General features: G+C 71.2%; 104 protein-coding genes and 1 pseudogene (1 of these 105 running past the window's edge). 61 read left to right on the top strand and 44 right to left on the bottom strand.

Annotation, left to right across the window (positions count from 1 at the left end; all coding sequences use genetic code 11):
• Positions 1-236: 236 nt before the first annotated feature.
• From ABZT49_RS21285 to ABZT49_RS21320, 8 genes are all read left to right on the top strand, one after another.
• Positions 237-482, top strand: a complete 246-nt coding sequence (locus tag ABZT49_RS21285) for a hypothetical protein (protein WP_355288737.1) — start codon at positions 237-239, stop codon at positions 480-482.
• A 93-nt stretch (positions 483-575) separates the two neighbouring features.
• On the top strand, positions 576-914 hold the full coding sequence (locus ABZT49_RS21290) for a hypothetical protein (RefSeq protein WP_355288738.1): 339 nt from the start codon (positions 576-578) through the stop codon (positions 912-914).
• 224 nt (positions 915-1,138) lie between these two features.
• Positions 1,139-1,636 carry a MarR family transcriptional regulator gene (locus ABZT49_RS21295; RefSeq protein ID WP_355288740.1) on the top strand — a complete coding sequence of 166 codons (498 nt, stop codon included), beginning with the start codon at positions 1,139-1,141 and terminating at the stop codon, positions 1,634-1,636.
• Positions 1,633-3,660, top strand: a complete 2,028-nt coding sequence (locus ABZT49_RS21300; protein ID WP_355288905.1) for an FUSC family protein — start codon at positions 1,633-1,635, stop codon at positions 3,658-3,660. The genes ABZT49_RS21295 and ABZT49_RS21300 overlap by 4 nt, the downstream gene beginning before the upstream one ends.
• Positions 3,660-3,863: a DUF1656 domain-containing protein gene (locus tag ABZT49_RS21305; RefSeq protein WP_109970424.1), complete on the top strand. Its 204-nt coding sequence runs from the start codon at positions 3,660-3,662 to the stop codon at positions 3,861-3,863. The genes ABZT49_RS21300 and ABZT49_RS21305 overlap by 1 nt, the downstream gene beginning before the upstream one ends.
• Before the next feature lie 11 nt (positions 3,864-3,874).
• Positions 3,875-4,843 carry an HlyD family secretion protein gene (locus ABZT49_RS21310; protein WP_355288742.1) on the top strand — a complete coding sequence of 323 codons (969 nt, stop codon included), beginning with the start codon at positions 3,875-3,877 and terminating at the stop codon, positions 4,841-4,843.
• A 124-nt stretch (positions 4,844-4,967) separates the two neighbouring features.
• Entirely contained in the window at positions 4,968-6,035 is a 1,068-nt protein-coding gene (locus ABZT49_RS21315; protein WP_355288744.1) for a nucleotidyltransferase domain-containing protein, read from the top strand.
• 548 nt (positions 6,036-6,583) lie between these two features.
• Positions 6,584-8,056, top strand: coding sequence for a glycosyltransferase family 25 protein (locus ABZT49_RS21320; protein WP_355288746.1), 1,473 nt, complete (start codon positions 6,584-6,586; stop codon positions 8,054-8,056).
• A gap of 96 nt (positions 8,057-8,152) precedes the next feature.
• On the opposite strand, the gene cbiB is transcribed toward ABZT49_RS21320, so the two are convergent.
• A complete protein-coding gene (gene cbiB / locus ABZT49_RS21325; protein WP_355288748.1) occupies positions 8,153-9,148 on the bottom strand; it encodes an adenosylcobinamide-phosphate synthase CbiB in 996 nt (331 codons plus the stop codon).
• On the opposite strand from cbiB, the gene cobD reads away from it, so the two are divergent.
• From cobD to ABZT49_RS21340, 3 genes are all read left to right on the top strand, one after another.
• Positions 9,147-10,187 (top strand): threonine-phosphate decarboxylase CobD, encoded by a 1,041-nt coding sequence (gene cobD / locus ABZT49_RS21330; protein WP_355288750.1) that lies wholly within the window; start codon positions 9,147-9,149, stop codon positions 10,185-10,187. The genes cbiB and cobD overlap by 2 nt on opposite strands.
• Positions 10,188-10,281: 94 nt before the next feature.
• Positions 10,282-11,586 carry a capsule biosynthesis protein gene (locus ABZT49_RS21335; protein ID WP_355288752.1) on the top strand — a complete coding sequence of 435 codons (1,305 nt, stop codon included), beginning with the start codon at positions 10,282-10,284 and terminating at the stop codon, positions 11,584-11,586.
• A gap of 304 nt (positions 11,587-11,890) precedes the next feature.
• Entirely contained in the window at positions 11,891-12,172 is a 282-nt protein-coding gene (locus tag ABZT49_RS21340) for a hypothetical protein (RefSeq protein ID WP_355288754.1), read from the top strand.
• Positions 12,173-12,182: 10 nt separating this feature from the next.
• Here the strand turns inward: ABZT49_RS21340 and ABZT49_RS21345 are convergent, their stop codons facing one another.
• Complete coding sequence (locus tag ABZT49_RS21345; protein ID WP_355288756.1) at positions 12,183-12,611, bottom strand: CBS domain-containing protein; 429 nt, start codon at positions 12,609-12,611, stop codon at positions 12,183-12,185.
• A gap of 187 nt (positions 12,612-12,798) precedes the next feature.
• Here ABZT49_RS21345 and glgX point away from each other — a divergent pair, with 187 nt between their 5' ends.
• The 5 genes from glgX to ABZT49_RS21370 all read left to right on the top strand — a co-directional run bounded on the left by glgX (position 12,799) and on the right by ABZT49_RS21370 (position 20,426).
• Positions 12,799-15,093 (top strand): glycogen debranching protein GlgX, encoded by a 2,295-nt coding sequence (gene glgX, locus ABZT49_RS21350; protein ID WP_407943542.1) that lies wholly within the window; start codon positions 12,799-12,801, stop codon positions 15,091-15,093.
• Between the two features lie 163 nt (positions 15,094-15,256).
• The gene (locus ABZT49_RS21355; protein WP_093569042.1) at positions 15,257-15,634 is read left to right on the top strand and encodes a response regulator; all 378 of its coding nucleotides are present in this window, start codon (positions 15,257-15,259) and stop codon (positions 15,632-15,634) included.
• A 94-nt stretch (positions 15,635-15,728) separates the two neighbouring features.
• Positions 15,729-17,645 carry an AI-2E family transporter gene (locus ABZT49_RS21360; RefSeq protein WP_355288758.1) on the top strand — a complete coding sequence of 639 codons (1,917 nt, stop codon included), beginning with the start codon at positions 15,729-15,731 and terminating at the stop codon, positions 17,643-17,645.
• Between the two features lie 464 nt (positions 17,646-18,109).
• Positions 18,110-19,726: a hybrid sensor histidine kinase/response regulator gene (locus ABZT49_RS21365; protein ID WP_355288759.1), complete on the top strand. Its 1,617-nt coding sequence runs from the start codon at positions 18,110-18,112 to the stop codon at positions 19,724-19,726.
• Between the two features lie 43 nt (positions 19,727-19,769).
• On the top strand, positions 19,770-20,426 hold the full coding sequence (locus tag ABZT49_RS21370) for an intradiol ring-cleavage dioxygenase (protein WP_355288761.1): 657 nt from the start codon (positions 19,770-19,772) through the stop codon (positions 20,424-20,426).
• A 73-nt stretch (positions 20,427-20,499) separates the two neighbouring features.
• Here the strand turns inward: ABZT49_RS21370 and ABZT49_RS21375 are convergent, their stop codons facing one another.
• Positions 20,500-21,714 carry an NADP-dependent isocitrate dehydrogenase gene (locus ABZT49_RS21375; protein ID WP_355288762.1) on the bottom strand — a complete coding sequence of 405 codons (1,215 nt, stop codon included), beginning with the start codon at positions 21,712-21,714 and terminating at the stop codon, positions 20,500-20,502.
• Positions 21,715-22,005: 291 nt separating this feature from the next.
• Between ABZT49_RS21375 and ABZT49_RS21380 the strand changes: the two genes are divergently transcribed.
• Positions 22,006-22,752, top strand: a complete 747-nt coding sequence (locus ABZT49_RS21380; RefSeq protein ID WP_355288764.1) for an RNA methyltransferase — start codon at positions 22,006-22,008, stop codon at positions 22,750-22,752.
• Between the two features lie 209 nt (positions 22,753-22,961).
• Here ABZT49_RS21380 and ABZT49_RS21385 read toward each other — a convergent pair whose 3' ends face one another.
• On the bottom strand, positions 22,962-23,975 hold the full coding sequence (locus tag ABZT49_RS21385; RefSeq protein WP_355288766.1) for an NADP-dependent oxidoreductase: 1,014 nt from the start codon (positions 23,973-23,975) through the stop codon (positions 22,962-22,964).
• Positions 23,976-24,265: 290 nt separating this feature from the next.
• On the opposite strand from ABZT49_RS21385, the gene ABZT49_RS21390 reads away from it, so the two are divergent.
• The gene (locus ABZT49_RS21390) at positions 24,266-24,685 is read left to right on the top strand and encodes a DUF4174 domain-containing protein (protein WP_407943543.1); all 420 of its coding nucleotides are present in this window, start codon (positions 24,266-24,268) and stop codon (positions 24,683-24,685) included.
• Between the two features lie 68 nt (positions 24,686-24,753).
• Here ABZT49_RS21390 and ABZT49_RS21395 read toward each other — a convergent pair whose 3' ends face one another.
• Positions 24,754-25,293 (bottom strand): hypothetical protein, encoded by a 540-nt coding sequence (locus ABZT49_RS21395; RefSeq protein WP_355288768.1) that lies wholly within the window; start codon positions 25,291-25,293, stop codon positions 24,754-24,756.
• 144 nt (positions 25,294-25,437) lie between these two features.
• Between ABZT49_RS21395 and ABZT49_RS21400 the strand changes: the two genes are divergently transcribed.
• From ABZT49_RS21400 to ABZT49_RS21420, 5 genes are all read left to right on the top strand, one after another.
• On the top strand, positions 25,438-26,229 hold the full coding sequence (locus ABZT49_RS21400; protein ID WP_355288770.1) for a phosphodiester glycosidase family protein: 792 nt from the start codon (positions 25,438-25,440) through the stop codon (positions 26,227-26,229).
• A gap of 69 nt (positions 26,230-26,298) precedes the next feature.
• Positions 26,299-26,802 carry a pantetheine-phosphate adenylyltransferase gene (coaD, locus tag ABZT49_RS21405; protein WP_355288771.1) on the top strand — a complete coding sequence of 168 codons (504 nt, stop codon included), beginning with the start codon at positions 26,299-26,301 and terminating at the stop codon, positions 26,800-26,802.
• A gap of 34 nt (positions 26,803-26,836) precedes the next feature.
• Complete coding sequence (locus tag ABZT49_RS21410; protein ID WP_355288773.1) at positions 26,837-27,385, top strand: peptidylprolyl isomerase; 549 nt, start codon at positions 26,837-26,839, stop codon at positions 27,383-27,385.
• Between the two features lie 4 nt (positions 27,386-27,389).
• Complete coding sequence (locus tag ABZT49_RS21415; protein WP_355288775.1) at positions 27,390-27,854, top strand: hypothetical protein; 465 nt, start codon at positions 27,390-27,392, stop codon at positions 27,852-27,854.
• Positions 27,851-28,306 carry a peptidylprolyl isomerase gene (locus ABZT49_RS21420; RefSeq protein ID WP_355288777.1) on the top strand — a complete coding sequence of 152 codons (456 nt, stop codon included), beginning with the start codon at positions 27,851-27,853 and terminating at the stop codon, positions 28,304-28,306. The genes ABZT49_RS21415 and ABZT49_RS21420 overlap by 4 nt, the downstream gene beginning before the upstream one ends.
• A 284-nt stretch (positions 28,307-28,590) precedes the next feature.
• Here ABZT49_RS21420 and mobA read toward each other — a convergent pair whose 3' ends face one another.
• Together mobA and ABZT49_RS21430 are read right to left on the bottom strand one after the other, a co-directional pair.
• Positions 28,591-29,229 (bottom strand): molybdenum cofactor guanylyltransferase MobA, encoded by a 639-nt coding sequence (gene mobA / locus ABZT49_RS21425; protein ID WP_355288911.1) that lies wholly within the window; start codon positions 29,227-29,229, stop codon positions 28,591-28,593.
• 26 nt (positions 29,230-29,255) lie between these two features.
• Positions 29,256-30,395: an Mrp/NBP35 family ATP-binding protein gene (locus tag ABZT49_RS21430; RefSeq protein WP_355288778.1), complete on the bottom strand. Its 1,140-nt coding sequence runs from the start codon at positions 30,393-30,395 to the stop codon at positions 29,256-29,258.
• A gap of 248 nt (positions 30,396-30,643) precedes the next feature.
• On the opposite strand from ABZT49_RS21430, the gene ABZT49_RS21435 reads away from it, so the two are divergent.
• Complete coding sequence (locus ABZT49_RS21435; RefSeq protein ID WP_355288782.1) at positions 30,644-31,258, top strand: sigma-70 family RNA polymerase sigma factor; 615 nt, start codon at positions 30,644-30,646, stop codon at positions 31,256-31,258.
• On the top strand, positions 31,248-33,284 hold the full coding sequence (locus tag ABZT49_RS21440) for a VWA domain-containing protein (protein WP_355288783.1): 2,037 nt from the start codon (positions 31,248-31,250) through the stop codon (positions 33,282-33,284). Before ABZT49_RS21435 ends, ABZT49_RS21440 begins: the two co-directional genes overlap by 11 nt.
• A gap of 7 nt (positions 33,285-33,291) precedes the next feature.
• Here ABZT49_RS21440 and ABZT49_RS21445 read toward each other — a convergent pair whose 3' ends face one another.
• From ABZT49_RS21445 to ABZT49_RS21465, 5 genes are read right to left on the bottom strand one after another with little or no spacing between them, the layout of a single operon-like run.
• Positions 33,292-33,963 (bottom strand): HAD family hydrolase, encoded by a 672-nt coding sequence (locus ABZT49_RS21445; RefSeq protein ID WP_355288785.1) that lies wholly within the window; start codon positions 33,961-33,963, stop codon positions 33,292-33,294.
• Between the two features lie 35 nt (positions 33,964-33,998).
• On the bottom strand, positions 33,999-34,781 hold the full coding sequence (locus tag ABZT49_RS21450) for an ABC transporter ATP-binding protein (RefSeq protein WP_355288787.1): 783 nt from the start codon (positions 34,779-34,781) through the stop codon (positions 33,999-34,001).
• Positions 34,778-35,815, bottom strand: coding sequence for an iron ABC transporter permease (locus tag ABZT49_RS21455; RefSeq protein WP_355288789.1), 1,038 nt, complete (start codon positions 35,813-35,815; stop codon positions 34,778-34,780). The genes ABZT49_RS21450 and ABZT49_RS21455 overlap by 4 nt, the downstream gene beginning before the upstream one ends.
• Complete coding sequence (locus ABZT49_RS21460; RefSeq protein ID WP_355288913.1) at positions 35,812-36,834, bottom strand: iron ABC transporter substrate-binding protein; 1,023 nt, start codon at positions 36,832-36,834, stop codon at positions 35,812-35,814. The genes ABZT49_RS21455 and ABZT49_RS21460 overlap by 4 nt, the downstream gene beginning before the upstream one ends.
• A 14-nt stretch (positions 36,835-36,848) precedes the next feature.
• The gene (locus ABZT49_RS21465; protein WP_244539564.1) at positions 36,849-37,058 is read right to left on the bottom strand and encodes a molybdopterin-binding protein; all 210 of its coding nucleotides are present in this window, start codon (positions 37,056-37,058) and stop codon (positions 36,849-36,851) included.
• A 208-nt stretch (positions 37,059-37,266) separates the two neighbouring features.
• Here ABZT49_RS21465 and ABZT49_RS21470 point away from each other — a divergent pair, with 208 nt between their 5' ends.
• The 3 genes from ABZT49_RS21470 (at position 37,267) to ABZT49_RS21480 (ending at position 40,690) form a co-directional block, all read left to right on the top strand.
• Positions 37,267-37,776, top strand: a complete 510-nt coding sequence (locus ABZT49_RS21470) for a pyridoxamine 5'-phosphate oxidase family protein (protein ID WP_093568972.1) — start codon at positions 37,267-37,269, stop codon at positions 37,774-37,776.
• 151 nt (positions 37,777-37,927) lie between these two features.
• Positions 37,928-39,220 carry a nicotinate phosphoribosyltransferase gene (locus ABZT49_RS21475; protein ID WP_355288792.1) on the top strand — a complete coding sequence of 431 codons (1,293 nt, stop codon included), beginning with the start codon at positions 37,928-37,930 and terminating at the stop codon, positions 39,218-39,220.
• Between the two features lie 324 nt (positions 39,221-39,544).
• Positions 39,545-40,690 (top strand): GGDEF domain-containing protein, encoded by a 1,146-nt coding sequence (locus ABZT49_RS21480; protein ID WP_355288794.1) that lies wholly within the window; start codon positions 39,545-39,547, stop codon positions 40,688-40,690.
• 9 nt (positions 40,691-40,699) lie between these two features.
• Here the strand turns inward: ABZT49_RS21480 and hemC are convergent, their stop codons facing one another.
• From hemC to ABZT49_RS21495, 3 genes are all read right to left on the bottom strand, one after another.
• On the bottom strand, positions 40,700-41,635 hold the full coding sequence (gene hemC / locus ABZT49_RS21485) for a hydroxymethylbilane synthase (RefSeq protein ID WP_355288796.1): 936 nt from the start codon (positions 41,633-41,635) through the stop codon (positions 40,700-40,702).
• 87 nt (positions 41,636-41,722) lie between these two features.
• Entirely contained in the window at positions 41,723-41,893 is a 171-nt protein-coding gene (locus ABZT49_RS21490; protein ID WP_355288798.1) for a hypothetical protein, read from the bottom strand.
• Between the two features lie 66 nt (positions 41,894-41,959).
• Positions 41,960-42,259, bottom strand: coding sequence for an antibiotic biosynthesis monooxygenase family protein (locus ABZT49_RS21495; protein ID WP_355288799.1), 300 nt, complete (start codon positions 42,257-42,259; stop codon positions 41,960-41,962).
• 229 nt (positions 42,260-42,488) lie between these two features.
• On the opposite strand from ABZT49_RS21495, the gene ABZT49_RS21500 reads away from it, so the two are divergent.
• Positions 42,489-42,965 carry an RNA polymerase subunit sigma-70 gene (locus tag ABZT49_RS21500; protein WP_355288801.1) on the top strand — a complete coding sequence of 159 codons (477 nt, stop codon included), beginning with the start codon at positions 42,489-42,491 and terminating at the stop codon, positions 42,963-42,965.
• A 129-nt stretch (positions 42,966-43,094) separates the two neighbouring features.
• Complete coding sequence (locus ABZT49_RS21505) at positions 43,095-43,409, top strand: carboxymuconolactone decarboxylase family protein (protein ID WP_407943544.1); 315 nt, start codon at positions 43,095-43,097, stop codon at positions 43,407-43,409.
• A 162-nt stretch (positions 43,410-43,571) separates the two neighbouring features.
• Here the strand turns inward: ABZT49_RS21505 and ABZT49_RS21510 are convergent, their stop codons facing one another.
• Positions 43,572-44,036, bottom strand: a complete 465-nt coding sequence (locus tag ABZT49_RS21510) for an Hsp20 family protein (RefSeq protein ID WP_355288803.1) — start codon at positions 44,034-44,036, stop codon at positions 43,572-43,574.
• 247 nt (positions 44,037-44,283) lie between these two features.
• Here ABZT49_RS21510 and ABZT49_RS21515 point away from each other — a divergent pair, with 247 nt between their 5' ends.
• Positions 44,284-45,294: an alpha/beta hydrolase gene (locus ABZT49_RS21515; protein WP_355288804.1), complete on the top strand. Its 1,011-nt coding sequence runs from the start codon at positions 44,284-44,286 to the stop codon at positions 45,292-45,294.
• Between the two features lie 3 nt (positions 45,295-45,297).
• Here the strand turns inward: ABZT49_RS21515 and ABZT49_RS21520 are convergent, their stop codons facing one another.
• Entirely contained in the window at positions 45,298-46,185 is an 888-nt protein-coding gene (locus ABZT49_RS21520) for a LysR family transcriptional regulator (protein ID WP_355288806.1), read from the bottom strand.
• Positions 46,186-46,281: 96 nt separating this feature from the next.
• On the opposite strand from ABZT49_RS21520, the gene ABZT49_RS21525 reads away from it, so the two are divergent.
• On the top strand, positions 46,282-47,403 hold the full coding sequence (locus ABZT49_RS21525) for an aldo/keto reductase (RefSeq protein ID WP_355288808.1): 1,122 nt from the start codon (positions 46,282-46,284) through the stop codon (positions 47,401-47,403).
• A 4-nt stretch (positions 47,404-47,407) separates the two neighbouring features.
• Here ABZT49_RS21525 and hisN read toward each other — a convergent pair whose 3' ends face one another.
• The 3 genes from hisN to pbpC form a co-directional block, all read right to left on the bottom strand.
• Positions 47,408-48,199 (bottom strand): histidinol-phosphatase, encoded by a 792-nt coding sequence (gene hisN / locus ABZT49_RS21530; protein WP_355288810.1) that lies wholly within the window; start codon positions 48,197-48,199, stop codon positions 47,408-47,410.
• 192 nt (positions 48,200-48,391) lie between these two features.
• The gene (locus tag ABZT49_RS21535; RefSeq protein ID WP_355288812.1) at positions 48,392-50,392 is read right to left on the bottom strand and encodes an AI-2E family transporter; all 2,001 of its coding nucleotides are present in this window, start codon (positions 50,390-50,392) and stop codon (positions 48,392-48,394) included.
• Positions 50,393-50,659: 267 nt separating this feature from the next.
• The gene (gene pbpC / locus ABZT49_RS21540; RefSeq protein ID WP_355288814.1) at positions 50,660-52,738 is read right to left on the bottom strand and encodes a penicillin-binding protein 1C; all 2,079 of its coding nucleotides are present in this window, start codon (positions 52,736-52,738) and stop codon (positions 50,660-50,662) included.
• A gap of 408 nt (positions 52,739-53,146) precedes the next feature.
• Between pbpC and ABZT49_RS21545 the strand changes: the two genes are divergently transcribed.
• Positions 53,147-53,536: a hypothetical protein gene (locus tag ABZT49_RS21545; protein WP_355288816.1), complete on the top strand. Its 390-nt coding sequence runs from the start codon at positions 53,147-53,149 to the stop codon at positions 53,534-53,536.
• A gap of 9 nt (positions 53,537-53,545) precedes the next feature.
• Here the strand turns inward: ABZT49_RS21545 and ABZT49_RS21550 are convergent, their stop codons facing one another.
• The 6 genes from ABZT49_RS21550 to ABZT49_RS21575 all read right to left on the bottom strand — a co-directional run bounded on the left by ABZT49_RS21550 (position 53,546) and on the right by ABZT49_RS21575 (position 58,239).
• Complete coding sequence (locus ABZT49_RS21550; RefSeq protein WP_355288818.1) at positions 53,546-54,559, bottom strand: lytic transglycosylase domain-containing protein; 1,014 nt, start codon at positions 54,557-54,559, stop codon at positions 53,546-53,548.
• A gap of 25 nt (positions 54,560-54,584) precedes the next feature.
• Positions 54,585-55,532: a CsgG/HfaB family protein gene (locus tag ABZT49_RS21555; RefSeq protein WP_355288820.1), complete on the bottom strand. Its 948-nt coding sequence runs from the start codon at positions 55,530-55,532 to the stop codon at positions 54,585-54,587.
• 15 nt (positions 55,533-55,547) lie between these two features.
• The gene (locus ABZT49_RS21560; RefSeq protein WP_355288822.1) at positions 55,548-56,054 is read right to left on the bottom strand and encodes a curli assembly protein CsgF; all 507 of its coding nucleotides are present in this window, start codon (positions 56,052-56,054) and stop codon (positions 55,548-55,550) included.
• A gap of 4 nt (positions 56,055-56,058) precedes the next feature.
• Positions 56,059-56,535 (bottom strand): hypothetical protein, encoded by a 477-nt coding sequence (locus ABZT49_RS21565; protein ID WP_355288824.1) that lies wholly within the window; start codon positions 56,533-56,535, stop codon positions 56,059-56,061.
• Between the two features lie 355 nt (positions 56,536-56,890).
• Positions 56,891-57,217, bottom strand: a complete 327-nt coding sequence (gene csgH / locus ABZT49_RS21570; protein WP_093568987.1) for a curli-like amyloid fiber formation chaperone CsgH — start codon at positions 57,215-57,217, stop codon at positions 56,891-56,893.
• 164 nt (positions 57,218-57,381) lie between these two features.
• Complete coding sequence (locus ABZT49_RS21575; RefSeq protein ID WP_355288827.1) at positions 57,382-58,239, bottom strand: hypothetical protein; 858 nt, start codon at positions 58,237-58,239, stop codon at positions 57,382-57,384.
• Between the two features lie 518 nt (positions 58,240-58,757).
• Between ABZT49_RS21575 and ABZT49_RS21580 the strand changes: the two genes are divergently transcribed.
• Positions 58,758-59,492, top strand: coding sequence for a hypothetical protein (locus ABZT49_RS21580; RefSeq protein ID WP_355288828.1), 735 nt, complete (start codon positions 58,758-58,760; stop codon positions 59,490-59,492).
• Positions 59,489-59,866, top strand: a complete 378-nt coding sequence (locus tag ABZT49_RS21585; RefSeq protein ID WP_355288830.1) for a hypothetical protein — start codon at positions 59,489-59,491, stop codon at positions 59,864-59,866. The genes ABZT49_RS21580 and ABZT49_RS21585 overlap by 4 nt, the downstream gene beginning before the upstream one ends.
• Before the next feature lie 49 nt (positions 59,867-59,915).
• Here the strand turns inward: ABZT49_RS21585 and ABZT49_RS21590 are convergent, their stop codons facing one another.
• From ABZT49_RS21590 to ABZT49_RS21600, 3 genes are all read right to left on the bottom strand, one after another.
• Entirely contained in the window at positions 59,916-61,637 is a 1,722-nt protein-coding gene (locus ABZT49_RS21590) for an efflux transporter outer membrane subunit (protein ID WP_355288831.1), read from the bottom strand.
• A 5-nt stretch (positions 61,638-61,642) separates the two neighbouring features.
• Positions 61,643-64,780 carry a CusA/CzcA family heavy metal efflux RND transporter gene (locus ABZT49_RS21595; RefSeq protein ID WP_355288833.1) on the bottom strand — a complete coding sequence of 1,046 codons (3,138 nt, stop codon included), beginning with the start codon at positions 64,778-64,780 and terminating at the stop codon, positions 61,643-61,645.
• 63 nt (positions 64,781-64,843) lie between these two features.
• Positions 64,844-66,154: an efflux RND transporter periplasmic adaptor subunit gene (locus ABZT49_RS21600; RefSeq protein WP_355288835.1), complete on the bottom strand. Its 1,311-nt coding sequence runs from the start codon at positions 66,152-66,154 to the stop codon at positions 64,844-64,846.
• Positions 66,155-66,695: 541 nt separating this feature from the next.
• On the opposite strand from ABZT49_RS21600, the gene ABZT49_RS21605 reads away from it, so the two are divergent.
• The 15 genes and pseudogenes from ABZT49_RS21605 (at position 66,696) to ABZT49_RS21670 (ending at position 83,203) form a co-directional block, all read left to right on the top strand.
• A complete protein-coding gene (locus tag ABZT49_RS21605) occupies positions 66,696-67,322 on the top strand; it encodes a ParB-like protein (protein WP_355288836.1) in 627 nt (208 codons plus the stop codon).
• Between the two features lie 340 nt (positions 67,323-67,662).
• Positions 67,663-67,905, top strand: a complete 243-nt coding sequence (locus ABZT49_RS21610) for a hypothetical protein (RefSeq protein ID WP_093568993.1) — start codon at positions 67,663-67,665, stop codon at positions 67,903-67,905.
• A 136-nt stretch (positions 67,906-68,041) separates the two neighbouring features.
• Complete coding sequence (locus ABZT49_RS21615; protein ID WP_355288838.1) at positions 68,042-69,181, top strand: putative peptidoglycan glycosyltransferase FtsW; 1,140 nt, start codon at positions 68,042-68,044, stop codon at positions 69,179-69,181.
• Between the two features lie 106 nt (positions 69,182-69,287).
• On the top strand, positions 69,288-70,403 hold the full coding sequence (locus tag ABZT49_RS21620; RefSeq protein WP_355288840.1) for a UDP-N-acetylglucosamine--N-acetylmuramyl-(pentapeptide) pyrophosphoryl-undecaprenol N-acetylglucosamine transferase: 1,116 nt from the start codon (positions 69,288-69,290) through the stop codon (positions 70,401-70,403).
• A 103-nt stretch (positions 70,404-70,506) separates the two neighbouring features.
• The gene (murC, locus tag ABZT49_RS21625) at positions 70,507-71,922 is read left to right on the top strand and encodes a UDP-N-acetylmuramate--L-alanine ligase (RefSeq protein WP_109970381.1); all 1,416 of its coding nucleotides are present in this window, start codon (positions 70,507-70,509) and stop codon (positions 71,920-71,922) included.
• A gap of 15 nt (positions 71,923-71,937) precedes the next feature.
• On the top strand, positions 71,938-72,618 hold the full coding sequence (locus ABZT49_RS21630; RefSeq protein ID WP_355288842.1) for an endonuclease domain-containing protein: 681 nt from the start codon (positions 71,938-71,940) through the stop codon (positions 72,616-72,618).
• Positions 72,615-73,535 carry a UDP-N-acetylmuramate dehydrogenase gene (gene murB / locus ABZT49_RS21635; RefSeq protein ID WP_355288844.1) on the top strand — a complete coding sequence of 307 codons (921 nt, stop codon included), beginning with the start codon at positions 72,615-72,617 and terminating at the stop codon, positions 73,533-73,535. The genes ABZT49_RS21630 and murB overlap by 4 nt, the downstream gene beginning before the upstream one ends.
• Before the next feature lie 244 nt (positions 73,536-73,779).
• Positions 73,780-73,891 (top strand): annotated as a pseudogene (locus tag ABZT49_RS34310) (D-alanine--D-alanine ligase); the annotation flags it as partial.
• Positions 73,892-74,015: 124 nt separating this feature from the next.
• A complete protein-coding gene (locus ABZT49_RS21640) occupies positions 74,016-75,035 on the top strand; it encodes a cell division protein FtsQ/DivIB (RefSeq protein ID WP_355288845.1) in 1,020 nt (339 codons plus the stop codon).
• A 100-nt stretch (positions 75,036-75,135) separates the two neighbouring features.
• Positions 75,136-76,461 (top strand): cell division protein FtsA, encoded by a 1,326-nt coding sequence (gene ftsA / locus ABZT49_RS21645; RefSeq protein WP_109957878.1) that lies wholly within the window; start codon positions 75,136-75,138, stop codon positions 76,459-76,461.
• Between the two features lie 114 nt (positions 76,462-76,575).
• Entirely contained in the window at positions 76,576-78,441 is a 1,866-nt protein-coding gene (gene ftsZ, locus ABZT49_RS21650) for a cell division protein FtsZ (protein ID WP_355288847.1), read from the top strand.
• A gap of 420 nt (positions 78,442-78,861) precedes the next feature.
• Entirely contained in the window at positions 78,862-79,809 is a 948-nt protein-coding gene (lpxC, locus tag ABZT49_RS21655; protein WP_355288849.1) for a UDP-3-O-acyl-N-acetylglucosamine deacetylase, read from the top strand.
• A 256-nt stretch (positions 79,810-80,065) separates the two neighbouring features.
• On the top strand, positions 80,066-80,968 hold the full coding sequence (locus ABZT49_RS21660; RefSeq protein ID WP_093569004.1) for an outer membrane protein assembly factor BamD: 903 nt from the start codon (positions 80,066-80,068) through the stop codon (positions 80,966-80,968).
• 110 nt (positions 80,969-81,078) lie between these two features.
• Complete coding sequence (recN, locus tag ABZT49_RS21665) at positions 81,079-82,752, top strand: DNA repair protein RecN (protein ID WP_355288851.1); 1,674 nt, start codon at positions 81,079-81,081, stop codon at positions 82,750-82,752.
• A 259-nt stretch (positions 82,753-83,011) separates the two neighbouring features.
• Positions 83,012-83,203 carry a hypothetical protein gene (locus ABZT49_RS21670; protein ID WP_355288853.1) on the top strand — a complete coding sequence of 64 codons (192 nt, stop codon included), beginning with the start codon at positions 83,012-83,014 and terminating at the stop codon, positions 83,201-83,203.
• A 140-nt stretch (positions 83,204-83,343) separates the two neighbouring features.
• Here the strand turns inward: ABZT49_RS21670 and ABZT49_RS21675 are convergent, their stop codons facing one another.
• Positions 83,344-83,544 (bottom strand): hypothetical protein, encoded by a 201-nt coding sequence (locus tag ABZT49_RS21675; protein WP_355288855.1) that lies wholly within the window; start codon positions 83,542-83,544, stop codon positions 83,344-83,346.
• Positions 83,545-83,744: 200 nt separating this feature from the next.
• Between ABZT49_RS21675 and ABZT49_RS21680 the strand changes: the two genes are divergently transcribed.
• On the top strand, positions 83,745-83,921 hold the full coding sequence (locus ABZT49_RS21680) for a DUF1328 domain-containing protein (RefSeq protein WP_048429091.1): 177 nt from the start codon (positions 83,745-83,747) through the stop codon (positions 83,919-83,921).
• Between the two features lie 89 nt (positions 83,922-84,010).
• Here the strand turns inward: ABZT49_RS21680 and ABZT49_RS21685 are convergent, their stop codons facing one another.
• Entirely contained in the window at positions 84,011-84,232 is a 222-nt protein-coding gene (locus ABZT49_RS21685) for a NepR family anti-sigma factor (protein ID WP_355288857.1), read from the bottom strand.
• A gap of 189 nt (positions 84,233-84,421) precedes the next feature.
• Between ABZT49_RS21685 and ABZT49_RS21690 the strand changes: the two genes are divergently transcribed.
• A complete protein-coding gene (locus ABZT49_RS21690) occupies positions 84,422-85,225 on the top strand; it encodes a response regulator (RefSeq protein WP_048429093.1) in 804 nt (267 codons plus the stop codon).
• Positions 85,226-85,600: 375 nt separating this feature from the next.
• On the opposite strand, the gene ABZT49_RS21695 is transcribed toward ABZT49_RS21690, so the two are convergent.
• The 3 genes from ABZT49_RS21695 to ABZT49_RS21705 form a co-directional block, all read right to left on the bottom strand.
• The gene (locus ABZT49_RS21695) at positions 85,601-86,245 is read right to left on the bottom strand and encodes a L,D-transpeptidase (RefSeq protein ID WP_355288859.1); all 645 of its coding nucleotides are present in this window, start codon (positions 86,243-86,245) and stop codon (positions 85,601-85,603) included.
• A gap of 106 nt (positions 86,246-86,351) precedes the next feature.
• On the bottom strand, positions 86,352-88,733 hold the full coding sequence (locus ABZT49_RS21700; protein ID WP_355288860.1) for an EAL domain-containing protein: 2,382 nt from the start codon (positions 88,731-88,733) through the stop codon (positions 86,352-86,354).
• Positions 88,734-88,951: 218 nt separating this feature from the next.
• The gene (locus tag ABZT49_RS21705) at positions 88,952-90,502 is read right to left on the bottom strand and encodes an acetolactate synthase large subunit (RefSeq protein WP_355288862.1); all 1,551 of its coding nucleotides are present in this window, start codon (positions 90,500-90,502) and stop codon (positions 88,952-88,954) included.
• A 205-nt stretch (positions 90,503-90,707) separates the two neighbouring features.
• Between ABZT49_RS21705 and ABZT49_RS21710 the strand changes: the two genes are divergently transcribed.
• The 6 genes from ABZT49_RS21710 to ABZT49_RS21735 all read left to right on the top strand — a co-directional run bounded on the left by ABZT49_RS21710 (position 90,708) and on the right by ABZT49_RS21735 (position 96,202).
• Entirely contained in the window at positions 90,708-91,151 is a 444-nt protein-coding gene (locus ABZT49_RS21710; RefSeq protein ID WP_355288864.1) for a RusA family crossover junction endodeoxyribonuclease, read from the top strand.
• Positions 91,148-91,831 (top strand): hypothetical protein, encoded by a 684-nt coding sequence (locus ABZT49_RS21715; RefSeq protein ID WP_355288866.1) that lies wholly within the window; start codon positions 91,148-91,150, stop codon positions 91,829-91,831. Before ABZT49_RS21710 ends, ABZT49_RS21715 begins: the two co-directional genes overlap by 4 nt.
• A gap of 148 nt (positions 91,832-91,979) precedes the next feature.
• On the top strand, positions 91,980-93,041 hold the full coding sequence (locus ABZT49_RS21720; protein ID WP_355288868.1) for a putative zinc-binding peptidase: 1,062 nt from the start codon (positions 91,980-91,982) through the stop codon (positions 93,039-93,041).
• A gap of 153 nt (positions 93,042-93,194) precedes the next feature.
• On the top strand, positions 93,195-94,190 hold the full coding sequence (locus tag ABZT49_RS21725) for a fumarylacetoacetate hydrolase family protein (protein ID WP_355288870.1): 996 nt from the start codon (positions 93,195-93,197) through the stop codon (positions 94,188-94,190).
• Positions 94,191-94,408: 218 nt separating this feature from the next.
• Positions 94,409-95,665 carry a TadE/TadG family type IV pilus assembly protein gene (locus tag ABZT49_RS21730; protein ID WP_355288872.1) on the top strand — a complete coding sequence of 419 codons (1,257 nt, stop codon included), beginning with the start codon at positions 94,409-94,411 and terminating at the stop codon, positions 95,663-95,665.
• A 93-nt stretch (positions 95,666-95,758) separates the two neighbouring features.
• Entirely contained in the window at positions 95,759-96,202 is a 444-nt protein-coding gene (locus ABZT49_RS21735; RefSeq protein ID WP_355288874.1) for a VOC family protein, read from the top strand.
• Positions 96,203-96,308: 106 nt separating this feature from the next.
• Here ABZT49_RS21735 and ABZT49_RS21740 read toward each other — a convergent pair whose 3' ends face one another.
• The 4 genes from ABZT49_RS21740 to ABZT49_RS21755 all read right to left on the bottom strand — a co-directional run bounded on the left by ABZT49_RS21740 (position 96,309) and on the right by ABZT49_RS21755 (position 100,974).
• Positions 96,309-97,070, bottom strand: a complete 762-nt coding sequence (locus ABZT49_RS21740) for an SDR family oxidoreductase (RefSeq protein WP_355288875.1) — start codon at positions 97,068-97,070, stop codon at positions 96,309-96,311.
• A gap of 67 nt (positions 97,071-97,137) precedes the next feature.
• Complete coding sequence (locus ABZT49_RS21745) at positions 97,138-97,584, bottom strand: Crp/Fnr family transcriptional regulator (protein WP_093569017.1); 447 nt, start codon at positions 97,582-97,584, stop codon at positions 97,138-97,140.
• A complete protein-coding gene (locus ABZT49_RS21750) occupies positions 97,581-100,649 on the bottom strand; it encodes an ABC transporter transmembrane domain-containing protein (protein ID WP_355288877.1) in 3,069 nt (1,022 codons plus the stop codon). The genes ABZT49_RS21745 and ABZT49_RS21750 overlap by 4 nt, the downstream gene beginning before the upstream one ends.
• A 106-nt stretch (positions 100,650-100,755) precedes the next feature.
• Positions 100,756-100,974 carry a hypothetical protein gene (locus tag ABZT49_RS21755; RefSeq protein WP_109970362.1) on the bottom strand — a complete coding sequence of 73 codons (219 nt, stop codon included), beginning with the start codon at positions 100,972-100,974 and terminating at the stop codon, positions 100,756-100,758.
• Positions 100,975-101,275: 301 nt separating this feature from the next.
• Here ABZT49_RS21755 and ABZT49_RS21760 point away from each other — a divergent pair, with 301 nt between their 5' ends.
• Positions 101,276-101,470, top strand: coding sequence for a KGG domain-containing protein (locus ABZT49_RS21760; protein ID WP_355288879.1), 195 nt, complete (start codon positions 101,276-101,278; stop codon positions 101,468-101,470).
• A gap of 209 nt (positions 101,471-101,679) precedes the next feature.
• On the opposite strand, the gene ABZT49_RS21765 is transcribed toward ABZT49_RS21760, so the two are convergent.
• From ABZT49_RS21765 to ABZT49_RS21785, 5 genes are all read right to left on the bottom strand, one after another.
• Positions 101,680-101,889, bottom strand: coding sequence for a hypothetical protein (locus ABZT49_RS21765; RefSeq protein ID WP_355288881.1), 210 nt, complete (start codon positions 101,887-101,889; stop codon positions 101,680-101,682).
• A gap of 31 nt (positions 101,890-101,920) precedes the next feature.
• Complete coding sequence (locus tag ABZT49_RS21770; RefSeq protein ID WP_355288883.1) at positions 101,921-102,430, bottom strand: hypothetical protein; 510 nt, start codon at positions 102,428-102,430, stop codon at positions 101,921-101,923.
• Positions 102,431-102,950: 520 nt separating this feature from the next.
• Positions 102,951-104,324, bottom strand: coding sequence for a DUF3100 domain-containing protein (locus tag ABZT49_RS21775; protein WP_355288884.1), 1,374 nt, complete (start codon positions 104,322-104,324; stop codon positions 102,951-102,953).
• 60 nt (positions 104,325-104,384) lie between these two features.
• Positions 104,385-105,929 (bottom strand): aldehyde dehydrogenase family protein, encoded by a 1,545-nt coding sequence (locus tag ABZT49_RS21780; protein ID WP_355288886.1) that lies wholly within the window; start codon positions 105,927-105,929, stop codon positions 104,385-104,387.
• 14 nt (positions 105,930-105,943) lie between these two features.
• Positions 105,944-106,807 (bottom strand): NAD(P)-dependent oxidoreductase, encoded by an 864-nt coding sequence (locus ABZT49_RS21785; RefSeq protein WP_407943545.1) that lies wholly within the window; start codon positions 106,805-106,807, stop codon positions 105,944-105,946.
• A gap of 153 nt (positions 106,808-106,960) precedes the next feature.
• Between ABZT49_RS21785 and ABZT49_RS21790 the strand changes: the two genes are divergently transcribed.
• On the top strand, positions 106,961-107,887 hold the full coding sequence (locus ABZT49_RS21790) for a LysR family transcriptional regulator (protein ID WP_355288888.1): 927 nt from the start codon (positions 106,961-106,963) through the stop codon (positions 107,885-107,887).
• A 4-nt stretch (positions 107,888-107,891) separates the two neighbouring features.
• Here ABZT49_RS21790 and ABZT49_RS21795 read toward each other — a convergent pair whose 3' ends face one another.
• Complete coding sequence (locus ABZT49_RS21795) at positions 107,892-108,341, bottom strand: MarR family winged helix-turn-helix transcriptional regulator (protein WP_355288890.1); 450 nt, start codon at positions 108,339-108,341, stop codon at positions 107,892-107,894.
• Positions 108,342-108,547: 206 nt separating this feature from the next.
• Between ABZT49_RS21795 and ABZT49_RS21800 the strand changes: the two genes are divergently transcribed.
• Positions 108,548-110,882, top strand: the 5' portion of a protein-coding gene (locus tag ABZT49_RS21800; protein WP_355288892.1) for a PAS domain S-box protein. The gene runs 176 nt beyond the window's last position; only the first 2,335 of its 2,511 coding nucleotides appear in the window; the start codon lies at positions 108,548-108,550; the stop codon falls past the right edge of the window.

A 110,882-nucleotide genomic window follows, 5' to 3' on the forward strand; every position in this document is an offset into this window, starting at 1 on the left:
CGGCGGTTTGAGCCCGCGGCGGTTTGAGCCCGCGGCGGTTTGAGCCCGCGGCGGTTTGAGCCCGCGGCGGTTTGAGCCCGCGGCGGTTTGAGCCCGCCGCGGACGATACTCGACGCTCCTGTCCCGGCGCAGCAGGAACCTGGGGCGTGGGGAACGGTTCGACACCGCAAGGCAGCCGCCGATCGCGCCAGACATCCGGGATCGCCAGACCCCCTCGTCTTCGGAGTTCGCTCGTCATGCCCGTCTATCGCCTGCTCTCCGCCTCTCGCGACCGACGCGAGGCCCTCCCGCTCCACCACCTGTCGATCGAGGCGCCGACGGTGCGCCACGCCGCCGCCCGGGTGCTCGGACGGGCCGACGAGGTCTTCGGCGACAGGACCGGCGAGGCCTGGCTCGTCACCGAGGACGGCGCCCGGGTCTGGAGCGTGAGCCTCGACGCCGCGGAGATCGAGGCCTCCGCCTCGGGCCTGATCCCGGCCTGACACCTGCCGCGCCTTGCCTTGCCGCGCCTTGCTGGCGCCGCAAGCGCCGCGCATCGGGACGGCCCCGAGGCCCGTTCCGAGATCCCCGATTCGATGAGAGCCCTGCTTCCGGGCGCCGTGATCGGCGTCGCTTTGGTCGCCAATCCGGCCGCCGCCGACTGGCGCTACTGCCTCGCCCGCGCCCCGTCCGGCACCGTCTACCTGTCGACCCCGTTCTCGACCGTCGCGGCGATGCCGGCGCTCGACGCCGCCTTCGGGCGCATGCTCGACCGGACCAAGCGCCCCCACGATCCCGTCCAGTGCCCCCGGGCCGACGATGCCGCCTCCCTGCGGGCGATGCGACACACCGCCTTGCGATACAACCGCGAGGACGGAAAGACCGTGATCGAGCTCGACTGGACGCCCGACCGCGACGCCGCCGCCAAGCAATAGGCACGTTTCCGGAGCCTGAGTGATAGGCCTCCACCGATTTCACGCCCACCGCGTCATTCCGGGCTCCGCTGCGCGGCCACGGAATGACGCGGTGGGTTCGAAGACGGCCTGAGCGAGGCGGACAGGTTCCCGCGCGCATGGCCGCCCCGCGCCGGCCGCGCTTCGGCTCCGATCGTTAGCATCCTATCTATGAGGTCGACAAAGAATCGGCCCGACTGGCGGCGATGCGACGCGACCTCCTGCAATCCCTCACCCTGACCCTGCTCCAGGCCGGACGCGTCTGGCGCCGAGCCGCCGACGAGGTCGTGACCGCCTACGGCCTGACCGAGGCGACGGCTTTGCCGCTGCTGCTGATCGGGCGGCTCGGCGGCGACCTGCGCCAGACCACGCTGGCCGACGCGCTCGGCGTTGAGGGGCCGAGCCTGGTGCGCCTCCTCGATCAGCTCTGTGAGGCCGGCCTCGTCACCCGCCGGGAGGACCCGACCGACCGTCGCGCCAAGGTGCTGCACCTGACGGCGGAGGGCCGGGCCCGCGCGACCGCGATCGAGGCGCGGTTCGACACCCTGCGCGAGGCGGTTTTTACCGATGTCGGCGACGACGACCTGCGGGCGGCCCTGAAAGTGATGCACGCGCTCCAGGCCGGGGGCCCGCGCGGTGCGAGCCTGACCTGCGGGCCCGACGACGCGCCGGTGCCCCGCCCGGCCGCCGGAGGACGCGCCTGATGCTGCCCGGCTGGCGCCAATGGCTGTTCGCCCTCAAGATCAGCGGGGCGGCGCTCCTCGCCCTCGGCATCGCGCTCTGGGTCGACCTGCCGCGGCCGTACTGGGCGATGGCGACCGTCTACATCACCATGCAGCCGCTCTCCGGCGCCACCCGCTCGAAGGCCTTGTACCGGGTGGTCGGCACGCTGATCGGCGTCGCCATGGCGGTCGTCCTGGTGCCGCCGCTCGTCAACGCCCCGGAGGTGCTGACGCTGGCCCTGGCGCTGTGGACCGCCGGCTGCCTCTACCTCTCGCTTCTCGACCGCTCGCCGCGGGCCTACCTGTTCATGCTCGCCGGCTACACCGCGGCGCTGATCGGCTTTCCGGCGGTGACGAGCCCGGAGACCATCTTCGACACCGCGGTGTCGCGGGCCGAGGAGATCACCCTCGGCATCCTCTGCGCCTCGCTGGTCGCGAGCCTCGTCTTTCCTGAGCCCGTCGGCCCGGTCCTCGCCGCCCGGGTCGGCGCCTGGCTCAAAGAGGCCGGACGCTGGACCGGCGACGTGCTCTCGCGGGTCGGCGAGGAACCGGCGACCCGGGCGCGGCGCCTGCGCCTGGCGGCGGAGGCGGCGGAGATCGACGCGCTCTCGACGCACCTCGCCTACGACACCTCGGCCCAGAGCCGGGCGGCGCCGCTGGTGCAACTCCTGCGCGGCCGGATGCTGATGCTGCTGCCGGTCCTCTCCTCCCTCGCCGACCGGATCGCGGCCCTGAACGATCTCTCGGGCCTCACGCCCGATTTGCGCCGGCTCCTCGCCGACGTCGAGGCGTGGTCGGCGGCCGACGCTCCCGCCGTCGAGGCCGACGCGCTCCTCGCCCGCATCGAGGCCGCCGACCGTCCGCTCTCCCCGCACACCTCCTGGGCCGCCCTGGTACGGGCGAGCCTGATCGACCGCCTGCGCGAATTGGTGGCGATCGGCCGGGACTGCCGGGCGCTGCAGGACGGGATCGCGCGCGGCGACGGCGCCTTGCGCGAGCCGCTGGCCTATGCGGGCGAGTTCGGCGGCCGCGCGCCGCGTCACCGCGACCACGGCATGGCTTTGCGCTCCGCCCTCGGCGTGTTCTTGGCCATCGTCGCCTGCGTGGTGGTGTGGATCGCCACCGCCTGGCCCGACGGCGCCACCGCGGCGATGATGGGCGCGGTGCTGTGCTGCCTGTTCGCGACTCAGGACGATCCGGCCCCGGCGATCCTGAGCTTCGCCACCTGGACCGGCATCGCGGCGGCGGCGATCGGCGTGCTCCTGTTTGGCGTGATGCCGCTGGTGCACGACTTCGTCAGCCTGGCGCTCGTGCTGGCCCCGGCCCTGGTCCTGTGCGGCCTGCTGATGACCTCTCCGAAAACCCTGCCGGTGGGCCTGGCGCTCGGCGTCAACGGCAACGCCCTCCTGGCGATCCAGGACCGCTACACCTCGGAATTCGGCGCTTACGTCAATTCGGGCATCGCCCTCGTCGGCGGCATCTGGCTCGCCGCGATCGTGACGCGGCTAGTGCGCTCGGTCGGTGCCGAGCACGGCGCCCGCCGGCTCGTCGCGGCGAGCCGCGCCGACCTCGCCCGGGCGGCGCGCCGGCGCGGGCACGGCGACCGGGCCGCCTTCGCCCACCTGATGCTCGACCGCCTCGGCCTCCTGGTGCCGCGGCTGGCAGCCAGCGGGCCCGACAGCGATCTCGCCCGGATCGACACCCTGGCGGCGCTCCGGGTCGGCATGAACCTTGTCTCGCTGCGGCGCGCCCGCCACGGCCTGCCGCCTGAGGCGGTCGCTCCCCTCGATGCCGCCCTCGACGGGGTGGCGGGCCATTACGAGGGGCCGCGCGGCCCGGCCCCGGACGACCTGCTCCGCCGCATCGACGTGGCGCTCGCGAGCGTCGAGGCATCCGGGGGCCCCGGCCGGCGCGACGCGCTGCTGGGCCTCGTGGGCCTGCGCCGCGCCCTGTTTCCCGAGGCGCCGCCGCCCGGCGCCGCCCTGCCGGCGCGGGAGGCCGCCTGATGACTGACATCGACCTCTACGGCGTCTTCGTGCCGGCCCTGCTGGTCTGGGCCCTCGTCGCTGTCCTGGTCAGCCTCGTCTTACGCCGGCTGATCGGTGCGCTCGGGCTCTACCGGCTGGTCTGGCACCGGCCGCTCTTCGACCTCTGCCTCACCCTCGTGTGCCTCGGCGTCGTCGTGTCGCTCGCCGGCCGCCTGACCTGAAGACTTGACTCATGACCCGCGCGCTCGCCTTCCTCGGCCGCTTCGCCGTCACCGCCGCCATGCTGGTGCTCGCCCTCGTCGTCGGGACGGCGCTCTGGGATTACTACCTCGAGGCTCCCTGGACCCGCGACGGGCGGGTGCGGGCGGAGGTCGTCGGCGTCGCCCCCGACGTCTCGGGGCTGGTGCGCGACGTTGAGGTGCGGGACAACCAGCGGGTCAAGCGCGGCGACGTGCTGTTCCGCATCGATCCCGACCGCTTCGCCCTGGCCTTGCGGCAGGCCGAGGCCGTGGTGGCCGGCCGCAAGGCGAACCTGGTCCAGGCCGAGGCGGATCTGGCCCGCTACCGCCAGCTCAGCGACAACGTCGTGTCGCAGCAGAAGCTGGAGGCGACGCTCGCCGCCGAGCAGAGCGCCCGGGCCGCCTACGACCAGGCCGTGGCCGACCGCGACCTCGCGAAGCTCAACCTCGACCGCTCCGAGGTCCGCGCCTCGGTCAATGGCCGCATCAGCAATCTCGAGTTGCGCCCCGGCGCCTATGTGGGCGTCGGCAAGGCGGTGATGGCGCTGGTCGACGGCGACACCCTGCACGTCCAGGGCTACTTCGAGGAGACGAAGCTCGACCGGATCCATCCCGGCGACCCGGTCACCGTGCGGCTGATGGGCGAAGACCACGACGTCACCGGCAAGGTCGAGAGCGTCGCTGCCGGCATCGAGGACCGGGAGCGCAGCGCCGGCGCGTCGCTGCTCGCCAACGTCAACCCGACCTTCGCCTGGGTGCGCCTCGCCCAGCGCGTGCCGGTGCGGATCACGCTGGATTCCACCGTCGACCGCGACCGCCTCACCGTCGGGCGCACCGCCACCGTGGTGGTGCATCCCCGCGGCGAGCGGCCGGCGGTCCGGCCGTTCGATGGTCTGCACAATCTCGGCCTGCGCGACGGCTGGGAGGCGCTGAAGGCCACGCTGCCAGCGCGCCGGAGCTGACGAAGACGGTTATCCCGATCAAGTCCGGTTTTGGTCATGAAAGGGATAACGCTTTTCTTTTCAATGGCCTGATGAGGCGAAACAGCGTAGGATCGCGCGACGGGCAGCCCGATCCGAAGCGCAGATGGCCGATTTCACCGACTGGACGCACGAGCAGGTCCGCCAGTTCGTCGATGCCGAGCAGGTCTTCGCCGCCTACCAGGCGGCCAGGACCGAGCTTGCCCAGCGCTTCGCCGGGTCGATGGCCTGGAAGACGGTACGCGGGCACCAGTATCTCTACCGCAAGCGGAGGGCGGCCTGGTCCTCCCTCGGACCCCGCAGCCCCGAGACCGAGGCCGCCCACGCGGCCTTCCACGACGGCCGGGCGCGGCTGAAGCAGCGCCTCTCCGACCTCGCCCGGCGCCTCGACGCGATGGCCCCGGTGAATCGCGCCTTCGGCCTCGGACGGATGCCGGTCGTTGCGGCGCGCGCCTTGCGGGCTTTCGCGGCGGCGGGGCTCCTCGGTGCCGGCATCCGGGTCGTCGGCACCCACGCCCTCTTCGCCTACGAGCGCATGGCCGGCCTCCGCATCGACAGCGGCCATCTCGCCACCGGCGACATCGACCTCCTGTTCGACGCCCGCGCCCGCCTGAGCCTCGTCGCCGAGGCCCTGCCGGGGGGCGACCTGGGGCGGGAGGGGTTGATGGGCCTCCTGCGCAGCGTCGACAGGTCGTTCACGCCGACGGGGGCTCAGAGCTTCCGGGCCGTGAACCGGGACGGCTTCATGGTCGACCTGATCCAGCCGCTGCCGACGGACCGCATGGCGCGCAGCCCCCGCAGCCGGATCGGAACCTCGCCGGAGGATCTCAGCGCCGTCGAGATCGAGGGGCTGATCTGGCTCGCCAACAGCCCGAAGGTGCGCGCGGTCACGATCGATTCCCGCGGCTACCCGGTCGGCCTCGTGGTGCCCGACCCCCGGGCTTTCGCGCTCCACAAGGCCTGGCTCGCTGCCCGGGACGACCGCGACCCGCTGAAGCGCGGGCGCGACGCGGGCCAGGCGCGCCTCGTCGCCGGCCTCGTCGCCGCGCGCCTGCCGCACCTCTCCTTCGACGATCCGGCTCTCGGCGCGATCCCGCGCTCCTTGCGCGACCGGGCCGGCGAGATCCTGCCCGAACCGGACGGAACGCGGGACTCCATCGAGCCGGACTGGTGACGGCTCACACCGCCAGCGCGAGACAGGCCAGCCCGGCCGCCAGCCCCCACAGCAGCCCGCAGGCCCGCCGGTACAGCACCAGCGCCCGCCGGATGTCGGCGGCATCGGCCTCGGGCCGTCCCTATCCCATTCAGGCATCCCCGGCTCGCATACAGCCGGGCTCGTGCTGGTCCGCCCCGAGCGGACCGCCCAGGATTCCACTGGCCGAGCGGGCGACGCTCAGCGCGGCAAACAGCAGCTGGATCTGATTTTTGGCGTCGCGTAGGGTCGTCGACCAGGGCTCCAGCATCCCTTCAAGCGAGGCAGCCGGTATCCCAAGCTCCTATCATCTCACCCTCCGATCGGAGCCTGGGTCTACAACTGAAATGCGCCTAAGACAAAGACCTAGAGCAGCGTCCGATTGCTCGGTCGCCACCGATCTTTTGCTTGACCATGCCCGGTGTTGTGTTAATGATACGAGCAAGTTGTTGGGGGGTCATAGTGGCATTAAACGTCGAGTGGCAGGCCTAGCGCGCTCGTTGTCGCTAAGAAGTACTACGGAGTCTTTTGTGCAAAACGCTGAGATATGGAAAAGCTTCGATCAGGTATACTGCCTTACTCTTGAGGGAGATCTGGAACGTCAGCGGCACGCATCAGCTGAATTGTGCTCGGTCGGTCTGTATGGCTTCAGGTTTATCGACGGCATAAAGGCTGAGTCTGACGCTGTCCACAATGCTTACCGAACAGGCATGGTCAAAGCGTTCCCGCCGTGCTTTCGATGCGGGCTCATCAGTTGCGGTAGCGACGATTGTAATAACCTTCTGATCGAATCGCAGGTTGGCTGCTTTTTAAGCTTTCTCAAGATATTCCAAATTGCTGTTGCTTCCGGTTCGAACACGTTCCTTGTTTTTGAAGATGATCTTAAGTTCTTTGACTACACGCCAGCACTCGCGACTGCCGCACTTGCGCAATCGCAGCTAGATAAACTCGGTCTGTTTTCCGAAGATCCATGTCTTGTTGGGCTTGGGCGCGGACTGGCACCGAATGAAGTACCATCGTTCGATGGAGACTTCGTATTCATCCAGCGACGAAAGATTCCGCAAAATCCAGGCTTTGCCTTCAACCGGGCTTTTGCCATAATGGCTTTAGAACGGTTTGATAAAATAAATCATACAAGTGACGTATACATTCATTTTCAGATTTCGGATCATGCCCGGCATTATAGTTTGAATCCGCCGTTTTCATATGAGTTATCAACATCTATTGGAACGCTATCTTCAAAGATACATCCGAAGCAGGTGGCTTTCGAAAATACGATGAATTCCGAAGCTATGAGGGCCAGCGAGAAACAAGCGTTCGATCGGCACCTCAAGCACGTGAAGCGGATACCGCTCGCGGTGCTCGGTGCACCGCGTGGCGGAACAAAGTACATGGCCTCTACGCTTAAGTCGTGCGGCCTAGATGTTGGTCACGAAGTAATTGGTGAAGACGGAATTTGTAGTTGGCTCTTTGCTGTGTCAGATACCGATTTGCCATTCGGAGAAGGGCTTTACGCCCGGAACTCCAAATTTGTATTCGCGGACATGACAATTGCGGTGATCCGCTCGTCGCCACAAGCAATATTTTCTACTCAGTTGGAGAATTGCAAAAATATTCAATCGTTCTGTTTCAGAAAGCGCTGGATAAAGACGTTGCTCGATGTAGATGTTGAGGCATTCGCTACCGATTTTGAGCAGGCATTGGCAACATATGTCTTCTGGCATAGAATTATTATGGCGCGACGACCAGTTGCCTGGATTAAACTAGAGCGTGCTGCAGAAGATCTGCAACGCCTCTTCGCTGGCAAGCTCATTGAAAAGCGGCAAGATGTCGATCTGACATCGCTTCGCGATCCCGTGAATGCTCGCAAGGCATATTTCGGACAACATTATGATTCAATCGTTGGTGATTTTGCCGCAAGTCTTAGAAGTGCAGATCCTTTCCTGAGAAAGAGTTACGATCAGTTAAGAGGCGAGCTGTTCACGGTATTTGAAGGTAATTAAGGAGGCTCTCTAGGTGTATGGTCTCAAAATGAGATGGTGCGGGCCAACATCTCATTTTGAGCGCATCTGAAACCCTCCGACGATCGAAGCAGGCTCTCACACCGTCAGCGCGAGACAGGCCAACCCCGCCGCCAGCCCCCACAGCAGCCCGCAGGCCCGCCGGTACAGCACCAGCGCCCGCCGGATGTCGGCGGCATCGGCCTCCGCCCGTCCCGATCCCATCCAGGCATCCTCGACCCGCGTGGTGCCGTAGACCCGGGGACCCGCGAGGCGAAGGCCGAGCGCGCCGGCCATCGCGGCCTCAGGGAAGCCGGCATTGGGCGAGCGATGGCGGCCGGCGTCGCGCCGGACCGCGGCGAGCGCCTCCCGGGCGCTGGCCCCCGGGGTCAGGGCGGCGGCGGCGATGACGAGCCCGGCGGTGAGGCGCGAGGCCGGCAGGTTGACGAGGTCGTCGAGGCGGGCGGCGGCCCAGCCGAAGGCCTCGTGGCGGGGCGTGCGATGGCCGATCATGCTGTCGGCGGTATTGATCGCTTTGTAGAGCGCGCCCCCGGCCAGGCCGCCGGCGCCGAGCCAGAAAGCCGGCGCCACGATGCCGTCGGAAAAGTTCTCGGCCAGGCTCTCGATCGCGGCGCGGCAGAGCGCGGCCTCGTCGAGGGTCTCGGGATTGCGCCCGACGATCATCGCCACCGCCCGGCGCCCGCCGGAGAGGCCGTCGCGGTCGAGGTCCTGCGCCACCCGGGCGACGTGGTCGTGCAGGCTGCGCTGGGCCGGCAGGCTCGCGGCGAGCAAGGCGCAGAGGAGGAGGCCGGGCAGAAGTCCGAGCGCCCCGCAGGCGAGCGCGAGGCCCGCCGCCGCGAGGCCGGTCGCCGCGAGGATGAGCCCGAGCGCCAGCACCCCGGCGGCGCGCCGACGCCCATCGGGATCGCCCTCGCGGTTGAGGCGGCGGTCGAGGGCGGCGATCAGGGCGCCGATCCAGGTGACAGGGTGGCCGGCCAGCCTGTAGAGGCGGTCCGGATAGCCGAGCACGGCCTCGACCGCGAGGGCGAGGACGAGCACCGGGAGGCTGTCGGGCGGGTGCAGCAGGGCGGTCATGGCGAGCGAAGGCGAGGAAGGGGCGATCCGGCACGGGGGCGACCTCGGCGAGGCCCGCCGGCTCTTCCCGCAGGCCCCCGGGCCCTGGATCGACCTGTCGACGGGGATCAACCCGATCCCCTATCCGTGGCCGGCGCTGGAGGCCAGCGCCTTCACGCGGCTGCCGGCGCGCGCCGACCTCGCCTCCCTCGAGGACGCGGCGGCGCGGGCCTACGGCGCGGACCCGGCCCACGTCGTTGCCGCCCCCGGCACGCAGGCCCTGATCGACCTGATCCCGCGGCTGCGGCCGCCCGGCCGCGTCGCGGTTCTCGGCCCGACCTATGCCGAGCACGCCGCGTCCTGGGCCCGGGCCGGGCACGCGGTCGCGACGGTGCCGGACCTCGGCCAGGAGGCCCACATGACGGCGACCGACAGGGCGGCGGCCGACGTGGTTGTGGCGGTCAACCCGAACAACCCGGACGGGCGGGTGATCCCGGCCCGCGACCTCGCGGCGGCCTCCGCCCGGCTCGCGGAACGCGGCGGCTGGCTCGTGGTCGACGAGGCTTTCGCGGATCTCGAACCGGTCGAGAGCCTGTGCGGGGCGCCGCCGCCCGGCTGCCTGGTGCTGCGCTCCTTCGGCAAGACCTACGGCCTCGCCGGCCTGCGCCTCGGCTTCGCGGTGGCGGCAGAGCCCCTGATCGGAATGTTGCGCCGCGGGATCGGCCCCTGGGCAGTGTCGGGGCCGGCGATCGCGGTCGGCCGCCACGCGCTCGCGGACGCCGCCTGGCGCCGGGAGGCGGCCGCCGCGCGGGGCCGCGACGCGGCCCGGCTCGACGCGCTGCTCCTGGCCGCCGGCGGCCGGATCGTCGGCGGCACGCGCCTGTTCCGCACCGCCGACTTTGCCGATTCCCCGCCCGATCCCGCCGGCCTGTTCGCGCAGCTCGGCCGCGCCGGGATCTTCGTGCGCCGGTTCGAGGCGGCGCCGGCGCGGCTGCGCTTCGGCCTGCCACCCGACGAGGCGGCCTGGACCCGCCTCGCCGCGGTCCTGCGGGCGCGGTGAGGCGCCATTAAAAAGGCCGAAAACCGCAGCATCCGGTGACCCTGGCCGTCGAGGTCACGCAGGCGGCCGGGCGCCGCACGAGGAATCAGGCAGAATGGACGCGGACGAGGTCAAACGGCGCGACAGGCTCGGCAGCATGATCGCGTTCGCGCGGCGCACCGTGCCCGATCTGCGCCGCAACGCCGAGACGGTCGAGCCGATCTCCCCCGCGGAGCCCCGGGGCCGGCTGCCGGCGCTCCTCAACCCGCTGCGCTGGACCCGCGTCCCGCTCCTGCCCACCGCCAGCGCCCAGAACCGGGTCATGGCCCGGCTGCTGCGCAACATCGGCATCTTCGTGCTGCTGCCGACGGCGGTGGTCGGGATCTACCTGTTCGCCTTCGCCGCCGACCAGTACGTGGTCGAGACCCGCTTCGCCGTCCGCGGCGAGGTCGAGCCGATGGGCAACGTCTCGCTCGGCGAGTTCTCCTCGCTGATCCAGAAGAACAACAGCCAGGACAGCTACATCGTCCAGGAATACATCCAGAGCCAGCCGATGCTGGAGAGCGCCCAGAAGGAGCTCGACGTCGTCAGGATGTTCACCCGCGACGAGGCCGATTTCTGGGCGCGCTATTCCGGCGACAAGCCGATCGAGGAACTGCTCAAGTACTGGCGCAAGCACGTCCAGATTCACATCGATCTGGTCTCCGGCGTGACCACCCTGATCGTGCAGGCCTTCACGCCCGACGATGCCATGGCGATCAGCCGCCACGTCATGGCCCAAGCCGAGGCGCTGATCAACGCGATCTCGTCCCGCGCGCAGCAGGACATGCTCAAGCACAGCCAGGCCGATCTGGCGGCGAGCGAGGAGCGGATGCGCAAGGCCCACCTCTCCTTGCGCGAGTTCCGCAACCGCTGGGGCATCATCGATCCGGCGAAATCGGCCGAGGCGACGATGACCACCCTGCTCTCCCTGCGCAAGGACAAGATCAAGTCGGAGAACGACCTGCAGGTGCTGCGCGGCTCCGGCCTCGACGAGAAGTCGCGCTCGATCCAGACCATCATGGCAAGCCTCAACGCCACCAACCAGCAGATCAAGCAGCTCGAGGACTCGCTGACCAGCGACGGGATGGCGGTCGGCGGCCGGTCCGTCTCGGAGGCGATCCTGGAATACGAGGGGCTGATGGTCGAGCGCACCATCGCCGAGAAGCTGAACGACTCCGCCACCCAGATGCTCGAGCGTGCCCGGGTGGCGGCGAACCGCCAGCACGTCTACCTCGCGGTCTTCGTGCCGCCGAGCCGGCCCGAGCTCTCCACCGTGCCGATGCGCGGGCGGGCCTTGTTCGTCGCCTTCTTCGCCTTCCTGGTGATCTGGGGCTGCAGCAGCCTGCTCATCGCCGGCGTCAAGGACCACAACATGTAAGGGCGGCCCCTCCGGGCCTTCGGTCCCGGCCCGAGCAGACTTGCGTTGGCGGGCCAACGCTTGGTCCGCGTGAGCATTTTCCGACGAAGCGGATACCGGTTCGTCGAAGAAAATGCGGCAAAATCAGACCTGGAGAGCTTCGCGATTGCAGCGCGATCGTGAAGTGCTCTAGGCATTTGTTTTGTCGTAGATTTTTGTCGCAAAACCGGCAACCGCTTTTGCGAAATCCGCTTCGGTCGTGCGATGAAGCGGGTCGGGGCGCCGCACGGAGCGCCCGCGACGCGTCAGGACGAGCCATACCCCGATGTCCGATTTCACGGACCTGGTCGCCCGGGCCGTCTCCCCGGCGATGAGCCGCGAGGAGCGCGAGGCGGTCTACCAGGTGGTCAAGCAGGCCATGCGCCGGCTCCAGGAGCGCGAGAACCTGCAGCCCGACGATCCCCGCGCCCGGCTCCAGGAGCACCTCGTCGAGGAGACCATCCGCGACGTCGAGGCGCTGGTCACCCGCTACCTCGCCCGCCAGACCATCCTGGAGGCCGAGCGCGCCAACGCGGCGGCCAACGCCGCCGCGGCGGCCGACATGTAGGTCGAGACGTTCACGCCTCCTCGGTCAGGCGCTTGAGCGAGGTCTGGAGCGCGTCGCCGCCGAGCAGCAGCGCCCGCGACAAGTCCGCCAGGGTGACCCAGCCGGTCACGCGCCCGCCCGCATCCCGCACCGGCAGGCGCCGGACGTGGTGGGCGGCCATCAGGTCGAGGGCGGTGCGCACAGGATCGGTCTCGGTGCAGGACACGACCGGGCGCGACAGCACCTCGCTGACCCGCAGGCTGCCCGGATCGAGCCCCTTGGCGACCACCCGGTAGAGGATGTCCCGGTCGGTGATCACGCCGTCGAGGGCATCCGCCGTGCCGACCGGCAGGGCGCCGACGTCGAGCTCGCCCATCAGGACCGCGGCCTCCTGCACCGGCGCCTCGCCGGGGATGAACTCCACGTCCCTGCTCATCACGTCCGCGACCGTCGCGCTCATCGTGCCTCCTCGGTGACCCCGGCCTTCCGGCAACCCGCGGCGGCGCCCGCGGCTCCGGATCGCGGCGCAATTCCTGCCGGTAAAATTGCACCAGTGAAATTTTGACGACGGGACGGGAGCTTGGGCGAGGGCCGGCGCGTTCAGCCCACAGTCAGGCTTCTCGCCTCCGGGATCGTCGAACGCCCCCATGAACATGGAACTCACGTCCAAGCCCGCTCCGGAAGCCCCGGCGGCCTCGCCGCTCGCCCGGCGCACCTCGCCCGTCTCGCGCATCAGCGAGGGACAGCCCTTCCCCCTGGGCGCCACCTGGGACGGCCTCGGCGTCAACTTCGCGCTGTTCTCCGCGCACGCCACCAAGGTCGAATTGTGCCTGTTCGACGAGTCCGGCGAGACCGAGATCGAGCGGATCGCCCTGCCCGAATACACCGACGAGGTCTGGCACGGCTACCTGCCCGACGCCCGCCCCGGCACGATCTACGCCTACCGGGTTCACGGCCCCTACGAGCCGGAAGCCGGCCACCGCTTCAACCCGAACAAGCTGCTCCTCGATCCCTACGCCAAGGCGCTGGTCGGTTCCGTGACCTGGAACCCGGCGCTCTTCGGCTACGTGATGGAGAGCGGCGACGACACCACCTTCGACGCCCGCGACAGCGCCCCCTTCACCCGCAAGTGCCGGGTGATCGACCCCGCCTTCACCTGGGGCCGCGACCAGAAGCCGAACGTGCCGTGGGACAAGACGGTCTTCTACGAGACCCACGTCAAGGGCTTCACCAAGCTGCACCCGGCGGTGCCCGAGCGCCTGCGCGGCACCTATGCGGGCCTCGGCACCCCTGAGGTGCTGGAATACATCCGCAGCCTCGGCGTCACCTCGGTCGAGCTGCTGCCGATCCACTCCTTCGTCAACGACAGCTACCTGCTCGAGAAGGACCTGGTGAATTACTGGGGGTACAACACCCTCTCGTTCTTCGCCCCCGCCCGCCGCTACGCCGCCGTGCCGGACTTCGCTTTCTCCGAGTTCAAGGAGATGGTGGCGCGCATGCACGGCGCCGGCCTCGAGGTGATCCTCGACGTGGTCTACAACCACACCGCCGAGGGCAACGAGAAGGGCCCGACCCTGTCGTTCAAGGGCATCGACAACGCCTCGTACTACCGGCTGCTGCCGGACCAGAAGCGCTACTACATCAACGACACCGGCACCGGGAACACCGTCAACCTCTCGCATCCGCGGGTGCTGCAGATGGTGACGGACTCGCTCCGCTACTGGGCGACCGAGATGCGGGTCGACGGCTTCCGCTTCGATCTCGCGACGATCCTCGGCCGCGAGCCCTACGGCTTCGACGAGGGCGGCGGCTTCCTCGATTCCTGCCGCCAGGACCCGGTGCTCTCCTCGGTCAAGCTCATCGCCGAGCCGTGGGATTGCGGCCCGGGCGGCTATCAGGTCGGTGGCTTCCCGCCCGGCTGGGCCGAGTGGAACGACCGCTTCCGGGACGAGGTGCGCGGCTACTGGAAGGGCGACGAGGGCCTCTTGCCGGCGCTCGCCTCGCGCCTCACCGGCTCGGCCGACAAGTTCAACAAGCGCGGCCGGCGCCCCTGGGCCTCGGTGAACTTCATCACCGCCCATGACGGCTTCACCCTCGCCGACACCGTCTCGTACAACGAGAAGCACAATGCGGCGAACGGCGAGGACAACCGGGACGGCCACTCCCACAACCTGTCCTACAATTACGGCGCCGAGGGGCCGACCGACGATCCCGAGATCAAGGCGGTGCGCCTGCGCCAGATGCGCAACCTGCTGGCGACCCTGCTCCTGTCGCGCGGCACCCCGATGCTGCTCGCCGGCGACGAGTTCGCCCGCACCCAGCGCGGCAACAACAACGCCTATTGCCAGGACAACGAGATCTCCTGGATCGACTGGGAGGGGATCGGCGAGGACGAGCGGGACCTGGCGGAATTCACCCAGCGCCTGCTGATCCTGCGCCGGTCCCTGCCGATGCTGAGCCGCGGGCGCTTCCTCACCGGGGCCTACGACGCCGAGCTCGGCGTCAAGGACGTGAGCTGGCTCACCGCGGCCGGGACCGAGATGACCCCGGAGAACTGGAACGACGGCGGCGCCCGCTCGCTCGCCGTGGTCCTCGACGGCCGGGCGCAGACGAGCGGCATCCACCGGCGCGGGGGCGAGGCGACCCTGATGATCCTGTTCAACGCCTATCACGACGTGGTGGAGTTCACCCTGCCGGAGGTGGTCGGGGGCGATGCCTGGATGCGGGTGCTCGACACCAACCTGCCCGACACCCAGGATCTCGCCCGGTTCGCCGTCGGCGATAGCTACGCGGTCACCGGCCGCTCGATGCTGATGTTCGTGCTGCGGCCTACCGACCCGGACCATGCCAGCGAGACCTGGCGCTCCTACCAGCACGTGATCCAGGCCTTCGAGCGGGCGGAATCCGAGAGCGTCGCGTTCGGGTTGCCGCACAAGGGGTGACATCCGGGCGGGCCGGCCCACTTTGAGTCGGGCCCGGGAGACAGCGCCCGTCCTCAGCGTCAGCGGGGACGGGCGCGTATGAGGGCCTGTCGAACAGGCGCGATGCCACGGGGCGGCCGGACAGGCCGCCAACGATGTCTCGCGCGAGCGTGGAGTGGGGGCGGTGGCGAAGATCCTTCTCGTCGAGGACCATGAGGAAATCTGGGATTTCCTCTCCCGGCGGCTCAAGCGGCGGGGCTACGAGGTGGTGCTCGCCCATGACGGTGAGGAAGGTGTGATGAAGGCCCGCACCAGCCGGCCCGACATCATCTTGCTCGACATGAACCTGCCGGTGCTCGACGGCTGGTCGGCGGCCCGCGCGCTCAAGTCCGACGCCGAGACCGCCCGGATCCCGATCATCGCGCTCACCGCCCACGCCATGTCGGGCGACCGCGAGAAGGTGATCCAGGCCGGCTGCGACGACTACCACCCGAAGCCCGTCGATTTCTCGAAGCTCCTGACCCAGATCGGCGCCGCCCTCGGCACGCCGTCCGCGCCCTGAAGGCCCGGCGCCGACCGGAAGACCGAACGTAGACCGGCGCTGCGGCGCCGGACACCCCGCGTCGACGCGAGGGCATGAAGGGTTAGAGAGGCCGATGATCGACGATCCCGTGACGGCGCGCCGCCTGCGCGACGCGATGCCGGTGTTCACGGCGCTGGCGACCTGCCTCCTGGTGCTGGCGATCGGCGCGATCCTGTCCCTCGGGCGGGACGTGCTGATGCCGATCACGCTCGCGGTGCTCCTCAGCTTCGTGCTGGCGCCGGCGGTGCGGGGCCTGCAGCGCCGGCGCCTGCCGCGCTCGCTCGCCGTGCTGGTCGTCGTGCTGGCGACCTTCGCGGGAATCGGGGGGCTCGGGCTGCTGATCGCCAACGAGGCCTCCCAGCTCGCCGCCGACCTGCCGCGCTACACCGTGACGATGCGCGAGAAGATCGGGGCCTTGCGCGCCCAGGCTGGCGGCGGCGCCACCCTGGAGCGTTTGTTCCAGGCGGTGCAGGACCTGAGCCAGGACCTGCAGCCGCCGGAGCCCGCCAAGCCCCGCGGTCCGGCCGACACCGAGAAGCCAATGCTGGTCGAGGTGCGCGAGCCGAAGGCCGGGCTGCTCACGACCCTCGGCAGCGTCGTGGCGCCGGTGCTGCACCCGCTCGCCACGGTCGGGCTGATCCTGCTCTTTACCCTGTTTTTCCTCGCCCAGCGCGAGGACCTGCGCAACCGCGCGATCCGGCTCGCGGGCTCCGGCGACCTGCGCGCCACCACGGCGGCGATGGACGACGCGGTGGCGCGCCTCTCGCGCTTCTTCCTCGCCCAGGCCGGGCTCAACCTCGCCTTCGGGGTCGTGATCGCGATCGGCCTGTGGCTGATCGGCGTGCCGAGCCCGATCCTGTGGGGCGTGCTCGCGGCGATCCTGCGCTTCGTGCCCTATATCGGCGCGGTGATCGGCATGGCCTTCCCGCTGCTGCTCGCCGCAGCGGTCGATCCGGGCTGGTCGATGCTGATCGCCACGATCGTGCTGTTCGCGGTCGTCGAGCCGATCGCCGGCCACGTGATCGAGCCGCTGCTCTACGGCCACTCGACCGGCCTGTCGCCGGTGGCGGTGATCCTGGCCGCGACGCTCTGGACCTTCCTGTGGGGACCGGTCGGGCTGGTGCTCGCCACCCCGATCACCGTCTGCCTCGTGGTGCTCGGCCGCCACGTCGAGCGCCTGGCCTTCCTCGACGTGATGCTGGGCGACCGGCCGGCCCTGGCCCCCTCCGAGATCTTCTACCAGCGCATGCTGGCGGGCGACCCCCTCGAGGCGATCGACAAGGCGCGCCAGGTACTGAAAGAACGGGCGCTCGCTACCTACTACGACGAGATCGCCCTCGGCGGCCTGCGGCTCGCCCAGAACGACCGGGCGAGCGGAGCGCTCGCCGCCGACCGCCAGCAGGCGGTGGGCCAGGCGATCGAATCCGTGGTGACGACGCTCGGCACCCTGCCGGTGCGCAAAGGCGCCTCGGCGGTGCGCAGCGCCGAGACCGAGGCGGCAGTGGCGGCGCTCGGGCCGGACCGGGCCTCGACCGCCATCGTGCGCCGCCCGGAGGACCTGAACCCCGCCTGGCGCGGGCCCGCCCCGGTGCTGGTGGTGGCGGCCCGCGGGCCGTTCGACGCCGCCGCCGCCGGCATGCTGGCCCAGGTGCTCGGGCATCACGGCCTCAGCGCCCGCACCACCAGCCAGGACGCCCTGAACAAGGGCGAGCGGCCGGAGACCGCGGGCGTCGCCCTGGTCTGCCTGTCCTACATCGAGCCGATCAGCACCTCGCATATCCGCCTCGCCGCCCGCCTCGCCCGTCGGGCGATTCCCGGCGTGCGGGTGATGGTGGCGATCTGGCGCGAGCGCGACCCGGGCGGCCGCGACCGCCTGCGCCGGGCGACCTCCGCCGACATCCTGGTCACCACGATCAGCGACGCCCTCGACGCCGCCCTGACACTCTCGGGCGCCGGCGAGACCCGCGAGGCACGGCGCGAGGCGGCTTGAGCGGGGCGGGGGCGCGGCGGGCTACGCCTCAGCATCCGGCCCCATCGATGGGTTCGTCGGGAGGTCGCGCCCGATCGCGGCCTCCAGGCAGGAAGCATAGTTCCGCGTCATTCGTCCTTGTAAGAGCATATTTCGGCGAACCTGTGCCGTCACTGCGGTGTTGCGGCGGCAGGAGCCAAGTGCATCCATTCCCGGAACAGGGATAAATCCGGTCGCGGCGACCTTTTGCCGGTTCGGGACCGCCGCTCTCCTGCCGGCGACCGCCGCGACGGCGATTGCAACCTTGCGTCCCCTGGCCTATCCCAGTCCCGAAGCGACGCCCGGTCGCGGTCGCGCTGGTGGCTTCAACCGTTGTGCGCGGACGCCGGGTGTAGGATCCCATGATCCAAGCGGGATCTTGAAGCGGGATCTTGGAGCGGGATCCTGGGCGAACGGGATTCGGTCAGCGGGCCACCGGAGCGACGATGAGTGTGAAGCGAACGCCGACCGAACTCGGGACCCGGCCGACCGTGGCGGACGTGCCCACCGACGTCTCGGACCACCACAGCGACATCTTCTTCGCCGCCGTCGAGATGACGCGGATGCCGATGATCGTGACCGATCCGCGCCAGCCGGACAACCCGATCATCTTCGCCAACCAGGCCTTCCGGGCGATGACCGGCTACGCGCCCGAGGAGCTGGTCGGCCGCAACTGCCGCTTCCTGCAAGGTCCCGAGACCGACCGCGAGACGGTGTCGGAGGTGCGCCGCGCCATCGCCGAGCGGAAGGAGATCGCCACCGAGATCCTGAACTACCGCAAGAACGGCTCGACCTTCTGGAACGCGCTGTTCATCTCGCCGGTCTACGATCCGAGCGGCGAGCTGGTCTATTTCTTCGGCTCGCAGCTCGACGTGTCGCGCCGGCGCGACGCCGAGGAGGCCCTGCGCCAGGCCCAGAAGATGGAGGCGCTCGGCCAACTCACCGGCGGCATCGCCCACGACTTCAACAACCTGCTCCAGGTGGTGGTCGGCTACGTCGACATCCTGCAATCGGGCCTCGAGGACCCGGCGGCGGATCCGCGCCGGATGACCCGGGCGGTCGACAACATCCGCAGCGCCGCCGAGCGCGCCACCACCCTGACCCACCAGCTGCTCGCCTTCGCCCGCAAGCAGCGCCTCGACGGGCGGGCGGTGAACCTCAACAACCTCGTCGAGGGCATGCGCGACCTCGCCGTGCGCACCCTCGGCGACGGCATCGCCATCGAGGCGGAGCTTCCCGAGGGCCTGTGGAACGCCCGCCTCGATCCGACCCAGACCGAGGTGGCGCTGCTCAACATCCTGATCAACGCCCGCGACGCGATGCCGGACGGCGGCACGGTGACGCTTCGGACCGAGAACCACGTCTTCTCCGCCGACGAGCTGCCCTCCGGCCTGGCCCAGCCCGGGCGCTACGTCTCTGTCGCGGTGACGGATACCGGCAACGGCATGCCGCCGGAGATCCTGGCGCGGGTGATGGAGCCGTTCTTCACCACCAAGGAGGAGGGGCGCGGCACGGGCCTCGGCCTCGCCATGGTCTACGGCTTCGCCAAGCAATCCGGCGGCACCGTCGTCATCGAGTCGCGCTCCGGCCACGGCACCACCGTGCGGCTCTACTTCCCGATGGGCGACAGCGAGGAGCGCCCGGCCCCGGGTCCCGGCCAGCGCGCCGACCAGCGCTCCGGCACCGAGACGATCCTGGTCGTCGACGACCGCCGCGATGTCGCCGAGCTCGCCCGGGCGATCCTGCGCGATTTCGGCTACACCACGCTGCTCGCCACCGACGGCCGCCAGGCCCTCGACCTGCTCGACGGCGGCGACAAGGTCGACCTGCTGTTCTCCGACCTGATCATGCCCGGCGGCATGAACGGCGTGATGCTCGCCCGCGAGGCCCGCCGCCGCCAGCCCCGCCTCAAGGTGCTGCTCACCACCGGTTACGCCGAGGCCTCGCTGGAGCGCACCGATGCCGGCGGCAGCGAGTTCGAGATCATCAACAAGCCCTACCGCCGCATGGAGCTGGCGCGGCGGGTGCGGGCGGTGCTGGACGGGCCGACCGGGGTGAGCTGAGGCGCGGCCGGCTGCACGCCGCCAGGAAGGGGAGGGGGAGCCGATGCCGAATCGCCCGACGCGCCGCGTGATGCTCGGCACCCTCGCGGCCGGCCTCCTGGTGCCCCGGCCGGCGCGGGCGACCTGCCTCCTGACCCCGCAGGCGGTGGAGGGGCCGTTCTACCTCGATCCCCGCCTGCTGCGCTCGGACATCCGCGAGGACCGGGCGGGCACGCCGCTCCGGGTGAGCCTGCAGGTCGTGACCTTGCGCGACTGCGTCGCCCTGCCGGCGGCCCGGGTCGATCTGTGGCACGCGGACGCGCAGGGGCATTACTCGGGGTACCGCGACCAGGGCGACCGGAGCGCGTCGACCGTCGGCCGAACGTTCCTGCGCGGCACGCAGGTCGCCGACGCGGCCGGCCGCGTGGGCTTCCGGACGATCTATCCCGGCTGGTATCCGGGCCGCACGCCCCACCTCCACGTGAAGGTGATCCTGGGCGGCCGGACGGCGCTCACGGGCCAGATCTACTTCCCGGATGCGGTGAGCGAGGCGGTGTACGGGGCGCCCGCCTATGCGGGCCGCTCCCGGCGCGGCCGGATCGGCAATGCCCGCGATGTCCTCCTGCGCCAGGACGACCCCGAGGGCCGCGGCATCGCGGAGATCCGTCCGGAGGACGGGGGCTACGCGGCGGCGCTGACGCTGGTGGTGAGAGGTACGTGACGGTTCCCCGCGGCGTCGGCGCCGCGGAGATCTCTTGTAGGGCGGCCGGGAAGCCCGGCCGCCGCTCGGCGACTTACGCCGTCATCGCGGTCTTCAGGTTCTCGTCGATCTTGTCGAGGAAGCCGGTGGTCGAAAGCCACTTCTGGTCGGGGCCGACCAGCAGCGCCAGGTCCTTCGTCATGAAACCGGCCTCGACGGTGTCGACGCAGACCTTCTCCAGGGTCTCGGCGAACTTGGCGAGATCGGCGTTCGAGTCGAGCTTGGCGCGGTGCGACAGGCCGCGGGTCCAGGCGAAGATCGACGCGATCGAGTTGGTCGAGGTCTCCTTGCCCTTCTGGTGCTCGCGGTAGTGGCGGGTCACCGTGCCGTGGGCGGCCTCGGCCTCGACGGTCTGGCCGTCGGGGGTGAGCAGCACCGAGGTCATCAGGCCGAGCGAGCCGAAGCCCTGCGCCACGGTGTCCGACTGCACGTCGCCGTCGTAGTTCTTGCACGCCCAGACGTAGCCGCCGGACCACTTCAGGGCCGAGGCGACCATGTCGTCGATCAGGCGGTGCTCGTAGGTGATGCCGGCCGACTGGAACCGCGACTTGAACTCGGCCTCGTACACCTCCTCGAAGATGTCCTTGAACCGGCCGTCATAGGCCTTCAGGATGGTGTTCTTGGTCGAGAGGTAGACCGGGAACTTGCGGGCGAGGCCATAGTTCATCGACGCGCGGGCGAAGTCGCGGATCGAGTCGTCGAGGTTGTACATCGACAGGGCGACGCCGGCGCCCGGGAACTTGAACACCTCGCGCTCGATGACGGTGCCGTCCTCGCCCTCGAACTTGACGGTGAGGCGGCCCTTGCCCGGCACCTTGAAGTCGGTGGCGCGGTACTGGTCGCCGTAGGCGTGGCGGCCCACCACGATCGGCTGGGTCCAGCCCGGCACCAGGCGCGGCACGTTCTTGCAGATGATCGGCTCGCGGAAGATCACGCCGCCGAGGATGTTGCGGATCGTGCCGTTCGGCGACTTCCACATCTCCTTGAGGTTGAACTCCTTCACCCGGGCCTCGTCCGGGGTGATGGTGGCGCACTTGACGCCGACGCCGTGCTTCTTGATCGCCTCGGCGGCCTCGATCGTCACCTTGTCGTTGGTGGCGTCGCGGTGCTCGACGCCAAGGTCGTAGTATTCCAGCGGCACGTCGAGGTAGGGGTGGATCAGCTTGTCCTTGATGGACTGCCAGATGATCCGGGTCATCTCGTCGCCGTCGAGCTCGACGACGGGGTTCGCCACCTTGATCTTCGCCATGTCTGATCCAGCCTTCCGTGATCCGGGGGCCGCCCACATGCCCGCGTTGGCGACGCGGCCGGCCGTGGCGCGGTCATAGCGCGCTGCACAAACAGGGGGAAGCGCCGGGACGGAATGGTTTTTCTCGAGGGTCACGAAAAAAGCCCCGGCGCGGGGGCACCGGGGCTGCAAGGAGGTCCGTGGTATGAACGCCGATCGGGGCCGGCGGGTTCCCGAAGCCGCGCGAGGCCCCTTCGCGATCCGGCTGCGAGGCCCTATGTGCCGGCGATCCGTTCCGCTCGACACTGCCCCATGACCGAACCTTCGCCGAACCGCCCCTGCATCATTCTGATCGAGCCCCAGCTCGCCGAGAATATCGGCATGACCGCCCGCGCGATGGGGAATTTCGGGCTCGACGCGTTGCGGATCGTCAATCCGAAGGGCGGCTGGCCGATGAAGGGCGTGCGCGAGACCGCGTCGAGCGCCACCCACATCCTCGACGGCGCGACGATCTTCCCGACCGTCGCCGAGGCCTTGGGGGATCTCCAGTACGTGCTCGCCACCACCGCGCGGGAGCGCGGGCAGATGAAGCGGGTCTTCGGGCCTGACGAGGGGATGGCGGAGGCGGCCGGGCGGCTTGCCGCGGGCGAGCGGGTCGGCATCCTGTTCGGGCGCGAGCGGGTCGGGCTGTCGAACGACGAGGTGTCGCTGGCCGATGCCATCGTCACCTTCCCGGTCGATCCGGAGCATTCCTCGCTCAACCTCGCCCAGAGCGTGCTCCTCGTCGCCTATGAGTGGCGCCGGGCGGCGGGGCAGGCGGTGCTGCCCTTCGCAGGCGGGATGCGCTCGGGGCCGGCGCCGCGGGAGGCCGTGATCGCGCTGTTCGAGAGCCTGGAGGCCGAGCTCGACGCCGCCGGCTACTACCCGCCGGCGAAGCGCGACGGGATGATCCGCAACATGCGCGACATGTTCCACCGCATGGCGATGACCGAGCAGGACGTGCGCAGCTTCCGGGGGGCGCTGCGGGCGCTGGCGCGGCGGCCGGCGGAGGGAGAGTAGTCCCGCAACGATTCCTTCCACTCTCCACGTCATCCCGGGGCCGCGAAAGCGGAACCCGGGATCCATAGACGCTGGGATTCCAGAAGAGGGCGGGTCGCGTTCCGCTTCGTTCTGCATCGCCGCGGTTATGGATCCCGGGTTCTCGGCTACGCCGAGCCCCGGGATGACGATGGAAGGTGTTGCACTCGTCCGTCAAAAACGAAAAATGACTACAGCTTCACCACCAGTTTCCCGAAATTGCGGCCCTTGAGCAGGCCGATGAAGGCCTCCGGCGCGCTCTCCAGCCCCTCGACCACGTCCTCGCGGTAGCGCACGCGGCCCTCGCGCAGCCACTGGCCGACATCGGAGAGGAAGGCCTGCTCCTGGTTGGCGAAGTCCCAGACGATGAAGCCGCGGAAGGTCAGGCGCTTGCTCAGCACCGCGCGCATCAAAGCCGGCACCCGGTCGGGCCCGGGGGGCAGCTCGGTCATGTTGTAGTTGGCGACGAGGCCGCAGACCGGGATGCGGGCGAAGTCGTTGAGGAGCGGCAGCACCGCGTCGAATACCGCACCGCCGACATTCTCGAAATAGACGTCGATGCCGTCCGGGCAGGCCGCCGCCAGGGCGGCCGGCAGGTCGGCGGAGCGGTGATCCACCGCCGCGTCGAAGCCGAGCTCTTCCGTGAGGTGGCGGCACTTGTCGGGCCCGCCGGCGATGCCGACCGTCCGGGCGCCCTTCAGCTTGGCGATCTGGCCGACCAGCGAGCCGACCGGGCCGGTGGCGGCGGCCACGACTACGGTCTCGCCGGCTTTGGGCGCCCCGATGGTCAGGAGGCCCGTATAGGCGGTCATGCCCGGCATGCCGAGCACCCCGAGCGCCGTGGTGACGGGGGCCGCCGCCGGATCGAGCTTGCGCAGGCCCTGGCCGTTCGACACGGAAAAATCCTGCCAGCCGCCATAGGCCAGGACCGTGTCGCCGACGGAGAAGCCCGGGTTGTGCGAGGCCACCACCTCCGCCACCGTGGCGCCGACCATCACCTCGTTGATCTCGACCGGCTTGGCGTAGGACTTCGCCGCGCTCATGCGGCCGCGCATGTAGGGATCGAGGGAGAGGAAGCGGTTGCGCAGCAGCACCTCGCCCTCCTTCGCCACCGGCACCGTCCCGCGCTCGATGCGGAAATGGGCAGGCGTTGGCTCGCCGTGGGGCCGGGACGCCAGGACGATGCGGCGGTTCACGTCGGACATGCGGGACCTCCCTAGAGCATTTTCCGACGAAGCGGAAACCGGTTCGTCGTAGAAAATGCGGCAAAATCAATAACCTAGAGCGCTTCGCGATGGCAACGCGATCGTGAAGCGCTCTAGGAAGCGCTCGGTGGCTGTCGCACGGGCACGGCTCCCGGCCACGCTCGCGCTCGCCCCGTCGCACTTGGGACGCGAGGCCCCGCGCGTCAACGCCGCGCTGGCCGGAGTTTGTCAGAGCCTTACCTGCCCGAGACGCGCCGATCCGTCCGGCGCCCCCGCGAAAAGGGTTCGGCATGGTTCCGTCGTCGCTCCTCGCCTCGCTCCTGGCTGCCCCGCTCCTGCTCGCGGCCATGCTGCCGGCCGCCTCCGCCGGCTCCGATCTCGACCGCTACCGCTGGAAGGCCCGGGTCCTGGTGATCGCGGCCGCCGCCGACGACCCCCGGGCCGCCGCGCAAGCCCGCATCGCCGAGGCGGCCGGGGCGGGGATGCGCGAGCGCGACCTCGTGGTGGTGCGGGCGATCGGGGAGGGGAGGGAGGCCGCTGCCCTGCGCCGCCGCCTCGGGCTGCCCGCGACGGGATTCCGGGCGGTGCTGGTCGGCAAGGATGGCGAGGCGAAGCTCGTCGCGGAGGAGCCGATCCCGGCCGAGCGGCTGTTCTCCACCATCGACGCCATGCCGATGCGGCGGGACGAGGCCGCCGGGCGGCGAAACTGATCCGGGTCTGCCCCATGAAAAAGGGCCGCCCTCGCGCGGGCGGCCCCTTCCTGTTCGTGCCGTCCGGCTCAGTAGCAGCGGGTCACGAGCACGCGGCGATAGCCGTAGGGCGTCCAGCGCACCCGGGGCACCTCGTAGCAGCCGCCGCCATAGCCGTAATCGTAGCCGCCGCCGTAATAGCCGACCGGGGCGTAGCCGCCATAGCCGTAGCCGCCGTAATACGGGTAGGCCGTGGCCGCCGCGAGGCCGAGACCGAGGCCGAGCCCCAGGCCCGCCGCGCCGTAGCCGAAGCCGCCATAGCCGCGGCGGTAGCCGTAGCCTCCGCGCCAGCCGCCGTACCCGCCGCGCCAGCCGCCGAAGCCGACGCCGCGATAACCGCCGAACCCGCCGCGATAGCCGCCGAAGCCGACCCCACGGTAGCCGCCGAAGCCGCCGCGGAACCCGCCGCCGCCGAAGCCACCGCCCCGGAAGCCGCCTCCGCCGAAGCCTCCGCCGTGGAATCCGCCACCATGGAATCCGCCGCCGCCGAAGCCACGCGCCTCCGCGGTGGCCGGTACGACCAGCAGCGCGCCCGCGAGCGCCGCCGACGCCGCCAACATGCCCTTCATGATCCGATCTCCCTCGAGAGAGTGTCCGACCCCCAGGCTCTCAAAACTCGCAAGCTCGACGTTCGGTTCGTGCTGCAAAACGTCACGATCGCTCTATACCGGTAGCACGAAAACCGGATGCGCGGACGGAGTGCGGAGACGATGATGGCGGCAAGGGCGGGACGGATCGGGGTGTGGCTGCTCGGAGCGGGCCTGTGCTGGCTCGCCGCCGGCCCTGCCCCTGCGGCGCCCGCCGCCTCCCCTTCGGTTGCATCCGCGCCGGCGTCCTCCGCCTCCTGCCGCCCGCAGACCCACGAGGGCCAGGCCTATGCCGTCTGCACCGTCGATCTGCGGCGCGCCCGGGTGAAGCTCTTCTGGCGCGGGCCCGACGGTCTGCCCTACGGCTCGCTCTCGCGGCTCGCCGGCCAGCAGGGGGCGGCGCTCGCCTTCGCGATGAATGCCGGCATGTACGATACCGGCCTCGCCCCCGTTGGCCTCTACGTCGAGGACGGGCGCGAGCTGAAGGCCGCCAACACCGCGAACGGCCCGGGCAACTTCCACCTCAAGCCGAACGGCGTGTTCTACGTCGCCGGCGACCGGGCCGGCGTCCTGGAGACGGGGCGCTACCTCAAGGCCCATCCCCGGGCCGAGTTCGCGACCCAGTCCGGCCCGATGCTGGTGATCAACAACCGCATCCACCCGAAGATCTCCGAGGACGGACCCTCGCAAAAAATCCGCAACGGGGTCGGCGTGCGGCCGGACGGGCACACGGCGGTGTTCGCGATCTCGGAGGCGCCGGTGAGCTTCGGGGCCTTCGCGCGGCTGTTTCGCGACGCGCTCGGCTGCCCCAACGCGCTCTTCCTCGACGGCAGCGTGTCGAGCCTCTACGCCCCCTCCCTCGGCCGCCAGGACCTGAGCCGGCCGCTCGGGCCGCTCGTCGGCGCCGTGACCAAGTGAGGCGGACCAAGTGAGGGGGATGGGACGGGCGGTTCCGTTGATCCCGAAAATGCTCTACGGGGGACCACGATGAACCGCACCGCGCTCTATGCCGGCTCCTTCGATCCGGTGACAAACGGCCATCTCGACGTGGTGCGCCAGGCCTGCCGCCTGGTCGGCCGCCTCGTCGTGGCGATCGGCGTGCATCCGGGCAAGACCCCGCTGTTCTCCGCCGAGGAGCGGGCCGATCTGATCCGCACCACCTGCGGGCCGCTCGCCGCCGAGACCGGGACGGCGCTCGAGGTGGTCACTTTCGCCGACCTCGCGGTGGCGGCGGCGCGCCGGCACGGCGCCAGCCTGTTCATCCGCGGTTTGCGCGACGGCACCGATCTCGACTACGAGATGCAGCTCGCCGGCATGAACGGCGCCATGGCGCCGGAGGTGCAGACCGTGTTCCTGCCGGCCTCGACCGGCGTGCGGCCGATCACCGCCACCCTGGTCCGCCAGATCGCCGCCATGGGCGGCGATGTGCGGCCCTTCGTGCCCGCGGCGGTGGCCGACCGCCTGAGCGCCCGCTTCGCCCCGTCCGCCTGACGCGGGCGTACCCACCCTTTCAGGAGACATCCCGATGATCCGCTGGCTCGCAGCCCTGGTGCTGTCCGTCGCCGCCTTCAGCGCCGCCGCCCCGGCGAGCGCCGCGCCCGACCAGAACACCGTCTACCTCGACACCAAGGACGGCCGCGTCACCATCCAGCTGCGCCCCGACCTCGCGCCCAAGCACGTCCAGCAGATCAAGACGCTGACGAAGCGCGGCTTCTACAACGGCATCGTGTTCCATCGCGTGATCGACGGCTTCATGGCCCAGACCGGCGATCCGACCGGCACCGGCACCGGCAAGTCCGACCTGCCGAACATCCCGGCGGAGTTCTCCAAGGCGCCGTTCAAGCGCGGCACCGTCGGCATGGCCCGCTCGCAGGACCCGAACTCGGCCAATTCCCAGTTCTTCATCTGCTTCGGCGACGCCTCGTTCCTCAACAACCAGTACACGGTGGTGGGCGAGGTGACCTCGGGCATGGACGTGGTCGACAAGATCAAGAAGGGCTCCTCGGCCCAGAACGGCACCGTGCAGGGCCCGGACAAGATCGTCCGGATGAGCCTGGCGCAGGACGGCCAGTAAGATCTTGCGCGGCGGGTCGATCCGCGTCGGCCTCGCGCTGGCCCTCTCGGCCGCGCCCGCCGCCGCGCAGTTCGACGTCTATGACAACCCCTCGGTGCTCTCGCTGCCGACGACCCTGCGGGCGACCGTGCGGGTCCCGGCGGCGAGCCCGCCGCCGGGACCCGCCGACACCCTGGTGGCGCTTTATTCCTTGCTTGCCGCCTGCTGGCGCCCGCCGGCCGACCTCGGAGCCGCCGCGATCACCGCGCGTTTCGCCCTGCGGCGCGACGGCAGCCTCCAGGGCAATCCGCGGATCACCTTCGCCCGCGTGCGCCCCGAGCGCCGCGAGGCTCTCGCCGCCGAAACTCTCTCGTCGCTGGCTCGCTGCACCCCGGCGCGTCTGACGGCGGGACTCGGCGGCGCCGTCGCGGGGCGTCCCATCGCCCTGCGTTTCGTCTACCCTGGTCCGAATCAAGGAGACCGACCATGACCGACAGCAACCGAATCGTGATGGAGACCAGCAAGGGCCGCGTGGTCATCGAGCTGCGCCCCGACCTCGCCCCCAACCACGTCGAGCGGATCAAGACCCTCTCGCAGCAGGGCTTCTACGACGGCGTGCCGTTCCACCGGGTGATCGACGGCTTCATGGCCCAGACCGGCGACCCGACCGGCACCGGCACCGGCGGCTCCGAGCTGCCGGACCTGAAGGCCGAGTTCAACGCCGAGCCGCACGTGCGCGGCACCTGCTCGATGGCCCGCACCAACTTCCCGCACTCGGCCAACTCGCAGTTCTTCATCTGCTTCGGCGACGCCAAGTTCCTCGACCGCCAGTACACGGTGTGGGGCAAGGTGGTCGAGGGCATGGAGGTGATCGACCAGATCAAGCGCGGCGAGCCGGTGCGCGATCCCGACACGATCACGTCGATGCGCGTCGAGGCGTAAGCCCGCTCTTGAACCCTCCCCCACAGAGGGCAGGGCTATCTGGGAAAAACCCTTTTTAGAATCAAGCGCGGGATCCCCTCTCCCGTTTGGGAGAGGGGTAGGGGTGAGGGTGGCTCGGCTTCCGTGTGAAGCTCAAGCCGTCGTGCTGGCAGCTCGACGGTTCAGGATCATTGCGGAAACCGAGCCACCCTCACCCCCGGCCCCTCTCCCAAACGGGAGAGGGGAGACGCGCCATTTCTTTTCCGGGACAGCCCCACGCAATGGGGGAGGGTTATGCCGGCGGCTCACTGGACCGGCGAACGCCCCTCGCCCGCCACCAGCCTTTCCGCCGCGAAAAAATCCTCCGGCGTGTTGAGGTTCAGGAACGGGTCCACCGGCTCCGTCTCCCACGCCGCCTCCGCCGCGTTGTGCCGGGCGATCCACATGCCCACCCGCCGCAGGCCCCGCTCCACCAGGGCCGTCCGCAGATCGTGGCGCAGGGACACCGCCCACACCCCGTTGACGAAATGCAGCTGCCCGCCCGAGGCCGCCACCGCCATCTCGACGCCGTCGCGGGCGCGGGCCGCGTGCAGGCGCTCGACGAAGTCGTGCGGCAGGAACGGCGTGTCGCCGGCGACGCTCGCGACGTAAGCGACATCCGGGTGATGCGCCGCGCAGAAATCGAGGGCGGCGAGCACGCCGGCCAGCGGCCCCGGCGCGTCGGGGAGCGAATCCGGCACCACGAAGCCCGTGAAGGCGCGAAACCGCGAAGGGTCACCGTTGGCGTTGAGGATCAGGCCGGCCGAGCATTGCGGGCGTAAGCGCGCGGCCACCCGCTCGAGCAGGGTCCGGTCGCCGAGCCGGAGCAGCGGCTTGTCGCCGCCGCCCATCCGGCGGGACAACCCGCCGGCGAGGATCACCCCGAGGGTCGGCGGCCAGTTCACGCGATCAAAGCTCACGCGATCAAGGCTCACTCGATCACGATCCGGGGCGCCGGGCGCGGGCCGGCGCCGCCGCTGATGTTGGCCCATAAGCCGGCGGCGATCGCCCGGTAGGCGGCGGCCTGCGGCCCGTCGGGATCGACCGCCACCACCGGACGGCCGGAATCGGAGGATTCGCGGATCGTCATGTTGAGCGGCACCTCGCCGAGGAACGGCACGCCGAGGGTCTCGGCCTCGTGGCGGGCGCCGCCATGGCCGAAGATGTGCGAGGTGCCGCCGCAATGCGGGCAGACGAAGGTCGCCATGTTCTCGACCACGCCGAGGATCGGCACCTCGACCCGGCGGAACATCGTCACGGCGCGTCGCGCGTCGATCAGCGCGAGGTCCTGCGGCGTCGAGACGATCACCGCGCCGGCGAGCGGCGTTCCCTGCGCCAGCGTCAGCTGCGCGTCGCCGGTGCCGGGGGGCATGTCGACGACCAGCACGTCGAGCTCGCCCCAGGCGACCTCGCGCAGGAGCTGGGTCAGGGCCGATTGCACCATCGGGCCGCGCCAGATCATCGCCGTGTCGGCGGAGATCAGGAAGCCGATCGACATCACCGCGAGGCCGTAGCCGTTGAGCGGCACGATGCGCTGGCCCTGCGGCGTGTTGATCGTCTCCGGCTTGCGGTCGAGGCCGAACAACTTCGGGACCGAGGGGCCGTAGATGTCGGCGTCGAGCAGGCCGACCTTGAGCCCTTGCGCCCGGAGCGCCAGGGCGAGGTTGCAGGCGGTGGTCGACTTGCCGACGCCGCCCTTGCCCGAGGCCACTGCCACGATGTGGCGCACCCCCGGCAGGGCCGGGCCGGGCCGGGGACCACCCTGGGCGCCACCTTGAGGCCCAGGCGCGGCGGGGCGCGGAGCGGGACCCGCGCCGGGTCCGCGCTCGCCGGTGAGGCTCGCCAGCGCCGCCTTGACGCCGGGCACCTTCAGCACCGCGATCTCGGCCGCCTGCCGCACCGCCTCGAAGGCCTTGGCCTCCGGCGGCGCGATGCCGATCGAGAACACCACCCGGCCGGAAGGATCGATGACGATCTCGGACAGGCGGCCGGAGGCCGGCAGGGTCGTGCCCGCCGCATCGACCGTCACGCCCGCGAGCGCCTTCAGCACGTCGTCCCGGGTGATCGCCACGTCGCCTCGCTCCTGTCCGCGGATCGTCTCTTCCGGTCATGTAACCCCTGCGCGGGGAAACGCCAGCGCGGCGGGACCGGCCATCGGTCGTGGTCCCCGCGCGGCGCGCAGGACTCGCGGACGGGAGCGCAGGTCGCGGGAATCGGCGACAATGCTCCAAGGAAGTCCCGGTCCGGCGCGTCGAACAGGATCGGAGCGGGGCCGGCCGGTCGCGCGACGGAGGCGTCAGGGGAGGCGGGATGTCCGGCATGCAGCCACTCGCGAGACAGACGGAGACCGCCGGGGACGGGCCCCCGCCCGGGACGGCGCCGCCGGACCCAGACGCCGACCTCGCGGCGCGGGCGGCCCGGGGCGACCGGGCGGCGTTCGAGGCGCTGCTGCGGCGCCACTACGATCGCATGCACCGCATCGCCTGGCGCATGACCGGCTCGCGCCACGATGCCGAGGACGTGGTGCAGGAGGTCTGCTGCGCCCTGGTGGAGCGGATCGCCGGCTTTCGCGGCGAGGCCCGGGTCTCGACCTGGCTGTTCGGCATCGTGGTCAATGCCTGCCGCGATCACCACCGCCGCCGCCACACCCTGGCGCGGATGAAGGAGGGCCTGGGTGTGCTGCTGCGCCTTCACCCCGCCCCCGACGGGCGCGACCTCTACCGCCGCGCCTGGCTCGCTGGCGAGCTCGCCTGCCTCGATCCCGCCCTGCGCGAGACGGTGGTGCTGGTGGCGGGCGAGGGCCTGACCCATGCCGAGGCCGGCCTGGCGCTGGGCGTCGCCGAGGCCACGGTGTCCTGGCGCCTGCACGAGGCCCGCCGCCGCCTCAAGACCAATCCGCTCGAGACCGATCCGGAGCCGCGCCATGGCGCCTGAGACCAATGCTCTGCCCCCCGCGCCGCCGCCCTCCGCGGAAGGCCGCGAGCGGGCGCTCGCCGCCGCGCTGGCCCGGTTCGATGCCGCGCACGGCGAACAGGATGCGGCCACCGCCCAAGCTTCCGCCGGGCCGGCGCGTCGCAAGGAGCGTCGATCCCCAAGGGTAAGCCAGCTCATGCCCCGCACCCGTCCCCTCGTCGCCGCCACCCTCCTCGCCGCCGTGGCCGTCCCCGCCGCCTGGACGATCCTGCGCGAGCGCGTCGCGACGGCGCCTCCGGAGGCCAGGAGCCCGTCCGTGACGGGGCCGGCGCCCCGGGCCGAGGCGGCACGGCCGGCGCCCGAGCCGGCGCCAGCCGCACCTCCTCCGGCCCCGGCACTGCCCTCTCCGGCCCCGGCCCCGGCCGAGCCGTCGGCCGCCCGGGCGGAGGCCTTCCGGCGCGCCGTCGCCGACGCGGAGTCGATGAGCCGTAGCCGCGATCAGGCTATGGTTCAGCCGCAATATCGCGAGCGCCCGCAGACCCGGGCGCTGTCCGGGAGCGGGGTCGCGACGCTCGCGATGCCGCGGCCCGAGCCTGTGCCGCCACCCGAGCCCAGCGGCCGCGACCGCTTCCCGGAGGCGGCGCAGAGCGGCTTCCAGGCGGTGGCGCAGGCGCCGGTCTCGACCTTCTCGATCGACGTCGACACCGCCTCCTACGCCTTCGTGCGCGCCAGCCTGAACCGCAACGTGCTGCCGCCGCCGAACGCCGTGCGCACCGAGGAGCTGATCAACTACTTCCCCTACGCCTATCCGGCGCCGACGGGCCCGGAGGAGCCGTTCTGGGTCACCACCGCGGTGTTCCCGAGCCCCTGGGCCGAGGGGCGCAAGCTGGTGCAGGTCGGGATTCGCGGCTACGCCGTGGCGCCGGAAACCCGGCCCGCCGCCAACCTGGTCTTCCTGATCGATACCTCCGGCTCGATGGCAGGGCCGAACCGGCTGCCGCTGGTCAAGCAGGCGCTTGCCCTGCTGCTGACCAAGCTCGACGCCCGCGACCGGGTCGCGATCGTGGCCTACGCTGGGGCGGCCGGCACGGTGCTGCCCCCCACCTCGGCGGGCGAGCGCCCGAAAATCCTGAGTGCTATCGAGGGCCTCGGGGCCGGTGGTGGTACGGCAGGCGCCGAGGGCCTGCGCCAGGCCTACGCGCTCGCCGAGCAGGGCTTCGACGCGAAGGCGGTCAACCGGGTGGTGCTCGCCACCGACGGCGACTTCAACCTCGGCATCACCGACCGTGACGAACTGAAGGGATTCGTCACCCGTAAGCGCGAGACCGGCATCTTCCTGTCGGTGCTCGGCTTCGGCATGGGCAACCACAACGACGCCTTGATGCAGGCGCTGGCGCAGAACGGCAACGGCGCGGCGGCCTACATCGACACCCTGAACGAGGCCCGCAAGGTGCTGGTCGAGGAGGCGACCTCGACCCTGGTGCCGATCGCCAAGGACGTGAAGATCCAGGTCGAGTTCAACCCGGCGACGATCGCCGAGTACCGGCTGATCGGCTACGAGACCCGCTCCTTGCGCCGCGAGGACTTCGCCAATGACAAGGTCGATGCCGGCGAGGTCGGTTCGGGCCAGACCGTGACGGCGCTCTACGAGGTGGTGCCGGTGGGAGGAAAGCCGATGCTGCCGCCCCTGCGCTACGGCGCGACGCCCGCCGCGCCGGCCGCCGGCTCCCGGGACTACGCGCACGTGGCGATCCGCTATAAGCGGCCGGACGGGGAGACGAGCCGGCTGATCGAGGCGGCGATCGACCCTGCGCAGGAGGTGCAAACGCTCGCCGAGGCGCCGCAGGAGGCCCGCTTCGCCGCCGCGGTAGCGGCCTTCGGCGAGATCCTGCGCGGCGGCACCTATACGGGAACGTTCCGCTACGCCGACGTGGTGCGCCTCGCGTCGGGCGCGCGGGGCGACGACCCGTTCGGCTACCGGGCGGAGTTCGTGAACCTCGTTAGGACCGCCGAGACCGCCGCGGCCCTGGCGCCGACGCCGCGCTGAGGTGGCCTCAGCGCTCCTCCCCGGAGAAGCGCAGCCGGCCGCCATCCTCCGGGGTGAAGTCGACCCCAGAGAGGTCCGGCACCCAGTCATGATCTGCGAGCGCGTCGGGTCCGAGCGTCGTGGCGAGCGCCACGACCCGGGCACCGGAGGCCCGGCCCGCCGCGAGGCCGGCCGGTGCGTCCTCGAACACCACGGCCCGCGCCGGGGCGCAGCCGAGACGGCGAGCCGCCAGGAGGTAGCCCTCCGGGTCGGGCTTCCCGGCGCCGACATCCTCGGCCGTTACCAGCACCTCGGGCAGCGGCAGGCCGGCGAGCGCGAGCCAGGACCGGGCGACGGCGCGGTCGGCGGAGGTGACCACGGCCCAGCGCGAGCGGGGGAGGACGCGCAGCAGGTCGGCGGCGCCGGGGACCGCCACGAGGCCGTCGCGCGCCGAGGCGGCTGCCTCGCCGAGGGCGGCGGCCTCCGCGTCGGGATCGACGCCCGGTGGGGCGAAACGCCGGACGGTCTCGATCGTGCGCTGGCCGTGCGAGACGTTCAACAGCGCCGCCGCGTCGATGCCGTGACGATCGCACCATCGCCGCCACAGGCCGGTGATGACCGGCGTTGAATCGACCAGCGTTCCGTCCATGTCGAACAGCAGGGCTTCGGCGGCCATGGTGGCCCCGGCTGGGATGCGCATCGCGGGGCCCTGGTCGGCGGTTCCGGTACGCCCTCCTATCCCGTTTTCCCCGACGGCAGGAAGGCCCGCGCGCCGCTCACGCTGTCCCGCACCTCCTCGACCGGCGCACCGTAGAGCCGGCTCAAGCGTTCGGCGTCCAGCACCTGCGCCACCGGCCCCTCGGCCAGGGCCGTGCCACCGCGCAGGAGGAGCGCCCGGTCGGCGGAGCGGGCGGCCTGGTTGGGGTCATGGGTGGTGAAGAGCAGGCCGAGCCCGTCGGCGCGCAGGCGCAGGATCTCGGCCATCACCCGGCCCTGGTTGCCGAAATCGAGGCTCGCCGTCGGCTCGTCGAGCACCACGATGCGCGGCTCCTGGGCAAGGGCCCGGGCGACCAGCACCAGTTGGCGCTCGCCGCCCGAGAGCCGCGTCACCGGCCGCTCGGCGAGGTGGGCGATGCCCATCCGGGCGAGCGCGCTCTCCGCCGCCGCGTGGTCGGCCCGCGAGGGGGCGGCGAGCAGGCCGATGCGGCTGGTGCGCCCCATCAGCACCACGGCGCGGGCCGTGAACGCGAAGGCGCTGGCGCCGGCCTGCGGCACGTAGGCCATCGCCCGCGCGCGCTCCCGCGCCGTCAGCTCGCCGAGCGGCCGGCCCTCGACCCGGATCGTGCCGCCGAGCACCGGCAGCAGCCCGAGCAGGGTCTTGAGGAGCGTGGTCTTGCCGCCGCCGTTCGGCCCGAGCAGCGCCAGGGCCTCGCCGGCGGCGAGCCGCAGCGAGAGGCCGCGTCCGATTTCCCGGCCGGGATAGCCGAAGGCGAGGGCGTCGGCCTGAAGCAGCGTCACGACCAGTCGCGCTCCGCCCGGGCGAGCAGCCACAGGAAGATCGGCGTGCCGACGAAGGCGGTGAGGATGCCGAGCGGCACCTCGACCGGGGCGAGCGTCCGCGCCAGCGTGTCGATGGTGAGGAGCGTGCCGGCGCCGAGCAAGGCCGCCGTCGGGATCAGCCGGCCGAAGCCGGGGCCGACCAGGAAGCGGGCGAGGTGCGGCACCACCAGCCCGATCCAGCCGACGATGCCGGCCGTCGCCACGCTCGCCGCGGTGACGAGGGTCGCGGCCGCCACCACGGCGATGCGCAATGGGCCGGTGGCGAGGCCGAGGGAGCGCGCCTCCTCGTCCGGCAGGGACAGGACGTCGAGGCGCCAGCGCAAGGCGAGCAGGAGCCCGGTGCCGAGGACCACCGGTCCGGCGAGGGGCAGGAGGTCGGAGGGGTGCGTGCCCGACAGGCTGCCCAGGAGCCAGAAGGTCATCGCGGGCAACTGGTTGTAGGGATCGGCGAGATATTTGATCAGCCCGACGCCGGCCCCGAGCAGCGAGCCGATGACGATGCCGGCGAGCACCAGCACCAGGACCGGATCGCGCCCCGACAGAGCGGTGCCGAGCGCGTAGACGCAGGCCACCGCCGCGAGCCCACCCGCGAAGGCGAGGCCCTCGATCGCCAGCACCCCGAGGGAGAGCCAGATGCCGAGGACTGCGCCGAGCGCCGCCCCGGACGAGGCGCCGAGGATGTCGGGCGAGACCAGGGGATTGCGGAACAGGCCCTGGAAGGCAGTGCCGGCGACCGACAGGGCGGCGCCGATCAGGATCGCGGCGGCGATGCGGGGGCCGCGGATCTGCAGGACCACCGCCTCGACCGCCGGCGCCACGTCCGGCGCGTGGCCGGTGAGGCGGGAGGCGAGCACCCGGGCGACGTCGAGGAGCGAGACCGGGTAGCGACCGACCCCGAAGGCGAGGGCGGCGGCGAGCACCAGGGCGAGGAGCGCGAGCCACGGCCCGCCGAGCCGCACGGCCCGGGCGCCCGCAAGCGCGATGCCGCTCACGGGGCTCCCGCCAGCAGGCGGTCGAGGGCCGCGTCGTCCGGCACCACGTGGTAGAGCTGTCCCGAGAGATCGCGGGCGACCGCCCGGATGTCCTCCGGGAACTGCGCCGGGTAGAGGATCTTGCCGAGCCACCACAGGCCCAGCAGCCGGTTGACCGAAGGCGGGAAATCGACCCAGCCGAAGGGGAGCGACGGGCTGACATGCAGGCGGTTCGCCGCCAAGGCCGGCGTCGCCTGCCAGAGCGGATCCTGCCGCGCCGCTGCCGCGAAGGCGGGATCGAGGGCGACGATCACCTCGGGCGCCCAGGCCACCACGTCCTCCGGCGAGACCTGGGCCAGGCTGCCGCCGGGGCCCGCCACGTTGACGGCGCCCATGAGCGCCAGCGCCTCGACGTTGATCGAGCCCGCCCGGGCGGTCTCGAGGCCGCGGGGTCCGCGGGCGAGGTAGACCCGGGGGCGCTCGCCCTCCGGCACCGCGGCGACGCGCGCATGCATCGTCGCGAGCGTCCGCTCGGCGAGCGCCGCCAGCGGCTCGGCGTCGCGCCCGATCAGGCGGCCGAGGCTGCGATAGGTGGCGGGCGCCGCCGTCAGGCGCCCGTCGAGGAGGGCGTAGGGGATGCCGGTCTGGCCCTGCACCCGGTCGGCGAGGGAGCGGTAGGTCTCGGCGATCGAGCCGACGTCGAGGATCAGGTCGGGCTTTACGGCCAGCACCGCTTCGAGATTGGCGGTGTTGCCGCGCCCGGTGAGCCGTCCGACCTCCGGCAGGTCGGCGGCCTGCGGCAGCAGGTAGGGTTTTTCCGCCGGGCGGATCGCCCGTGGCCAGCCGAGCAGCAGGTCCGGCGCCAGGGTGTAGAGCAGGATCGCTGCCGGGGGACCGGCGGGAAACACCCGGGCGACGGGGGTGCGCAAGCCGTCGAGGGCCCGGCCGGCATCGTCCCGCAGGGGACCGGCCGCGCGCGCGGGCCCCGCCAGCGCGAGGGCTGCCGAGCCGAGGAGCAGGGAGCGCCGGTCGGGCCGCATCGTCTTCAAAAAAATCAATCCGTCGCGATCATCACGTCGCTGGACTTGATCACCGCCTTCACGGTCTTGCCGGGGGAGAGCCCCAGCTCGTCGGCGGATTCGTTGGTGATCGCCGCGGTGACGACCTGCCCGCCGGCGAGCTCGACCCGGACATGGGCAGTGGTGGCGCCCTTCTTCACCTCGACGACCTTGCCGTCGAGCTGGTTGCGCGCGCTAATCTTCATCGAGGGGTCTCTCCGTGCCGTCATCGCGGCGCGTCCGCACCGTCCTGGCTGCACAGATAGGCGTGGCGCCCCGTCCCGGCGAGCCGGCTGCGGGCGATTTCACGGCCGAGTTTCGCGCGCCGGCACCCGAAACCAAAGCCGGCATCGTCCGTTGTCGTGCAGCTTCGAGCGGGCCTGCCCGCTCGTCACGCCGTTACGGGAGATCGAGATGCACCAGGGCAGCCACCGCGACCACGAGGGCGCAAAGAAGCTCTTCGCGATGATCAAGGACGTGAAGATCGCGATGATGACCACGGCCGATTCCGACGGCCAGCTGCGCAGCCGCCCGATGTGGAACCAGGACGCAGACGAGGCCGGCGACCTGTGGTTCTTCGTCAAGCACGACGCGCCGGTGGCGGGCGAGATCAGCCGCGACAACCAGGTCAACCTGTCGTATTCCGACCCGTCGAGCCAGAATTACGTCTCGGTCTCGGGCAAGGCCGAGATCGTCCGCGACAAGGCGCAGATCGACGCCAAGTGGAGCGAGAGCCTGAAGACCTGGTTCCCGGGCGGCAAGGACGATCCCTCGATCGCGCTGATCCGCGTCCACCCCGAGAAGGGCGAGTACTGGGACAGCCCGAACTCGACGATGCTGCATCTCTACGGTTACGTGAAGGCGGCGGTGACCGGCGAGTCGCCGAAGACCGAGAAGAAGGCGGTCGACCTCGGCGCGCGCTGACGGTTGCGCACAAGGCAGGGCCGGCGGTCGAGCTTGATGCTTGACTCGGCGGCCCGAACCGTGCCGGCTGCGCACCCTCCGTCGCCCCGCCCGAGGGTGCGACGGTTCGGCCGCCCGCAGGAGGCGGTCCTGACGCAGGCAGGCACGGGCGATGCTCGATCTCGCGACCAGGGTCTACAACCACACCTGGAAGATCGACCCGATCATCCGCTCCGTGCTCGACACGGATTTCTACAAGCTCCTGATGGCCCAGACGATCTTCCGGCGTCACCGGAACGTCTCGGTCACCTTCGGCATCCAGAACCGCACCAGCCGGGTGCGGCTCGCCGACCTGATCGACCCCGGCGAATTGCGCGAGCAGCTCGATCATTGCCGGTCGCTGCGCCTCACAAGGGGCGAATCGACCTGGCTGCGCGGCAACACCTTCTACGGCCGCCGGCAGATGTTCTCGCCGGACTTCATGGATTGGCTCGAGAACTTCCGCTTCCCCGACTACCTGCTGGAGAAGCAGGACGGGCAGTACGTGCTCACCTTCCACGGACCGTGGATCGAGACCACGATGTGGGAGGTGCCCGCGCTCGCCATCCTCAACGAGCTGCGCTCGCGCGGCGTGCTGAAGGGCATGGGCAAGTTCGAGCTCCAAGTGCTCTATGCCCGCGCGATGACGCGGATCTGGGAGAAGATCGAGCGGCTCAAGACCCTGCCCGGCCTCTCGATCGCCGATTTCGGCACGCGCCGCCGCCACGGCTTCCTGTGGCAGGACTGGTGCGTCGAGGCGATGATCGAGGGGCTGGGGCCAGGCTTCCTCGGCACCTCGAACTGCCTGATCGCGTTGCGTCACGACATCGAGGCGGTGGGCACCAACGCGCATGAATTGCCGATGGTCTACTCGGCTTTGGCCGAGACCGAGGAGGATCTCGCCCGCGCGCCCTACCTGGTGCTCGCCGACTGGCAGCGGGACTATGCCGGCAACCTCCTGGTGATCCTGCCCGACACCTACGGCACCACCGGCTTCCTCGACCGCGGCCCCGCCTGGATGGCCGACTGGACCGGCATCCGCATCGATTCGAAGGACCCGATCGAGGGCGGCGAGGAGGCGATCCGCTGGTGGACCCGGCACGGCCGCAACCCGCGGGAGAAGCTGGCGATTTTCTCCGACGGGCTCGACGTCGACGTGATCGAGCGGATCCACGGCCATTTCCACGGTCGCCTGCGCATCGGCTACGGCTGGGGCACGCTGCTCACCAACGATTTCCGCGGGCTGGCGCCGGACGGCCGCCTCGACCCGATCTCGATCGTCTGCAAGGTGATCTCGGCCAACGGCCACGCGACGGTGAAGCTCTCCGACAACCCTACCAAGGCGCTGGGGCCGGAGGAGGAGGTCGAGCGCTACAAGCGGGTGTTCGGGGTGGGGGCCCAGCAGGCGGTGCCGGTCCTGGTCTAGAGCTTCTTTCGGAGAAGCGGAGACCGGTTCGTCGCAGAAAATTCGGCAAAATCAAAGACCTGGAACCAAAGACCAGGGATGCTGCCGATCGCACCGTGATCGGGCGGTGCTCTAGGCTTTTGGTTTAGCCGCATTTTCTTCGACCAACCGGTATCCAGTTGGTCGGGAAATGCTCTAGAGCAGCACCCGATCGCGCGAGTTGTGCCGTTCTCCTGACGCAGGGATGCGGTGGGGAAAAGCGGCGCGACACGCTGGATTATTGTCGGATTCGTCATAGATCTCGTGCTTCCGTGACGAGCGGAAACGAGGTCGGACACGTGGCGGATGCACGCGAACGTTGAATCGGACGAGGTTTACGTCGCGCTGGTGTCGGATCTCGCGCGCACCGCCTTGCCGACCAGCATCATGGGCGTGACCCTGGCGGGCGTGGGCCTGTTCGTCGCGCAAGCCCTCGGCCATGCCGGGCTGTTCGCAGCGGTCGCGAGCGGCGTCCTGGCGTGCCTGTGCAAGCTGGCGCTCATGGTCGGGCAGACGCGACGGCTGGCCGACGGATCGCACGCGCCGCGGGAGGCTCGCCTGTGGGAACGGGGCCATCTCCTGACGACCATCGGGGTCGCATCCTCGGTCGGCGCGTTCGTCGCCCTGGTCTTCGCGCAGCCCCGCATGGAACCGCAGATGCTCGCGACCGGGGTGCTGTTCGGCTACTGCTCGGGCGTCGTCGCCCACCTCTTCGTCCGGCCGGTGCTGGCCTCCGGCGCGCTGCTGCTGGCGGCCCTGCCGGCGATCGCGTCGGCGGCCTGGTTCGGGGACATGCCGCATGGGATCCTGGCGACGATGTTCGGCCTGTTCCTCGTCGGGGCCCTGCAGAGCGTGTTCGCCGCCCACCGGAAGGCCATTCGGCAGATCGGGCTGCGCCTCGACATGGCGGCGCTCGCCCGCAGCGACACCCTGACCGGGCTCGCCAACCGCCTCGGCCTCCGCGAGGCGTTCCGCACCCTGTCCGGGACCGGGGACGACAGCGTGGCGATCCACTGCTTCGACCTCGACCGCTTCAAGCCGGTCAACGACCGCTACGGCCACGCCGCTGGCGACGCCCTGCTGCAGGAGATCGGCGCGCGGCTGCGCCTGCTCGTGGGACACCCCGCCCTGGCAGCCCGGACCGGCGGGGACGAGTTCGTGGTGCTCCAGCCCGGCGTGCGCCACCCGGAGGAGGCGGAGATCCTCGCCCGCCGCATCGTCCACGCCCTCAGTGCGCCCTACCATCTCGGGCCAGAGACGGTCAGCGTCGGCCTGAGCTTAGGGTTCGCCTGCGCGCCGTCGCGCACGGCCGATCTCGAGGACCTGGTCCGGCGGGCCGATGCGGCCTCCTACGCGGTCAAGCGGCAGGGCGGCGGGGTCGCCGCGAGCGGCCCCGCGTCCGGGCCGCCGCGGGCCAGGGCCGGCGCGGAGCCTGGGCCGGCCCGCCGCTGAGGCGCCCCGCTACTGCAGCTTCGCCCGGTAGGTCTCGCCCGCCTTCGCCTTCAGCTCCGCCCCCGCCTCGCGCCCGATCGCCAGGGCGTCCGCGACGAGGCCGGTGCGGTGGGTGGCCCAGTGGGCGCTGCCGTCGGGGAGGAACAGCAGCCCGTCGAGGGTGAGCCGATCGCCGTCGATCTGGGCGAGCGCAGCGATCGGGGTGCGGCAGGAGCCGTCGAGTTCCTCCAGGAGCGCCCGCTCGGCCCCGACCGCGATGGTGGTGCGGGGGCAGGCGACGGCCTGGAGGCGCGCGATCACGTCGGAATCGCCGGCCCGGCACTCGATGCCGAGCGCGCCCTGCGCCACCGCCGGCAGCATCTCGCTCACCGGCAGGATCTCCTGCGCCCGGTCGGCGAGGCCGAGGCGTTCGAGGCCAGCGATGGCGAGCAGGGTCGCGTCGCAGGCGCCCTCCTGCAGCCGCTTCATCCGGGTGTTGGCATTGCCGCGCAACGGCACGATCGTGAGGTCGGGCCGGCGCATCAGCACCTGGGCGCCGCGGCGCAACGACGAGGTGCCGACCCGGCTGCCCGGCGCGAGATCGGCGAGGCGCTGCGCGTGCGGGGACAGAAAGGCGTCGCGGGGATCGTCCCGCTCCAGGATGCAGGCGATGACGAGGCCGTCCGGCAGCCAGGTCTCCACGTCCTTCATCGAGTGGACGGCGATGTCGACCTCGTCGGCGAGAAGCGCCTGCTCCAGCTCCTTGGTGAACAGGCCCTTGCCGCCGATCTCGGAGAGGGGCCGGTCGAGCACCTTGTCGGCCACCGTGGTGACGACGACGAGCTCCATCGCGCCGGGCTCGGCGAGGTCGGGATGGGCTGCCGCGATGCGGTCGCGCACCATCCCGGTCTGGGCGAGCGCCATCGGGCTGCCGCGGGTGCCGATGCGCAGGGGACGTCGGGCCATGGTCGGGTGCCGTGAGATCGAGGAACCTTGACCTCGCGAGTAGCGGGTCGGGCGCTCCGTGTCACGCGGCAGTGACACGCGCGCGGATCATCGGTCCCGCGGCACCTGCTCGTTGGCGGGCCGGCCGCCCTGGGGCGTGCCGGCAGCGGGCTTCGCCGCGCCTGCGGGATCGGCGCCCGCGGGACGGCGGCTCGCCCCGAGGCTGTCGTTGGCGAGCCCTTCGCCGGGCTTCGGATCCGGCTTGCGGTCGTCGGTCATGGCGGCCTCCGGTCGTGGTCTCCCAGAGGGAACGGCCAGAGGGGTGCCCGGTTTCAGAAGCCCTTTTCAGAAGCCCTGGACCGCCAGCACGGTGTGCTCGACCTGCGGCGGAGCGGCGAAATGCTCCGAGACCAGGGCGCGCCAGGCCGGGAAATCGGCCGATTCGCGGAAATCGACGGTGTGGTTCTCCAGGGTCTCCCACTGCACCATCAGCCGGTAGCGGGTCGGGATCTCGACCGACCGCTGCAACTCCATGCCGCGGCAGCCCTTGGCACGGCGAAACAGCTCCGCGGCCTGGCCGACGCCGGCCTCGAAGGCGCTCTCGTGCCCGGCCTTCACCTCGATCTGCGCGATCTCCAGAACCATGCGATCCTCCTCGTGCGATGCAGCAACCCATGCGCGAAGCCGCCGGGCTTGTCCACGCGGCGGGGCAGCAGCAACCAAGGGCGGCGGCAACAGCGGTGGATGGCCTCCGGTGCCCCGTTGCCAAGCCGGAACAGGGCGCGCACAAACCGTGGATGACCTGTGCACAGGGGCAACCAGTCCCGACCGGCGCCGTTTCCCTGCCGGAACGTGACAGCGGAGTTCGGTCCTCATGGCGACGCTGAAGGAATTCGAGGAAGCCCTGCGCGAGAACGGCATGCAGATGGCGCTGGCGATTCTCGAGCGCCTGCGCGAGCGCGACCGCGCCAACCGTGTGGTCAAGCCCGGGCGGCGCATCGTCGGCAAGAAGATGACGCCGGAACTCGCCCGCGAGATCCTCGAGCTGCACGGCTCGACGGAAATGACCCAGCAGGAGATCGCCTTCAAGCTCGGCGTCAACCAGGGCCGGGTGAACGAGGTGATCAAGCGCGGCAAGTGGCTCTCGGGCGACCAGACCGCCCCGGAGGCCGTGGCCCGCGACAAGGGCAAGGCGCGCATCCAGGGCGTCGAGCCGAAGCGGCCGCGCAAGGCGGCCGCCAAGACCGGTGCCCGGAGCCCGGCCAAAGCCGGGGCCAAGACCGGTGCGGCCAAGGCCGGCAAGCCGCAGAAGAACCCGGCGGCGGCCCAGCTCGCCTTCGGCGATCTCTGACGGACGATTGGGCAGGCCCAAAGCCGCAATGGGCTTGGCGCCCGCGATCCTCTAACAGTCGAGGTGCCGAGCCGCCCCGACCGACGGGCGGCCGGTCACGACACCGGCCAACCCGGGAGGATCACGCCCATGTCCAACGCAATGTACGACTCCGCCAACCTGCAGAAGCTCTCCGCCCTGAAGGGCCTCACCCCCGAGGCGATGAGCGCCTTCGAGGCCCTCGACAAGGCGGCGCTCGCGGACGGCGCGATCCCGCGCAAGTACAAGGAACTGATGGCGCTCGCCGTCGCCCTCACCACGCAATGCCCGTACTGCCTCGAAGTGCACCGCGAGGCGGCGAAGAAGGCCGGCGCGACCGAGCAGGAACTCGCCGAGACCGTCTTCGTGGCGGTGGCCCTGCGGGCCGGCGCGGCGCTCACCCACGGCACGCACATCCTGCCCTGACTCCCGGCGTCGTCAGACGCCGCAAGCCCGAACGGGCGCCGGTGCAAGTGCACCGGACCCCATGGCATCGACGTCCGTCGATGCCATGGAACCAAGCACGACAAGAAGCGCCCCGGCCTCGCAGCCGGGGCGCTCCCACTGACTAGGCTGAACGCTTGACGCTTACGCAGCCTTCTGGACGCTGCCCTCGATCGATTGCGGGCGGGAGCCCGAGGCGATCTGGATCTGGCGCGGCTTCTTGGCCTCCGGAATCTCGCGGACGAGATCGACGTGGAGCAGGCCGTTCTCCAGCACCGCACCGGTCACCTGGACGTGGTCGGCGAGCTGGAAGCGCCGCTCGAAGCCGCGGGCCGCGATGCCCTGGTGCAGGAACTCGGACTGCTTCGCATCGGCCTTGCGCTCACCCTTCACGGTGAGAGCGTTCTCGCGGGTCTCGATCGACAGCTCCTGATCGGTGAAGCCGGCCACCGCGAGGGTGATCCGGTAGGCGTTCTCGGCCGTACGCTCGATGTTGTAGGGCGGGTAGGTCGGCGCCGTATCCGAGGTCACGAACTGGTCGAGGGCGGAAAACAGGCGGTCGAAGCCGACGGTCGAGCGGTACAGGGGAGCGAGATCGAACTGACGCATGACATATTCTCCATCTGAAGCAATATGTAGTCTTGTAGGACCGCCGCTGGGGCCGGCCCCGGTCTTGCGCGCCGCCGTATCGGCCGGCGCCCCTCGCATATTGGAGTGGTCTCTGGACTGGTCAAGGCCGTCGCCGGAGGGGCGCTGCGAATTTTTTTCGGAGGCGAGGACGGGCGCCGATCCTGCCCCACTTAATTAGGGTGTGCCGTGCCAGGATGCGGCGGATGCCAGCCTCGGAGGCCCTCTCGTGACCGTGCCGCTGCTCGCCACGCCCGACAATCCGATCCCGCCGGGAGCCACGCTCCTGACGGTGAAGACCGCCGACGGGCTCTCGTTGCGCGTCGCCACCTGGGCGCCGACCGCGCGGGTCGTGCACGGCACAGTCTGCCTGGTGCAGGGCCGGGCCGAGTTCATCGAGAAGTACTTCGAGACCGTGACCGAGCTGCGCGGCCGCGGCTTCCACGTCGTCGCCTTCGACTGGCGCGGGCAGGGCGGCTCGGACCGCACCGTCGAGGACCCGCACAAGGGCCATGTCGACGATTTCTCGGAGTACAAGCTCGACCTCGCGGCGGTGGAGACGCAGGTGATGGAGGCGCGGATGCCGCGGCCCTTCTTCGGCCTCGCCCACTCGATGGGCGGCGCGATCTGCCTCACCGCCGCCCGGGAGGGCTGGCTGCCGTTCAGCCGCCTCGTCGTGCTCGCCCCGATGGTGGCGATCTGCATGATCCGCCGGCCGAAGGCCGCGATGCGGCTCGCCGCTGTCTTGCGGGCGCTCGGCTTCAGCCGCCGCTACGTGCCGGGGGGCTCGGCGGTCTCGATCGCCACCAAGCCGTTCCCGAACAACCGGCTCACCGCCGATCCGGTGCGTTACGCCCGCAACGCCGCGGCGGCGCTCGCGGTCAAGGCCGGCGCCATCGGCGATCCCACCATCGGCTGGCTCGCCGCCGCTTTCCGGGCGATGCGCCGCTTCGAGGATCCACGCTATCCCCTCGGCATCCGCGTGCCGGTGCTGGTCGTGGCCGCCGGCGCCGATCCGGTCTGCAGCACCCCGGCGGTGGAGCGCTTCGCGGCCCGGCTGGCGGCCGGCCACACCATCACCCTGCGCGGCGCCCGCCACGAGATCCTGATGGAACGCGACGCGATTCGCGAGCAGTTCTGGGCGGCGTTCGATGCCTTCGTGCCGGGGACGGCGGCGCCGCTCGCCGAAGGGACCCGGGAAGTGGCGAGGGCGGAAGGGGTAAGGGCGGAAGTGGCGTGAGGCTCATCCGCGCCAGCGCAGGGCGTCGACCAGGGCGCGCAGGGCCGGGGTGACTTGGCGAGCCGGGTGGTAGAGGTGGTAGCCGGGAAACGGCAGGCACCAGGCATCCAGCACTTGGACGAGGCGGCCCGCCGCGATGTCCTCTGCGACGTCCTGCTCCAGCATGTAGCCGAGCCCGACGCCCGCACGCAGGGCCGCCCCCGCCAGGACGCCGTCATTGACGACGAGCCGGCCGCTCGCGCGCACCCGCATCTCGCGGCCGCCACGGGCGAATTCCCACGCCAGCAGGCCCCCGCCGGCGAGCCGGTAGTTGATGCAGTCGTGATCCTCGAGGTCGGCCGGGCTCTCGGGTGCCGGCCGCCGGGCGAAGTAGCCGGGCGTACCCACCACCACCGTGCGCAGGTCCGGCCCGACGCGCACCGCCAGCATGTCGCGCTCCACCGCCTCGCCGAAGCGGATGCCGGCGTCGAAGCCCGACGCGACGATGTCGGTCAAGCGGTCGTCGGTCACCACCTCGACCGAAACCGCCGGATGGTCGAGGAGGAAGCGCGGCAGCGCCGGATCGAGCACGCTGCGGGCCGCCGCCAGGAAAGTCGTCAGCCGCAAGGCTCCCGAGGGGGCTCCGCGCCACTCGGCGAGGCCGGCGATCCCGCGGGCAACCTCGGCGAGCGCCGGATCGAGGGAGCGCAGCAGCCGCTCGCCCGCCGGCGTCGGGGCGACGCTGCGAGTGGTGCGGGCGAGAAGCCGCACGCCGAGCCGCGCCTCCAGCCCCCGCATCGCGTGGCTGAGCGCCGAGGGCGACAGGCCGAGCTCGGCCGCCGCGCGGGTGAAGCTGCGTGCCCGCGCCACCGCCGCGAAGGCCGCGAGATCGTCGAGCGTGCCGCGCCGCATTCCTGAGCCCCGTTCACAAGCGCTTGCGGCCGATCCGGGCTAATCGCCCGTGATCCCTCACGCTATCTCGTGTCCCATCATCGAGGACATGCAGCAATGGACCTGTCGGATTATCGCACGCTCGGCCGTTCGGGCCTGGGCGTCAGCCCGCTCGCGCTCGGCACCATGACCTTCGGCGCCGCCCGCTGGGGCCTCGACGAGGCGGGCGCCCGGGCGGTGTTCGAGGCCTATGTCGAGGAGGGCGGCAACTTCGTCGACACCGCCGACCTCTATGCCGGCGGCGAGAGCGAGGCGATGCTCGGCCGCTTCATCGCCGAGCGCTCCTTGCGCGACCGGATCGTGCTCGCGACCAAGGCCGGATTCGCGGCCGGGGCCGGGCCGCATGCCGGCGGCAGCGGCGCCAAGCACCTCCACGCCGCCCTCGACGGCTCGCTGCGCCGCCTGCGGACCGACGTGATCGACCTCTACTGGCTGCATGTCTGGGACGGTGTCACCCCGGCCGAGGAGATCCTGGAGACGATGGCCGGCCTCGTGCGGGCCGGCAAGATCCGCTACTGGGGCCTCTCCAACGCGCCAGCCTGGCTCGCCGCCAAGATCGCGACGCTTGCGCAGGTGCGCGGCCTGCCGGGGCCGATCGCGCTGCAATACTTCTACTCGCTGGTGAGCCGCGAGGTGGAGGACGAGCACGTCCCGCTCGCCCGCGAGTTCGGGATGGGATTGGTTCCGTGGTCGCCGCTGGCCTACGGGCTCCTGACGGGCAAGTACGACCGCGCCGCCGTCGAGGCGGCGGCCCCGCGCGGGGCGGGCCTGCCGGGCGACGCCGCCCCCGCCGGCGGGGCGCGACCGGAGGGGGACAAGCGGCTCGACGGTGCCAACCCGTTCGGCGACAGCCTGTTCACCCCGCGCAACTGGGACATCGTCGCCGCCGTGCGCCGGGTGGCCGAGGCGCTGAGGCAGCCGCCGGCCCGCGTCGCCCTCGCCTGGGCGATGGGGCGGCCGGGCGTCGCCTCGACCCTGATGGGGGTGAGCCGCCCGGGCCAGGTCGCCGATAATGTCGCTGCGCTCGACCTCGTCCTGCCACTCGAGCACCGCGCCGCCCTCGACGCGGCGAGCGCCCCGGCCGAGCCGCGGATGCTCTACGCCCTGTCGCGTCCGCCCCTGCGGAGCCGGGTCGTGTTCGGGGGCGCCGCGATGCGCGGGATGGCGGACGCCGAGTGAGGTCCTACCCGTTCAGGAGCGCCATGGCCGCCTCGTGCAGCCGCTTGTCCCCCGCCGCCACGATCCGCCCGCCCTTCGCGGCGGAAGTTCCCTCCCAGGTCGTGACGACGCCGCCGGCGCCCTCGATCACCGGGATCATCGCCACGATGTCGTAGGGCTTGAGCGAAGCCTCGACCACGAGGTCGATATGGCCGGCGGCGAGCATCGCGTAGGCGTAGCAATCGGCGCCGTAGCGGGCGAGGCGGGTGGCTTTCTCCACCCGCTCGTAGGCCTGCCGATCGGCGGTGCCGTCGCCGAACAGGCGCGGGTCGGTGGTGTGCAGGATCGCCTCGGACAGGTCGCCCTTCCGGCGGGTGCGCAGGCGGCGGCTCCCGTGCGGGCCCTGGTAATGGGCGGCCTCGCCGTCGCCGAAGAAGCGCTCGCCGGTGAAGGGCTGGTTCATCAGGCCGTAGCAGGGCACGCCGCCGCGGGTGAGCCCGATCAGGGTGCCCCAGATCGGCAGGCCGGCGATGAAGCCGCGGGTGCCGTCGATCGGATCGAGCACCCAGACGTATTCGGCATCCGGATTCTCGGTGCCGAATTCCTCGCCCAGGATGCCGTGGTCGGGGAAGCTGCGCTTGATGAGCTGGCGCATCACCGCCTCGCCGGCCCGGTCGGCCTCGGTGACCGGATCGAAGGCGGCGTGGCCCTCGGCCTTGTCCTCGGTGGCGAGGGCGGTGCGGAAGAAGGGCAGGATGGCCTGGCCCGACTGGGTGGCGAGCTCGTCCACGAACCGCGCGAAATCCACCACGCTCATGCTGTCCCCGATTCCCGCTCGCCCGGACCTGCGGCCCGCCTCCCCGGATCGAAAGGGCGGCGCAGGCCCGGCGTCAAGCCCCGGGGCATCGCCCCGGGCCCGAAGCGGAGTTGCATGACCCAACCCCGCTTCGTTTCTTGATGTCGCATCATTCGCCGAACCGGTGACCGCTTCGGCGAATGATGCTCAGCGTCAGGCCTCTTCGTGCTCGGGCTCGGGCTCCCGGGCGGAGGCAGGGGAGGGGGCCGGGACGGCGCGCAACGCTTCCAGGCAGGCCTCGACGCCCTCGCGCAAGGAGACCGCGTAGTGGTCGGCGCCGAGCGATTCCCGGGCGCCGGGATCGCTCAGCACCGCGTCGTCCGCCGGCCACAGGCCGACCAGCACCTGTGCCGCCGGCGCCCGGCGCCGCACGCGCTGGATCAGGTAGCGCAGATGGGCCGGCCGGCCGCTGATCTCGAGATAGGAGATGCAGACCATCCGCGCCGCACTCGCGTCGAGCGAGCCGATCTCCGACCGGGACACCGCCTCGAACGGCACCACCCTCGTGCCGAAGCCGTGCTTGTCGAGGAGCTGGGCCAGCATCATCGAGGCGGCCTCGTCGAGCGGCCCGCGGCCGGCGACGCAGAGCACCGCGCCCTCGCGCCGCCAGTCCTCCGGCAGCTGGTCCGGGGCGGGGGCGTCCGGCACCGCGGGGGCGGCCTCGCAGGGCATCTCCTCGTCCTGGCGCCCCGACAGCAGGCGCCCGGCGAGCGACGGCTTCGTCTCCGGCGCCGTGTCGTGCCGGTCGGCGAGATCCTCGATCAGCTGCGCGATGCCGACGCGGATGCGCTCGAGCTGGCTCTCGGTCAGCACGCCGCGGCGGGCATCCGTGGCGGCGAGCTGAAGACCTTTCAGCGCCACCTCGTCGTAGTAGGAGGAGAGCGAGCACTGGGCGAGGATGGCCTCGGCCAGTTCCTGCGCCTCGTCCGGATCGTCGGCCAGCATGCGCTGGTAGAAATTCTCGACCGGGGTCAGGGCCGGGCGGTCGCCGAACAGCACGTCGAGGAATTCGAGCTTGTCGACGTGGCGGCCGAGCACGACGAGGCAGACGGTCAGCGGCGTCGAGAGCAGGAGCCCGACCGGCCCCCACAGCCAGGTCCAGAACAGGGCCGAGACCAGCACTGCGAAGGGCGACAGCCCGGTCGAGTGGCCGTAGACCAGCGGCTCGATGAACTGGCCGACGAGCGGCTCGAGCACGATGAACAGGGCGGCGGTCGCCAGCACCATGTTCCAGCCCGGATCGACGGCGGCGGCCAGCAGCAGCGGCAGCAGGGCCGACAGGAAGGCGCCGATATAGGGCACGAAGCGCATCAGCGCGGTGAAGATGCCCCACAGGATCGGGTTCGGCACTCCGATCAGCCACAGCCCGGTGCCGATGGCGAGGCCGAATCCCGCATTGAGCGCGAGTTGGACCAGGAAGAACCGGCTCAGGCGCCGCGCCGCGTCGTCCATCGCCACTGTGGTGCGGTGAAGGTCGCTGGAGCCGACGAGGCGGATCATCCGGTCGCGCAGGTCCTCGCGCTGCACCAGGATGAAGATCAGCACCACGAAGACGATGCCGAGAGTCGCGAGCGGCGAGACGACCGGGGCCAGCAGCTTCTCGGCGAGCTCGACCGGGCTCGGCTCGCGGTCGCGCACCTCGACCAGGACCGGCTTGTCGGGGTTCTGCACCGCGGGGGGCGGCGCGCGCTTGCCCTCGGGCTTCTGCTCCTTCTGCTCTTTCGCCTGTTCCTCGGGCTTCTGCTCCGGCGCGCCGGCCTGCTGGATCTGGTGGTTGATGCTGCGTAGATACCCGGCCATGTCGCCCAGCGGCCCCGCCTTCAGGTTCTCGGCCTTCTGGGCGATGGTGCGCTGGTAGCGCGGCAGGCCGGTCGAGAGGTCGGCGACCTGCATGCCGATGAGGCCGCCCAAGCCTGCCACCACGGCGAGCAGCAGCAGCACCGCGACGCCGACGGAGGGAATTCGTCCGAGCCGGAGCTTGCGCAGCAGCGCCACCAGCGGCCCGATGACGAAGCTGAGCAGCACCGCGATGGCGATCGGGATCAGGATCTCTCGGCCGAAATACAGGGCCGCCACGATCACCGCCGCGATGACCAGCGGCGCCGCGAGGCCGTCGCCGGGGGTCTCTGCGGCCTGGACCCGGGCCGGCTTCATCGGAAAGCTCCGCCGGGAATCGTCTCGCCCATCGGCCATGCGACGCTTCACTCCCACGCGCGCGGCGCTCGCCGTCTCGCCACGCTTCCACGGGGGAGGAACGGGATGGGCGGCGAAACGATCCGCCACTGACCCAGGGTCATCCTCGCGAAAATGTGTGCGGGCCCGGGGCATCGTCCGATTGCAACGCGATCGGACGATGCCCCGGGTCATTGGTTTTGGCGCATTTTCCGCGCCGAACCGGCACCCATGTCGTCGGACAAGGCTCTACTCGATCCGCACCATCACGCTGTCGCTCGCGCCCGTGGCGTCGAGCACCGAGATGCGCACGAAGCCGGCGCCGTCGGGCTGCCACTCGGCCTGGCGTCGGTCCGATTCGGTCACCGGCAGCCCGCCGACGAGCCAGGTCAGCGGCAGGGTGCCGCCGAGCGCCTTGAGGGCGAGGCCGGCGGGTGCTCCGTCCAGCGCTCCGAGGTCGATCCGCGCCCCGTCCGGCGGATAGGCGATGCGCAGGCGGTCGGTCGGTCCCGCCTCCCGACGCAAGTGGCGCAGGGGCGGCGGCAGGGCGGAGGTCGTCGCCACCAGGGCGTCGCGGGGGCGCGGCACCGGCTCGGGGTCGCCGCCGAGGCGTGCGACCGCGTCGAACAGGAGCGGCGCGGCGGCGACCCGCCCGACGAGGCCCGGCACCCCGGCCCCGTCCGGCCGCCCGAGCCACACCGCGACCGTGTATCGCCGGTCGAACCCGACCGCCCAGGCGTCGCGGTAGCCATAAGACGTGCCGGTCTTGTAGGCGAGGCGGTTCGGGAGCGCGCTCTCGGGCGGCGGCGTGCCCCGCAAGACATCGGCGACGTACCAGGCTGCCACCGGCTCGGCGATGCGCGGCGGCACCGCGTCCGCGACCGGGATATCGAGGCGGCGCTTCAGCACGGGCACCTCGCCGCCGCGGGCGAGCCCGGCATAGAGTCGCGCGAGGTCGGCGAGCGTGATGCCCAATCCCCCGAGCGCGACCGGCAGGCCGGGGGCGGCATCCCGCGGCAGGACGATGCCGGCGCCCGCCTGGCGCAGGCGGGCGATGAAGCGGGCGGGACCGACCGCCTCCATCAGTTCCACCGCCGGCACGTTCAGCGAGAGCTGGAGCGCGCGCCGCGCCGTCACCGTGCCCTGGAAGGTGAGGTCGAAATTCTCCGGCGCGTAGGAGGCGCCGAACCGGGACGGGCGGTCCTCGATCAGGGTCTCGGGATGCGCGAGCCCCGCTTCGAACGCCATGGCGTAGATGAAGGGCTTGAGGGCGGAGCCCGGCGAGCGCAAAGCCCCCGTCATGTCGATGGCGCCGGAGCGCGCGGCATCGAGGTAGCCGGCGCTGCCGACCTGGGCCCTGACCTCGCCGGTGGCGTTGTCGATGACGAGAACCGCCGCCGACAGGCCGGGGCCGAGGGACGCCGCGCGCTCGGCGACGAGCGGTTCGAGCCGCGCTTGCAGCCGCGCGTCGATCGCGAGCCGATGCACCGCCCGGCCCGGCTCCTGCGCCAGGGCCGCCTCGGCGGCGTGGGGCGCCAGCATCGGGAAGGGTTTTCGCCCATGCGGCACCGGCTCGGCCTTGGCGGCGGCGGCATCCGCCGCCGGCACCACGCCGCGGGCGGCGGCGATGTCGAGCACCCGGTCGCGGGCCCGGCGGGCGGCGTCCGGGAAGCGGTCGGGCCGCCGCCCTTCCGGCGCCTGGGGCAGGGCGACCAGCAGGGCGGCCTCGGCCAGCGTCAGCCGCGCCGGCTCGCGCCCGAAATAGGCGAGGCTCGCCGCCCGCAAGCCCTCAACCGGCCCGCCATAGGGCGCAAGCGCGAGGTAGAGCCGGAGGATTCCATCCTTGCCGAGGCGCCGCTCCAGCGCGATCGCCCGGGCGATCTGGCGCAGCTTGGCGGTGAGCGAGCGCTCGCCCCGCGGCTCGACGAGGCGGGCCACCTGCATCGACAGGGTCGAGGCCCCCGACACGATCCGCCCGGCCGCGAGCCACTGCCCGGCGGCGCGCAGGAGCGCCGTCGGGTCGACGCCGGAATGCGACCGGAAGCGCCGGTCCTCGTAGGCGGTCAGCATCGCGAGGAAGCGGGGATCGACGGCGTCCGGTTCGAGCGGCAGCCGCCAGCGCCCGTCGGCGGTCGCGAAGGGGCGCAGCAGCGTGCCGGCGCGGTCGAGGACGATGGGGGAGCGGGCCTGCGCCGCGGCGAGGTCGAGGGGCGGGAGACGGGCGAGGGCGATCCAAAGCCAGGCGGAGGCGGCGAGACCAGTAGCGAGGCCGGCGAGCCCCAGAACGGCCCCGAGACGTCGGGCCGTCGATGTCGTGCGCGCTCCCATCCCCCGTCGTCCCATGCCCCCGCCGTCCCGTGCCGTCGATGCCGGGGCGATCCTGACGCATTTCCCGCGCGGCGGCGACGGGGCACGTTCGATCCCGACGTGCCGCGACGCTGAGAGCCTGTTTGACGGAGTGGTAGATTTTGTCCCACCTACGACCTCATCCTGAGGTGTCAGTCGATCTTCAATCGACTGACCTCGAAGGAGGGCTCCAGAAGTCTCGCGATCCCTGGAGCCCTCCTTCGAGGCTCCCTACGGTCGCACCTCAGGATGAGGTCGTGGGTGGGATAGAAAAGTGTCTGGCAGCGCCGCCCTCACAGATTGAACAGGCTCGGAGGTTCGGCGCCCCGATCGGGTCTTGGCGGAACTTCCGGCCCCTTCGTCCCGTTGCTCTTACGGTGAAGTTCAGCCGTGGCGGACGGTCGAACCGGCTTGAGCGGGGTGAGCAACATGTGGTTGTCGCGATGGATCGCCCCGGTCGCCGCTCTCATCACGTTCGGTTCGGGCGCCTTCGCGCAGGGCGCCCCGGTGCCGAACGTCAATGATTGCACGTTCATCCGCGATCCGATCGCCCTGCGCGACTGCATCGACCTGTATCAGGGCCAGCGCCTCGCCCCGGGGCCCCGCTCCGCCGGCCTCCAGGCCGTGCCGAAGCTCGACGAGTCCCTGATCGCGGCGGCCGGCCCGATCGAGGCGTCGCCCCGCTCGATCCGTCGCGGCCGGTCGGCGCGTAGGCCGGTCCCGCCGGAACCGGCGAATCCCGTCGCGATCCCGCAAGTGACACCGTCACAGTCTCAATAGACTGTCTGCTCAGTAGACGGCCTGCACGATGCAGGCGCTGCCGGCGGCGTGGAGGGTGGCGCAGAGGCCCCTTTCGGAGCGCGGCTCGGGCGCGGAACGGGTGGCGCGCGCCGGGTGGCCCAGGCCCGGCGTCGTCGCGGCCGCGCGGACCCGAAGGGCCTGGCGGTCGCGCGGCGCGGTCGAGGCCCAGCGCGCGGGCCGGGCCGGATTGGCCGTCGCGTGCCAGGCCGGGCCCCACAACGCGCCCCCCGTCGTTCCCCAAGCCGCGGCCGGGCCCAGGGTCGCCGCCGGGCCCAGGGTCGCGGGTCTGCCCAAGGTTGCGGCCGCTCCTAGGGCCGCGGCCCAGGCCGTGCCGCCCATCGGCCGGCTCGCGGTCGACAGAAGGGCGGCGCCCGGCGGGACCCACTCCTCGACGGCCCGGCCGGTGATCTGCCGGACGTAGTTCTGCGTCTCCATCGGCAGGGCCGAGCGCCCGTCGAGCCAGTTCCGCACCCGTTGCGGGCCGGCATTGTAGGCCGCCGCGGCGAGGCCGAGATTGCCGAACCGGGTCTGGTGCTCGCGGAGCAGGGCGGCGGATTTCGGGATCGCCTCGCTCGGGTCGAAGGGGTCGCGCAGCCCGCGCTCGGCCGCGGTGTAGGGCATGAACTGGGCGATGCCCTGGGCGCCGGCCCGGCTCACCGCCCGGGGATCGAGGCCGCTCTCCTGGCGCAGGAGGCGCAGGAAGAAATCGGGCGGCAGGTCGTTGGCGTGGGCGGCCACGATGATCAGGGCGCGGATGTCGTCCCTGCCCGGAAACAAGGGCGCCCAGGCGGGCTCGGGGAACGGGTTCGCCGGGCGGGCGACGATGACGAGGCCGTCGGCCGCCTCGATCCCGGCGAACGGGCCGCCGCGGGCGGCGGCCGGGTCCCGGTCGCTGGCCGCCCGCGCGGGCCCGCCGGGGCCGAGGGCCAGGATGAGAGCCGCCGCGAGACTCGCCGCGAGCGGGCGCTCCACAAGGCGGGCGATGCTGGCGAGCCCGGTCATGGCGGGGCGCTCCCGGTTGGTCTTCTCAGGACTTCGCCACGACCGGCCGGTCCGCCACCGGCACGGATTCGGGCTGGGCGAGCGGGGTCGGCTTGTCGCGCATCAGGTAATCCTCGATCAGCCGGGACGAGGCGGTCGGGTCGCGGAAGCGCCAGAGCTTCTTGCGGGCGCCCTCGAGGATCGTCGCGTAGACCGCGAGGTCGATCGCCTCGCGCACCGCCATCTGGGTCGGCTCGTTGCGCGTCACCCCGGCCTCGACCTGGAGGAGCTTGGCGACCGCGACGTAGCGGTAGGCGTTGGCATTGAGGCCGACCGAGTAGATTGTCTTCGTCACCGTGACGCTGTTGAGCACCTCGCCGGTCTGGACCGAGACGATGCGCATCGCCACCGTGACCTCGTCGCGGCGGTAGCGCGTGTCGCTGCCGATGCCGAGCAGGTTGGCGCCCGCCCCGCCGGTGACCGTGTTGGCGTCGTAGCCGATGATGCCGCCCTCGACGATCAGGCCTGCGAAGCGGATCGGCGGCAACGGCTTGGCGTCGGTTCCCTCGAATTCCTGGCGCGTCGCCCGGATGAGCTGGCGCTCTTGGAGCAGGTTGGCGAGGCCCGTCCGCTCGACCACCGAGAACCACCGCCCGCCGCCGGCCCGGCGCAGGGCGTCGACCACGAAGGCGCCCCCGCCCTGGGTCACGGCGCGGGAATACTCGGCGATGTTGTCGTTGGGCTTGTTCTGCCCGGTCAGGTCGGGAAAGCTGTAGATCGCGACGTCGATCTTGCGCGCCGGCGGCGGCAGCGTCTCGAGGTTGAGGTCCGTCGGCGACGGCGTCGTCACCACGGGCGCCTCGGCGAGCGGCTCGCGGATCCAGGTCGTGCCGCAGCCCGCCAGGGCCGGGGCGAGGAGGGCCGCGCAGGCGGCGCCGAGCCGCCACTGCCGGATGGCGCGGAGCCGGCGCCGCGACGCGAGAGATGCGATCATGATCGGGCTGCGGCGTCAGGGCGCGCCGGAGAGCGGGGCCGCGCCCGATCCGCCGCTGAGGGTCGCCGTCGCCGGCACTACCACCGTCGTCGTCGTCGCGCCGTCGAAGATCTGGAGCTGGATGTTGGTGCCGACCCGCTGGAACGTCACGGTCGAGCCGCCGAAGCTGTAGCTGCCGCTCTGCTGCGCGTTCTCGCCGAAGATCGCCTGCGTGATCTGGTTGGCGAGCGAGCCGTAGATCTGGGCCTGGAGCTGCTGCGAGAAGATCTGGCCGGGCGTCGTCCCGGTCGCGCTGCTCTGCTGGGCCGAGAAGAGCTGCTGCAGGCGCTGCGCGCGCCGCGCGGCGTCGTTCTGCGCCGTGGCCTCGGCCTGCAGCCAGGCCCCGTTCAGCGGGCTGCCGCCGAAGGACGGGTTGACCGGCTGGTAGACGAGGCTGCCGGCCTGCGTCGCGCCGGCGAGCGTCGCGAGAGCAAGAGCCGCGAAGGTCTGGGCCAAGGGCCCGGTGAGCGTGATCCGGAGCATGGTTCTACTTGCGTGAGACCGAGACGCTGCCGCCGTTGCCGACTTGCGTGATGCTGATGGGCAGCGGATTGTTGCCCTGCTGCTGCGCCGTGATGGTGTTGCTGTCGCCGCGCACCGTCACGGTCGCGGCCGCGCCGTTGCCGTCCTGGCGGGTTCCGACGGTGTTGGTGTTGCCGAACACCGTGACGCTCGACTGGTTGAAGTTGCCGGACTGCTCTTGCGTCACGGTGTTCCGGGCCCCCATGATGCTCTGGAACGCCGCGTTGGCATTGCCCGACATATCGACCGTCGAGGTGTTGCCGATGCCGGACTGGAGGACGCGGGCCTGGCTGCCGGCCGGCACGGCGGGGAGCGCGGGGCCCGGGGACATCAGCGTGATGCCGGATTGGCTGCTCAGGATGTAGTCGGCCTCCTGGATCGCCGGACGGGAGACGCCCGCATCTGGCCGGATCGTCCGGACCTGGACCTGATCGATGGTCACGCGATCCTGCGCCGCCGCCGGGGTCACAGTCGCTCCGACACAAGCGGCCAGCAGGAGCCCGGCTGGGCTGCCGCGAGTTCCATGACCGATCATGCCCCCTCCCGATCTTCGCTGTCTGTGATCAAATCATCGCTTCCAGGCGATGTATAGATGTCGTGATCTGTTTGTGCGTGTGAATCTGCTCCTGTTGCCGTCTTGACACATTCGCGGCTTGATTGGAGACGTGTTGCGCATTTAGTTCAGGGATACCCTTGGTCACCGTGTGCATGCAGATAGAAGAAGAGATTGCCGCGAAAGCAAAGCCGATCTGGACCGCCGGATCGAAAGGTGGCGGCGGTGGCGCGATGCTCGCCGGTTACAGCGAATCGGTACGCTGGTGGCCGCAGCGGACGGTCGTGCCGTTGAACGCGATCCGGGCATCGAGGACGAGCTCGCCCGCCGGGGCGACGCTCACTAGGACCTGGCCGAAGCCGCGGGTCTCGCCGGCGCCGGTCGCGAAGCCGCCGGCCTGCTCCATCACCGCCGATCCGGCCGCGTCCGATTTGCGGACCTGGAGGCTGTAGCGCCCCGACAGCGCCTCGGACGTCGTGATCCGCACGGCGATCCGGGCTCCGTCCAGGGAGCGGCTCTCGACGACGATGCAGGTCGCCGGGCCCGCCGCGGGCAGGTCGATGGTGGGCATCGCTCGGCCTCCTCGTGCATCGGCCTCGCCGGCCCGATGGTGCAGTCCCGGGACGAAAGGCCAGCCCTGGCGGGCTGGCCAAGTCCCTCGTCTCTCTCGTCCGCCCGCGTGCCTCGGAGCGGCGACCGGAATCGCCGCCCCAGGGCCTTGCGGGCCGCTGGTGCTCAGCGCTGGCGGATGGTCACGCTGTTGTTGTTGCCGGCCTGGGCGAAGAGGGCGTTGGACGAGGAGAGGCCGTTCTGGAGGACCGAGGCGGAGTTTCCGACGCCGTACTGGTAGCCGCCGGCGCCGACGCCCGCCGTTCCGAACTGGGTGATGCCGGCAGTATTGTAGCTTCCGATCTGCAGCAAGCCCGCGTAGTTGTACGTGCCGGACTGCTCGATGGCACCGCTGTTGTTGTTCCCCTGCTGCACCACAACGGCATAGGCGTTGATGGCCGTGCTGTTCTGGCGGATCTGGGCCGTGTTGCTATCGCCGAACTGGAACAGGCCGGCGTAGGTGTTGTTGGCGTTGGCTTCGGTGATGATCGAGCCGGTGTTGCCGTCGCCGCGCTGCTGGAACTGGGCGACACCATTGCCGCCGCCCTGATTCACGTAGACCTTGTTGCCGTCGCCGCGCTGGAACGAACCGCCGCTGGTCGGGTTAAAAATAAAAGTATCGCGAAAATAATTACCGGAGGAAGTCACGACGGAATTGTTGGATCCGGGCTGGATGATATTCAGTTCGTTATTATTGCCGTTCTGCAGAACAGAATTCACATTGGTGAAGGCGTCGTTGCCGTTGTTTTCTGTAATATTGGCGGCGGAAAGATCGATGGTGTTGTTCAGGTAACCGGCCTTGTTGTTCTGGCCGATCGTCTGATCGATCGTCGCTTTGTTGGTGCCGCCACGCTGGACGACGATGGCCTCGTTGACCGTGGGGGCGCTGCTCAGCACAGGAGAGATCGCCTGCTGCGCCGAGGCAGTACCGGCGAAAGCGACCGCGAACAGCGCAACGGAGCCGAGAAGAACGGACTTGGACATGACGACACTCCCTTGATCAGTCTATGCTGAGTTGAATTTAGGCTTCGGCCTGCGCGCATCGATCGCTTCATTGCGACTTAACGCTTCGTTTACCTACACACGCCGGACCCGTCTGATCAAGCAGGCGCCATGGTCGAAAAAACTCAATCTACGTGCGTACTTCATCAATCAAAGGTTGGTATTTCGGGTCGACGGCCGACCGTTCGAGCACGAACAATCGGTAGACGATTCAATGGTTTAGCTCTTCCGACCGGCTCGTCTCTGGCTCGGCGACCGCGATGACCTGATCTGGTCTCATCGTTCGAATGATCCCCCGATTACAACTTTGTGCTATTTTTGCAACCTGCCGCCTACTTCGAAAGGGGTAGGGCTTGATCCGACCGGTGAAGGTGGCAGTGTGTGTCATGGCTTGTATTGACGGTCGTTCCGGCCGCGGCTCGATTGTCGCCGGACCGGCAGAGCCGATGACGAACCATGAAGGCGCCCAGTCAAGGGCGTGGTGATCGGGGGAGAAGGGGATGCAGCGTCTTCGTCCAGCGCGCGGGAGCGCCCGGCTTCTCGTCGCGGTCGTCGGATTGGCAGGACCGGCCCTCGCGCAGACGGCGCCCCAGCCGGCATCGGCCGGCCTCGCCTCCCATCAGCAGGTTCAGGCCGGGCTCGCCGCCGGCCAGCCGGCCCAAGCCGCGGCCCCTGCCCAAGCCGCCGCTCCGGCCGCCGTGCCGCCGCAGCCGGCGCCCGGCTGTGATTCCGCCTGCGTGCGGGCGAATTCCGAGACGGCCGCCCAGCTCTGCGCGCCCCGCGTCGAGGCGGAGGCGCCGACGGATTTCGAGTGGGTCAGCCGGCCGTTCGCCAAGATCTTCCAGCAGGCCGAAGCGCCGGAGGGCGCCTCGACCCTGGTGCGCTACCGGGGCGACTCGATCCGCTTCCTGAGCCCGCAGAAGGACTGGGTCCGCGTCACCTACGAGTGCGGCTTCGACGCCGGCAAGCGCGCGGTGGAGTACGTCCGGGTCCGCCTCGGCCGCCTCGACAAGGCGGCGCCGGCGGCCCCGGCGCAGGCGCAGCAGGCGAGCCCGCCGGCGCAGGGCCGCGCGCCGCAGCCGGGCCAGGCCCGGACGGCGCAGGCCGCTCCCGTGATGCCGGCGAGCCAGCAGGTCGCCACCGCGGCGCCGGTGCCGAAGCGGATCCGTCCCTCGGAGCCGAGCGAGATCGAAATCCGGCAAGTGGATACCCGCGCGAAGTCGGCGCGCCCGTGAGCGGGGCCGGACCGGAATCCCGGACCGGGCGGGCGGCCGCGCGGGGGCGGACCGTGCTCCTGCTGCTGCCGCTGCTCGCGACCGGCTCCCTCGCGCAGACGAGCCCCACCAGCGTGAACGACTGCACGCTCCTGCCCGATCCCGGCGCGCTGCGGCGCTGCCTGGATCAAGTCGAGGGGCGGGTCGCCAATCCGGCAGGGCTGCCCGGCGCGTCGGCCGCGTCGGCCCTCGACGCGGTGGCCCCGGCCCGGGCGCAGCCCCGCGGCGCGGCGGATCCGTCGCCGCCGGCGCGCCGTCAGGATGATTTCCTCAAGGACAAGGCCGCGCCGTGGGACGGCCCCGCCCCGGGCCGCGCCGTCATCGACCTGCGCTGAAGCCCGGGACGGCCTTCCTGCCCTTGCGCGGTCGGGCGACGACCACGCGCTACAGGAACGGCGCCGGATCCTTCGGGTCGCGCGCCGGCTTCACGTCGCGCCGGTTCCACCACCCGCCGCCGAGCGCCTGGAACAGGGCCGCCGTGTCCGCGTACTGGTTGGCCTGCGCCTGGGCCTGGGTCACCACGGCCTGGAGGTAGGCCGACTGGGTGATGAGCAACGAGGCGCTGCTGACCGCGCCGAGGCCGAACTGCTTGCGCACCAGCTCCACGCTCTGCCGGCTCGCCGTGGCGGCGGCGTTGGCGGCCGCCACGGCGCGGCCGTCGGCCTGGAGGGCGCGCAGGGCATCGGCGACGTTCTGGTAGGCGGTGATGACGGTGGCGCGGTACTGCGCCTGCGCCGCAACCAGCGTCTCCTCCGCCGCCTGCTGGCGCCGGAAGAGGGTGCCGCCGTCGAAGAGCGGCTGGGCCACCGCGCCGGCGATGGTCCAGAGGCTGGCGGCCGGGTTGAGCAGGGCGGCGAAGTTGGTTGCGCTGGCGCCGACCGCGCCCGAGATTGTGAATTGCGGCAGGCGGTTCGCCACCGCGACGCCGACCTGGGCGCTCGCGGCGTGGACCGCGGCTTCCGCGGCCTTCACGTCCGGGCGCTGCTCGATCAGCCGCGAGGGCAGGCTCACCGGTAGGGTGCGGGGCAGGTGCAGCGAGGCGAGGGTGAAGGTCTGGCTCACCTCCTCGCTCGGGAAGCGGCCGGCGAGCGCCGTCAGCAGGTTGCGCTGCTGCGCCAGCGCACGCTGCAAGGGCGGCAGCAATTGCTGCGACTGGGCCAGGAGGGCCGTCTGCTGCACCACGTCGGCACCCGCGACCTGACCGGCATTCTGCTGCTTGGTGATCAGGGTCAGGAGGTCGGTCTGGGCCTGGATCACCTTCTCGGTCGCGGCGATCTGGGCCCGCAGGGAGGCTTCCTGGATCGCCGCCGCGACGACGTTGGAACTCAGCGTGAGGTAGGCCGCCTCCAGCTGCCAGAGCTGGCCCTCGGCCTGCGCCGCCTGCGATTCCAGGGCGCGACGGGTGCCGCCGAACACGTCGGGGGCGAAGCTCACCGTCACCTGCGGGGTGACGAGGCTGTAGAGCAGCGAATTGTCGTTCAACGGCGATTGCAGGTCGCCGCCCGGGGCCTTGTTGTACGAGGATTGCGCCCCGAAGCCGACCTGCGGGAAGAGCGCGCCGCGCTGCGCCTCCGTGGTGGCCCGCGCCGCCCGCAAGGAGGCCTGGGCCGCCTCGAGGTTCGGGTTGCGGGCCAGCGCCTCGGTCACCAGGCTGTTGAGGGCTTTCGAGCGAAACAGCGTCCACCACTCGCCCGGCACGTCGCGCCCGGTCGCGAAGGTCTGGCTGAGCGCGCCGTTGCGGCGGTTCTCGGCGCTGGTGTCCGGGTTGCGCAAGCCCTCCCTGGTGTAGCGGGAGACCGGCGGCGGCGTCGCGCCCTGGAAATCGGGCCCGACCATGCAGGCCGAGGCCGAGGCGGCCGCGAGCGCCGCCGCCAGGATGCGGGCCGCGGTGCGCGCGGCGGGGCGGGGTCCCGCCTCGTCGCCCGAGCCAACGTCGCCCGGATCGGTCTCGTCCGGGTCCGGGCCGTCCGTCACCGTGCGCTCCGCCGAGGACACGGCAGAGGCGGCGCGCGGGGCCGTGATCGCGGTCGAGAGGCGCAGGAGGGCGCGCATGGATGAGGGCATGCTGGCGGAGGCGGGGGAGAGCGTGTCGGGTCGGGACAGCATCTAGCTCACTCCGCCGGCTCGGGCTGTCGCGCCGGGGCGACAGGCACCCGCGGACGGTGGCGCGAGAAGGCCGCGATCAGCACCGGCAGCACCACCAGGATCAGGATCGGCGCGAGCAGGATGCCGCCCACCACCACCAGCGCCAGGGGCTTCTGCACCTGCGAGCCGATGCCGGTCGAGACGGCTGCCGGCAGCAGGCCGACGCAGGCCGCGACGCAGGTCATCATCACCGGGCGCATCCGCACGTCGGCGGCGTGGTGGATGGCTTCGGCCCGCGCCCAGCCCTCGTCCATCAGCTGGTTGCAGTAGGAGAGCAGGATCACGCCCTCCATGGTCGAGATGCCGAACAGCGCGATGAAGCCGATCGCCGCCGAGACCGAGAACGCCGTGCCGGTGAGCACCAGCGCGAAGATGCCGCCGATCAGCGCCATCGGGATCACGCTCAAGGTCAGCAGCGTGTCGGTGAGCGAGGCGAAGTTGACGTAGAGCAGGAGCGCGATCAGCCCGATCGTCACCGGCACCACGAGCTTGAGGCGCGCGATCGCGCCCTGGAGGTTGGTGAACTCGCCGACCCATTCGAGGTGGTAGCCGGCCGGCAGCTCGACCTGCTCGGCGACGCGGCGTTGCGCCTCGATCACCGCGCCGCCGAGGTCGCGCCCGCGCACGCTGAACTTGACCGGGATGTAGCGCTCCTGGTTCTCGCGGTAGATGAAGGCGGCGCCTGAGACGAGATGGACCTGGGCGATCTCCGAGAGCGGCACCTGCATCACCCCGCCGCTCGGAGTCGTCACCCCGACCGTGATGTTGCGGATGGTCTCCAGCGAGCGGCGGTATTCCGGCGCCAGCCGCACCCGCATCGGGAAGTGGCGGTCGCTGCCGTACTCGTAGAGGTCGCCGGCGGCCTGGCCGCCGATCGCCGCCGAGATCGTGGTGGCGATGTCGCCGGGAGCCAGGCCGTAGCGGGCGGCCCGCGCCCGGTCGATGTCGATCCGCACCGTCGGCTGGCCGAGCGAGGTGAACACCGCCAGATCCGTCACCCCGGGGATCGTCGCCAGGGCCGCCTTCACCTCGTTGGCGGTGCGGGTGATCTGTTCGAGGTCGGTGCCGTAGATCTTGACCGAGTTCTCGCCCTTCACGCCCGAGGCCGCCTCCTGGACGTTGTCCTGGATGTATTGCGAGAAGTTGAACTCGATGCCGGGCAGCTCCTCGCGCAGGCGCGCCGAGATCTCGTCGATCAGCTTCTCCTTGGTGAGGCCGGGCCGCCACTGGTCGGCGGGCTTCAGGGGCGCGAAGATCTCGACGTTGAAGAAGCCTGTGGCGTCGGTGCCGTCGTCGGGCCGGCCCTGGTGCGAGACGACCGTGGTCACCTCCGGGTAGGAGCCGATCAGCTTGCGCATCCGCTCGACGTAAGGGTTGCCGGCCTCCAGCGAGATTGAGGCCGGCATCGTGCCGCGGATGTAGAGGTTGCCCTCTTCCAGCGTCGGCAGGAACTCGAGGCCGAGTGTGCGCATCGCCACGCCCGTGCAGCCGAGCATCGCCAGCGTCATCAGGATGGTCAGGACCCGGTTGTTCAGGGTGAAGCCCTGGAGCGGCCGAAAGAGCGCCCGCAGGATCTTCACCACGATGGTGTCCCGCTCCTCGACGTGGTTCGGCAGGATGAGCGCCGAGAGCGCCGGCGACACCGTGTAGGTGGCGAGCAATCCCCCGACCAGCGCGTAGGCGTAGGTCTTCGCCATCGGCCCGAAGATGTGGCCCTCGACGCCGGTCAGGGTGAAGAGCGGCAGGAAGCCCACGATGATGATCGAGGCGGAGAAGAAGATCGCCCGGTTGACCTCGCGCGCGGCCGACGCGATCAGCCCGAGCTTGACCCCGCTGCCGGTTTTCGTCGGTCCCTTGTGCTCGGCGAGGTGGCGAAAAATGTTCTCCACCATGATCACCGTCGCGTCGACGATGAGGCCGAAATCGATCGCGCCGAGGGACAGAAGGTTTGCGGATTCGCCCCGCGCCACCATGATGGTGATGGCGAAGCCCAGGGCGAACGGGATGGTGGCGGCGACGATGATCGCGCTCTTCAGACTGCCGAGGAAGAGCCACTGCACCAGGAACACCAGCACCACGCCGAAGACGAGGTTGTGCATCACCGTGTGGGTGGTGGTGTGGATGAGCGCGCTGCGGTCGTAGAGCGGCACCACCTGCACGCCGGGCGGCAGGATGCCGGACGCGTTGATCTTCTGGATCTCGGCCTCGACCCGCTGGATCGTCGGCAGGCTCTGGCCGCCGCGGCTCAAGAGCACGATGCCCTCGACGATGTCGCCGTTATTCTCGTGGCCGACCATGCCGAGGCGCGGCGCGTTGCTGACCGACACCTCGGCGACGTCGCGCACCAGCACCGGCACGCCGTTGACCTGCGTGATCATGGTGTTGCGGATGTCGTCCATGTCGCGGATCAACCCGATGCCGCGCACCACCGCCGATTGCTCACCGACATTGAGGGTCTGGCCACCAACATTGGTGCTCGAATTGTTGAGCGCCGTGACGAGCTGGACCAGGGTGAGCCCCTGCGCCTGGAGCTTGCGCAGGTCGACCGCGACCTCGAACTCCTTGGTCTTGCCGCCGAAGGCCGAGACGTCGACGACGCCGGGAATCGCCTTGAAGCGGCGCTGCAGCACCCAGTCCTGCAGGGTCTTCAGGTCGGTGGAGGAGAAGCCCGGCGGGCCCGCCACCTGGTAGCGCATGATCTCGCCGATCGGGCTCGTCGGCGAGATCTGCGGCTGGGCGTTGTTCGGCAGCGGTGCCAGCTGCGACAGCCGGTTGAGGACGCGCTGGAGCGCCTCCTGGTAGGTGAAGTCGTAGGTGAACTGGATCTTCACGTCCGAGAGGCCGAAGACCGAGATCGTCCGCGTCACCGTGGCGTTGGGGATGCCGGCGAGCTGCACCTCCAGCGGGATGGTGATGTAGCGCTCGATCTCCTCGGCCGACTGGCCCGGATTCTGGGTGATGACGTCGACGAGCGGCGGCACCGGGTCCGGATAGGCCTCGATGTTGAGCTGCTGGAAGCTCGCGTAGCCGATCCCGAGCATCGCGATGAAGAGGAGCAGCACCAGCACCCGCTGGCGCAGGGCGAAGTCGATCAGGCGGTTCATGGTGCCCCTCTCGCGGGGTTTGGAATCACGGGCTCGCGGAAGCCGAACTCGGGAGGATGGGAATCAGGAAGCTTTGTCGCCGGAGGCGGCGCGGTCGATGAACAGGCTGCCGCGGGTCACCACCCGCTCGCCGACCGTCAGCCCGGCGACGACCTGGACGAGGCCGCCGCCGGAGAGGCCGAGGGTGACGTTCCGCGACGCGATGGTGCCGTCCGGCCGCTCGACCCAGACCCGGGCCCGGGCGCCCTCGTAGACGATCGCGGAAGCGGGAATCGCCGGGGCGCTCTCGTCGCGGCCGGTCAGGATCGTGAAGGTCGCGAACATCTCGGGCCGCAGCAGGCCCTCGGCATTGTCGATTTCGGCCCGCACCGGCAGGCGGCGCGTCGCCGGGTCGAGGGAGGCCGCCATGTAGCCGATCTTCGCCTTGAACACCCGGTCGGGGAAGCCGATCACGCTGGCTTCGAGCTCCTGGCCGAGCTTGATCCGCGGCACCTCGCTCTCGCGCACGTTGGCGACGAGCCACACCGTCGAGAGGTCGCCGATGACGAAGGCCGGGTCGCTGCCTGCGGCGAGGTACTGGCCGAGGCCCACCTTGCGCTGCACGATGGTGCCGGCGATCGGGGCGCGGATCTCGGTCTCGGGGCTCATCGCGCCGCTCTTGGCGAAAGCGTCGATCTCGGCATCCGACTTGCCGAGGATGCGCAGGCGGTTGCGCACCGCCTGCAATGCGGCTTCCGCCGAGCGCTGGTCGCTCTGCGCCGCGATCACGTCGTTCTGGGCCTGCTGCCAGTCCTTCAGCGCCACCGCCTTGGCCTGGAACAGCTCCTGGAGCCGGGCCGCCACGGTCTGGTTGAGCTTGAGCAGGGCCTGGTTCTTGGCGAGGGCGTTCGTCGCCGCCTGGAAGTCGTTGAGGGCCGAGACCATGTCGGCGGCCTCCAGGGTGAACAGGACCTGGTTGGCCTTCACCCGGTCGCCAGCCCGGACCATCACCTTGGTCACCCGGCCCGCATAGGGCGTGTAGACCGGGACGTTGTCGTCCTCGTTGACGGTGATGCGCCCCTCGGCGAACCCTTCCGGCCGGAAGTCGCGGGCCTGCACGGTCTCGATGCCGAAGCTCGCGCGCTGCTGCTTGCTCGGCCGGAAGACAGGAGGAGCCGTGGTCTCGCCGGCCTCGGGCGCCTGGCCCTCGACCCCCTGGCGCTGCACCAGGAGGTCCTCCAGGCGCTCGCGGACGGGCGCGAGGGCGGGCACATACCCAATCGCGGCGCCCGCGCCCGCGAGAACGAGGATGGTGACGACCCAGCCGAGGCCGCCGCGCCGCCGCGCCGCCCGGGAGGTCACAGGCTCCTTGGTCAGAGGGTTGTTGGTGTCCATCGCGCGCCGACCAATCGCAGGGGCGGTGCGGCCGGGTCCTAGGGACCGCTGGCTTCCCACCCTGCGACGGGGCGGCGTCCGAGCGGTTCCGGGCCGGCCGACCGACCCCTGTCTGTGCCTCGAATCCGGGATCTCCCGGGTGTCCTGCCCTGTCCCTGCGTCAGATCCATGACAGCGACGGACGGCGAAGCAGAATCCGGGCCGGGGCGCCGCGCCTCGCGGACGGCGCCCCGTGGCGTCTCTAGGCGAGCAAAACAAGGCCAAGTCAAGGATGACCTGAGGCCCCTCCACCCGCAGCGGAGGCATGGGTCCGTACCCCGGCCGGACGGTGGTCGAACGGGAAAAATATTATCGATGTGAAGGCTTTGGACCTCTCGAAAGAATATTTTCCGCGACGGGGATTAATCCGTTCGGACGAGATGATCGGCGCCTGTTAGACCGTGTGGCATCAGTCCGGCGCCTTGACCCAGGGGAGGGTGCGACCAACTCTTCATGGTCCGGCGCGGGGGTCCCGCGCGCTTAAAGGCCGATGATCCCTCCGATGCCCCGCTCCTCCGTCCGCGACCCGATTCTCCACAGCACGCCGATCGCCGAGCTGCGCCCGACGCAGATGACGGTCGGCTACCGGGAGGTGGCGGCCAAGCGCCGGCGCTGGCGCGAGATCGACGACAAGGATCGCGAGGCGTTCCTCGGCTCGCACATGATCCCGGTCCTGCTCGGGCCGAAGAAGCGCCGCTACGTCATCGACCACCACCACCTCGCCCGCGCGCTGCAGGAGGAGGGGGTCGCGAGCGTGTTCACCTTCGTGGTGGCCGACCTGCACCACCTCGAGAAGGACGCGTTCTGGATCGTCGCCGACCACCGCGCCTGGGTCCACCCCTACGATGCGGACGGCGTGCGCCGTGACGTCGGCGACCTGCCGAAGAGCATCGCGGACCTCGCCGATGACCCCTTCCGCAGCCTCGCCGGCGAGCTGCGCCGCGCCGGAGGCTTCGCCAAGGACACGACGCCGTTCAGCGAGTTCCTGTGGGCCGATTTCCTGCGCCGGCACATCAAGCGCAAGGACGTGAAGCAGGATTTCTCCGACGCCCTGGAGGAGGCCTTGTCGCTCGCCCGCTCCAAGGCGGCCGTGTACCTGCCGGGGTGGTGCGGGCCGCACGAGGATTGAAGCCTTCATCCGGCCGGAAGCATGTCCTCCACGTCATCCCGGGGCCGCGCAGCGGAACCCGGGATCCATAACCGCTGACGCGTCAGAAAAAGTCGGAACGCGCACCGCCTCGTCCGGCTCTGCCAGCGGTTATGGATCCCGGGTTCCCAGCTGCGCCGGGCCCCGGGATGACGTGGAGAGATATCGATGGAAGGGCCCGCTTGCGGAAGGTCTCGGCTCACGCCCGCCGGTGCGCGAGGCGAGCGCCCCCTCCCATCAAGTTTATTTGCCGCAGGCCGCCACCCGGCCTAACCTTCCGACCGGCGCGAGGGGCGTCGCGCCGGTACGGGGGACCTCCGTCATGTTCGACTCGCTTTTGAAGAGCATGGGTGCCGATCCGGTCGACAACGAGACCCACTTCTACAAGTTCACCCCGAAGCCCGACATCACGGCCTACGAGCTCGCCCTGATCCTGCGGCGCTTCGGGGCGCTCACGGCTGGGGCGGCGCCGCTGCATGGCGTGATGCTGATGCCGTGGGAAACCCTGGAGGACGAGTACGCCCGCCACTTCGAGCTGGCGCCGCACGGCATGTTCCAGGGTTGATCCGACCCGTCTGATCCGTCGGGCTCAGAACCACCGGCCGCGCCACGCCGTTCCGCTTCGCTGCGGTGCTGCTGCAACACTCGGTTTACCATTCCGTCCGATGGTCGGGGCTGGTGAACGAGGGGCCCTTCAAGCCATGATGTCCCGTGCGGAACGCTCGCATCTCGGCGACTGGTGGTGGACCGTCGACCGGGCGCTGCTCGCCGGCCTCGGCGTGCTGATGACGGCCGGCCTGGTCTTCCTGATGGCCGGAGGACCGCCGGTGGCCGAGCGCCTCGGCCTGCCGACCTTCCATTTCCTCAACCGGCAGGTGATGTACCTGCTGCCGACGATCGCCCTGATCCTGGCGGTGTCGTTCCTGTCCCTGCGCCACATCCGGCGCATGGCGCTGGTGACCTACAGCCTCGGCATCGTGCTGTGCATCGCGGCCACCAAGTACGGGCCGGAGATCAAGGGCGCGCATCGCTGGATCCAGTTCGGCCCGATCGGCGTCCAGCCCTCCGAGTTCGTCAAGCCCGCCTTCGTGATCCTGGCCGCCTGGGCCTTCGCGGAGGGCGCGCGCCGGCGCGACATGCCGGGCGGCAGCCTCGCGGTGCTGCTCCTGCCGATGACCATCGTGCCCCTGATCCTGCAGCCGGATTTCGGCCAGACCATGCTGGTCACCATGGTGTGGTGCTGCATGGTGTTCGTCGCCGGGCTGCACTGGTTCTGGGTCGGCGGCCTCGGCGGGGCCGGCCTCATCGGGGTCGCGGCCGCCTACGAGTTCCTGCCCCACGTGCGGGCCCGCATCCAGCGCTTCATGGACAAGGATTCGGGCGACAACTTCCAGACCTTCTGGTCGCAGGAATCGTTCAATTCCGGCGGCTGGCTCGGCACCGGCCCGGGCGAGGGCGTCGCCAAGCGCCACCTGCCCGACGCGCATACCGACTTCATCTTCTCGGTGGCGGGCGAGGAGTTCGGCGTCATCGTCTGCATCGGCATCGTGCTGCTGTTCGCCTTCATCGTGATGCGCGGCCTGATGCTGGCGCGGCGCAGCGACGACATCTTCTGCCGGCTCGCCATCACCGGGCTCACCGCCCTGTTCGGCCTCCAGGCCTGCATCAACATGGCGGTGAACACCCGGATGATGCCGGCCAAGGGCATGACCCTGCCGTTCATCTCCTATGGCGGCTCGTCGCTGATCTCGCTCGCCCTCGGGATGGGCTTCCTCGTCGCCCTGACCCGGCGCCGGCCGCGCACCACGCTCCTCAACCGCGACGAGGGTGCGGCGCACTAAAACCATCCGAGGGGTGACCGCGGGGGTCTGCCGTGACACATGGGGCCCCTCGACGCCGATTCCTGACCGGAGACCGCATGCCCGTCCCCCGCACCCCGGCCGCCCGATGACCGTCGCCCAGCCCCTCGTCCTGCTCGCCGCCGGCGGCACCGGCGGCCACCTGTTCCCGGCCGAGGCCCTGGCGTTGCGCCTGCGCGAGCGCGGCATCCGGGTCGTGCTCGCCACCGACAGCCGGGTCGCGGCCTTGTCGGGCGAGTTCCCGGCCGCCGAGATCGTGGCGGTGCCCTCCGCCACCCCGTCGAGCGGGCGCTCGCCCTTGCGCCGCGTGACCGCCTTCGCGACCCTCGGGCGCGGCTTCGCGGCGGCGCTCCGCGAGGTGCGCCGGCTCAACCCGGCGGTGGTCGTGGGCTTCGGCGGCTATCCCACCGTGCCGCCGCTGCTCGCCGCCCAGATGCTGCGGGTGCCGACCCTGCTGCACGAGCAGAACGCCGTGATGGGCCGCGCCAACGGCTTCTTGGCCCGCGGCGCCCGCGTGATCGCCACCGGTTTCCCCGAGGTGCGCGGCGTTCCGCCCAAGGCGACCGCGCGGCGCGTCCATACCGGCAACCCGGTCCGCCCGGCGGTGCTGGCGGCGGCCGAGATGCCCTATCCGGCCGTGGGTCCCGATGCCCCGCTCCAGCTCCTCGCCTTCGGCGGCAGCCAGGGCGCCCGGGTGATGAGCGACGTGGTGCCCGATGCCGTCGTGCGGCTGCCGGCCCCCTTGCGCGCCCGCCTGACGGTGATCCAGCAGGCGAGGTCCGAGGATCTCACCCGGGTGCAGGCGCTCTACGAGGGTGCGGGGCTCGCCGCCTTCACGGTGGCGCCGTTCTTCAAGGACCTGCCGGCCAAGATGGCCTCGTCCCACCTCGTCGTGGCGCGATCCGGCGCCTCGACGGTGGCGGAGCTGGCGGTGATCGGGCGGCCCGCGATCCTGGTGCCGCTGCCCGGCTCCCTCGACCAGGACCAGGCGGCGAACGCCGCGGTGCTCGGCCGAATCGGCGCCGCCTTTCCCAGACCACAAACGGACTTCACCCCTGAGCGGCTGGCCGCCGATCTCGGCGCGCTGCTCGGCGATCCCGACCGGCTCACTCAGGCGGCGGCTGCCGCCAAGGGCGCCGGCCTGCCCGATGCCGCCGAGCGCCTCGCCGCCCTGGTGGTCGAGACAGCCCGTGCGGCCCGCTAGCGGCCGCCGACACAACATGCTGGCCCGTTAGCGGCCGCCCATAGACACTATCGGCCCGCCAGGGCCTGTCACCGAACAAGAAGACTTGAAGGACCCCGACTCCATGAAGCTGCCGAACAAGCTCGGACCCATCCACTTCATCGGCATCGGCGGCATCGGCATGTCCGGCATCGCCGAGGTGATGCACAATCTCGGCTACACGGTGCAGGGCTCGGACGCGTCCGACAATGCCAATGTCCGCCGCCTGAACGAGAAGGGCATCCGCACCTTCGTGGGCCACCGGGCCGAGAACCTGGCCGACGCCGCCCTGGTGGTGGTCTCGACTGCGATCCGCCGCGACAACCCGGAGCTGGTCTCCGCCCGCGAGCGCCGCCTGCCGGTGGTGCGCCGGGCCGAGATGCTGGCCGAGCTGATGCGCTTCAAGTCCTGCGTCGCGGTGGCCGGCACCCACGGCAAGACCACCACGACCTCCCTCGTCGCCACCCTGTTGGACGCCGGCGACCTCGACCCCACGGTCATCAACGGCGGCATCATCAACGCCTACGGCACCAACGCCCGCATGGGCGAGGGCGACTGGATGGTGGTGGAGGCCGACGAATCCGACGGCACCTTCCTGAAGCTGCCGGCCGACATCGCGATCGTCACCAACATCGACCCCGAGCACCTCGACCATTTCGGCTCGTTCGACGCGATCAAGGACGCCTTCCGCGCCTTCATTGACAACATCCCGTTCTACGGCTTCGCGGTGATGTGCATCGACCACCCGACGGTGCAGGACCTCGTCGGCCGCATCGAGGACCGGCGCATCGTCACCTACGGCGAGAACCCGCAGGCCGATGTCCGCCTGATCGACGTCGACCTGAAGGGCGGCCAGAGTCGGTTCCGGGTGATGATCCGCGACCGCCGCCCCGGCTTCCGGATGGAAATGGAAGACCTGGTCCTGCCGATGCCGGGCAAGCACAACGCGCTGAACGCCACCGCGGCGCTGGCGGTGGCGCACGAGCTCGGCGTGTCGCCCGACGCCATCCGCAAGGCGCTGGCGAATTTCGGCGGCGTCAAGCGGCGCTTCACCCGCACCGGCGAGTGGAACGGTGTGCAGATCTTCGACGATTACGGCCACCACCCGGTCGAGATCCGGGCGGTGCTCAAGGCCGCCCGCGCCTCGACCGACGGCTGCGTGATCGCGGTGGTGCAGCCCCACCGCTACTCGCGCCTCGCCTCGCTGTTCGACGATTTCTGCACCTGCTTCAACGACGCCGACACGGTGATCGTCGCCCCGGTCTACGCCGCCGGCGAGGCGCCGATCGAGGGCATCGACCGCGACGCGCTCGTGGCGGGCTTGACCTCCCGCGGCCACCGCAACGCCATCGCGCTCGAGCGCACCGAGGACCTGGCCGGCATCGTCGGCGGGCTCGCGGGTCCGGGCGACTACGTGGTGTGCTTGGGCGCCGGCAACATCACCCAATGGGCCTACGCGCTCCCAGGCGAACTCGCCTCGGGCGGCGAGAAGGCGGCGTGAGGCGCTGACGCACGGATGCGTGGCCCCGACGATCCCGGTACGGCGCGGGCCCGCACGCTGCGGCGGGCCCAGACCGATGCCGAGCGGGCGCTCTGGTCGCGCCTGCGCGACCGGCGCCTGACGGAAGCCAAGTTCGTGCGTCAGTTGCCGATCGGCCGCTATTTCGCGGACTTCGCTTGCCGCGAGGCGAAGCTCGTCGTCGAACTCGACGGCAGCCAGCACGCCGAAAGCGGCTACGACCGCGAGCGTGACGCTTGGTTGGCTTCACAGGGCTGGCGCGTGCTCCGGTTCTGGAATGGCGAGGTCGCGCGCAACCTGACCGGTGTCCTCGAAACCATCCTGGCCTCCATCATGGAGCGCCGCCCCTCCTCTCCCCGCGAGTGGCAGGGCTGTCCGGGGAAAGCCGAAGCGCGGGCTTCCCCTCTCCCCGCGGGCGGGGAGAGGGCCGTGTCGCCGTCCAGGGGACACGGCAAGCGCAGGCGAAGCCGGAGCGAGGGTGAGGGGGTCTCGACGAGTGAGACTCATCCGGAAACACCCCCTCACCCCCGCCCTGCGGGCTTGCCAAACCCTCTGAACGAGGGTTCGGCCCTCTCCCCGCCCGCGGGGAGAGGAGAGAGCCTGCGCCTTTTCCTGTCTCCGGACAGCCCCGCCGCGTGCGGAGAGGGGCATCCTGCATCATCCCGAACGGATCCATGACGACCTCCGCCGCCATCCTCGCCGCCCTGGAGCCCGCGCGCTTGCGCGGCCGCCTCCTGCCCGACCATCCGCTCGCCGACCTGACCTGGTTCCGGGTCGGGGGGCCGGCCGACATGCTGTTCACGCCCGCCGACGAGGAGGACCTCGCCGCGGCGCTGGCCGCCCTGCCTCCGGACGTGCCCGTGACGGTGATCGGCCTCGGCTCGAACCTGATCGTGCGCGACGGTGGCGTGCCGGGGCTCGTCATCCGCCTCGGCGGCAAGGCCTTCGGGTCGATCGCGATCGAGGGCGAGACGATCCGGGCCGGCACGGCCGTGCCCGACATGAAGCTCGCCCGCGCGGCGGCCGAGGCCGGGCTCGAAGGTCTCGCCTTCTATCGCGGCATCCCGGGCTCGATCGGCGGGGCGCTCCGGATGAATGCCGGGGCGCATGGCGGCGAGACCACAGACGTGCTGGTCGAGGCCCGCGCCGTCGACCGCGCCGGCACCCTGCACGTCCTGTCCCAGCCTGAGATGGGCTTCGCCTACCGCCATTGCGCGGCGCCCGCCGACCTGATCTTCACCCAGGCGACCTATCGCGGCCGGCCCGGCGACCGGGCTGCGATCGAGGCCGAGATGGACCGGGTCACCGCGGCCCGGGAGGCGGCGCAGCCGATCCGCGAGCGCACCGGCGGCTCGACCTTCAAGAACCCGCCCGGGGGCAAGGCCTGGCAGCTCGTCGACGCCGCCGGCTGCCGCGGGCTCACCCGCGGCGGCGCGCAGGTGTCGGAGATGCACTGCAACTTCCTGATCAACCGCGGCGGCGCTACCGCGGCCGACATCGAGGGTCTGGGCGAGGAGGTGCGGACGCGGGTGCGCGCGACCTCCGGCGTCGAGCTGCACTGGGAGATCAAGCGCATCGGCGTCGCCGCGCGCTGATTCGCGAATCACCCCCGGCGGCGCCCGCCCGGGTCGCGACGGTAACCATATGGGCCGTCCCGGCCCCGCGCCGCCGCGGGACCGCTCGACCCCCGCCGGGACCGGTCCCGGCCCGCGGAACGGGCTCCCATTCTAGCCATTAAGCTATTGATAAATCGGCGTTTACCGGCTCCGATGCGATCCGCGGCCGGCCTGCCGCACCGGCGTGGCCCCTCGGCGCCGGGGCTGCGCGATCGCTGTGCGCCGGCCGAAAATTTTACCGGATATTTACCAGCGAGTTCGAGAGTTGGCGTTAACGGCGCATCAAGCACTTGGATGCCGGGCGTGAGCCGTGCCGACCCCTCGCGACGACGACATCCCGGCTCCGGCCGGTATGCCGGTGGTGCGGCGGAGCAGCACGGCGAGGCCCGGACGACCCGAGACCGCCATGCGCCGGAGATCGCAGCCCGTGCCGGGTATCGTTTTCGGTGAACTCGCCCCATGGATGGTGGTGGACGCTTCCCTGAGCCGCTGACCGACGCCGGCTATGCCGGCGAGGAGGCCGGCATGCCCGCTCCCCAGCCGGGGACGGCGCCGACCTGGGGCGGTCCCTCGCGCGACGCGCGGCTCGGCGACCTGCGCCACGGCGAGTCGCGTCTCGCCCGCGTCCTGCCGCGCTTCCTGCGCCCGCGGCGCGCCTCGGTGGCGGTGCCGATCGAGCGGCGGATGCCGCGCCATCTCGGGATGGGCCTGGCCTTCGGGTTCTTCGGCCTCGTCGCCGCGGCGGGCTTCGTGTCCGGCGGCGGCTACGCCGAGGTCTCGGCCCGCTACGGCACCCCCTTCGACATGGCCGCCCGCGCTCTGGGCTTCGGCCTCGACAAGGTCACGATCACCGGACTGGTCCAGCTGCGCTCGGCCGAGATCCTGAAGGCCGCCGGCATCGACCAGCGCAACTCGCTGCCCTTCCTCAGCGTGGTCGACGTGCGCGACCGCCTGTCCACCGTGCCGCTGATCGGTGCGGTCTCGGTGCGCAAGATCTACCCGCGCGAGCTCCTGGTCACGCTCACCGAGCGCGAGCCGAGCGCCCTGTGGCAGCGCAACGGCGAGATCGCCGTGATCGCCGCCGACGGCACGGTGATCGACCAGATGCGCGACGGCCGCTTCGCCGACCTGCCACTGGTGGTGGGCGACGAGGCGAACCTGCGCACCAAGGAGTACCTCGCGCTGCTCGAGGCCGCCGGGCCCCTCCGGGAACGGATCCGGGCCGGCACGCTGGTCTCGGGGAGGCGCTGGACCCTCAAGCTCGACGGCATCGACGTGCGCCTGCCCGAGGCCGGCGCCCGCGACGCGGTGACCCGCCTCGTCAAGCTCGAGGCCGAGTCGAGCCTGCTCGAGAAGGACATCATCGCGGTCGACCTGCGGCTGCCCGACCGGGTGGTGGTGCGGCTGACCGAGGAGGGCGCGGCGGCACGCCTGGAGGCCCAGAAGAAGCAGAAGAAACCGAAGGGAACCGAGACATGACCCGCGCGCGAGACGTGACGCCCGCCGGTCTTCCCGGACCCGCTCCCGCCGGTTCCACCCGCCCCGCCATCACCGTTTCCTCGTCCGTGAGCGTCGCGTCATGAGTCTCCTCCAGCACGGTCTCACGCCGCGCTTAAAGCCGCTCTCGGCGCGCCGCAGCGCGACCCTGTCGGTGCTCGACATCGGCACCAGCAAGATCGTCTGCCTCGTCGCCGAGCTGCAGCCGGTCGAGACGCTGGCGACGTTGCGCGGCCGCACCCACCTCGCCCGCATCATCGGCATCGGCCACCAGCGCTCGCTCGGCCTCAAGGGCGGCGCCGTGGTCGATCTCGAGGCGGCCGAGACCGCGATCCGCCAGGCGGTCCACGCCGCCGAGCGCATGGCCCGGGTCGAGGTGCAGTCGGTCATCGTCAGCCTCTCGGGCGGGCGGCTCGGCTCGCAGCATTTCGACGCCAAGGTCCCGGTGCGCACCGGCGCCGTCACCGGCTCCGACGTGCAAAGGGTGCTGGAAGCGGCGAGCACCCACAGCATCAGCCCGGGGCGCGCGGTGCTGCACGCCCTGCCGACCGGCTACTCCCTCGACCAGCAGAGCGCGGTGGTCGACCCGTCGGGCATGCTCGGCGAGCGCCTCGGCGTCGACCTGCACGTCGTCACGGCCGAGATCGCCGCCGCCCGCAACCTGATGCTGGCGGTCGAGAACACCCACCTGCGGGTCGAGGCGGTGATCGCCACCCCCTACGCCTCCGGCCTCTCGGCGCTGGTCGACGACGAGGCCGAGATGGGCGTCGCGGTCGTCGACATGGGCGGCGGCACGACGAGCGTCGGGGTGTTCTCCGGCGGCCACCTCGTCCATTGCGACGCGCTGGCGGTCGGCGGCCACCACGTCACGATGGACATCGCCCGCGGCCTCTCGACCCGGGTGGCGGCGGCCGAGCGGCTCAAGACCCTCTACGGCGCCGCCATGGCGACGGCGTCCGACGAGCGCGACATGATCGCGGTCCACGGCGTCGACGAGGACGAGCGCGACCTGCCGCACCACATCCCGAAATCGCACCTCGTGCGGATCATCCGCCCGCGGGTCGAGGAGGTGCTGGAACTGGTGCGCGACCGCCTGCGCAACGCGGGCTTCGCCGCCCAGGCCGGGCGCCGGGTGGTGCTGACCGGCGGCGCCAGCCAGCTCGTCGGGCTGCCGGAGGTCGCCCGCCGCATCCTGCAGGGCCAGGTCCGGATCGGCCGGCCGCTCGGCATCAAGGGGCTGCCCGAGGCCGCCAAGGGACCGGCCTTCTCGGCCGCCGTCGGCCTCCTGGTCTACCCCCAGGTCTCGCATGTCGAGCATTTCGAGCCGCGCGGCCAGTCCGGCCACGCGGGCCTCGGTTCCGACACCTACCTCTCCAAGGTCGGACGCTGGATCCGGGAGAGCTTCTAACGGGATCGCCTCCCGGCGCGGGCCCCGGAAACGGGCCGCGCCGGAGAGGCGGGACGGCAAACGGCGCTTAGCGGCGCCACCAGAAACGTAACGATCATCAGAGGCTCGCGCATCATGGCCATCTCCCTGCAAGCTCCGGACATCCGCGAACTGAAGCCCCGCATCACCGTGTTCGGCGTCGGCGGCGCCGGCGGCAACGCCGTCAACAACATGATCGAGTCGGGCCTGCTCGGCTGCGAGTTCGTGGTCGCCAACACCGACGCCCAGGCGCTGACCTCCTCGAAGGCCGAGCGCGTGATCCAGATGGGCATCGGGGTGACGCAAGGGCTCGGCGCCGGCTCGCAGCCGGATGTCGGCCGCGCCGCCGCCGAGGAGGTGATCGACGAGATCCGCGATCAGCTCTCGGGCGCCCATATGTGCTTCATCACCGCCGGCATGGGCGGCGGCACAGGCACGGGCGCCGCCCCGGTCATCGCCCGCACCGCCCGCGACATGGGCATCCTGACGGTCGGCGTGGTGACGAAGCCGTTCCAGTTCGAGGGCGTGCGCCGCATGCGCACCGCCGAGTCGGGCATCAACGAGCTGCAGCAGGCCGTCGATACCCTGATCGTGATCCCGAACCAGAACCTGTTCCGGGTCGCCAACGAGAAGACCACCTTCGCCGACGCCTTCGCGATGGCCGACCAGGTGCTCTATTCGGGCGTCGCCTGCATCACCGACCTGATGGTGAAGGAGGGTCTCATCAACCTCGACTTCGCCGACGTGCGGGCGATCATGCGCGGCATGGGCAAGGCGATGATGGGCACCGGCGAGGCGTCCGGCGAGAAGCGCGCCAACCGCGCCGCGGAAGCCGCGATCGCCAACCCGCTCCTCGACGACGTCTCGATGAAGGGCGCCCGCGGCCTGCTGATCTCGATCACCGGCGGCAACGACCTGACCCTCTACGAGCTCGACGAGGCCGCCACCCGCATCCGCGAGGAGGTCGATTCCGACGCCAACATCATCCTGGGCGCCACCTTCGACGAGAGCCTCGACGGCATCATTCGGGTCTCGGTGGTCGCCACCGGCATCGAGCCGGCGCTGATCAATGCCAACGCGATCGGCTCGCCGGAGATCGCCCAGACCGAGCAGCGCATCGCCGAGGTCGCCGAGCGCCTGCGCGCCGAGGCCCGGGCCCGGGCCGCCGCCCCGTCGGCGCCTCCCTCCACCGCCTCCTTTCGTCCCGCCGAGGCCCCGGTAGCGCGGGCCCCGGCGCCGGAGCCGGTGGCGCACGCCCCGATGCATACCCCGGTGCACGCCGCGATGCCCGCGCCCGAGCCCGTCCGTATGGAGATGCCCGGCACCCACCAGGCCGCCGGCCTGATGCGCGACGAGGTGCAGATCACCCCGGCCCAGCCGCGTCCCGCCCCGGTCTACGAGCCGGCCCCGGCGCCGCAGCACGAGCCGCAGATGCCGATGGCCTCCGGCCCGTTCATCCCGCCGTCCCCGGCGGTGGTGCGCGCGCCGCGCATGCCCCGGGTCCAGGACCTGCCGATACCGGCCCAGAACCAGATCCGGGCCAGCCGCGGCGAGGAGCCGGTGCAGCAGGTGACCCCGGACGCCAAGCGCACCTCGCTCCTGCGCCGCCTCGCCACCGTCGGCTTCGGCGGCCGGCGCGAGGACGAGGCCGGCCACCCGGCTCAAGGTGCGGCGCAGCAGGCCCCGGCGGCGCATGCCCCGATGCAGCATGCCCCGCAGCCGGCGCCGCGCCAGGCTCCGGTGCACCAGGCGCCGGTGCAGCACCACGCCGCCCCGGCCCCGCGCCAGCCCGCCCCGCAGCAGGCCTACGCGCCGCAGGGCGGCTACCCGGCGCAGCCCCAGGGCTACCGCCCGGCGCAGGGCAACCTCGACCCGCAGGGCCGTGCGGTGCCGGCCGGCACCCGCATGATGGACGACGATCAGCTCGAGATCCCGGCCTTCCTGCGCCGCCAGGCCAACTGACGCCTGGGCCGAGCCTGACGTCGGGCCAGGCCTGACGTCGGGCCCGTCCGGGGCCTGCACCGGACGGTGAGGCCCCGGCGCCCGCGCCGGGCGCCACGATCCTGCCACGGAGGGCGCCGGTGCCGCCCAAAAGACACACCCCGAGGCCGCCCGGCCCCGGGGTTTACGCGTTGTTCAAGCTTTTGAGAAATAACGGATTTTCGCGTCCGTAGCGGAGGCTCTGGTCTGTTACAGAGCGTAAGAATCCGTGATTTGGACGTGCTTTCGAGCGCGACTATAGCTGTCCTATGCACAAGGGCGAAGGCCGAGCGGGACCGCCGGCACTGACACCCACAGGGGCTTCAAGCAACGGACGGATCGCCTCGAAACGTGGGCCCGGCAACGGGACACGATGGTGAGTCGCGGCCGAGGGCTGAGGTAATGAGAACAAGTCAGCAGACGACCCTACGCTCCGCCGCGAGCCTCTCCGGCATCGGCGTTCACTCCGGTAACCCCGTCACGATCACGCTCCATCCCGCGGAGGCGCATCACGGCATCGCCTTCCTGCGCACCGGCCTCCCGAACGGCCGCGACCGCCTGATCCAGGCCCAGTACGCCCAGGTCAGCGCCACCGAGCTCTGCACCGTCATCGGCAGCCGCGAGACCGGCGCCGTCGCCACCATCGAGCACCTGATGTCCGCCCTCTACGGGCTCGGCATCGACAATTGCCTCGTCGAGATCGACGGGCCCGAGATGCCGATCCTCGACGGCAGCGCCGCCCCCTACGTGACGGCGATCGAGGCGGTCGGCACGACCTCCTGCGGCACCCCCCGCCGCTTCATCAAGGTGCTCAAGACCGTCCGGACCGAGAAGGGCCGCGCCTATTCCGAGCTGCGCCCGTTCGAGCGCGGCTTCCACCTCGACGTCGAGATCGACTTCGAGAGCCCGGTGATCGGCCGCAGCCGCAAGGCCCTGACCCTCACCCCCGCCGCCTATCGCCGCGAGATCGCCCGCGCCCGCACCTTCGGGATGATGCGCGACGTCGAGCGCTACTGGAAGGCCGGCTTCGCCCTGGGCGCCTCGCTGGAGAACACCGTCGCGGTCGGCGACGGCGGCGTGGTCAACCCGGAGGGGCTGCGCTACCCGGACGAGTTCGTCCGCCACAAGATCCTCGACGCGGTCGGCGACCTGGCCCTGGCCGGCCTGCCGATCCTCGGCGCCTACCAGTCCTTCTGCGGCGGCCACGGCCTCAACTGCGCCGTCCTCGGCGAGCTCTTCGCCGACCGGGCCAACTACGCCATCGTCGAGGGGGCGGGCGCCCGGCGCGAGCCGGTCTTCGCCGAGTTCGGCGTCGGCCTCGGCGCCGCGGTCTACGCGCCCGAGCTTTAGGGCGATCGTCCGGCCCGCGTTGCCGCCGGGCCACATCGGGACGATTTCGTCGCCGCGCGGCGGCGACGAGAGGGAACCTACACCGCCTCGCGCCGTCTTGGCGCCCCATTCGCCCCGCAGGGTTAAGAGGTTCCTGACCGATGGCCGCCGGCTCCCTGCCGTGGCCGTCACGGGCTTGGCGCAACCCGCCGGCCTGGGATAAGGGGCTCGTGGATCAGCGGCCGCGCAAAGGCCGCCTGCTTGGGGAAGAACCCGAATGCCGTTCGCCCACCCGCTTCGCGACGCGAAGGTGACCGTTCTGCGGACCGTGCTGCTCGCGGCGTGCGGCCTGGGGCTCGCCGGCTGCGACGCGATCGACTCGATCAACCCGTTCGCGTCCGAGAAGTACAAGACCGAGGTCGTGGCCGATATTCCGGCCGACAAGCTCTACAGCCAGGGCCTCGGCCGGCTTGAGGACCGCGACTACGAGGGCGCGACGAAGAAGTTCGAGGACCTCGACAAGCAGTACGCCTATTCCGACTGGTCGCGGAAGGCGGTGCTGATGACCGCCTACTCGAACTACGAGGGCGGCCGCTACGAGGACGCGATCACCGCCTCGAAGCGCTACCTGCAGCGCCATCCGGGCTCGAAGGATGCGGCCTACGCCCAGTACCTGCTGGCGATGTCGCACTACAAGCAGATCCCGGACGTGACCCGCGACCAGGACCGCTCCGAGAAGGCGCTCGTGGCGCTCACCGAGCTGGTGCAGAAATACCCGACCTCGGAATACTCCGCCGACGCCAAGGCCAAGATCCAGATCACCCGCGACCAGCTCGCCGGCAAGGAGATGGAGATCGGCCGCTACTACCTCGAGCGGCGCAACTTCCCGGCGGCGATCAACCGCTTCCGCGACGTCGTGAGCAAGTACCAGACGACCCGCCACGTCGAGGAGGCGCTGGAGCGCCTGGCCGAGGCCTACATGGCGCTCGGCATCACCGGCGAGGCCCAGACCGCCGCGGCGGTGCTCGGCCACAACTTCCCCGACTCGCCCTGGTACAAGGACGCCTACAACCTGCTCCAGAACGGCGGCCTGCAGCCGCGCGAGGAGAAGGCGTCCTGGATCAGCAAGGCGTTCCGCGGCGTGATCGGGATGGACACGCGCACCGCCGAGGCGCAGTAAGGGCCTCACGGCTCGGGCCAGGCATGCGGCCGTGGCGCGCACTCGCGCCGCGGCCCGTTCGGCTGTAGATACCCGCCCGATTTCCTCTTCCACGTCCCGGCAAGGGTGGCATGCTGGTTCAGCTCGCGATCCGCGACATCGTCCTGATCGATAAGCTCGAGCTGAACTTTCGCGAAGGCCTGAGCGTCCTGACCGGGGAGACCGGCGCCGGCAAGTCGATCCTCCTCGATGCCTTCACGCTGGCGCTCGGCGGGCGCGGCGACGGCCGCCTGGTGCGTCAGGGCGAGGCGCAGGGGCAGGTCACGGCGGTGTTCGACGTCCCCGCCGATCATCCGGCGCGGGCGCTCGCCGCGGCTTCCGAGATCGACACCGAGGGCGACCTGATCCTGCGCCGGGTCCAGGTTGCGGACGGGCGCACCCGCGCCTTCGTCAACGACCAGCCGGTGGGCGTGCAGGTGCTCCGCGCCATCGGGGCGGCCCTCGTCGAGATCCACGGCCAGCACGACGACCGGGCGCTCTCGGATTCCACCACCCACCGGGCGATCCTCGACGCGTTCGGCGGCCTCGGGAGCCGTCAGGCCGCCGTCGCGACGGCGGCGCGCCAGGTGCGCCAGGCTCGTACCGCCCTGTCCGAGCACCGCGCCCGGGTCGAGGCCGCCCGCAAGGAGGTCGATTTCCTGCGCCACGCCGTCGAGGAGCTGGCCGCCCTCGATCCCAAGCCCGGCGAGGAGACCAGGCTCGCCGAGCGTCGCACCGCGATGCAACAGGGCGAGAAGGTCGCCCGCGAGCTCAACGAGGCTCTCGACGCCGTCGCCGGCCAGGGCTCGCCGACCGCCCATCTCTCCGCGGCGCTCCGCAAGCTCGAGCGACGGGCGGCGCTGGCGCCAGGGCTGGTGGAGCCGAGCATCGCCGCCCTCGACAACGCGCTCGTCGCCCTCGACGAGGTCCGCACCAGCCTGGAGGACGCGCTCCAGGCGGCGGAGTTCGATCCGCGCGAGCTGGAGCGAGTCGAGGAGCGCCTGTTCGGCCTGCGCGCGGCGGCCCGGAAATACAACGTCGCGGTCGATGACCTCGCGGCGCTGCGCGAGCGCTACGAGGGCGACGTCGCGGTGATCGATGCCGGCGAGGAGGCGCTGGGACGGCTGGAAGCCGACCTCGCGAGCGCCGACGCGGCCTATCTCGAGAAGGCCGCAGCGCTGAGCAAGGGCCGGCGCAAGGCGGCGGCCGCCCTCGACAAGGCGGTGCAGGCCGAATTGCCGCCGTTGAAGCTGGAGCGCGCACGCTTCATCACCGAGATCGCGACCGATCCGGAGGCCCGCGACCCCGCCGGCCTCGACCGGGTCGAGTTCTGGGCTCAGACCAACCCGGGCACCCGGCCCGGCCCGATGATGAAGGTGGCCTCCGGCGGCGAGCTGTCGCGGTTCATGCTCGCCCTCAAGGTGGTGCTGGCCGACAAGGGCTCGGCCCCGACCCTGATCTTCGACGAGATCGACACCGGCGTCGGCGGCGCGGTGGCGGACGCGATCGGCGCCCGCCTCGCCCGGCTCTCGGCCCGGGTCCAGACCGTGGCGGTCACCCACGCGCCACAGGTCGCCGCCCGCGCCTCGACGCACTTTCTCATCGCCAAGGAGGCGGTGAAGGGCTCGGACCGGGTCGCCACGCGGGTGAAGCCCCTCGCGGCGGTGCCGCGCCAGGAGGAGATCGCCCGCATGCTGGCCGGCGCCACGGTGACCGAGGAGGCCCGCGCCGCCGCAGCCCGGCTGCTCGAGGCGGCGTCGGCGTGACGCGCGGCCGGCTGAGAAGCGTGACGGCTCGAAGCTTAGCGGTATCGGAAGGTGTAACACCTCTCGACAGACGTTGCTGTCCGGTTAAGCTCGATGGTGTGATTCGCGGGACGCCCGTCAGCGCTTCCGACATGGTGAACAAAGAGGAAAATTAACTCTTTCTTTACCATATAGCCCGAGACTGCTTCATCTCGGCGCGGACCAGCCTTCCCTCGGGCCCGCGCAACGGTACGGGGCCGGTGGTCCGATGAAGCAGGAAGTGAGTGCGTCCCGGGAGACCGTTCAGGATCCGGCCCTGCCGGCGATCTGCGTCGAGGCGCAGCATCGGCTCGGGCGGACGTTGCGCTCGTTCTACGAACGCACGGTGGACGGCCAGCCCATCCCCCTCGATCAGGTCGACCTGCTGCTGCGGCTGCGGCACCGCGAGCGCGAATTGCAGCGCCAGCGCTGAGGGTCGATCACCCCGACAACGATCGTGAGCGTGGAGCGCTCCGCCGGAAGGGCGGAGCGAAAGACGTTTGGGCGGACCGTCCCGGTCTCGCCCGCGAGCAGCCCGGTCCCCGAGAGGACCGGGGGGAGGGCGGCGGAGTCTTAGCGCCGCCGACGGTCGCGCACACGCACCGGAACGAGGGCCGGCGTCGCTTGCGCCCTTGCCCCGGCGAGCGCCAGGGCCCCCGCGAGGCCGAGCGCCGCGGCGATGCCTGTCACCACCATCGGCGAGGCCGTGAGGAGACCCGCCAGCAGGGCGAGCAGCACGAGGCCGGCACGCAGGGCATTGGAACGGATCATCATCAAGCCTCCATCCAGACGCCGGTGAGAACGTGTGGCGCGAAACCGGAGTTCCGCCCCAGCCGCCTCCCGGCCGTCACCATGATGTGGGGTGCCCGACCCGTTCGTGCCACCTGCGACAAAGCGGAACCCAAGGTCATGCTTGACGTTGTCTGCTCACGATCGGCCGAGGGTCGATAGAATCAGAGAACGAGGGTCTCGCCATGCTGGGTTGGGCTGTCACTTTCCTCGTCGTGGCCCTGGTGGCCGCGCTGTTCGGGTTCGGCGGCATCGCCGGCACGGCGGTCGAGGCCGCCAAGCTCATCTTCTTCGTCGCCGTCGTGCTCTTCGCCATCTCGGCCGTGGTCGGCCTGATGCGGGGCCGTTCGCCCACGCTCTGACGTCGCCAGACAGCGATCGTCGAGAGATGGTATCCCGGTAAGGTGATGCGCCGTCCCTCCCGCGGGGGACGGCGTCGTCGCGAGACGGGTCAGGATTCCGCGTCGGGTCTCTCCCGGGCCGCGCTGCGCTCCAACTCGGCGATGAGATCGACGAAGCGGTCCGGAATAGGCTGCTGCATCAGTTCGTCATACATGGCACGCAGGTGCGAGCCGATGCGCCCCTGCACGTTGCGGTCGAGGGCGGGCTGCTCGGGCCCGGCGGCGGCACCATCCTCGTCCAGGGGCGCCCGCGGGCCCTTGCCTTCGCTCATACCATTCCCCTTCGCCCGTCCTGGACACGCGGACAGAGCGATGCCATGGCGCCCGGTATGCCGGGTCGCGCGCTTGCGGCGACAACGCACGCCGACGCAGTCAGTTCCGCACCGCACCGGAACGAACACGTCTGCACGGCGTTGAAGCGTGAGGGCCGACGCGCGAACGACAACACCAAGGGGACCTGAATGTCGACAGCACAACTCGTGGTGCAGCACCTGCCCTACCTGCGCCGCTACGCGCGCGCCCTCACGGGCAGCCAGGTGGCGGGCGATGCCTACGTGGCCGCGACGCTCGAAACGCTCGTGAACGAACCCGAGACCCTCGGGCGCAGCACCAACGTCAAGGCCGACCTGTTCCGCGTCTTCACCCGGATCTGGAATTCGCTCTCTGTCAACGGCCAGACCGAGCAGACCCAGCACGACCTGCCGGCCGAGGTGCGCCTGGGCCAGATCACACCGCTGCCGCGCCAGGCCTTCCTGCTCTCCTGCCTCGAAGGCTTCTCCGAGGAGGACGCCGCCACCATCCTGGGCGTCGACGTCTCGGAGGTCCGCGACCTCGTCGACGAGGCCGGCCGCGAGCTCGCCGCCGACATGGCGACCGAGATCCTGATCATCGAGGACGAGCCGCTGATCGCCATGGACCTCGAGGCTCTGGTCGAGGGGCTGGGCCACAACGTCACCGGCGTCGCCCGCACCCGCACCGAGGCGGTCAAGCTCGCTTCCACCAAGCGCCCGGGCCTGATCCTCGCCGACATCCAGCTCGCCGACGGCTCGTCGGGCCTCGACGCGGTCAACGACCTCCTGAAGTCGTTCGAGGTGCCGGTGATCTTCATCACGGCCTATCCGGAGCGCTTCCTCACCGGCGAGCGGCCCGAGCCGGCCTTCCTCATCGCGAAGCCGTTCCAGCCCGCCAACGTCTCGGCGGTGATCAGCCAGGCTCTGTTCTTCCAGCAGAGCGCCCGCCGCCGCGAGGCCCGCGCGAGCGCCTGACGCCGCTTGATATCGCGCGCCGTGAGATCCGAGGCCCCGGGGCCCGCCGCGAGGCGGGTGCCGGGGCTTCGCTGTTTTCGGAGTCGCATATCAAGGAACCGCCCGGCCGCGCCTCGCGAACCGACGCTCGCTCAGTGACCCTCCCCCTTTCCCGGACGACTGAAGCGTCAGCGGAAGGAGATCCGGGATCCAGCGCAAGAAGTCGCGAAGCGCCCCTGTGTCTGTACGTTGCAAATATGGAGCCGCTTCGCGGCACGTCTCCCCTGGATCCCGGATCTCCTTCCGCTCTCGCTTCGGTCGTCCGGGAAAGGGAGGTGACTCGTGAGGGGCGTCGGTCCTTGCTGCGCCCGATGCTTGCCTGCGCTCGAGACGGTCCTACACCCGATACTTCCCGTTCCGCTTGACCAGCACGGTCGTGCCCACCGGCACGCGGTTATAGAGATCGACCACGTCCTCGTTGAGCATGCGCACGCAGCCCGAGGACATCTGCTCGCCGATGCTCCAGGGCTCGTTGGTGCCGTGGATGCGGAACAGAGTGTCGCGGCTGCCCTGGTAGAGGTAGAGCGCGCGGGCGCCGAGCGGGTTGTCGACGCCGCCCTTGCGCGAGCGCGGCAGGTCGGGGTTGAGGCTGACCATCTTGGCGGTCGGCCCCCAATCGGGCCAGACGCCCTTGCGGCCGACCGTGGCGGTGCCCTTCCACGAAAAGCCGAGCTTGCCGACGCCGACGCCGTAGCGCATCGCCTGGCCCCCGTCCTGCACGAGGTAGAGGAACCGCTCGTCGATATCGACCACGACGGTGCCGGGCTTCTCCAGGCCCGTATAGGCGACGGTCTGGCGCCGGTATTTCGGATCCATCCGGCTGCGGTCGACCAGCGGTACGTCGTAGGGCTGGTCGGGCATGCTGCCGATGTACCAGGCCGCGTCCGGATCCAGAGCCGCGACGTTCGCGGGCCCGCGGGCGTTGCAGGCCGCGAGCGGCAGCCCGGCGAGGAGGGCGAGGACGAGACGGCGCGGCGGCATGCGGGCGTGACCTGTCGGCAAGGGATGATGTCCCATGCCTAGCCGCTCCCGGGCGCACAGGTTGTGTCCTCCCGGACTCAACCCCAGGGAAACGAGGTGGCGAGAATCAGGCCGCCGCCATCCAGGGCATCGCCGCGGCCGCGACCAGGCGGCGGATCTCGGCGGCCGGCATCGGCCGGCTGAACAGGAAGCCCTGCATCTCGCCGCAGCCGCTGCGGCGCAGGGCGGCGAGCTGTCCTCGCGTCTCGACGCCCTCCGCCAGGGTGGTGATGCCGAGGCTCGCGCCCAGCCCGATCACCGCCTGCACGATCGCGACGGCCGCGGCCTCGCGGCCGAGCGCAGCGGTGAAAGACCGGTCGATCTTGATCGCGTCGAACGGGAACGCCCGCAGGTAGCTCAGCGAGGCGTAGCCGGTGCCGAAATCGTCGATGGCGATGCGCAAGCCGAGGCCGCGCAGCCGGTGCAGCACCGCCAGGTTGGCCTCGGTCTCCTCCAGCAGCACCTGCTCGGTGATCTCGAGTTCGAGCCGGGCCGGGTCGAGGCCCGACTCGCGGAGCGCCCGCGCCACGGTGCCGACGAGGTCGGGAGTGCGGAACTGCGCCGGCGAGAGGTTGACGGCAACCCGCACGCCCTCCGGCCAGCCGGCGGCCTCGCGGCAGGCCTGATGCAGCACCCATTCGCCCAGGGGTGCGATCAGCCCGGTCTCCTCGGCAACCGGGATGAACGCGCCCGGCGGGACGAAGCCCCGCTCCGGGTGATGCCAGCGCAGGAGCGCCTCGCAGCCCGTCACCGCGAGGCTGCCGGCGGCGACGAGGGGTTGGTAATGCACCTCCAGCGCCCCGGCGGCGATGGCCGCGCGCAGGTCGCGCTCCAGGGCGCGGCGGCCTTGCAGGGCCGCGTCCATGGCGGGCTCGAACAGGCGCTGGGTGCGCCGCCCGTCGGCCTTGGCGGCGTAGAGCGCGGTGTCGGCCTTGCGCAGGAGCCCGTCGGGATCGTCGCCGTGCTCGGGGGCGAGCGCGATGCCGATGCTGACCCCGATCGCGACGTCCTGGCCTTCGAGGGTGAAGGGCCGGGCCAGAGCCGCGATGATCCGGTCGGCGAGGGCGGCGAGCGCCTCCCGCCCCGCATCCTTGAGGATCGCGAACTCGTCGCCGCCGAGCCGCGCCACCAGCCCCTCGGGCCCGAGGCAGGCGCGCAGGCGCCCAGCGACCTCGCGCAGCAGCGCGTCGCCGGCCGGGTGGCCGGCGGTGTCATTGACGAGCTTGAAGTGGTCGAGGTCGAGCATCAGCAGGCCGGTGCCGGAGATTGCCGCCTCGGCCAGCCGCTGATGGAACAGGACCCGGTTCGGCAGCCCGGTCAGGGCGTCGTGATGGGCCATGTGAGCGATGCGCTGCTCCGCCCGGCGCTGCTCGGTCACGTCGACGCAGGCGGTCAGGGTGGCGCTGCGGCCCTCGAACGGGATCGGGCCGGAGAAGACCTCGACGTCGATCAGGCTGCCGTCCCGGCGGCGGTGGCGCTGGGACGGGCCGGACGCCTCCGGCGCCACGAGATCGCCGGCCGAGAGACCTATAAAATCCTCGCGCGGGAAGCCGTAATGGCCGGTGGCGGCGTCGTTCACCGCCAGCACCGCCCCGTCCTCGCCCGACAGCCACATCGGCACCGGGTTGTGCTCGAACAGCAGGCGGGCCGAGGCCTCCCGCGCCTTCAGGTCGCCGATATCGGTGAGGGTGACGCCGAGCAATTCGCCGATCGCCGCGATCTCGATGCGCAGGTGCAGCAGGCTGCCGTCGGGCCGCGGATAGGAGCCTTCGAAGCTGCTCGTCGTGCCCGCGAGGGCCGCCACCAGGCGCTCCAGGGTCGCCGAGCCCCTGAGATGCGGCAGCAATGTCGTCAGGCGCTGCCACTGTGCCGTCTCGACGGTGGCGCGCAGCATCGTGGCGGCGGCGGCGTTGAGGGCGAGGACCCGGAAATCCTGCACCGCGCCGCCCGCGTCGCGGAGCGCCGTCGCCGCCACCATGCCCTGGCGGGTCGAGCGAAAGAGGGTCTTGAGGAGGTTCGTCCGCGCCGTCTCGCCGGACAGGCACAGCAGCACCAGGCGCTCGCTCCTCCGCGTCGCGAGGGGCAGGCCGAGCATCCCGGTGGTGTAGGCGACGCCGCCCGACACCCGGGCGCACGGACCCTGGACCGGCTTGGCCGCGGTCAGCGCGTCGCCGACGATCTCGCGCAGGGATTGCGCGAGCCCGCCCGGTAGGTCGTCGAGGGCGAGGCCCGACCCCGCGCGGCCGAGCCAGGCCTCGAACGCCTCGCCGACCCAGAGCAGGTGCGGGCGCTCGGGCGGCCCGCCGACCAGGGCGGCGCGGCTCGCCAAGCGGCCGAGATTGCCGAGGACCAGGTCCTCGTAGGCCGGCATCCCGCCTGCGGTGGCCCGGGCGGAACGCCAGCGGTGCAGCAGCCTCTCGGTGCCGTCGCGCGTCGCCTTCCCGCTCATTCCATCCGATCCGCATTCGTCACGTCACGGTGCTAGCGCTCGCGGGACTTCTGGGAGGTTAAACTCAGCCGGCTACATGATGGATTGGCAGGTTTCGGGCGAAGCTACGGCACGGACGCTAGGGAAGCGGACGGTCGTGGTGTCGTCGGGCGCGGCCATCGACCATCGGCCGCGCCTTGTTGTCCGGCGGATCCGCCTCCGATCCGCCGGACGACGAATTATCCCAACGCCACCTCGATCAGGAACGGTCCCCGCCGGCCGAGCGCGCCCTTCAGCGTGTCGACGAAGTCTGGGAGGGTCTCGACCCGGCGCGCCTCGACGCCGTAGCCCTTCGACAGGCTCACCCAGTCGATCGGAGGATCGTCGAGGGTCAGCATGTCGATCGCCTTCCGGCCCGGATTGGCGCCGACATTGGTCAGCTCGTGGCGCAGGATCGCGTAGGAGCGGTTGGCCCAGATCAGCGTCACCACGTCGAGGCGCTCGCGCGCCTGGGTCCACAAGGCCTGGGCGGTGTAGAGGGCGCTGCCGTCGGCCTGGAGCGAGATCACCTTGCGGTCGGGGCAGGCCACCGCGGCGCCGGTCGCCATCGGGATGCCGAGCCCGATCGCGCCGCCGGTGAGCTGGAGCCAGGTATGGGGCGCCGCCGCGTGGGTAGAGGGAAAGAAGGCGCGCCCCGTCGTCACCGATTCGTCGCAGACGATCGCGCCCTCGGGGATCAGCGCGCCGAGCACCCGGGCGATCGAATCCTGGTCGAGGGCGCCGGTGCTCGGCAGGTCGGGCCGGGAGAGCGGCGGCAGCGGCGCCTCGGCCGGCGCGCCGACCGCCTCGGCGAGGCGTGCGAGCGCGTCGATCTGGTCCTGCTCCGGCGTCGCGAGGGCGAAGACGTCGCAGGTCGGCGGAGCGAGCGCGCTCGGCTTGCCCGGATAGGCGAAGAACGCCACCGGCAGGGTCGCGCCGACGAGGATCACGTGCTTGTAGGGCGCCAGCACCTCCCGGGCCGGATCGACCGGATAGGGCAGGCGCTCGATCGGCACCGTGCCGGCGCCGCGGTCGATGCGGGCGTTCGAGGTCATCGCGAGCAGCTTCGCGCCGGTCTTCTCGGCGATGCGGGCGGCGATGCGCCGGCCTTCGCCGCGCACCGCCTGGTCGCTGAGATGCAGGAGCACCGGCTCGCCGCTGCGCAAAGCCGCGACCGCGTGGGCGATCGCCTCGTCGCTCGCCCGCGGGCGCTCCGGGATCGGGGGGAGGGGCGCGATGCCGGAGCCCTCCTCCCAGGCGGTGTCGGCGGGCAGGATCAGCGTCGCGACGCCGCCCGGCGCGGTGCGGGCGGCGACGATCGCGTCGGCCCCGTCCGCCGCCACCGCCTTGGCGCTCAAGCCCGTGCGGACCCAGGCCGAGACCGGGCCGGCGAGCCCCTCGATGTCGGAGGTCAGCGGCGCGTCGAAGGCGCGGTGATAGGTGGCGTGCTCGCCCACGATGTTGACGAGCGGCGAGCGGGCGCGGCGCGCATTGTGCAGGTTGGCGATGCCGTTGCCGAGGCCGGGCCCGAGATGCAGCAGCGTCGAGGCCGGCTTGTCGGCCATGCGGGCATAGCCGTCGGCGGCGCCGGTGGCGCCGCCCTCGAACAGGCACAGCACCGCCCGCATCCCCTCGACCCGGTCGAGGGCGGCGACGAAGTGCATCTCCGAGGTGCCCGGATTGGTGAAGCACACCTCCACGCCCCCCGCCACCAGGGTGCGCACCAGGCTCTCGGCCCCGTTCATCGCCATCGGCGTCTCCTCATCCGGCGGGCCTCTGGGTGGCCCGGTTCGGGTTTGCGGTATGGTGATAGGGGATTTCGCGGCGGGGTGTGAGGGCGTGGGGGACATGGGTGGGCGCCGTGAGTCCGGCGTCGCAATGACATTCCGTAAGGGCAATGATAGGCTGGGCGAGGGCGCGATCACGCCCGATCGCTCATGCACGAGCCGGCCTCGGATGGACGACCTGGACGACGATGTCACCGTTCCCTTCCCGCTCGAGTTCATGGTCCGGGCGACACCTCGTTCACTTCAATCCTCCAGCAAGGCGAAGGAAGCCTGGAAATCGATGGTCGGCGAGGTGGTCAGGGACAGGATCGCAGCGCGCCGGGAATTCACTTTTCTCGACAGGCGGCCCCTCTCGGTCACGATCTTCTACTTTCCGCCCGCGCCCATGCAGGGTGACGTCGACAACATCGTGAAACCCATCCTCGACGGCATGTGGGGCATCGTCTATCCGGACGATCAGGTCGTCGAGAGGGTGATCGTGCAGAAGTTTGAGCCAGGCGTGTATGTCGAGTTCAGCTCTCTCACGGACACGCTTCAGCGAGCCATCGCCGCGGACCGCCCGGTTGTCTACGTGATGGTCGATGACGGTACCGGTTGGAGGCGAGTGCCATGACGGTTCAATTCTCGTCCGACGACGATCTTGCCCGCCAGACACGGCGCCTGCTGGAGAGCCTGAAGACGGACGCGGACCGTCGCGGCTGGACGTTCCATGCGCCGCCGCCGAAGGCGGCGATCCCCGACTTCGCGGAGGATTACGAGCCCGACGCCCTGATCATCACGCCGGATGGCGGCGTGATGATCGCGATCACGACGCGGAGCAGCCTCGCCCGCAACACGCGGCTGGCCGAGATCGCCCAGAGGGTGTCCGAGCAACCCGGATGGTCGTTTCGCATCTTCTACGCGAACACGTCCGACCCTCCCGAACCGTCGGCTCCTCCGTCGACAGTCGAGGAGATCGCGTCCGGCATCACCGAGGTCCGCGCCCTGGACGAAACCGGCCACGAGCGCGCCGCGCTGCTGCTGGGTTGGGCGACCCTGGAAGCCATCGCCCGCCTGGTCATGGACCGGCACGGCATGGGTCCTGCGCGACCCCTCTCGCCGATCCAGGCGGTGCAGGTCCTGGTTCAGGAAGGCTATCTCGACGACGAGGACGCCCGTCGGTTGCGGTCGCTGGCGCGGGTCCGGAACGAGATCGTGCATGGTGGATTGGGCACGGCGATCTCGCGCAGGGACGTCACCGGGTTGATCGAGGATCTGGAGGCGATGGCGGGCGCTCTTCGGCAGGCTGCGTAGCTCGGGAGCTCCGGGCACCGATGCAGACGGCCGAATCACGACCTCGAGCCTCGATGCGGCTCCCGGCGAAGCAGCACCGCAACCTCCCCACCCCTAGCACGTTCGTTGCACCGTGCGGCGGGCGCTCGAGCGCCCGGTGGAGACCCCGATGAAGCTGTTCCAGTGCCAGTCCTGCGGCAATATCCTGTATTTCGAGAACCGGAGCTGCCAGCGCTGCGGCCATCGCCTGGCCTACCTGCCGGAGACGCGCACGCTCTCGGCGCTGGAGCCCGCCGGGGGCGAGGACTGGACGCCGCTGGCTGTTCGCGACCGGCCGAGCCGGTTCTGCGCCAACGCGGTGCACGATGCCTGCAACTGGCTGGTGCCGCCGGGCTCAGGGGACGCGTTCTGCCTCGCCTGCCGCCACAACGGCACGATCCCGGACGTCTCGAACCCGGAATATCTCGCCAAGTGGCGCGAGATGGAGTTCGCCAAGCACCGGCTGTTCTACAGCCTGCTGCGCTGGAACCTGCCGCTCAAGACCCGCGCCGAGGATCCCGAGCACGGGCTGATCTTCCACTTCCTGGCCGACCCGCCCGAGAACCAGGGCCCGAAGGTGATGACCGGCCACGACAACGGCGTCATCACCATCGCCCTCGTCGAAGCCGACGATGCCGAGCGCGAGAAGCGCCGGCGCCAGATGGGCGAGCCCTACCGCACGCTCCTCGGCCACTTCCGCCACGAGGTCGGGCACCATTACTGGGACCTCCTGGTGCGCGATGCCGGCCGGCTGGAGGCCTGCCGGGCGGTGTTCGGCGATGATTCGCAGGATTACAACGCGGCGCTCCAGCGGCATTACGAGCAGGGCACGCCGGCGAACTGGCAGGAGAGCTACGTCTCGGCCTATGCCACCACCCATCCGTGGGAGGATTTCGCCGAGACCTGGGCGCATTACCTGCACATCGTCGACACGCTGGAGATGGCGAGCGCCTTCGGCATGCAGGTCCACCCGCTGCTCGATGCCGGCGGCGAGCTCGCCGCGCGGATCGACTTCGACCCCTACGAGGCGCAGAGCATCGAGCAGATCGTGGCGGCTTGGCTGCCCTTCGTCTTCGCCCTCAACAGCGTCAACCGGGCGATGGGCCAGGGCGACCTCTACCCCTTCGTGCTGGCACCGCCGGTGATCGCCAAGCTCGGCTTCATCCACAACCTCGTCCATGGAACGATCTGATGGGAACGGTCTGAGGCGCGCGCGCTGACGCAAGGGCGCTCCGACCCCCGCCCCGGCCGTAGCGTCCACGGCCGGGGCGGTCCATGATGGGGCAACGCGCCCGACGAACCGGGCCGGTCCGCCTGCCACCGGCAGGCCCAGGAGGGACGCCGAATGAAGCTCGCCAGCCTCAAGCACGGCCGCGACGGCCGCCTCGTCGTGGTCTCGCGCGACCTGACCCGCGCCACCGACGCCTTCATCGTGGTGCCGACCCTGCAGCAGGCCCTCGACGACTGGGAGCGGTTCGCCCCCGCGCTCGGTGCCCTGGCCGAGCAGCTCGAGCACGGCTCGGTGCCCTCGTTCCGCTTCCACGAGCACGATTGCGCCGCCCCCCTGCCGCGGGCCTATGCCCGCCGGCATGCCGCCGCCTGGCCGGGCTATCCGGCGCTCCTGCGCCAGGCCGCGGGCGCCGAGGCGCCGGCCGGCGAGGCGGGGGCCCTGGCGCCCGCCGCCTCCGACGGGTTCCTCGGCCCCCGCGCCCCCCTGAGCCTCGACGATCCGGCCGCCTCCCTCGACCTCTCGGCCGGAATCGCGGTGATCACTGGCGACCTTCCCCGCGGCGCTGACGCCGCGGCGGCCGCGGAGGCGGTCCGGCTGGTGACGCTGGTGGCGGAGGTGATCCGCCACGACCGCCTGCGCCCGGACGGGCTCGACCTCGACGGGGCGGAGGCGCCGGCTTTGGCCGCCAGCCTCGCGCCGGTGGTGGTGACCCCCGACGAACTCGGGGATGCCTGGCGGGACGGCAGCCTGCACCGGCCGCTGCTGGTCAGCCGCAACGGCAAGGCCCTCGGCTGCCCCGAGGCCGGGGCCGATCTAGGGCGCGGCCTCGTCGCCCTGGTGGCGGAGGCGGCGCGGCACCGGCCGCTCGGCGCCGGCACCCTCGTCAGCGCCGGTCCGGTCTCGAACCGCGGCATCGATGGCGGCCCCGGCCGCGCCGTCGCCGAGGGCGGGGCCGGCTATGCCTGCCTCGCCGAGGCCCGCGCCGCCGAGGCCCTGACCGGTGGCTGGGTCCGCACGCCCTACCTCGCGGCCGGCGACCGCCTGCGGATCGAGATGAAGGATGCCGGCGGGCACTCGATCTTCGGGGCGATCGAGCACGACGTCGCCTGACGTAAGGCACGACCGGCGCGGCGCCAGACGGCTGCGCCGGTCACGTGATGCAACCGGTAAGTGAAGGGCGCCGCGTGTGCGTGTACTGGCGCGAATACGTTAGGAGTTTTTTCGCGATCGTCGCGCAGAACCGGGCGGTGTTGGCTGCTTGTGCCCTGGAAAACAACTTTCAATAGAAGTTGATCCAGGCACAACCTGGATGATGTTCCGCCCCGACGATGCGTCCGTGCCCGGATCCCGGCCCGCGACTCGCCCGCTTTCGGCGCTGCCGGAGCGGCGCGGTCGGCGTGCTGTTCGGCGTGCTGCTGCCGATCCTGGCGATGGGGGCGGTCGGCGTCGCCGAGCTTGCCGAAGTGATGCAGGCGAAGGCGAGGCTCCAGCGCAACGTCGACGCGGCGGCGATCCAGGGTGCGGGCGAGTTCGGCGTCGACCGGTCGGCCGCCACGACGGAGCGCACGCGCCTCTACGCCGACGCGATGGCCGAGCCCCTGCGCCTGCGCTGGACAATCGCCTCGACCGCGACGGTCGAGGCCACGTCGCGCACCGTGACGGTGCGCCAGAGCGCCAACCGCGCCTCGTTCTTCGGCAACCTGCTGCCGCCGGGCGGCTGGACCATCGCCGCCACCGCGACGGCGATCCGCACCGCGCGAAAACCCCTCTGCGTGCTCGGCACGCGCGGGGGCGGTCCGCTCGATGCCGGGCAGGACAGCATCGCGCTCCAGACCAGCTCCGCGATCACCGCGAGCGACTGCCTTGTCCAGAGCAATGCCAATCTGACCGCCGGCCCGGGCACCGCGCTGTCGGCCGGCGAGACGCGCGCCGTCGGCAGCGCCGCCGGGCCGATCCGGCCGGCCCCGGTGACCGACGCGCCGCCGATGACCGATCCGTTCGCGGCGATGCGGCTCGACGCGCCGTCGCTCCTGTGCGACTCGCTCTCGCTCAGCCTCGGCTCCGGCACGTTCCGCCTCGAGCCCGGCGTGCATTGCGGCGCCATCGCGCTGCTGGGCAACGCCAACATCGTGCTGGCGCCGGGCGACCATTACTTCGTCGGCCCGGGCCTCAGCGTCGGCGGCAACGCCACGATCACCGGCAGCGACGTCGTGGTCATCCTCAAGGGGCTGCTGACGGCGCAGGTCACTGGCAGCGCCGTGCTGCAGCTCGAAGGCCGCAAGAGCGGGCCCTATGCCGGCTTCGTGCTGATCACCGACCGCAGCTATCTCGGCGACGTCGAGATCTCGACCAGCAACGCCCGCAAGCTCGTCGGCACGGTCTACCTGCCGAATGCGAGCCTCACGGTGAGCGGCACCAACAACCGGATCGCCGACCAGTCGCCCTGGACGGTGGTGGTGGCGCGCACGATCCGCACCCTGGGGAGCGCCAACCTGGTGATCAATGCGGGCTACGCCGCCTCCAGCGTGCCGGTGCCGGCCGGGGTCGGCCCGCAGAAGGACCGGCCGGTCCGCCTGTCACAGTGAAGCTCCTCGCGGCGACAGCCGGTGCCGGTGCGGAACCTCCGGCGCGCGACCCGGATTTGTCCTTGAGGCCGCGACCCGCATGGAACACCGACGATGCCGGAGACCGAGATCCTCCCCGAACTCGTGCCCGAGGTGCCGGAGACGGTCGTCCGTCCGGCCATCCACCTCGACCACTGCGTGATCCACGTCTCGGACTGGGAGCGCTCCACCGCCTTTTACCGCGACGTCCTCGGCGCCGAAATCATCCCGGTCGGGCGCGGCTACGCCTACCGCTTCGGCGGCGTGCAGCTGAACTGCCATGGACCGGGCCAGATCGGCGAGCCGCGGGCCCAGGTCCCGGTGATGCCCGGCAACAGCGACCTCTGCTTCCGCTGGCACGGCCCGATCGAGGAGGCTATCGTCCATCTCGAAAGCCACGGCGTGCCGGTCGAGCTCGGGCCGGTGCCGCGCCACGGCGCGGTCGGCGAGGGAATCAGCGTCTATTTCCGGGATCCGGACGGGTCGCTGATGGAGTTCATCACCTACCCAGCCACCTGACGCCGTAGATCATCGCACAACCACAATGTGATCGTGCGATGATCTCTTCTTTGATTTTGCCGCATTTCCTGCGACGAGCCGGTATCCACTTCGTCGGAAAATGCTTTTACAGCCCCGAAACCAGATGCCCGCCATCGACCGGCAGCGTCGCCCCAGTCATCCAGCCGGAGGCGTCGCTGGCGAGCAGCAGGAAGGCGCCGTCGAGGTCCTCCGGGCGGCCGAGGCGGCGCATCGGTATGCGCTTGAGCATCGCCTGGCCGGACGGCGTCTCGAAGAAGTCGCGGTTGATGTCGGTGCCGATATAGCCCGGGGCCAGGGCGTTGACCCGGATGCCGTAGCGGGCCCATTCGAGGCCGAGCGCCTGGGTCATCTGCACCACGCCGGCCTTCGACACCGTGTAGGGACCGACGCCGCCGGAGACCCGGAGCCCCAGGATCGACGCGACGTTGACGATGACGCCGCCGCGGCCGGCATCGCGCCAGGCCCGGGCGGCGGTGGTCGACACCGCCCAGACCCCGCGCAGGTTGGTGTCGATCACCCGGTCGAAGGTCGCGATGTCGACGTCGATCGCCGCGCCGCCCTCGGCGATGCCGGCATTGTTGACCACCACGTCGGGCAGGGCGTGCAGGGCCGCGAAGGCGGCCGTCACCGAATCCGGGTCGGCGACGTCGAGGGCGACCGCCCGGGCCTCGGGCGCGCCGGCGGCTTCCAGGTCCCGCACCAGGGCGTCGAGCTTCTCCTTGCGCCGCGCCGCCACCGTGACGCTGGCGCCGCACCCGGCGCAGAGCCGGGCGAAATGGTCGCCGAGCCCGCTCGAGGCCCCGGTGACGAGGACGTGGCGGCCTCTCAAGCCGGCTGCGAGATCCATGGCGCTCCCCCGAATCGATTGGGTCGGGCATGCCTCGTTCATGGGCACGCCTCGGTCGTGTCGTGTCTCAGCCGGTCCGCGTCTGGGCGAGCTGCTGGTTGGTCATCTCGAGGCGGTGAGCGAGCTCGCGCATCACCGCGATGGCGATCTGCGGGAACTGGCTCAGGAGTTCGAGGAAGACCCGCCGGTCGATGCGGAGCGCCGTCGTCGGCACCACCGCGGTCACGGTGGCGGAGCGCGGCTGGTCGGCCAGGATGCCCATCTCGCCGACGAGGGCGTTGGCGCCGAGCAGCGCCAGGCGGATCGGCCCCTGCGGCCCGTCGAGCGTGACGGCCGCCTCGCCCTCGAGGATCAGGTAGGCCGCATCCGCCGCGTCGCCCCGGTCGAAGAAGCGCTGCCCGTCGGCGAAATGCACCCGCTCGCTGGTGAAGGCGAGCAGCTTCAGGCGGGCCGGATCCACCTCGCGGAACATCGGCACTTGGCGCAGCGACTGCACCTCGGTCTCAAGCGTCATGCCTTCACATCCTGCTCGACGCGCGCCGGTTCCGGCCCCGTCTCGTCCTCGGCGCGTGCGGAGACTGCCGCAGCCGGCGCCGCAACGCCAGCCCCCGCCGGCGCCTCCGCACCGGAAGCTTCGCTGTCGGTCCGGGAGGTTTCGTCCCCACTGGGGGAGGGCTGAACTGCTGCGGGCGTCTCGGGCCCGTGGATCTGCGTGCCTGCGGCCCGCAGCACCAGGGCGAACCGGTCGGCGACGCGGTCGTTCGGCAGCACTGCCACGAGGCTGTTCTCGCGCCCGTACCGCTCCAGCAGCAGGCCGAGCACCGTGCGGGCGCGGTTCTCGCCCATCGGCGACAGGGCGCCGTCGAGGACGAGCAGGTCCGGCCGGCGGATCAGTGCCCGCACCAGGCTCACCACCGCCCGCTGCGCGCTCGACAGGAAGCGCCCCTCCGGGCCGACCTGATGGTCGAGCCCGACCCGGGTGATGGCGGGGGCGAGCTGCATCTCCTGCACCAGGGCGGTGCCGGTCGCCGTCACGGTCTCGACGGCGTCGGCGACCGACTGGTTGATGCGGCCGAACAGCAGGTTGTCGCGCAACGGCGCGGCGGCGCAGACCTGATCGGGATCGTAGAAGTCGACGCCCCCCATCCCGGCCTCGTCGAGGGCGGCGCGCAGCTCCGCCCGCGCCGCGACCAGCCGCTCGCGAAACGCGTCGTCGATCAGGCCGAGGCGGTGGCGGGGCTCGATATAGGCGAGCGGCAGGGCGATGAGCCGGGTCGCGTCGGCCGAGCCGTAGCGGCCGAGCCCGATCCAGCGCCGCCGGATCCGGTTGAGCCTGCCGCCACCGTGGCGCTCGGCGGAGGCCTCGGTGGCGGTGCGGCGGGCGAGGATCGCCTCGAATTCCGGCAGCTCGTCGGCGGAGAGGAAGGAGAACTGCTCGAACAGCGGGTGCCCGCTCGGCAGGCCGCGGAAGATCTCCAGCATCGTGGCGGCGATCCGCTCGCCCATGGTGACGAGGTCGTCGGCGAGCCCGGTGCGGTCGAGGACGAGGCGCACCACCGCGTGCTCGGCGAGCGCCCGCCCGGTCAGCGCCGTGGTGGTCGGCACGCCGAAGAGCAGGTTCTCGGCCACCGTCGCCTGCCGGTTGTAGCGGGCAGGGTCGAACGGCTCGACGAGGTTCGCGTGCCCCTCCGCCGCCAGGCGCTCGCGGAAGGCAATCCGCGCCTCGATCAGCCGGGCGGCGAGGTCCGGATGGCGCTCGGGATCGACCTGCCCTAGGAGGCCGAAGCGGTAGACCTCCTCGCCCATGCCGATGCGGGTGAGCCAGTCGAGGATCAGGGCGTCGAGGGCGGCGGCGTCGGCGACGCCGGCCTGGGCGTAGTCGATCCAGTCGGCCGGGAATGGCTCGACCGGGTTGCCGGTGCGGCGGGCCTCGGCGAGCACCTTCGCGTCGGCGGCGGCGCCCTCGGGCGGCCGGCGGTTGAGGCCGTAGACGATGTTGTCGCGCAGCGAGCCCGGGAACAGGATCGGGTCGACCCCCGCATAGGCGATGCGCCGGGTCAGCGCCGCGCCGGACCATTCCGCGAGGTCGTGGCCCTCGAGGGTGATCCGCCCCGCGGTCGGCACCGTGCGCCGCGCCAGCACCCGCGCGAAGGTCGAGGCGGCGGGACCGCCGTCGCTGACGATGCCGACGAGCGCCGGAAGGGCTAACGAGAGGGAGACGTTGGCGAGCACCGGCCCGTGCGGCTCCTGGACGCCGACGCCCTCGGCGGCGAGCCGCCCGCACAGCGAGTCGTCGCGGCCCGGTGCGTCGAGCCCGAGCAGCCGCTCGGGCAGGAATTGCTGCAGCACCTGCTCGTACTTCACCTGCACGTCGAGGCGCTGCTGGTCCCAGTCGATCAGCTCCTTCAGCGGCGGCGGAAGGTCACGATAGGCGGCGATCACCGCGACGAGCTGGCCGATGCTGAGCTGCCCTTTGAGCGCGAAGTAGCCGCCGATGCAGTAGAACAGGAACGGCGTCATCTGCGCGAGCAGGTTGTTCAGGAACTTGACCATGAACTTGCGCCGGTAGATGCGCAGGCGCAGGTCGAACAGCCCGCCGAGGCGATGGCCGATCTCGGCCCGCTCCCAGGCCTCGGCCCCGTTGGAATGGACCGCCGCGATGCCGTCCACCACCTCGCCGACCCGGCCGGCGAGGCGGCGCGAGGCGAGCTGGCGCTGGCGCCCGAGGCGCAGCAATTCGCGCCGCAGGCGCGGGATCACCACGAACTGCACCCCGACGACGCCGGCGGCCAGCAGCCCGAGCCAGACGTTCTGGAGCAGGATGAACGCCATCGCGGTGGCGGCCTGGGTGCCGAGGAAGGCCGGCAGGATGTAGGCGTCACCGATGAAGCCGCCGATCGGCTCGACCTCGTCGCGGATGATCGTCGCGACCTCGGAGGCCTTGGTGTGGCGCAGCGCGTCGGGCGAGAAGCGCATGATCAGCGAGAACAGCTGGAACCGCAGGCGCCGCAGCATGCGCTCGCCGAGCGCCCCCTTGGCCACGTTGATCCAGTACTTGAAGGCGCCGTTGATCAGCACCAGCAGCAGGAACATCGACGAGAGCCCGAACAGCAGCTCGAACCGGTCGACGTCGAAGCCGGAGAACAGCGCGATGTCGTGGCCGAACCAGTCCGGCATCTGCAGGCGCAGGACCAGGAACTTGGCGGTCTCGTTGCCCTTCTCGAAGGCGTGGCCCTGGATCGCCTCGTTGACGATGCGCCGCGGCAGGTCGAGGGAGGCGAAGTAGAGCGGCAGCGACGACAGCACGACGGCGCAGATCAGGATCTGGTCGCGCTTCGAGTGGCGCCAGATGTAGCGGAACAGGCTGCGGTCGAGGCCGCCCGCGGCGTCGCCGGCCTCAGGATCGTTGCCGGACCGGGCGGCGATCGACGCCGCCTGGTCTTGCGCTTGGTCTTGCGCCCGATCTGGTGCCTGGTCCCGCCCGGCGGCGCGGTCCCCGCGCCCGGCGGACGGGGCTCCGCCCGCCGCCGGAGCGATGCCGCCGCCCGTCCGCTCCGCCGCTTCCGCCCCGCCGCTCATGCCGGTCCGCCGTTCCGGATCCCGCCCGGATCCTGTCTGCCTGTGTAGAGGGCCGGAGCGGGACTGGAAACTGTGGCTGCGCCCGTGCGCGCCGGCCGGATCCGGATCAATCCCGCCGGGTGTACTCCTTGCGGGTGGTCAGGCCGCCGATCGGCTCGTCGCCGAACTGGCGGTTGGGCTGGGGCGAGTCGCCCGGCTCCTCGGTCGTGGTCGGGTGCGGGCTGCCCTCCTCGGCCGGCATCGGCGGCGGGGCGGCGCGGTTGGGCGCAGGCGCGGTCTCGGGATGGGCGGCGGCCTCGGGGCTCACCATGGTCTTGTTGGTCATCGGCTGCTCCGGGAGCGTGCGATGCGGCGGGCGGCCGCAGGCCGCTCCACCGCGGAGTCCGGGGCGAACGCCGGCCCACCCTCCCGGTTCCGCCCCGCGGCGGCGCCTGCCGGCAGGTTTCCCCGGGGAGGCGCGGTGTTAGCGCAAGTCACCGGCGACATCCGGGGGCGGGCGGCGCCACGGAGGGCTTGCCTGTACTGCCCCGAATCGGGACCATCTCTCCGCCGGCCCGCATGCGTGGCAGGAACCATCATTTCCGCTGAAGGTTGTCCGGACTGAGAACACGGCCAAGGAGGCAAACATGGCAACCGGAAACTCCACCTCGAAGCGCGGCTTCGCATCCATGGATTTGGAGCGGCAGCGCGAGATCGCCAGCAAGGGCGGCCGCTCGGTGCCGGCCGAGAAGCGGTCCTTCTCGCAGGATCGCGAACTGGCCTCGTCGGCCGGCCGCAAGGGCGGTCAGGCCTCGGGCACGGGTCGCGCCACCGACGAGTGAGGCGTGCCGGCGCTGAGCCGGCGGAGGAACGCCCGGCCGGACCGGGCCGCAGGCGCAAGGCCTTGCGGATACGTTGAGACCCACACTCATGCGCCGGAGGGAGACCATCTCGCCTCCGGCGCATCAGCATGGGCCGTCACGGTAGCGTTCGGACACGACGAAGCACCCCGGGGCGCCACCGCGCCCGGGGTGCTTCGTCGTTCGCCGCGTCAGGCGGCGAGCGGCCGCGCCGTGACGACGAGGTTGCGCCGTGCCAGGTGGTGGCAGACCACGTCATCGACCGGCCGCACGGCCGTGACGCCGGCGAGCAGGCTGGCGAGCCGGTCGGCATCGGGTTCGACGTGGGTGCCGTCGCGATGGATCCGCTCCGGAGCCGGCGGCTGAGGCGAGGGCACCTCGTATTCGCGCAGATCGATCATGATGGGCGTCCGTTGGCGTCGAAGGGGCTCGTCAGAGCGTCGCGTGGGAGAGGCCGGCCGGCACGATGTCGCCGGCATCCGCCAGGCAGCGGCTCGGCAGCAGGCGGCGGGCCTCGTGGCCGGCGAGCCCGCTGATCGCGCCCTCGCAGCCCTCGGGCATCCGCCGCACGGCCTGGCCCGCGGGGGCCGGGTCGCGCTGCGCCACCGGGGCGCCGGCACGCTCGCGCACCGTCACGTGGGGGATCGCGGCGTCGCGCGCGACCAGCGTCGTGTTGCGGGTGGAATCGGCCTGGTAGACGACGTCGCCGGCGGCGTTGCGCAGGGTGACCTTGGCGGCGCCGAGCCCGGTGATCTCGACCGCCACCGGAACCTGCGCCTTCGCGGCCGGCCGGACCGGCGCGAGACGGTCGCCCTTGATCGCCGCCTGCTCGACGGCCGGGCGGGCGACCGCGCCGACGGAATGCTCGATCAGCGGCTGGCCGACCAGGGCGAGGAACGCGGCCGGGACCGTAATGCCGAGGAAGAAGTGCGGGCGGAGCATACGCGAGGCCCTCGCGGCGAAGCTTGAGAATGCTTCCTTAACGCGGATCCTCGCCAAGTAGTTCCCGCGGGGGTGCCGGCGCGGGACAGTTCATGGCGCGAATGCGAGGGACCCCGTCAACCTCCCGTTAACCGCGGGTAGAGCGGCAGGCTCGGCGATAAGGCGCGGCAATTCCGCCACAGGCAACGAAAAAGGATCAATGCGTCCGGCGCCGCGGAACCATTCCGTCGGGATTCCCGTTGATGTTGCAACCCGGCCACCTGGTCCTCCCCGCATTCCCCTTGTGCATTGGCCGGAAACTCTTCCAACGGGCCGGATCCTGATCCGGCCCGTTCTTTCGTATTGGGCCTCCGTTTTCAGGGACGGCCAAGTCTAGCAGCCAAGTCTAACGGCGAAGTCCGGCGGATGTTCGATCGTCGAGGCTCCGGGCCCTCGCAACGACGGGAAGTCGTGCGCGACCAGCCCTCTTCCCCCCGCGACGTCTCTTCCCCCCTGCGACGCCTGGGCGCATCGGCCTGCGTCACACCGGCGGGTGCATCCAGAACTGGGCGATCAGGGCCGCGCCGAGGAACGTGCCGGCATTGGCCATGAACGACACCACCACGATGCGCCAGCCGAGGCGCCGGAACGCGGGAAAGTCCTTGGCGAGCGACAGGCCCGCGAAGGCGAGGATCGGGGTGGCGAGCGCCAGGAAGTTGATCCGGCCGGTCGCCGCCGCGATCTCGGCCGAAAACGGCGTCCCCGGATAGGTGAGCGCCATGCCGATCAGCGAGACCCACACCACCGCCGGCAGCCGCCGCCCGGCGAGGCGATAGAGCCCCTCGCCCGCGACCACCGCGGCGACGATGATCGCGGTCCCGATCAGGACCTGCCCGTCCGGCCGCGCGCCGTAGGTCAGCCAGTTGCCGACGAGGCCGAACGACGCGGTGGCGAGCCAGATCAGGACCAGGGCCGGCAGGCCGAAGGCCGGGGCGGCGTGCGCCGTCACCGCCGTTGCCGGCTCGGGCGCGGTCTCCGTCCGGCTGCGGCCCCGGCCGAGGACCGGTTCCAGCACGCCGTAGGCCCAGACCGTGAAGGGCAGCGACAGGAACAGGGTGAAGTAGGTGCCGATGGTGGTGGTGATGAGATTGCTCGCCGCCGCGAAGGTGGCGACCTCCTTCGCCATCTCGGGCGTCTGCTGCGCCGCGATGGCGCCGGCCGCCGCCGCCATCATGCTGCCGGAGCCGACGCCGGCGCCCATGGCGAGCGCCAGCGGATTGAAGATCCCGAGACTGGCGATCAGCCCGGCCAGCACCGCGATGAACACCGCCCCGAACACCGTGCCGGTGAGGTACTCGGCGAGCACGCCGCGGCCTTCCGGCGAGTCCATGCCGTAGCGCTCGCCGATGATGGCGAGGCTCGGCTCGCGCCCGACCGAGAAGGTGGCGCCGATCGCCTCGCGCTTGAGCCCGAGCAGCAAAGCCACCGGCAGGCCGAACACCATCGTGCCGAAGAAGTGGCCGAATTCCTGGAAGGCGAGGGCCCAGCCGGCGCCCAGGATCTTCGGCAGCGAGCCGCCGACGAGGAGGCCGAGCTTGGCGACGAAGAGCAGCAGGGCCGGCTGCAGGATCGCACCCGCCGCGTGCTGGAGCGACACCGGCAGCCGCAGGGCGGGTGGCAGGCGCGGCGCGGCGAGACCGAGGCCGCCGCCCATCAGCAGCGCCCAGAGCAGGGGCAGGAGGATGATCTTGCCGTGGCCGAGCGGGATGGCGACGTTGCCGATCGCCTCGGCCAGGGTCACCACCGCGAGGGCGAGGCCGAACAGGATCAGGATGCCGGTGCGGCCGGCCTGCGGAGCGGGATGGGATACGGGCGCGACGGCGGGATTGCCGGTCGCCAGGGTGGCGCTCGTCATCGAAAAACGTCTCCGGTGCGGGGCGGTCCGGGAGGGGCCGCCTCCCGGACCGGAGGGGTGTCAGGCGCCGACGCCGGGGGCGTAGCCGAACGAGGCGGCGGGGGCGGCCGCCGTCTCGACCCAGACGCTCTTGACCTGGGTGTATTCGTGCAGGGCCTCGACGCCGCTGGAGCGCCCGTAGCCGCTGCGCCCCGAGCCGCCGAAGGGCGAGGCGACGTGGATGGTCTTGTAGGCGTTGATCCAGAAGGTGCCGGCCCGCACCGCCGCCGCGACCCGGTGGGCGCGGCCGACGTCGCGGGTCCAGACCGCGCCGGCGAGGCCGAACTCGGAATCGTTGGCGATCGCGACCGCCTCGCCCTCCGTGTCGAACGGGATCACCGTCACCACCGGCCCGAAGATCTCGGTCCGGGCGCACTCCATCGTATTGTCGGCCTGCGCCAGGATCGTCGGGCGCACGTAGTAGCCGCCCTCTTGGTCGCCACCCTCTTGCGCCGTGCCGTCGCTGCCGGCGGCGAGCTGCGCGCCCTGGTCGAGGCCGCCGCGGATCATCGCCAGCACGTGGCGGTACTGGGTGGCGTTGTTGATCGGCCCGATCTCGGTCTGCGGGTCGAGAGGATCGCCGACGCGGATGCGGTTCGCGCCCTCCGTCAGCATGGCGACGAAGCGGTCGTAGACCGGGCGCTCGACGAGGAGCCGCGAGCCGGCGACGCAGGACTGGCCGGCACCGGCGAAAATCGCCGCTTGCGCGCCGAGGCAGGCCCGTTCCAGGTCGGCATCGGCGAAGACGATGTTGGCCGACTTGCCGCCGAGTTCGAGCACGCAGGGCTTGAGATGACGGGCCGCCGCCTCCGCGATCTTCGCGCCGGTCGCCGGCGAGCCGACGAAGACCACCTTCGCCACCGCACGCTCCGCCAAGGCCGCCTGCCCGGTGGTGTGGCCGTAGCCGGCGAGCACGTTGACGACGCCCGGAGGCAGCCCGGCCCGCTCGGCGAGCGCCGCCACGGCGAGCGAGGTCAGGGGGGTGAGCTCCGAGGGCTTGAGCAGCACTGCGTTGCCGGCGGCGAGCGCCGGGGCGAGCTGCCAGCCGCAGGTGAAGACCGGGGCGTTCCAGGGCGTGATCTGCAGCACCACGCCGACCGGTTCGCGGCGGGTGTAGTTGAGGTGGCTGGTGGGGACCGGGATCACCTCGCCGTGCAGCTTGTCGGCCCAGCCGGCATAATACTCGAACATCTCGGCGACCTTGGTCGCCTCGACGCGGCAATCGCGGATCGGCTTGCCGGCATTCAGCGCCTCGAGGCGGGCGAGGGGCTCGATCTCGGCGCGGATCGCCCGCGCGATCTCTTGCATCACCCGGCCGCGGGCGGCGCCCGTCAGCGCGGCCCAGCGGGCCTGGCCGGCGCTCGCGGCCGTCGCGGCCTCGGCCACCACGGAGGCGCCCGCATCCGGGTACTCGGCGAGGGTGAGGCCGGTGGCGGGATCGACGAGGTGCACCGGCTCGCCGGTGCCGGGGACGAGGCGTCCGTCCACCCAGGATCCGATGATGGTCGTCTCGGGGAAGAACGGGCGCAGGAGGGCGGCGAGCGCCTGCTTGCGGGTCTCGGTCATGACAGGTCTCCCGATCAGTTCAGCTGGAGCTTGACGATGGCGTTGAAGTCGGCGTCGTCCGGGATCCCGGTGCTGTCGCGCCACAGCCGGGCGGCCTCGCCCGAGAGCGGCAGGTCGAGGCCGAGCGCGCCGATCAGCGCTTCCGCGAGGCGCACGTCCTTGCGCATCAGCTTCATGGTGAAGCCGGAATCGAAGGCGCCGTTGAGCACCCAGGTCGGGAAGTTCACCTGCGTCACGCCGCTGCGGCCCGAACCCGCATTGATCCCGGCGAGCAGGCGCTCGGGATCGACGCCGGCCTCACCTGCCATGCGCACTGCTTCCGCCGCGGTGATCAGGTGGGCGGCGCAGAGCAGGTTGTTGGCGAGCTTGGTGACGTGGCCGGCGCCGACATCGCCGACATGGACCCGCGTCGCGCTCATGGCCGCCAGCACCGGCTCGGCCCGGGCCACCGCCCGGTCGCTGCCGCCGATCACCATGGTCAGCGTCGCGGCATGCGCGCCCTTCGGCCCGCCGCTCACCGGCGCGTCGATCAGATCGATGCCGGCGGGCGTGAGCGCCGCCGCGATGCGCCGGGTGACGGCCGGGTCCGAGGTCGAGGTGTCGATGATCAGGAGGCCGGGCTGGGCCCCGTGGAGCGGCCCGTCGGGCCCGAGCAGCACCGCCTCCACCACCTCTGGGGTCGGCAGCGACAGCACCACCGCGCCGCAGGCCCGCCAGACCGCAGAGTTTCCGTCGGCGATCTCGATGCCGTCCGCGGCGCAAGTCCCGCGGGCGGCGGGCGCCGGGTCGTAGCCCACCACGTCGAAGCCCCGCCGCCGCAGCGAGAGGGCCATGCCCCGGCCCATATTGCCCAAGCCGATGACGCCGATCGTCCGCATGTCCGATTGTCTCCCGGAAGCGACGCCGGGATCCGAGCCGCGGCGCCTTCTGGGAACGGGAGACTGGGGCAGGCCGGCGTTGAGCGGAACGACATTGGCCGGTATTTTGCGTTGCCTTGCCGGCAACGCACCCAGCGGGCGGAGGAAAAATCGATGCACAGCCTGGACGAGCGCTGCCTGCGCTACCTGGCGGAAGCGGTCGGCTGCGGCTCGGTCCGCGCGGCGGCCGACAAGCTCGACGTCAACGCCTCGGCGGTGAGCCGCCAGATCGCCCAGATGGAGGGACAGCTCGCCACGCCCTTGATCGAGCGCCACCGCCGCGGCGTGCGGGCGACGCCGGCCGGCTCGCTCCTCCTCGACTATTACCGGCGCCAGACCTCCGACCGGGAGGACATCCTGGCCAAGCTCACCGAGCTGAAGGGCCTGCGCCGCGGCCATATCGACGTCGTGCTGGGGGAGGGCTTCATCGGCGACCTGATGTCGGGCCTGCTCCAGGGCTTCTGGGCCCGCCACCCCGACCTGACCATGACCCTCGACCTCGCGGCGACCAACGACGTGGTGCGCCGGGTCGTCGAGGACGAGGCGCATCTCGGCCTCGTCTACAACCCGCCGCCCGAGCCGCGCCTGCGCACCCATTTGGCGATGCCCCACCCGATCCGGGTGCTGGTGCGCCGGGACCACCCGCTCGCCGGCCATCCCGGCCCGGTCCGCCTCGCGGATCTGGCCGGCCACCGCCTCGGCACGATGCACCCGGCCTACGGCATCCGGCAGATCATCGCGGCGGCGGAGCGGGCGGAGGGCGCGCGGTTAGAGCCGGCGCTCACCACCGGATCGATCGGCGTGCTCAAGCAGTTCGTCGCCTCCGGCGCCGGCGTGACGCTGCTGCCGGCCTTCTGCGCCGCGCAGGAGGTGGCCGACGGCATCCTGGTCGCCCTGCCGCTGGCCGATCCGGGCCTCACCGCCGTCGAAGCCCGGATCGTCACCCGCCTCGGCCGCCAGCTCGCGCCGGCAGCGGCGAAGCTCCTGCAGCACCTCGCCCGCGGGATGGCGGGGGAGGGGAAGGGCGCGGCGGGCTCCTGACCGGTCAAGGCCCCGCCCCAAACGCCTCCCGGAATTCCGGCAGGGCCAGCCGGTGCAGGAGGTCGCGCAGGAGGTCGGCCTGCCCGGGCCCGAACGCGGCGTCGAAGCGGTCCTGGGCCGCCCGCCACAGCGGCGCCGCCTCGGCGAGCTTGGCGGCGCCGGAGGGCGTCACGGCAATGCGCCGCGCCCGGCGGTCCTGCGGGTCCGGCACCACGCTGACGTAGCCGTCGCGGGTCAGGGGCTTCAGGGTATGGGCGAGCCCCGAGAGGTCCATCACCATCGCGTCGGCCAACTCGCCCATGGTCGGGGTGCCGAGGCGGCGGATCGTGCCGAGCAGGCCGAACTGCGTCGTGCGCAGTCCGCTCGGCGCCAGGGCGTCGTCGTAGAGCTGCCCGACGCTGCGCGTCGCCCGGCGCAGGGCCGCGTTGCTGCAACGGGTCGGTGGAATCGTCACGCAATCCTCCGGGCCCGGTCGGCGCGGGGCCGCCCTCAGATATGCGTCCTTCGCCGCCCCGCCGCAATGCGGCCCCCGATGCGGGTCATGGCCCGCGCCGATGGTCGCGCAAGGGTGGAGACGAGGGACCCGCCTCCGCTATATGGGCGGCAGGGATGAGGCGGAGGCGCGCGAGACCGCGCGGCGCCGGTGCGGATGGGAGAGGAATGGCGGATCCCGGAGACGGCGCGGACCTCGTCGCGGAGAATGCGCGGTTGCGCGCCGCCCTGGCGGCGGCGGAGCAGGCGCGGGTCGAGGCCGAGGCGGCCACCGCGGCGGCCTTGAACGAGGCGGCTCTGGCACGGGCCGGACGGTCCCGGGACGGGAGCGGCGTCCTGATGGATCCGCGCCTGCACGCCGCCTTCGACATCGAGACCGTCGGGGCGATCGTCTTCGACATGGCCGGCCGGGTGCGGGAGGCCAACGACACCTTCCTGGCGATGAGCGGCTACAGCCGCGAGGATCTGGTGCAAGGCCGGCTCACCGGCGCCACTCTGGTGCCGCCGGAATGGCAGGCGACGTCCCGGCGCGTCATCGCCGACCTGCAGGCGCGGGGCCGCTCGGACTCGACCGAGCGGGAATACCTGCGCCAGGACGGCTCGCGGTTCTGGGGCCTGTGCGCGGCGACACGCCTCTCGGACGGCACCGGCTTCGAGTTCATCATCGACATCACCGGCCGGCGCGAGGCCGAAGAGGCCCTGCGGCGCAGCGAGGCGCGCTACCGCACCCTGTTCGAGGCGATCGATGCCGGCTTCTGCGTCATCGCCCTACGTTTCGGCGCGGGGGACAGGGCCGAGGATTACCGCTTCCTGGAGGTGAACCCGGCCTTCGCGCGCCAGACCGGCCTCGACGACGCGGCCGGGCGCTGGATGCGCGACCTCGCCCCGGATCACGAGCAGCACTGGTTCGACCTCTACGGCCGGGTGGCGCTGACCGGCGAGCCGGTGCGCTTCGTCCAGCCGGCGCAGGCGCTCGGCGAGCGCTGGTACGAGGTCTACGCCTTCCGGGTCGATCCGCCGGAGGCCCGCCACGTCGCGATCCTGTTCAACGACATCACCGCCCGGCGCCGGCTCGAGGACGCATTGCGCGGCCTCAACGAGACCCTGGAGCGCCAGGTCGCGGCCCGCACCGCCGAGCGCGACCGGATCTGGCAGGTGAGCCGCGACATGCTGGGCGTCGCCGATGCCGACGGCGTCTGGCTCAGCGTCAACCCGGCCTGGACGGCGATCCTCGGCTGGGAGCCCGGGGAAGTGGTGGGGCGCACCTCCGCCTGGCTCGAACACCCGGACGACCAGGACCGCACCCGGTCCGAGATCCGCCACCTCGGCACCGGCGAGCCGACCACCTCGTTCGAGAACCGGTTCCGCACCCGGGACGGGGGCTACCGCACCCTGTCCTGGCGGGCGGTGCCGTTCGAGGGCAACCTGTACTGCGTCGCCCGCGACGTCACCGAGCAGCGCGAGCGGGCGCAGCGCCTGCTCCAGGCCGAGGAGGCCCTGCGGCAGTCGCAGAAGATGGAGGCGGTGGGCCAGCTCACCGGCGGCGTGGCGCACGACTTCAACAACCTGCTCACCATCATCCGCTCGTCGGTGGATTTCCTGCGCCGGCCCGAGCTGCCGGAGGCGCGCAAACGCCGCTACCTCGACGCGGTCTCCGATACGGTCGACCGCGCCGCCAAGCTCACCGGCCAGCTCCTCGCCTTCGCCCGCCGCCAGGCCCTCGCGCCGGAGGTGTTCGACGTCGTCGCCCGGCTCCAGGGCGTCGCCGACATGCTCGACACGGTCACCGGCGCGCGCATCCGCGTGGTGACGGAAGGGCCCGACCGGCCGTGCTTCGTGCGCGCCGATCTGAGCCAGTTCGAGACCGCGCTGATCAACATGGCGGTCAATGCCCGCGACGCCATGGAGGGGGAGGGCACCCTGACCCTCGCCGTCGCCTGCGGGGCGGAGAAGCCCGAGATCCGCGGCCACGCCGCCGCCAAGGGCCCCTTCGCGGCGATCGCGCTCACCGATACCGGCACCGGCATGATTCCGGCGGTGATCGAGAAGATCTTCGAGCCGTTCTTCACCACCAAGGAGGTCGGCAAGGGGACGGGCCTCGGCCTGAGCCAGGTGTTCGGCTTCGCCAAGCAGTCCGGCGGCGACGTCGACGTGACGAGCCGCTTGGGCGCGGGCTCCACCTTCATCCTCTACCTGCCCGAGGTGGCGGCCCCCACCGAGGCCGACCGGCCGGCGCCGGTGGACGAGGGCCTGGCGCCGGCCCGGGCCGGCCAGCGGGTGCTCCTCGTCGAGGACAATGTCGGGGTCGGCCGTTTCGCCGCGCAGATCCTCAACGACCTCGGCTACGTCGCCACCTGGGTCACCAGCGCCGAGGCCGCCCTCGACGTGCTGGCGCAGGACGCCGCCTACGACGCGGTGTTCTCCGACGTGGTGATGCCCGGCATGGGCGGCATCGAGCTCGGCAAGACCTTGCGCCGGCGCCATCCCGGCCTGCCGGTGATCC

The sequence above is a fragment of the Methylobacterium sp. EM32 genome, from assembly GCF_040593685.1.
Lineage (GTDB): Bacteria > Pseudomonadota > Alphaproteobacteria > Rhizobiales > Beijerinckiaceae > Methylobacterium.

What these genes read in the sequence shown, in the direction of transcription:
- ABZT49_RS21495 (WP_355288799.1), bottom strand. Translation starts at nt 42,259, where the DNA reads ATGGTTCTGGAGATCGCGCAGATCGAGGTGAAGGCCGGGCACGAGAGC.
- ABZT49_RS21760 (WP_355288879.1), top strand. Translation starts at nt 101,276, where the DNA reads ATGGCAACCGGAAACTCCACCTCGAAGCGCGGCTTCGCATCCATGGAT.
- ABZT49_RS21520 (WP_355288806.1), bottom strand. Translation starts at nt 46,185, where the DNA reads ATGCGGCGCGGCACGCTCGACGATCTCGCGGCCTTCGCGGCGGTGGCG.
- ABZT49_RS21725 (WP_355288870.1), top strand. Translation starts at nt 93,195, where the DNA reads ATGAAGCTCGCCAGCCTCAAGCACGGCCGCGACGGCCGCCTCGTCGTG.
- ABZT49_RS21615 (WP_355288838.1), top strand. Translation starts at nt 68,042, where the DNA reads ATGATGTCCCGTGCGGAACGCTCGCATCTCGGCGACTGGTGGTGGACC.
- ABZT49_RS21525 (WP_355288808.1), top strand. Translation starts at nt 46,282, where the DNA reads ATGGACCTGTCGGATTATCGCACGCTCGGCCGTTCGGGCCTGGGCGTC.
- ABZT49_RS21770 (WP_355288883.1), bottom strand. Translation starts at nt 102,430, where the DNA reads ATGCTCCGCCCGCACTTCTTCCTCGGCATTACGGTCCCGGCCGCGTTC.
- ABZT49_RS21490 (WP_355288798.1), bottom strand. Translation starts at nt 41,893, where the DNA reads ATGACCGACGACCGCAAGCCGGATCCGAAGCCCGGCGAAGGGCTCGCC.
- ABZT49_RS21750 (WP_355288877.1), bottom strand. Translation starts at nt 100,649, where the DNA reads ATGAGCGGCGGGGCGGAAGCGGCGGAGCGGACGGGCGGCGGCATCGCT.
- murB (WP_355288844.1), top strand. Translation starts at nt 72,615, where the DNA reads ATGACGACCTCCGCCGCCATCCTCGCCGCCCTGGAGCCCGCGCGCTTG.
- ABZT49_RS21440 (WP_355288783.1), top strand. Translation starts at nt 31,248, where the DNA reads ATGGCGCCTGAGACCAATGCTCTGCCCCCCGCGCCGCCGCCCTCCGCG.
- coaD (WP_355288771.1), top strand. Translation starts at nt 26,299, where the DNA reads ATGAACCGCACCGCGCTCTATGCCGGCTCCTTCGATCCGGTGACAAAC.
- ABZT49_RS21575 (WP_355288827.1), bottom strand. Translation starts at nt 58,239, where the DNA reads ATGTCCAAGTCCGTTCTTCTCGGCTCCGTTGCGCTGTTCGCGGTCGCT.
- ABZT49_RS21600 (WP_355288835.1), bottom strand. Translation starts at nt 66,154, where the DNA reads ATGGACACCAACAACCCTCTGACCAAGGAGCCTGTGACCTCCCGGGCG.
- ABZT49_RS21700 (WP_355288860.1), bottom strand. Translation starts at nt 88,733, where the DNA reads ATGAGCGGGAAGGCGACGCGCGACGGCACCGAGAGGCTGCTGCACCGC.
- ABZT49_RS21605 (WP_355288836.1), top strand. Translation starts at nt 66,696, where the DNA reads ATGCCCCGCTCCTCCGTCCGCGACCCGATTCTCCACAGCACGCCGATC.
- glgX (WP_407943542.1), top strand. Translation starts at nt 12,799, where the DNA reads ATGAACATGGAACTCACGTCCAAGCCCGCTCCGGAAGCCCCGGCGGCC.
- ABZT49_RS21340 (WP_355288754.1), top strand. Translation starts at nt 11,891, where the DNA reads ATGTCCGATTTCACGGACCTGGTCGCCCGGGCCGTCTCCCCGGCGATG.
- ABZT49_RS21790 (WP_355288888.1), top strand. Translation starts at nt 106,961, where the DNA reads ATGCACAGCCTGGACGAGCGCTGCCTGCGCTACCTGGCGGAAGCGGTC.
- ABZT49_RS21360 (WP_355288758.1), top strand. Translation starts at nt 15,729, where the DNA reads ATGATCGACGATCCCGTGACGGCGCGCCGCCTGCGCGACGCGATGCCG.
- murC (WP_109970381.1), top strand. Translation starts at nt 70,507, where the DNA reads ATGAAGCTGCCGAACAAGCTCGGACCCATCCACTTCATCGGCATCGGC.
- ABZT49_RS21505 (WP_407943544.1), top strand. Translation starts at nt 43,095, where the DNA reads ATGTCCAACGCAATGTACGACTCCGCCAACCTGCAGAAGCTCTCCGCC.
- ABZT49_RS21435 (WP_355288782.1), top strand. Translation starts at nt 30,644, where the DNA reads ATGCAGCCACTCGCGAGACAGACGGAGACCGCCGGGGACGGGCCCCCG.
- ABZT49_RS21315 (WP_355288744.1), top strand. Translation starts at nt 4,968, where the DNA reads ATGGCCGATTTCACCGACTGGACGCACGAGCAGGTCCGCCAGTTCGTC.
- ABZT49_RS21400 (WP_355288770.1), top strand. Translation starts at nt 25,438, where the DNA reads ATGGCGGCAAGGGCGGGACGGATCGGGGTGTGGCTGCTCGGAGCGGGC.
- ABZT49_RS21715 (WP_355288866.1), top strand. Translation starts at nt 91,148, where the DNA reads ATGACGGTTCAATTCTCGTCCGACGACGATCTTGCCCGCCAGACACGG.
- ABZT49_RS21740 (WP_355288875.1), bottom strand. Translation starts at nt 97,070, where the DNA reads ATGGATCTCGCAGCCGGCTTGAGAGGCCGCCACGTCCTCGTCACCGGG.
- cobD (WP_355288750.1), top strand. Translation starts at nt 9,147, where the DNA reads ATGGCGAGCGAAGGCGAGGAAGGGGCGATCCGGCACGGGGGCGACCTC.
- ABZT49_RS21385 (WP_355288766.1), bottom strand. Translation starts at nt 23,975, where the DNA reads ATGTCCGACGTGAACCGCCGCATCGTCCTGGCGTCCCGGCCCCACGGC.
- ABZT49_RS21475 (WP_355288792.1), top strand. Translation starts at nt 37,928, where the DNA reads ATGCTCGATCTCGCGACCAGGGTCTACAACCACACCTGGAAGATCGAC.
- ABZT49_RS21755 (WP_109970362.1), bottom strand. Translation starts at nt 100,974, where the DNA reads ATGACCAACAAGACCATGGTGAGCCCCGAGGCCGCCGCCCATCCCGAG.
- ABZT49_RS21775 (WP_355288884.1), bottom strand. Translation starts at nt 104,324, where the DNA reads ATGACGAGCGCCACCCTGGCGACCGGCAATCCCGCCGTCGCGCCCGTA.
- ABZT49_RS21445 (WP_355288785.1), bottom strand. Translation starts at nt 33,963, where the DNA reads ATGCGCATCCCAGCCGGGGCCACCATGGCCGCCGAAGCCCTGCTGTTC.
- ABZT49_RS21595 (WP_355288833.1), bottom strand. Translation starts at nt 64,780, where the DNA reads ATGAACCGCCTGATCGACTTCGCCCTGCGCCAGCGGGTGCTGGTGCTG.
- ABZT49_RS21680 (WP_048429091.1), top strand. Translation starts at nt 83,745, where the DNA reads ATGCTGGGTTGGGCTGTCACTTTCCTCGTCGTGGCCCTGGTGGCCGCG.
- ABZT49_RS21735 (WP_355288874.1), top strand. Translation starts at nt 95,759, where the DNA reads ATGCCGGAGACCGAGATCCTCCCCGAACTCGTGCCCGAGGTGCCGGAG.
- ABZT49_RS21640 (WP_355288845.1), top strand. Translation starts at nt 74,016, where the DNA reads ATGGATGGTGGTGGACGCTTCCCTGAGCCGCTGACCGACGCCGGCTAT.
- ABZT49_RS21555 (WP_355288820.1), bottom strand. Translation starts at nt 55,532, where the DNA reads ATGATCGCATCTCTCGCGTCGCGGCGCCGGCTCCGCGCCATCCGGCAG.
- ABZT49_RS21745 (WP_093569017.1), bottom strand. Translation starts at nt 97,584, where the DNA reads ATGACGCTTGAGACCGAGGTGCAGTCGCTGCGCCAAGTGCCGATGTTC.
- csgH (WP_093568987.1), bottom strand. Translation starts at nt 57,217, where the DNA reads ATGCCCACCATCGACCTGCCCGCGGCGGGCCCGGCGACCTGCATCGTC.
- ABZT49_RS21390 (WP_407943543.1), top strand. Translation starts at nt 24,266, where the DNA reads ATGGTTCCGTCGTCGCTCCTCGCCTCGCTCCTGGCTGCCCCGCTCCTG.
- ABZT49_RS21500 (WP_355288801.1), top strand. Translation starts at nt 42,489, where the DNA reads ATGGCGACGCTGAAGGAATTCGAGGAAGCCCTGCGCGAGAACGGCATG.
- hisN (WP_355288810.1), bottom strand. Translation starts at nt 48,199, where the DNA reads ATGAGCGTGGTGGATTTCGCGCGGTTCGTGGACGAGCTCGCCACCCAG.
- ABZT49_RS21660 (WP_093569004.1), top strand. Translation starts at nt 80,066, where the DNA reads ATGCCGTTCGCCCACCCGCTTCGCGACGCGAAGGTGACCGTTCTGCGG.
- ABZT49_RS21295 (WP_355288740.1), top strand. Translation starts at nt 1,139, where the DNA reads ATGCGACGCGACCTCCTGCAATCCCTCACCCTGACCCTGCTCCAGGCC.
- ABZT49_RS21375 (WP_355288762.1), bottom strand. Translation starts at nt 21,714, where the DNA reads ATGGCGAAGATCAAGGTGGCGAACCCCGTCGTCGAGCTCGACGGCGAC.
- ABZT49_RS21590 (WP_355288831.1), bottom strand. Translation starts at nt 61,637, where the DNA reads ATGCTGTCCCGACCCGACACGCTCTCCCCCGCCTCCGCCAGCATGCCC.
- ABZT49_RS21420 (WP_355288777.1), top strand. Translation starts at nt 27,851, where the DNA reads ATGACCGACAGCAACCGAATCGTGATGGAGACCAGCAAGGGCCGCGTG.
- ABZT49_RS21705 (WP_355288862.1), bottom strand. Translation starts at nt 90,502, where the DNA reads ATGGCGATGAACGGGGCCGAGAGCCTGGTGCGCACCCTGGTGGCGGGG.
- ABZT49_RS21695 (WP_355288859.1), bottom strand. Translation starts at nt 86,245, where the DNA reads ATGCCGCCGCGCCGTCTCGTCCTCGCCCTCCTCGCCGGGCTGCCGCTC.
- ABZT49_RS21780 (WP_355288886.1), bottom strand. Translation starts at nt 105,929, where the DNA reads ATGACCGAGACCCGCAAGCAGGCGCTCGCCGCCCTCCTGCGCCCGTTC.
- recN (WP_355288851.1), top strand. Translation starts at nt 81,079, where the DNA reads ATGCTGGTTCAGCTCGCGATCCGCGACATCGTCCTGATCGATAAGCTC.
- ABZT49_RS21480 (WP_355288794.1), top strand. Translation starts at nt 39,545, where the DNA reads ATGCACGCGAACGTTGAATCGGACGAGGTTTACGTCGCGCTGGTGTCG.
- ABZT49_RS21410 (WP_355288773.1), top strand. Translation starts at nt 26,837, where the DNA reads ATGATCCGCTGGCTCGCAGCCCTGGTGCTGTCCGTCGCCGCCTTCAGC.
- ABZT49_RS21620 (WP_355288840.1), top strand. Translation starts at nt 69,288, where the DNA reads ATGACCGTCGCCCAGCCCCTCGTCCTGCTCGCCGCCGGCGGCACCGGC.
- ftsZ (WP_355288847.1), top strand. Translation starts at nt 76,576, where the DNA reads ATGGCCATCTCCCTGCAAGCTCCGGACATCCGCGAACTGAAGCCCCGC.
- ABZT49_RS21365 (WP_355288759.1), top strand. Translation starts at nt 18,110, where the DNA reads ATGAGTGTGAAGCGAACGCCGACCGAACTCGGGACCCGGCCGACCGTG.
- ABZT49_RS21675 (WP_355288855.1), bottom strand. Translation starts at nt 83,544, where the DNA reads ATGATGATCCGTTCCAATGCCCTGCGTGCCGGCCTCGTGCTGCTCGCC.
- ABZT49_RS21370 (WP_355288761.1), top strand. Translation starts at nt 19,770, where the DNA reads ATGCCGAATCGCCCGACGCGCCGCGTGATGCTCGGCACCCTCGCGGCC.
- ABZT49_RS21305 (WP_109970424.1), top strand. Translation starts at nt 3,660, where the DNA reads ATGACTGACATCGACCTCTACGGCGTCTTCGTGCCGGCCCTGCTGGTC.
- ABZT49_RS21535 (WP_355288812.1), bottom strand. Translation starts at nt 50,392, where the DNA reads ATGAAGCCGGCCCGGGTCCAGGCCGCAGAGACCCCCGGCGACGGCCTC.
- ABZT49_RS21560 (WP_355288822.1), bottom strand. Translation starts at nt 56,054, where the DNA reads ATGCTCCGGATCACGCTCACCGGGCCCTTGGCCCAGACCTTCGCGGCT.
- cbiB (WP_355288748.1), bottom strand. Translation starts at nt 9,148, where the DNA reads ATGACCGCCCTGCTGCACCCGCCCGACAGCCTCCCGGTGCTCGTCCTC.
- ABZT49_RS21690 (WP_048429093.1), top strand. Translation starts at nt 84,422, where the DNA reads ATGTCGACAGCACAACTCGTGGTGCAGCACCTGCCCTACCTGCGCCGC.
- ABZT49_RS21465 (WP_244539564.1), bottom strand. Translation starts at nt 37,058, where the DNA reads ATGAAGATTAGCGCGCGCAACCAGCTCGACGGCAAGGTCGTCGAGGTG.
- ABZT49_RS21290 (WP_355288738.1), top strand. Translation starts at nt 576, where the DNA reads ATGAGAGCCCTGCTTCCGGGCGCCGTGATCGGCGTCGCTTTGGTCGCC.
- pbpC (WP_355288814.1), bottom strand. Translation starts at nt 52,738, where the DNA reads ATGGGAGCGCGCACGACATCGACGGCCCGACGTCTCGGGGCCGTTCTG.
- ABZT49_RS21510 (WP_355288803.1), bottom strand. Translation starts at nt 44,036, where the DNA reads ATGCGTCAGTTCGATCTCGCTCCCCTGTACCGCTCGACCGTCGGCTTC.
- ABZT49_RS21685 (WP_355288857.1), bottom strand. Translation starts at nt 84,232, where the DNA reads ATGAGCGAAGGCAAGGGCCCGCGGGCGCCCCTGGACGAGGATGGTGCC.
- ABZT49_RS21730 (WP_355288872.1), top strand. Translation starts at nt 94,409, where the DNA reads ATGCGTCCGTGCCCGGATCCCGGCCCGCGACTCGCCCGCTTTCGGCGC.
- ftsA (WP_109957878.1), top strand. Translation starts at nt 75,136, where the DNA reads ATGAGTCTCCTCCAGCACGGTCTCACGCCGCGCTTAAAGCCGCTCTCG.
- ABZT49_RS21345 (WP_355288756.1), bottom strand. Translation starts at nt 12,611, where the DNA reads ATGAGCGCGACGGTCGCGGACGTGATGAGCAGGGACGTGGAGTTCATC.
- ABZT49_RS21765 (WP_355288881.1), bottom strand. Translation starts at nt 101,889, where the DNA reads ATGATCGATCTGCGCGAATACGAGGTGCCCTCGCCTCAGCCGCCGGCT.
- ABZT49_RS21580 (WP_355288828.1), top strand. Translation starts at nt 58,758, where the DNA reads ATGCAGCGTCTTCGTCCAGCGCGCGGGAGCGCCCGGCTTCTCGTCGCG.
- ABZT49_RS21630 (WP_355288842.1), top strand. Translation starts at nt 71,938, where the DNA reads ATGCGTGGCCCCGACGATCCCGGTACGGCGCGGGCCCGCACGCTGCGG.
- ABZT49_RS21395 (WP_355288768.1), bottom strand. Translation starts at nt 25,293, where the DNA reads ATGAAGGGCATGTTGGCGGCGTCGGCGGCGCTCGCGGGCGCGCTGCTG.
- ABZT49_RS21720 (WP_355288868.1), top strand. Translation starts at nt 91,980, where the DNA reads ATGAAGCTGTTCCAGTGCCAGTCCTGCGGCAATATCCTGTATTTCGAG.
- ABZT49_RS21710 (WP_355288864.1), top strand. Translation starts at nt 90,708, where the DNA reads ATGGACGACCTGGACGACGATGTCACCGTTCCCTTCCCGCTCGAGTTC.
- ABZT49_RS21785 (WP_407943545.1), bottom strand. Translation starts at nt 106,807, where the DNA reads ATGCGGACGATCGGCGTCATCGGCTTGGGCAATATGGGCCGGGGCATG.
- ABZT49_RS21470 (WP_093568972.1), top strand. Translation starts at nt 37,267, where the DNA reads ATGCACCAGGGCAGCCACCGCGACCACGAGGGCGCAAAGAAGCTCTTC.
- lpxC (WP_355288849.1), top strand. Translation starts at nt 78,862, where the DNA reads ATGAGAACAAGTCAGCAGACGACCCTACGCTCCGCCGCGAGCCTCTCC.
- ABZT49_RS21285 (WP_355288737.1), top strand. Translation starts at nt 237, where the DNA reads ATGCCCGTCTATCGCCTGCTCTCCGCCTCTCGCGACCGACGCGAGGCC.
- ABZT49_RS21460 (WP_355288913.1), bottom strand. Translation starts at nt 36,834, where the DNA reads ATGCGGCCCGACCGGCGCTCCCTGCTCCTCGGCTCGGCAGCCCTCGCG.
- ABZT49_RS21380 (WP_355288764.1), top strand. Translation starts at nt 22,006, where the DNA reads ATGACCGAACCTTCGCCGAACCGCCCCTGCATCATTCTGATCGAGCCC.
- ABZT49_RS21550 (WP_355288818.1), bottom strand. Translation starts at nt 54,559, where the DNA reads ATGACCGGGCTCGCCAGCATCGCCCGCCTTGTGGAGCGCCCGCTCGCG.
- ABZT49_RS21310 (WP_355288742.1), top strand. Translation starts at nt 3,875, where the DNA reads ATGACCCGCGCGCTCGCCTTCCTCGGCCGCTTCGCCGTCACCGCCGCC.
- ABZT49_RS21335 (WP_355288752.1), top strand. Translation starts at nt 10,282, where the DNA reads ATGGACGCGGACGAGGTCAAACGGCGCGACAGGCTCGGCAGCATGATC.
- ABZT49_RS21610 (WP_093568993.1), top strand. Translation starts at nt 67,663, where the DNA reads ATGTTCGACTCGCTTTTGAAGAGCATGGGTGCCGATCCGGTCGACAAC.
- hemC (WP_355288796.1), bottom strand. Translation starts at nt 41,635, where the DNA reads ATGGCCCGACGTCCCCTGCGCATCGGCACCCGCGGCAGCCCGATGGCG.